This window comes from Bradyrhizobium dasycarpum, assembly GCF_042019905.1.
GTDB lineage: Bacteria > Pseudomonadota > Alphaproteobacteria > Rhizobiales > Xanthobacteraceae > Bradyrhizobium > Bradyrhizobium japonicum_B.
The window spans coordinates 5,953,238-6,068,152 of record NZ_CP169574.1 but is presented as its reverse complement, the minus strand read 5'-3'; the positions used below and the strand labels follow the sequence as shown (position 1 = coordinate 6,068,152).

The following is a 114,915-nucleotide window of genomic DNA, read 5'->3' as shown; positions in this document are numbered from 1 at the left end:
GACCAGCCTCGCCACCAAATCGGCGATCCTGGAGGCCTTCGTGCCGTTCGAGCGCGAGATTTCCGTGATCGCCGCACGCTCGGTCACAGGCGAGGTCGAGTGTTTCGACGTCACCGAGAACGAGCACCGCGACCACATCCTGAAGATATCGCGCGCGCCGGCCCCGATCCCGGACGCGCTCGCCGAGGAAGCGCGCAGCATTGCCGGAAAGATCGCGAGCGCGCTCGACTATGTCGGCGTGCTCGCCGTCGAGATGTTCGTGCTGGCCAATGGCACCGGACCGAAGGTGCTGGTCAACGAGATCGCCCCGCGCGTGCACAATTCCGGGCACTGGACGCTCGACGGCGCGTCCGTCTCGCAGTTCGAGCAGCACATCCGCGCCATCGCCGGCTGGCCGCTCGGCAAGCCGGTGCGCCACGGCGAGGTCGTCACCATGACCAACCTGATCGGCGACGAGATCAACGACTACGAGAAGTGGCTGGCTGTGCCTGGCGCGACCGTCCACATCTACGGCAAGGGCGCGCCGCGCCCCGGCCGCAAGATGGGCCACGTCACCGAAGTGCGCCCCACCACGGGCAAGTAACGCGACCGCGGCTCCGACCTGCGATCCCGCCAGGCGATCAGGCCGTCTTCACGCCCGCGACGACGCCGGCGGGCTCCTCGCTGAGCCAGCGATAGACCACCCCGCCCAGCGCACCACCGATCAGCGGTGCAATCCAGAACAGCCAGAGCTGCGACAGAGCCCAGCCGCCGACGAACAGCGCCGGGCCCGTGCTGCGCGCCGGGTTCACCGACGTGTTGGTGACGGGAATGCTGACGAGATGGATCATCACCAGCGCGAGCCCGATCGCGAGCGGTGCGAAGCCTGCGGGCGCGCGGCCGTGGGTGGCGCCCATGATGATGAACAGGAACATCATGGTCATCACCACCTCGGTGAGGAAGCACACCATCATGCTGTATTGGCCGGGCGAATGCGCCTCATATCCGTTGGATGCGAAGCCCTTGCTGACGTCGAATCCGGGAGCCCCGCTCGCGATGACATAGAGAAGCCATGCAGCCACGATCGCTCCGGCCACCTGGGCGATCACATAGGGCAGGATCTGCCCGGCGGGAAAACGGCCCCCGGCAGCAAGACCGACGGTGACCGCCGGGTTGAGATGGCAACCCGAGATATGGCCGATCGCATAGGCCATGGTGACGACGCTGAGTCCGAACGCGAGGGAGACACCGACCAGGCCGATTCCCACCTGCGGAAAGCCGGCGGCGATCACCGCGCTCCCGCAGCCTGCGAATGTAAGCCAAAAGGTCCCGATGGCTTCTGCAGCGTATTTCTTGATATCCATGTGTAGTCCCCTGCTTTCAAGATTCCGGAACAAAGCTCCGGAAACGGCCCCACCATTGGCGTCAAATCTCCCAAATCAGGGCCGCACGGAGATATTTTGCCTCATTTAATGGCTGAACTTGGCCCGAATCCTCGGCCTGGCCGGTGGACATCTCAGGTTTTGTCTGATACATGGGCGCCCTCAAGGTTAAGGGCTTGCGCGTTTCGCCATCCCCTTCGTCTTATCAGAATTCAAATCCGATCCACTCAAGAGGATGCCGCGTGCAGGTTCTCGTTCGCGATAACAATGTCGATCAAGCCCTCAAGGCGCTGAAGAAGAAGATGCAGCGCGAGGGAATTTTCCGCGAGATGAAGCTCCGCGGTCACTACGAGAAGCCCTCAGAGAAGAAGGCCCGCGAGAAGGCCGAAGCCGTGCGCCGCGCGCGCAAGCTGGCCCGCAAGAAGCTGCAGCGCGAAGGCCTGCTGCCGATGAAGCCGAAGCCGGTGTTCGGCGCCGGTCCCGGCGGTGATCGCGGCGGCCGTGGAGGCCCGGGTGCAGGTCCGCGCGGACCGCGCTGATCTGCCGGATCTTGCAGGACTTCAGTTTCCCAAGACTTCAGTTTTCCAAGACTTCAGTTTCCGATGACGCGGGCCCCTGGCCCGCGTTATTGTTTGTGAGCGGTGCCTTTCTGGGACGGGGCACTACCAGTGCGGCACCAGCGCGAGCGAACCGTAGATGGCCTTCCCTTGCCTCGAGCGCGGCTTGACGCGGCGACGCCGGATTTGGCGGCAGCCGTTCGCGCTGGCTTTGATGGGGGTTACGCTGTGCGGCTGTTCCTTCGATCTGGGATCGTTGATGCCGGAGAAGGACAAGCCGCAGGAGGCGCCGAAGGCGGCCGCACCCGCTGAGAGCGCGGTGAGCCCCGGCAACGTCGCCGAAGCGCAGGCCCACACCGCAAAAGCCCAATCCCTGGCGAAGTCAGGCGAGACCGCAGCAGCGCTCGAGGAGTTCAATCGCGCGGTCGGTCTCGATCCCTACAACGCGCAGGCGCTTTATGGCCGTGCCCTGATCTACCAGGCCAATCATCAGCACGACTTCGCGATCGCCGATTTCAGCGCTGCGAGCGGGCTCAACCCCCAGAAGGCCGAGCCGCTGCTCGGCCGCGCCACCAGCTATCTCGCGCTCGGCAAGATCAAGGAGGCCGCAGCCGATCTTGATGAGGCCTCCGAGGCTGATCCGCACAACGCGCAGGTCTGGACCACGCGCGGACAGGCCTATGAACGGCTGGGCGACAAGGCCAAGGCGGCGGCCTCCTACACCAGGGCCGTCGCGCTTCGGCCACGCGACGACACCGCACGCAGCGGCCTTGCCCGCGTCGGCGGTTGACGGCTCGGGCGCAGCGCAGGCGCTGTCTCAGTCGGGGGTGGCGCTCTTCGGCAGAACGGAGTGGAACATCGACTTCATGCCCGACAGCATCTCGTCGGCCACATTCGTCTTCTTCGGCCGCGGCAGGGCGGCGCCGGCATCGGCGCGCAGATCGAGCGGCGGGGCGATCACCGGCACGGGAATGTCCGCCGGCGGCGTCATCCGATTCGGATCGTCATGGCCGACCGAGGCCGTGTAGGACGGCGAGGAACCGCCATTGCCATAGCTCTCGGGCGAGGGCGTCGACACCGTGATCGGCGGTGGCAGCGGCCTGACCGCCGACGGCTCCGTCGCGATGACGCGCGGGGCCTCGGGGACGCGGGTAGCTTCGCGCACCGCTGGCTCGGGAGTCCGCTCGACGGGCTTGGTCTCCGCAGACTTGATCTCGGCAGATTTGGCTTCGGCAGCTTTGCCCTCAGGCGACTTGCGAAGACGCTCGATGGCGGCGCGCGCCAGATCGTTGGCGTCGGGGGTCGCAGGCTGGGACGCTCCGGCCGGCGCGGCATTCGCCTCCGCGACCGGTGCAGCAGCTGGCGGGGTCGCCTTCGCGGCGGCGGCTTTCTCGCGCGCGGGGGGACGGCCGTGCGAGGGGGCGTCGGCAGGCGCGACGTCTGCAGCCTTGGTCTCATGCTTGTCGGCGGGCTTCTCGGCCGCAGCCTTGTCCGCCACCGCCTTGTCCGCCGCACCCTTGTCGGAAATGCTCTTCTCCGAGATGCCCCTGGCCTTGACGCCGGGCGCAGGAAGGTTGGCAGTGTCCGTCGGCTTGCCGTCGCTGCCGGCCTGGGAAGGGGCCACCACGGCCGCAGGGGCATCAGCCGCCGGCTTGGCGTTGATGTAGTGGTTAACGATGTACGCCCCGATGATCGTCGCGAGCACCGAGGGGAAAATATCCATCGAAATTTTAGCGAGGTATTTCAGCATTCCGGCCACTCCCCGCGCGATCTGATGCGGGAACTTTGGGGCATTGTAAGGGATCAACTGCGACGGATCGATGGCAAGTGTGAAGGCCGGACCTACGGCTTGAGCTCGATCTCAAGGAACACGATCTCAGTTGAGGTTTCGTTAAGTACGTCATGTTGGACGCCCGCCTTGCGGAAATAGGATTTTCCGGCCGCAAGCTGCGCCTTGGACCGCTCGCCGTTGGGCGCCACGATGGTCATTTCGCCGGCGACCACGGGAACAATCACGTAATCCATGCCGTGGGTGTGATGCCCGGTGGCGCTGCCGGGATCGAGCCGCCATTCGGTCACCCGGACCTGTTCGTTATCGACCTGAACCTCGGATCTGGCGGCAAGCATCGGAAATTCTCCTGGGACGCGATCCGGCCCGTGAGGGCGGCGACGCGCAAAATGGGTTCAGGGCACGAAAACCATGAAGACGTAGACGGCAAATACCACCATATGGACCAGTCCGAACAGGACGTTTGTTCTGCCCGTGCCGAAGGTCAGCATGCTCAGGAAGAAGGTCAGGAGCAAAAGCACGCTGCCCTGGGCGTTGAGACCGAGTTCGAGTTCCTTGTCGAGCGCGTAGGTGGCGACGCCGACGGCCGGGATGGTCAGTCCGATGGTCGCCAGCGATGAGCCCAGCGCGAGGTTGATGCTCTTCTGGAGGTCGTTCTTGCGGGCCGCGGAGACGGCCGCAAGACCTTCCGGCATCAAAATCAGCAGCGCGACCAGAAGTCCGGTGAAGGCCGGCGGCGCGCCGATCCTGGCCGCGACGGCGTCGACGACCAGCGAGAATTTCTTGGCGAGCAGCACGACCGCCAGCAGCGCGACCAGCAGCAGCACGACGCTGAGCGCCAGCATCCTGCCCGACAGACGCCCCTCGCCGCTGCCGCCGTCTCCCCGATCGTGCACGAAGTAGTCCTTGTGCAGCACCGTCTGGGTGTAGAGAAACACCCCGTACAGCGCGAGCGTGACCACGGCGACGAAGCCGAGCTGGACCGCCGAATAGACCGGCCCCGGTGCAGTGGTGGTATAGTTCGGCATGATCAGCGTGATCGTCGCCAGCGCGAACAGCACGCTCAGATAAACGTTGGCGCCGGAGAGCTGAAACCCCTGCTCGCGATAGCGCAGGCCGCCGATGAAGATGCAGAGCCCGACGAGGCCGTTGCAGACGATCATGACTACGGCGAACACGGTGTCGCGCGCCAGCGCCGGCGCGGGCTTGTCGCCGAGCATGATCGTGGTGATCAGGGCCACCTCGATGATGGTCACCGAGAGCGTCAGCACCAGCGTACCATAGGGCTCGCCGACCCGTTCGGCGATCACTTCGGCATGATGAACTGCGGCGAATACCGTACCGAACAGGATGACGAGCAGCACGGTCGCGAAGACGAGCCCGCCCAGCGACAGCGTGAACACGTAGTCCGTCGCGCTGACGGCTGCGAACAACAGCACGGCCAGCGCTGGAAAGATCCAGGCCGACCGGGGCATCGGGCTATGCGCGCTCATCCACCAATTCCATCTGCTCGGATGAGCAGTAGCAAATCAGGCACGAGATTCAATGCCAGTGCAGGATCGGCGAGACCGGCAGCAGCGTCAGCAGCACGAACAGCGGGATCAACACTGCGCCGGCGCGCAAGAAATAGCCGAAGAAGCTCGGCATCTTGATGCCGTTCTCGCTGGCGATGCTGCTCACCATGAAGTTCGGTGCATTGCCGATATAGGTGAGCGCACCCATGTAGACCGCGCCCATGGAGATCGAGGCGAGCGTGCCCGAGAGCTGATTCATCAGCACCTGCGGTTCGCCGCCGGCGAGCTCAAAGAACAACAGATAGGTCGGCGCATTGTCGAGGAATGCCGACATCAAGCCGGTGAACCAGAAATAGGCGACCTCGCGCGGCGCGCCGTCCGGTGCCGTCACGGCCGACAATAGCCACGCGAAGGTGCCATTGTGACCGGCATTGAGCATGGCAATGACCGGGATGATGGCGACGAAGATGCCAGCGAACAGCTTTGCGACCTCGCGGATCGGCTCCCAGGTGAAGCCGTTGGCCAGCCTGTGCTCGTCCGGCGTCAGCCACACCGACAGCGCGGCGATGGCCAGCAGCGCCAAATTGCGCGCCAGATCCTCCAGCTCGACCTTCGTTCCGAGAACGTCGAAGGCAATGCCGGGCTTCCACATCGCCGACATCAGCAGGCAGGCAACGATGGCAGCTATCAGGACGAGATTGACGAGGCCGCGGATGCGGACCGGCTCGGCGGAAACGGCCTCCTCGCGCAAAGGCTCGCTGCGGAACCACCAGACGTCGATGGCGACGAAAATCGCGAGCAGCAATCCGGCGACGAGCGCGGTCTGCAGCCAGATGGTCCGTGTGGTCCAGAAGAAGTCGACGCCATGCAGGAAACCGACGAACAGCGGCGGATCGCCGAGCGGGCTCAACGCGCCGCCGACATTGGCAACCAGGATGATGAAGAAGACGATGACGTGAGCGTTGTGTCGCCGCGGCCGGTTGGCTCGGATCAGCGGACGGATCAGGATCATCGCGGCACCCGTGGTGCCGACGATGCTCGCCCCGAGCGTGCCGAGCGCGAGGATGCCGGCATTCATCGCCGGCGTGGCCTTGATGTCGCCGGTGATGAGAATGCCGCCGGCCACGACATAGAGCGAGAACAGCAGCACGATGAAGCCGAGATATTCGGCGAGCATGGCATGCACGAGCGCCGCCAGCGTCGCCATGCTGCCGGCAAAGATCACGAGCGAGACCAGCGCCAGGAGCGACCAGGCGGCGGTGATCTTGCCGTAATGATGATGCCAGATCTTCGGATACAGCAGCGGTCCGAGCGCGATCGACAGCAACAGACCGGCAAAGGGCAGCGCATAGGGCCAGCGCATCGCCGCACCATCGAGCCCGGTTGCGGCCCAGGCCGGCTGCGGCAACAAGGTGAGGATGGCGAGCAGGAATGCGCCCCTGAGCCGCGTGACGGGTCGTTCAATATCCAATGAAGCGCCTTGCCGTTTCGACCGCACCGAAACTGTCGAGATTGTCATGTCCGCCGCCCGCAAAGCGCATGAACCGCTTCGGTTCATGCGCGAGCGCGAACAGACGCTCCCCGAACAGGATCGAAATGGCAAGGTCATTGGTGCCATGCATCACCAACAGCGGCACCGTGACGCGTGCGATCCGCTCGTCGGAGCGAAACTGGTCGCGCATGAGAAGGCGCACCGGCACGTACCGGAAGGCCAATGCTGCAACGTCGGCCGTCGAGGTATACGGCGCCTCCAGGATCAATTTGCCGATGGCGCGTTCGGAGGCGAGCGCGACCGCCACGCCCGTCCCGAGCGAAAAGCCCCAGGCGACGATTCGTTCCGCCCTATAACGCGCGCTGGTGAAAGTGTAGGCGGTGGCCGCGTCGCGCAGCAGGCCCGGCTCGCTCGGCGCGCCGCTCGAGCCGGCATAGCCGCGATAGGACAGCGCGACGAGACCGGTGCCGTCGGCAATCATCGCCTTGAAGCGATCGGTGCGGCCCGCGAGGAAATCGCCGTTGCCCGGGAAATACAGGATCACGGGCCGGCCCGGCCTCGCCGGCACGTGCCAGACGATGATCTTCTCGCCATCCGGAGTGGTCAGGACATGCTCTTCTGCCTCGGGCAGACCTGCGGCATCGGGTGCAGTGCGACCGACGGGCGGGATCGGAAACAGCATCTCGCGCTGCCGGACATACAGCACGACGAGCCCGGCGAGATAGACGGTCGCGAGCAGGATGACAGTCCACTTGGCGATGCTGATCATGGCGCGGCCGGCCCCGGTTGAACTCAGGGCTTGCGACCGCTCCGCAGCAATTTCATGACGTCGGGCCGAAGGCTTGCCGGTACGTCGCGACAGCCGCACGCCGCCTGGTGAGCGGCGTGCCATTTGACGCGCTGCTCGCGGGTGGCCTTGGGCAGCATGCGATGGGACCGGTGCCATTCCGTGTTGATGGCCACGGTCCGCTTCCTTCGCGCGCCTACATCGCCTTGACGATGTTCTCGGTGACCTTTTTGGCGTCGCCGAGCAGCATCATGGTGTTGTCGCGGTAGAACAGCGGATTGTCGATGCCGGCGTAGCCGGAGGCCAGCGAGCGCTTGATGAACATCACGGTGCCGGCCTTCCAGACCTGCAGCACCGGCATGCCGTAGATCGGCGAGGTCTTGTCCTCTTCGGCCGCCGGGTTGGTGACGTCGTTGGCGCCGATCACGAAGGCGATGTCGGCCTGCGCGAATTCGGAGTTGATGTCCTCGAGCTCGAACACCTCGTCATAGGGCACGTTGGCTTCGGCGAGCAGCACGTTCATGTGGCCGGGCATACGGCCTGCCACCGGGTGAATGGCGTATTTCACCTCGACGCCTTCCTTCTTCAGGATGTCGCCCATCTCGCGCAGCGCATGCTGGGCCTGCGCCACCGCCATGCCGTAGCCGGGCACGATGATGACCTTCTGCGCGTTCTTCATGATGAAGGCGGCATCGTCCGCCGAGCCGAGCTTGGCGGGCTTCTGCTCGCCCGTACCGCCACCGGCCGCGGCGGTCTCGCCGCCGAAGCCACCGAGGATGACCGAGATGAAGGACCGGTTCATCGCGTGGCACATGATGTAGGACAGGATCGCACCGGACGAGCCGACCAGCGCGCCGGTGATGATCAGGGCGGAATTGCCGAGCGTGAAGCCGATGCCGGCCGCAGCCCAGCCGGAGTAGGAGTTCAGCATCGAGATCACGACCGGCATGTCGGCGCCGCCGATCGGGATGATCATGAGCACGCCGAGCGCCAGCGCCAGGATCGTGATCATCCAGAAGTCGAACGCCCCGCCGGTGAGGACGAGACGGACGATGAAGAACACCAGCGCGACGGCGAGCGCGATGTTGATGATGTGGCGGGCGGGCAGGATGATCGGCGCACCGCTCATGCGCGCGGACAGCTTCAGGAACGCGATCACCGAGCCGGTGAAGGTCAGTGCGCCGATGGCGACGCCGAGCGACATCTCGACCAGGCTCGATGCATGAATGGCGCCGGGCTGGCCGATGTCGAACGCCTCGGGCGCATAGAACGCGCCGGCGGCAACCAGCACCGCGGCCATGCCGACCAGCGAGTGGAAGGCGGCAACCAGCTCCGGCATCGAGGTCATCGGCACGCGGCGGGCGATCACCGCACCGATGCCGCCACCGATGGCGATGCCGAGGATCACCAGGATCCAGGCCACGCCGTCCGCCGGCGGATGACTGGCGAGCGTGGTCGCGACCGCGATGCCCATGCCGATCATGCCGAACAGATTGCCCTGGCGCGACGTTGCCGGGCTCGACAGCCCGCGCAGCGACAGGATGAACAGCACCCCCGCCACGAGATACAAGAATGCAGAGAGATTGGCGCTCATCTCAGGTCCCCATTGATCCCTTCAGCCCGAGGTGGCCGCTTACTTGGCTTTCTTCTTGTACATCGCCAGCATGCGCTGGGTGACAAGGAAGCCGCCAAAGATGTTGACGCAGGCGAAGATGAGCGCGACGAAGCCGAAGCCGCGCGCCCAACCCGAACCGCTCGAAACCATGCCGACGCCGACCGCGAGCAGCGCGCCGACCACGATCACCGAGGAGATCGCGTTGGTCACGCTCATCAGCGGGGTGTGCAGCGCCGGGGTCACCGACCACACCACGAAATAACCGACGAAGACGGCGAGGACGAAGATCGACAGCCGGAAGACGAAGGGGTCGACGACCTGTGCGACATGCTCCATGGCGATCTCTCCTTATGCCTTCGGCTGGAAGTTCGGGTGGATGACGGCGCCGTCTTTCGTGAGCGCGGTCGCCTTGACCAGCTCGTCGTCCCAGTTGACGGCGAGCTTCTTCTCTTTCTTGTCGACCATGGTCTCGATGAAGGAGAACAAATTGCGCGCGTAGAGGCTGGAGGCCGAGGCCGCGACGCGGCCGGCGACATTGGTGTAGCCGACGATCTTGATGCCATCGAGGTCGACGACCTCGCCCGGCTTCGCACCCTCGACATTGCCGCCGCGCTCGACGGCGAGATCGACCAGCACCGAGCCGGGCTTCATCGACTTCACCATCTCGGCACTGACCAGCTTCGGCGCCGGCCGGCCCGGGATCAGCGCAGTGGTGATCACGATGTCCTGTTTCTTGATGTGCTCGGCGGTGAGCGCGGCCTGCTTGGCCTGATACTCCTTGGACATTTCCTTGGCGTAGCCGCCGGCGGTCTGCGCGTTCTTGAACTCCTCGTCCTCGACAGCGAGGAATTTTGCGCCGAGCGATTCGACCTGTTCCTTCGTGGCGGGACGCACGTCGGTCGCGGTCACGACCGCCCCCAAGCGGCGCGCGGTCGCGATGGCCTGGAGGCCGGCGACGCCGACACCCATCACGAACACCTTGGCCGCAGGCACGGTGCCGGCCGCCGTCATCATCATCGGGAAGGCGCGGCCGAAGGCCTCGGCGCCCTCGATCACGGCGCGATAACCGGCAAGATTCGCCTGCGAGGACAATACGTCCATTACCTGTGCGCGGGTGATGCGCGGCATCAGCTCCATTGCGAAGGCGGAGACGCCGGCATCGGCGATCGTCTTCAGCGCGGCCTCGTTGCCGTAGGGATCCATGATGGCGATGACGAGCGCACCGCGCTTGTACTGCGACAGCTCCGAGGCCTCGGGGCGCTTCACCTTGATGATGATGTCGGCATCTTTCAGCGCGTCGGCGCTGACAATGGCACCTGCGGCGGTGAATTCGGAATCCGGCAGGCCCGATTTGATACCGGCGCCCGGCTCGACGGCGATCTCTGCGCCTAACGCCTTGAACTTCTTCACCGTATCAGGCGAAGCGGCGACACGCGGCTCCGATGGATCGATTTCCTTGGCAACGGCGATCTTCATAGGTCCTCCGGCGGCGCGGGACAGCGCGCGCACAAACTTGAGCGTTACTCCCGCGGCGTTCGATACCGGTTTTGGTACCGGCTTGAATGCAAATATTCTGGGCAGCTGCTGCCGCTGGCGTGTGCAGCTGCCGATCGATCAGGTCAGGAAGATCGCCATCAGGATCACGATGAGCGCGACCGAGGCCGTGCCGTACTTCACCAGCTTGATGAAGCCCTCGTAGGTCTGCTCGTGAGCAACGTAGTCGTTGCCGTCGGCGGTGCTGTACGCCACTTCGCTATGGTCAGCCATGGAATGTCCCCAGTCGAAAGTTCAATTCGTGGGCTGGGATACCGCAAACTCTCGGGCAGGGCAACGGCAGGGGGGCGCGGTTTTCCCGCAAATCAGGTCATTTGGAATTCCAATTGCCGCGGATCCGGTATCAGCCGCCGCCCCGAGCACCAGTTAGGACGAAGCGATCGCCCGCTCAGCCCATCGCCTCCAGCTCGTCGATCATCCCGGCAATGACCGAGAGGCCGCCATCCCAGAACTTGGGATCCTTGGCATCGAGCCCGAACGGTCGCAGCAGCTCAGAATAATGCTTGGTGCCGCCGGCGGCGAGCATGTCGAGGTAGCGCTCGGCAAAGCCCTCGGCCGCGTTCTCGTAGACGGCATAGAGCGAGTTCACGAGGCAATCGCCGAAGGCATAGGCGTAGACGTAGAACGGCGAGTGGATGAAGTGCGGGATGTACATCCAGTAGTTCTCGTAGCCCGCCTTGATCTCGATCGCCGGCCCGAGGCTCTCGCCCTGCACCGACAGCCAGATTTCGCCGAGCCGCGTCGCCGTGAGCTCGCCGTTCTTGCGCTCGGTGTGGACCGCGCGCTCGAAGGAATAGAACGCGATCTGCCGCACCACGGTGTTGATCATGTCCTCGACCTTGCCGGCCAGCAGCGCCTGGCGCTGCCTGGCGCTCTTGGTCTGCGCCAGCAGCCGCCGGAAGGTCAGCATCTCGCCGAACACGCTTGCGGTCTCCGCCAGCGTCAGCGGCGTCGGCGCCATCAGCGCGCCGTTCTTCGCGGCGAGCACCTGGTGCACCCCATGGCCGAGCTCGTGAGCCAGGGTCATCACGTCGCGCGGCTTGCCCTGGTAGTTCATGAGCACGTAGGGGTGCGCGGACGGCGTGGTCGGATGCGAGAACGCACCCGGCGCCTTGCCCGGCCGCACCGGCGCGTCGATCCAGCGATCGGTGAAGAAGCGCTCGGCGATGTCTGCCATCTTGGGCGAGAAGCCGCGATAGGCCGTCAGCACCATGCTTCGCGCCTCCGGCCAGGCGATGACGTCGGTCGCGGCAAACGGCAGCGGCGCGTTGCGGTCCCAATAGGCCAGCCGCTTCTTGCCGAACCATTTCGCCTTCAGCGCATAATAGCGATGCGACAGCTTCGGATAGGCCGCGCGCACCGAGGCGACCAGCGCGTCCACCACTTCGCGCTCGACCCGGTTGTTGAGATGCCGGGAATCCGCGACGTCCTGAAAACCGCGCCAGCGGTCGGAGATATCCTTGTCCTTGGCGAGCGTGTTGGTGATCAGCGCAAAGGTGCGCTCATTGGCCTTGAACGTCTTCGCCAGCGCTTCCGCCGCGCTCTTGCGCTTCGAGCCATCGCGGTCCTGCAGCAGGTTCAGCGTCGGCTCGATCGCGAGCTCCTTGGACCCGACCTTGAAACGCAGGCCGGAGATGGTCTGGTCGAACAACCGGTTGAACGCGGAATAGCCGGTCTGGGCTTTCTCCAGGAAAAGCTGCTCCAGCTTGTCGTCGAGCTGATACGGCTTCTCCTTGCGCAGATCCTCGATCCACGGACGGTAGTAAGCGAGCTCGGGAGCCTGCATGGCGCGGTTCAAAATATCGTCATCGACGCGATTGAGCTCGAGCGCGAAGAACAGAAGATGCGTCGATGCCGCCGTCAGCCGCTCGGAGACATCGCCATAAAACTTTGAAATCTCGGGATCCATGCTGTCGCCGGCATGGACGAGCCCGGCATAGGAGCCGAGGCGGCCGGCGAGATCATCGATCGCCTCATAGCGACGCACGGCCTCTGCGAGCCATTTTCCGCCATCTTCGTTTGCTGTCCCTGTCGCCAGCTTGCCCTTGTAGTCGGTCTCGAACGCGATGCAGTCGGCAGCCATCTTTTCGAGATCGCGCGTCATTTCCGGCGCATCGATCCCGGAATAGAGATCGGCCAGGTTCCACTCCGGAAGCTTGCCGGTCTTGCTCGCGGGCTTTGCGAGTGTCTTGGAGGGCTTTGCCTTGGCGACGGATTTCTTGGCGGATTTCTTGACGGCAGATGTCTTGGCGGCAGGCTTGCGGAGAGCAGACTTCTTGAGAGCAGAGTTGGAGCGCGAATTCATTGTGTGGGAAACCTGTGTTCAACAATCGCGGCGGCAGGCGTGGGCATCAAGGTTTAAGAGTGCGTTAATCGGCTTCGGCCAGAGTGCCCCGATTCGAGACAGATAGTAGTAGCGTGCGGGGAACACCATGGCTGCCAGTATTTTGATCGCCGACGACGACGCCGTAGCCCGCCGGCTGGTCGAGAACATGGTGCAGAAATGCGGCTATGAGACGGTCGTCGTGGATTCCGGCGATGCCGCGATCGCCGCCCTCACCGCTCCCGATGCTCCGGCCATCGACGGCGTCATCCTCGATCTCGTGATGCCCGGCCTCGACGGCATGGGCGTGCTGGCCAAGATGCGTGAAGCGGGCCTCAGCGTCCCCGTCATCGTGCAGACCGCGCATGGCGGCATCGACAACGTGATCTCGGCGATGCGCGCAGGTGCGGCCGATTTCGTGGTCAAGCCGGTCGGTCTGGAGCGACTTCAGGTTTCGCTGCGCAACGCTCTCAACGTCTCCGCGCTCAAGGGTGAATTGCAGCGCATCCGGCACAGCCGCGAGGGCCGGCTGACCTTCTCCGACATCATCACCCGCGCCGAGGCGATGGCGCCGGTCATGCGCGCCGCGCGGAAGGCGGCGAACTCCTCGATCCCCGTTCTGATCGAAGGCGAGTCCGGCGTCGGCAAGGAGATGTTTGCACGCGCCATCCATGGCAGCGGCGAGCGCAAGGCAAAGCCGTTCGTCGCCGTCAATTGCGGCGCCATTCCCGACAACCTCGTCGAATCCATCCTGTTCGGCCATGAGAAGGGTGCCTTCACCGGCGCCACCGAGCGGCACATGGGCAAGTTCGTCGAGGCCCATGGCGGTACGCTGTTTCTGGACGAGGTCAGCGAGCTGCCGCTGACCGCTCAGGTCAAGCTCTTGCGCGCGCTTCAGGAGGGTGCGGTCGAGGCGGTCGGCGGCCGCAAGCCGGTCAAGGTCGACGTCCGCATCATCTCGGCAACCAATCGCAAGCTGCTGGAGCGGGTGAAGCAGGGTCACTTCCGGGAAGACCTGTTCTATCGTCTGCACGTGCTGCCGCTGACGATCCCCTCGCTCCGGGCCCGGCGCGAGGACATCCCGCATCTGCTCCGGCATTTCCTGGCGCGCTTTGCCGCCGAGGAGAATCGCCAGATCGCCGGCATCAGCGGCGAGGCGATGGCGCATCTCGCTCAGCTCGACTGGCCCGGCAACATCCGCCAGCTCGAGAACGCGGTCTACCGTGCCGTGGTAATGAGCGACGGCGACCAGCTCGGCCTCAGCGATTTCCCCCTGCTCGCTTCGCAGCCGCAGCCCATCGCGGAGATTCCGACCGCCCCGCTGATGCTCGAACCGGCGGCCAGTCCTTCTGTGGTGTCGGGTCATGAAATCCCCATTGCGCCGCTTCCGGCCGCCGGAACTCTCGCCATGCTGACCCCGACCGGCGAGGTCCGCCCGCTCGAGGACATGGAGAACGAGATCATCCGCTTCGCGATCTCGCATTATCGCGGCCAGATGTCCGAGGTGGCCCGCCGCCTCAAAATCGGCCGGTCCACCCTCTACCGCAAGCTCGACGAAGCCGGGGTTCCCGGCCATGGCGGGAAAAGCGGCGAGGAGACGCACTGAGCCTCGCTGGGCAATGCGAGGGGCGGCTGTAAGCCGTTCCCACGACGACAGAATTCGACTGCTTGTTGAACCGTGACTTGGAAGTGACAGACACAGGGAAAAGCGCGTGGGGCAAGCGCACAATCCGTTGCCAAGAGGCTGCCTTGAAGTCAGTTTGGCGTGAACTGTCCCGGGTAGCGCTGGCTGCAAAACCGGGGCCTGTATATCGTCTGCGTGGGAATCGTTGCGTGCAGGCGTGCAACTTTCGAGAGGCCGGCGCGATTTAGCCGAAGCTCATTAGGCGATAACGAAGCTGTTCCATGAGGGACAGTTCACCCGAGGGGTGCGACACAATGCGTGACTGTTTGAACCACCGTGCGGGCTTTGACCGCGTCTTGATGACGGTCGCGGCCACCTTCCTCACGGTGTCGGCCAGCTCGGCCTTGGCGCAGGACCAGGCACGCAGCAGCGCGGCCGAGCTCGCGATCGAAGCCGCGATCCCGCGTCCCGAGCCGGCCAACGTCCCGCCCCCGACCGCGGCTGACATCAAGCTCGACACCACCGCCACCGTTCAGGATCCCGCCAAGGAGCCGAAGGAGCCGGTGAAGGCTGACGTCGCCCCCGCGCCTGACAAGGTCGAGACCAAGCCTTCCGAGCTCGCCAACTCGCCCGCCACCGCAACGCCGGCTGCCCCTGCGGCACCCGCTGCGGCTCCGGCCGCCGAACCGGTCAAGGCCGCGAGCAACGTTCCCGCCGCCGACCAGCCGGTCGCCGACAGGCTCAGGGATATCATCGGCGCTAAGACCTCGCGGCACTTTGACCGCAAGAACGAGCGCGCCGCGGTCGAAAAGTTCTACAGCGCACGCGATTTCGCGCCGGTCTGGACTCAAGGCGGCACTCTCACCGCTGCGGCCAAGGGCGTGGTTGCACGGCTCAAAGACGCGGCCTCCGATGGCCTCAATCCCGCCGATTATCCGGTGCCGGATTTCGCCAACGCCACCACGCCCGACGCGCTGGCCGATGCCGAGCTCAAGCTCACCGCCAGCATGTTCGATTATGCGCGCCATGCCCAGAGCGGCCGCATGCACTGGTCGCAGGCGAGCGGCGACATTCTCTATCCCGAGCATCCGGTCGATCCGAACGAGGTGCTCGCCAAGGTCACGACCGCGGCCGACGCTTCCGCAGCGCTGGACAGCTACAACCCGCCGCACAAGCTCTACAAGGAGCTGAAGGCCAAGCTCGCGGAGCTTCGCGGTCAGGGCAACGGCCCGGTGATCGAGATCGCCGACGGTCCGGCGCTGAAGTACACGGCGGCCACGAAGAAGCAGGCCGAGATCGTCGTGGAAGATCCGCGCGTGCCGCAGCTGCGCGCCAAGCTGGGCCTCGCCGAGCACCCCGGCGACACCCGCTATGACGCCGCCGTCGCCGACGCGGTGCGCAAATTCCAGAGCAGCGCCGAGTTGAAGCCGACCGGCATTCTCGACGACAAGACGGTCAAGGCGCTCAATACGCCCAAGCGCGACAAGCAGATCGACGTCGTGCTGGTCAACATGGAGCGCTGGCGCTGGCTGCCGCGCGACCTCGGCGCGCCCTCGCTGGGCGATGCCTATGTCATCCTCAACATTCCCGATTTCACGCTGAAGGTGATGCAGCGCGGCCAGCAGGTCTGGACCACGCGCGTCGTCACCGGCAAGCCGGGCAAGCATGCCACCCCGCTGCTGACCGAGACGATGAAGTACATCACGGTCAATCCGACCTGGAACGTGCCTCCGTCGATCGTCTACAACGAATACCTGCCGGCCTTGCAGCAGGACCCGACCGTGCTTCAGCGCATGGGCCTCAGGCTCGAGCAGAACCGCGACGGCTCGGTGCACATCTCGCAGCCGCCCGGTGAAGCCAATGCGCTCGGCCGTGTCCGCTTCAACTTCCCGAACAAGTTCCTGGTCTATCAGCACGACACGCCGGACAAGCATTTGTTCGCCAAGGAAGAGCGCGCCTTCAGCCATGGCTGCATGCGGGTGCAGAATCCGGATCAGTACGCCTCCGTGCTGCTCAACATCGTCATGCCGAACGAGAAGTACACGCCCGAGCGCATCCGCAGCATGTACGGCAAGAGCGAGATCGACCTGAAATTCCCGACCCCGATCCCGGTCAACATCACCTATCAGACCGCATTCGTCGATGACGCCGGCAAGCTGCAATTCCGCAAGGACGTCTATGGCCGCGACGCCGTCATGATCAACATCCTGAAGAACAGCCGCGGCAAGGATCCTCGAGAACGTGGTCGCGCACTCGCAGCCGAGCTATTCGCGCCCGGCGACGACCCTGCCCTCGGGCGTGGCGGTGGCCAACAATGGCGGCGGCTTCGGCTCCGGGCCGAACTTCTTCGAGCGCCTGTTCGGGGCGCCGACCCCGGCGGCACCGCCGGCGCCGGTCGGCAGGCGGCCGCAGCAGCAGCGGGTGTTCACCCGCTGAGCCCATTTCGGCGGGTATTTTTCGAATTCCGCAACGGTATCAACGGCTCCGTCCCAGGGACGGGGCCGTTTAACGTTAACCATTCTCCACCCGAGTCCGGGCAGCGGGCGTTTTTTTGCCACAGTCAACCGGTTAGGATCGTATTCTGACTTGGTTTGGGGGCGGGAAGGTCAACCTCGAATTAACCTTCTCGCTTTAAGAAAGCGTTCATCCTCTTTCGCACTGCTAACGGGGTTGGCGGGAGAGTCCATTGAACGCTTGTCGACTGGGTGGGCTCATACGTGCTGACTGGTCTCGCACGCCAATTCGCTGTGCTGTCGTTGTCCCATGCGGGCGTGAAGGCCGGTTCGCGGATCGGCCTCACTGCCGCATTGCTGCTTGCGGGCGCAGGCTCGGTTCATGACGCCGCTGCGCTGAACGAGACCAAGACGCTCTCCTTCCATCACACCCATTCCGGCGAAGACCTCACCGTCACCTTCAAGCGTGACGGGCGCTACGACGAAGCAGCGCTGAAGCAGCTCAACCACTTCCTGCGCGACTGGCGCACCCAGGAGCAGACGGTCATGGACCGCCGCCTGTTCGACATCCTCTGGGAAGTCTATCGCGACGTCGACGGCAAGCAGCCGATCCAGATCATCTCCTCCTATCGCTCGCCCGCCACCAACGCCATGCTCCGCCGCCGCTCCTCCGGCGTGGCGCGCTCCAGCCAGCATATGCTGGGACATGCGATGGACTTCTACATCCCAGGCGTGCCGCTGGAGCAGATTCTGCTTTGCCGGCCTGCGCCTGCAGCGCGGCGGCGTCGGCTTCTATCCGACGTCCGGCTCGCCCTTCGTGCATCTGGACACCGGCAGCGTCCGGCACTGGCCGCGCATGACGCATGACCAGCTCGCCCGCGTCTTCCCGGACGGCAAGACCGTGCATCTGCCGACCGACGGCGTGCCCCTGAAGGGTTATGAGGTCGCCAAGGCGGAGATCGAGCGCCGCGGCAGCGGCGACGATTCCGGCAGCAAGCCGAGCTTCTTTGCCGCGCTGTTCAAGGGCAAGTCGGCAGCTCCGGCCGCCAGCAGCGACGAGGATGACGAGGGCGCCCCCACCCCGGCAGCGAAACCCGCGGTCCCGACCGTCGTCGCAGCGGCAGCAAAGCCCGCCGAGCCGGTGCCGACGCCGCGCGCGAAGCCGCAAATGGCCATGATCCAGCTCGCCTCGGCCGATGCGCAGCTCGTTGCGCCCCCAAGCCGAAGCCCGCGCCGGTGGCTGACAAGCCCGCTGCCGCCAAATCCGTCGACGGCAAGCCGGAGACCCCGGCCGACATCATCAATGCCCGCGGCTTCTGGGATGATATCCCGGCCACGCCGCAGCAGGCGACGCCGGCCCAGGTCGCCGCACTGAAGGCCCGCCAGGCTCTTGCCGCCGCGACCGATCCGCAAGCAACCGCGAGCCTGCCCAACGCAGCTCTTCAGGCGCTGGCTTACGCGCCGGCCGCCTCCCCGGTCGACCGCGCCAATGTCGTCGCCGCCTCCGCGCCGATTCCGCGTTCGGCCCGCCCCGCATCGCGCAGCCTTGCTCAGGCGACGGAAATCAACACGGTGGTCGGCAAGAGCATCGACGGCATGGTCGCGACCGCGACGCGCCTCTCCGCCGCCAAGGGCGAGAGCGTCTGGCTCAAGGTCGTGATGCTGTCGCCGAGCGCCAGCCATGCGATGTCGGTGACGCTGATGGGCGAGCTCGATACGGCGGCGCTGCGCGCCTATTTCGTCAAGCCGCGCACCGTGATCGCGATGGGTTTTGCCGAGGATCCGATGCAGGGCCTGTCCTGCGAGACGTTCTCCGGCAGCGCCACCGCGAAGCTCCAGACGACGTCATTCGTCGTGCGCACCGCCGCGCTACGCTGATAGAAGCACTTTCCAGGAGCTCAGTTTCGTCGCCCGGATGAGCGAAGCGACATCCGGGCTACGGCAGCAGGGCTTGAGGCGACACGCCTCAGATCATGCCGAGAGCCTGCATGTAGGTCTCGAGGATCGTCTCGGCCTCGGCGCGCTCGTTGGGGTCCTGCTTGCGCAGGCGCACGATGGTGCGCAGCGCCTTGACGTCGTAGCCGTTGCCCTTGCTCTCGGCATAGACGTCACGGATGTCGTCGGAGATCGCCTTCTTCTTCTTCCTCCAGCCGCTCGATGCGCTCGATGATGGACTTGAGCTGGTCCTTGGCAAATTTCGTCGCGGGCTCGTCGTCGCGGACGGCGGCGGAGGTGGCCATCTAGGTACTCCCAATGGAACTGGCAAAACGAGGTGACGCCGGCATCCTCACCGCGCGTGCTGGCTAGAACCCTTAGGGTCGGTGCCGACCGCGTTCAAGGCAGCATCGCGCTCGTCCACAGCGCGCCCACAGGAGATGATGTCGTCATTCCGGGGCGATGCAAAGCATCGAACCCGAAAGCTCGAGATTCCGGGTTCGGTCCTGCGGACCGCCCCGGAATGACGGAAAAAACCCGCTCAGTGCCCGTGGCCGTGCGGATGGACCTTCTTCATCGTCTCGAGGCTGCTCCGGCGTCGCCGTGCCCTGGTATTTCGCTTTCCAGGTCTCGTAGGGCATGCCGTAGACCGCCTCCCGGCTCTCGTCCTTGCTCAAGGCGACGCCCTGGGTGTCGGCGGCTTCCTTGAGCCAGTTGGACAGGCAGTTGCGGCAGAAGCCCGCCAGATTCATCAGGTCGATGTTCTGAACATCCGTCCGCGTCTTCAGGTGATCGACCAGGCGCCGGAAAGCGGCCGCCTCGAGCTCGGTCCTGGTTTTGTCGTCGATTGCCATGGCTGTATCCCTTGGGCCTGCCCCGATGGAGGTCACCCTTACGGGATCAGGTGGGCGCTGTCACAGATTCTGCCATATCCCGGCGCAAACCGGCCGGAAGCTGGCCTGCCGCTCTTTGGGGGCCGTTCCCGGCCCTACGCCAAATCGTCAATGATCTGGTATAGCTAACCGCGACAATGATTGCCGAATCTCCCCGCTCCCCGCTTCGCCTGCTCGCCCGGTTGGTCCCGGTGCTGATGGTCGCTTGGCTGTGCCTTTGCGCCAGCCCGGCCGCCGCCGATTTCCGCCTCTGCAACAACACGTCGAGTCGGGTCGGCATTGCGCTCGGCTACAAGGACGCAGAGGGCTGGACCACCGAGGGCTGGTGGAACATCTCCTCCCGCTCCTGCGAGACCCTGCTGCGCGGAACGCTGGTGGCCCGTTACTATTACATCTACGCGATCGACTATGATCGCGGCGGCGAGTGGTCGGGGCAGGCCTTCATGTGCTCGCGCGACAAGGAGTTCACCATCCGCGGCACCGAGGATTGCCTCGCGCGCGGCTACGACCGGACCGGCTATTTCGAGGTCGACACCGGTGAGCAGCGGGCCTGGACGGTGCAGCTGACCGACGCCAACGAACAGCCGGCGCAACAGCGCGTGCCCGGCCTGCCCGGCCCGGTTGGCCCGGGCGGGGTTCCCGGTTTGCCCAATGGCCCTCCCGGTGCTACGCCCCCCGGCTCGCCCGGCCTGCCACCCCCGTCTGGAAATAAGCCATGAGGCGTCTTCGCCGTATCAAGATTCTCGCGACCCTGGGACCGGCGTCGTCAGACCTCGCGATGATCCGCCGCCTGTTCGAGGCCGGCGCCGACCTGTTTCGCATCAACATGAGCCACACCCCGCATGACAAGATGCGCGAGCTGGTGGCGACGATCCGCAACGTCGAGTCGAGCTACGGCCGGCCGATCGGCATCCTGGTCGATCTCCAGGGCCCGAAGCTCAGGCTGGGTGCCTTCGCCGAAGGCTCGGTCCAACTCCAGAACGGCCAGACTTTCACACTCGATTCCGACAAGGCGCCGGGCGATGCCACGCGCGTTCAATTGCCCCATCCCGAGATCCTGGCCGCGCTCAGGCCCGGCCATGCGCTGCTGCTCGACGACGGCAAGGTGCGCCTGATCGCGGAGGAGACCTCGAAGGAGCATGCGGTGACGCGTGTCGTGGTCGGCGGCAAGATGAGCGACCGCAAGGGCGTCAGCCTGCCCGACACCGACCTGCCGGTCTCCGCCATGACGCCGAAGGATCGCGCCGACCTCGAGGCCGCGCTCGTCACCGGCGTCGACTGGATCGCGCTGTCCTTCGTGCAGCGCGCCGACGACGTGCTCGAAGCCAAGAAGATGATCCGCGGCCGCGCCGCCGTGATGGCCAAGATCGAGAAGCCGCAGGCGATCGACCGCCTCGCCGACATCATCGAGGCCTCCGATGCGCTGATGGTGGCGCGCGGCGACCTCGGCGTCGAGCTGCCGCTGGAGCGCGTGCCGAGCCTGCAGAAGCAGATGACGCGCATGGCGCGCCGCGCCGGCAAGCCGGTGGTGATCGCGACCCAGATGCTGGAATCGATGATCCAGTCGCCGGTCCCGACCCGCGCCGAAGTCTCCGACGTCGCCACCGCCGTCTATGAAGGCGCCGATGCCATCATGCTGTCGGCGGAATCGGCCGCCGGAAAATTCCCGGTCGAAGCAGTCTCGACCATGAACCGCATCGGCGAGGAGGTCGAACGCGACCCGACCTACCGGTCGGTGATCATGGCCCAGCGCCCGGCGCCGGAAGCCACCGCAGGCGATGCCATCGCCGATGCCGCGCGGCAGATCGCCGAGACGCTCGACCTGCCCGCCTTGATCTGCTGGACCTCGTCGGGCTCGACGGCGGTGCGCGTGGCGCGCGAGCGGCCGAAGCCGCCGATCGTGGCGATCACCCCGAACATCACCGCTGGCCGCCGGCTCGCGGTGGTCTGGGGCGTGCACTGCGTGGTGGCCGAGGACGCGCGCGATCAGGACGACATGGTCGCCCGCGCCGGCCAGATCGCATTCCGCGACGGCTTCGTCCGCGCCGGCCAGCGCGTGATCATCGTCGCCGGCGTGCCGCTCGGCATCCCCGGCACCACCAACATGGTGCGCATCGCCTCGGTCGGCCCCGAAGGCGACGCGAATATGTAGGTCCGCTTGGGCCCGCCAAGCAAAAAATCGAAAAACAACCCCATGCACAGTAGCCGGAGCGTCCGGCGCGCTTGCCGGGGTCTTGCGAAACGGCATGCTCCGGCAATGGCCTGAGCGCGATCAGGTCGCCACGGCGCGCGCGGCGCGATCTTTAGGCGCCAACCAGCGCCTTGTTCGCGGGCAATAGCGTCTGCTGCACCAAGCCGCGCGGGCGGCGAGAAGTTGTTCGAATGGAATCGGTCCTATGGCCACCGTAGAATCCGAAGCCCGCGCGCGCCCGACGCTGGGCATCGTGCTCATGGCGGCCGCGATGCTTTCGATCCCGCTGGTCGACGGCATCGCCAAATATCTGAGCGCCGATTATTCGCCGTTTTTCATCGCCTGGGCACGCTACGCCGTGGCATGCGCCGTCGTCCTTCCGGTAGCCGCAATCAGGTACAAAGGAGAGGTGTTTCCCGCCGAACGGCGCGCCTCCCATATGCTGCGGACGGTGTTCCTCGTCACCGGGATGACGCTTTACTTCCTGTCCATCGCGACCGTTCCGCTGGCCACAGCCGTCAGCGCCTATTTCGTGGGGCCGGTCATCGCGGTTGCGCTTTCCGCCATCGTGCTGAAGGAGCGTTTGACGCCGGGAAAGATCGCGAGCCTGGCGCTGGGTTTCACCGGCGCCATCGTCATTCTGCGCCCGGGCGGGGACATCGAACCCGGCATTCTGCTGGCGCTCGGCGCCGGGCTATCGTTCGCGCTCTATCTGATCGCAACGCGGCAGGCTTCCCTCGTCAGCGATCCCGTCAAAACGCTCGCATTCCAGTCTGTCGTCGGCATGATGCTCCTGACGCCACAAGCCATCTTGACCTGGGCCACACCGGCTTGGGACGCGGTTGTGTTCTTTCTGGCTATGGGTGCGCTCTCTGCTTTCAGTCATGTCCTGTCCATCACGGCATTCCGCTTCGCCGAAGCATCCACCCTTTCGCCGCTGGTCTATCTCGAACTGCTCGGTTCCACAGCCATTGGCTATCTTGTTTTCAAGGATATCCCGCAAGGCGCCACGATAGCCGGAGCCGTCCTCATTGTGACCGCCGGGCTCATTGTTCTGAAGCGTCCCACCGGGGTTGATCCGTCCGGCCGGGAAAATGCTGAAGTAGCGGGATAACAGGGGCTCCGGGCGAGATCCCGGTGGCGGTCGGCTCAGGCCCCGACCAGCGCCTTCGCCGTCGGCAGCAGCGTCTGCTGCACCACGAGGCCGCGGGCGCGGGCGTCCATGACGCCGACGGCGCGCAGCGCCAGCAGCGTCACGGTCTGCACCGCATCGCGCATCTTGACGGGATCGTCGAGATTGTCAGGCGCGAGCGGCCCGACCAGCGCCTCATGCAGCGCGCCGAGCAAGGCGGTGGCGGCGAGCGCGGTGTCCTGCGCCGGCAGGTGACCGGCCCGCACCGCAGCGTCGATCCGGGCGGCCATCTCGCCCGCGATCTCGCGCCGGCTGGCGAGGCGCGAGGCGCTGACATCGACATCGACGGGCTCGGCCAGGATGCCCCAGGCCAGCCGGCGCTGCGACAGGGTATGGACTGCCACGGTCGTCACGGCTGCGGCCAGCGCCGAGGACGGGCCCGGGGCGGCGTCGGCCGCCCGCCGGATCGCCGCAAGCTCGTCGCGGGAGACCTCGGCAATGAGTTCAGAGATCAGCTCGGCCTTGGAGGGGAAGTAGCGGTAGACCGTCCCGGCCGCGACATTGGCCCGGACCGCGACCGGCGCGATCTGCACCGCCGCCATGCCGCCTTCTGCCGCGGTCTCCCGCGCCGCCGCCAGAATCGCGCTGCGTCGCGCCGCAAGGCGCTTCACCACTTGATGCGTCCGCCGATAAACCATGGCGCGCTTCCTGTCCCACACGCCAGCCGCACGCCCTGCGGCCGAACGCGTCGTCACGTCAAAGATGCAAATCGTCCCGCAAGGACTGAACAACTATTCAGGGGAGATGACAAGATGGGAAATGCGTGAAGCGTCACAACGGGGCGAATTGAATGGGCTCGTGCGACGAGATGCTATTGCGCGATGTCCACCTGAAAGGACCGCCGCTCGATCTCGGCACCTCTTCGGCTCAGAATAAAAGTCGCCGTATAGGTGCCAGCCGGCCAGACGGAGCCTCCGCGCCTCCTTCCGGCCGAGATGAAATATTGGGCCTGGTCCCGCAGCAGCTTCGGTGCGCGATACTCCGCGATGACATGCCCCTGGGGCGACCTCAGCTCGATGACTTGCTCGTCCTCCGCCTGAAGTCCGATGGCGCGGACATACGCGACGATGGCCGCAGAGTGAGCGCCAGGCAGGGATCGTTTGATTTCTCCCGCCTCGATCTCGTCCATGGTGACCGCTCGATCGGCAAAGCTGGCATTGATGATCTCGGTCGGCCGGTAGCCGGGGGCAGCGCTCCCGGTTGGCTGCCACAGCGAACGACCAACGTTGCATTCGCCTTTCGCGGCGCCCTCGGCGAAGGGATCTACGACGGCCCGGCCATGCCTCACCGTGAAATGGAGATGCGGGAATTCAGTGTTTCCGGAGAGCCCCACCAGCCCAAGTGCCTGCCCGGCGCTCACGCTGTCGCCGGGCTTCACTTTGAGACTGCCTTTGGCCATGTGGCAGTATTGCGTGCTCCAGCCGTTCCCGTGTTCGACGACTGCGCCATTGCCACATTCCCGACCGGTGATTGCGGCTTTGTCGACGACTTTGACAGAGACGTCATCCATGCCGTCGCGCGTGTGAGCAACGCGCCCCGAGGCGGCAGCGACGACTTCGACTCCTTTCGCTGAACGTCCAGATCGGGCAGCCGGATGTCGGTGCCGTCATGGCCATCATAGGTCCGGTGACCACATCGAAAGTCCAATGTCTTGTCCGAGGGATCATGGTCGACGTAATTCTGGATGAAACAGGTCGTTCCCAACTCGCAAGCGACCGGCCAAGCAAACGGTTGCAGCTCGGCGCTGCGAGCCACCGACGCCCAAGTGATGACCGCGCAGATTACCGATACAGACACAAGCGCTCTCATCCGACCTGTCCGTTCTGATGAAGGGCGCGCGACAAAATGTAGTCCGGAAGCAAGAGTTTCATTCCTAAACTCCGCGCCGGGACCGACCAAGACGGAGCTGGCGCGGAGGTCGTGGGCGAGGAAGCCTTCGATGCGCTCGGCAGCACGACGCCCATCGGGCGCGTCGGTAACCCCAGCGAGACCGGGGCAGTGGCCGCATTCCTGGCCTCATCGGACAGCAGCTACATGACCGGCGGCGAGGTCTTCGTCGATGGCGGCCTGGCGCAGGTCTGAGGCTTTCGAGCAAGAGGGCTTCGATCATCGCGACCGAAGCCCCCGATGCGCAGCGGCTTGCTTCAGTCTGTTGAAACGCTTTGAAGAAGTATTCATCCTGCCGTCCCTGAGCATCTCACTTAAAACTGCGGCGTCAAGTTGTCCCTGCCCTGTGGTGTTCCTGCAGAAGATTTCTTCCAGGAGGCAGATGCGCGGTGCACGGATCGGGCGAGAGATTTCGTCGGCCGGATCCTTGTTAGTCCAAGCTCGTTTGCAGCCGACCTGCTTGCGAAGCTACACACATAATTCCCGCACAACGTTAAAATTGCAATCATACAATCTTGTTTGACCGTGCGTGATCGATCTTGTCTATTGATTTCCTGTTACGCGACGACATCCCGAATAGCGTTCGACGCACGCTTCACGAGCGAGTTCTTTATGGCAAATGGTTGCCGACTAGGCTTGAGATCGGCTGCACACAGCAAGTGGCAAAATCGGGCCTGCGCGTTCTTCGCTCTGTATTTTTTCGCATCTGTCACCGAAGCGAAGTCTTGCGGACACGCAGCGTGTCCCCCGGGGGCAACAGCGTGCATCGGGCTGTCTTGTGACCGAGGACTATTGAGCTCCGACATTCCGCATCAGGAAGGCTTGATTCACATGGTGGCGAACTCGCAGGCTCCTCTCGCATATCTTCTCGACGAGGCTCCGAAAGATATTCGCGTCTCAACGTTACCGACGACAGCCAAGGAAGTGGTTCTAGCGAAGGTGCGGCTGCTCGGCTCGGCATCCTATCGGGGTGGGCGAGTGGATCGTGGAGGACATCGGCAAGATCCGCTCCCGAAGGAACTCTTCTCGGTTCACCTCAAGATCCTCGAAGTCCTCAGCGGGCACGCAGCGCTCAATTCGGTTCTTCATGCAACGTTCGGGGTGACTGATCAAATCCATTCTCTCGTTCCGGTGCCACGCACTCGAGCCGAGTTGGAGAGGGAGTACTTCGCGGTCCTCTACGCCGACGCTAGTGGCCAGTGGCATCTGGCCGGCTTTCCAATGAGCGAGGCTGAGTATCGCAAGTGGGAAGAGAAGTTTTGGAGCGACGAACGCGAGCGCATGGGCATCGACTCGAAGCGGTAAGCAAAACGACAAAGAAATAAAGGAAGTTGGGGGGTCTCATGAGTTGGGCGGACGTTCAGACAAAATTCAAGTTCTATGGCCCCTCGGTTGATGACCTGGGCAATGAGACAGGGCTCGATGGCACTCCTGAAACCGTAAACGGGCTCCGGGCGACCGATATCGGGGGCTCTTTTGGCCTCAGTGAAAAGAATTCAATTTCAGCGACGGGAGCGACAAGATCGACATGCGGGGCACCGGCGTCACCGCGGAGAACGCGGCGGAGAACATCACTCTGACCGAATATGCGGAGGGCGGCGTGTTCGTCCAGTTCGGATCCTCCGAGATCTGGCTGGCGAATGTCATGCCCGGCCAGATCACGTTCGCGAACGACTTCATCCTGAGTTGACCCGGCCGCGGACAATACATTCGGAGGAGCTGGCGAACTGGCCGGATCCTCGCCGGCAAATCATGGCATGCTTCCGGTCCATGCCCAGCGGCCGGACGCGTGGTCCCTCAAATCCCTACGGACCGCCGCTCGGTAACTGAACAACCATCGCCGCAGCCTCGATCTGCGCCGCAAACTTCTACTTCGACAGGAGCCGCGCCCCGCACGGATCTGCAGCACCGGCTTCCTCGACGGGACTGGCGGGCCGCGTCCAAGAGAACTGACAAGTCCAAGAGAAAACTGAAAAGCCCCGCCAGAAGCAAAGAGCCCCGTCAAGGACGAGGCTCTCCAGAATTTCTGGGTCGTCCGGACTTACTTGAGGCCGGTCGAGATCGAGGTGAACTTGGTGTTCAGCGTGCTGCCGAGATTGTTGACGACGGTGATAATCGCCAGCGCGATGCCGGCTGCGATCAGGCCGTATTCAATGGCGGTGGCGCCGGATTCATCCTTCACGAAACGCGCAACGAGGTTCTTCATGGAGTGCTCCAAATGAGTACACGAGACTTACAACTGATCTGGTCTTCCCGGCTTCCCAGCGCCGCCGACCGTGAAACCGAACGTAGAGGCAAAGAATTGCGCCGCAGTTAATTCGACTGCGTAAACACCGGGCGGATTGCGTGTGTCGGCCGATGGTAAAATCAAATCTAAAACAATCTGTTAAATTGTCAGGACCTGAAATCGGCATGGCGCCACGGATTTACCCGAAGTTATGACCGCCGTGATCCAATGCCACCCGCTCGAACTGAAGCGCGACGAGCTGAATCCTTCGTCCCGTTTCACGTCGTTGCTCGGGCGTGATCTCTCGGAAACCGCACCACACTTTGCGCGAACGCGGCGCTGCGGGTCCGGATCATGCTCGACCGACAAGGACAACAGGACGACGAGGCGGCATGTCCCTTTCCTTTGCCGACGGCATCGCGGTGCAGAGCCGCGCGAGGGCTCTGGTGCCGCTGTGCGCCGGTGCCGGCGCCTATCTGCTCTTCCTCTATCTCGGCGACACGCGGCTGCAGGATTCCGATACGTTCTGGCAGATCAAGATCGGGCAATGGATCCTCGATCACGGCGCCATGCCCACCATCGACCTCTATTCCTTCACGCGAACGGGCGCGCCGTGGATCTCGACGTCGTGGCTGTCGCAGGTGCTGTTCGCCTCCTCCTATGCGCAATGGGACTGGGCAGGCCCCGTCATCCTCACCGCGCTGGGCGTCGCGCTCGCGGTAGCGATCTTCGTCCATCTGCTCGGCACGCAGATCGAGGCCCCACGCGCCGTGCTGTTCGCGATGCTGGCGCTGCTGCTGTCGGCCCATCACGTGCTGGCGCGTCCGCATATCCTGGCGCTGCCGGTCATGGTGGCGTGGATCGGCCTGCTGATGGCGGCCGCCGACCGCAGGAGCGCGCCGTCCTGGTACTGGCTGCCGCTGATGGCGCTCTGGGCCAATCTGCACGGCGGTTTCGTGCTGGGTCTGGCGCTGATCGGCCCGATCTCGCTCGAGGCCGTCGAGCATGCCGAGAAGGGACGGCGGCTTGCCCTGTTCATGCGCTGGGTGCTGTTCGAATCGGGGCACTGATCGCAAGCTGCTGCACGCCCTACGGCTGGCGGACGCTCCAGGGCGCGACCAGCATCCTCGGCCTCGGCGAGCTGCTGTCGCTGATCTTCGAATGGATGCCGGCGAACTTCGCCACCTTCACCCCGTTCGAAGGCGCCCTGCTCGGCCTGATCGCATTCGGCTATTATCGCGGTCTCGTGCTGTCGGCGCCCCGGATCTTCCTGATCCTGTTCCTGACCTGGAGCGCGCTGACCCATGTCAGGAGCATCGAGGCATTTGCGTTCCTGGTGCCGCTGGTGCTGGCTAAGCCGCTCGGCGAGATGTTCCCGCGCGCGGCGGCTGACGGCGCGGGTGCCGATCGCTGGCCGGCCCGCCATGTCACCGCGACAGGCGCGCTGATGATCGTGGCGGCCAGCTGGACCTCGACGTCGCTCTACATGGCGCACCACCGCTTCAGCTTCACGATGACGCACACGCCGGTTGCGGCGGTCGACCTGCTCGAGCAACGCAAGGCGCAGCGCATCTTCAACGCCTATCAGTTCGGCGGCTATCTGATCTCGCGCGATATTCCGGTCTTCGTCGACGGTCGCGCCGAGCTCTACGGCGAGAAATTCGTGGTGGACTTCTTCAAGGCGACGGAAGGCAAGAAGCCCGAATTGCTGCCGCGCCTGCTCGACGAGTACAAGATCGACGCCACACTCCTGGTCGCGGGTGCGCCGGGTCCGCAGATCCTCGACCAGCTCAGGGGCTGGAAGCGCATCTATGCGGACGACATCGCCGTCATTCATGTCCGAGACCATGCCGAGGCCGCGGCCGCTGCGCCTGCGAATCCGACAGGCCGGCCTTGACAATTCCGGCTGCTCCCGGCTCGGACCGATCGGTGGCGATTGCCGTTCTTGCCATGCTGGCGGCCGTCTCGTTTCTTCCAGTGCTGCTGACCCCCATTCCCGCGATGGTGGATTATCCCAATCACCTCGCCCGCATGTACATTCTGAGCCAAAGCGGCACCCCCGATGCCAATCCGCATTACCAGGTGGCCTGGGCGTTCTATCCCAACCTTGGCATGGATCTGCTGGTCCCGCAGATGGCGCGGCTGATCAGCGTCGAGAGCGCCACACGGCTGTTTCTGCTGCTGAGCCAGGTGCTGATCGTTTCCGGCGCGCTGCTGCTCGAATGGGTCCGGAAGGGACGGGTTCAGCTTGCCGGCTTCGCTGCACTGGCTTTCCTCTACTGCCTGCCGTTCAGCTGGGGCTTCGTGAACTTCGAGTTCGGCCTCGGCCTCGCGCTCTGGGGCATCGCCGTCTATCTGATGCTGGCGGAAGGCCCATGGCCGGCGCGTTTTGTCGCCCATTTGATCTTCGTCGCTGCGCTCTATGTGGCGCATTTCTTCTCGTTCGGCATTTACGGCGCGACGCTTGGCCTTTTCGAGCTGTCGCGCATCCGCCAACGGCAGGTCGCCTATCCCGTCGCGGCCGCGCGGCTCACTGCGTTGGCGCTCCCGGCGCTGGCGCTGCTTGCGATCATGCACGTCACTGCAGGTTCGGTCGGAAGCGAAGGCACGAGCTGGTTCCTGGGATTCAAGCCGATCTGGCCGCTCCGCATCATGAACGGCTACAATCTGACGACGGCGGCAGCGACCGGGCTGGCGCTGGCGATCGGAGTGTTTGTCGCCGCAAGGCGCGGCGTCCTCAGGCTCGAGCCTTCAGGAATCTGGCTCGCGGTCGGCTTTGCGCTGCTCTATTTAGCCATTCCTTCGAAGCTGTTCGGAACCTCGTTCGTGGATCTTCGCGTGATTCCCGCCGCGGCGCTGATCCTGCCCGCCTTCTGCTCGTTGTCGCTGCCGAGCCGGGCGTGGAGGATGGCTGCGCTCGCCGGTATCAGCGGCATCATCCTGCTCAATCTCGCCGTCGTTCTGTCGGTGTGGCTGCCTTACCGCGCCGATTACGCGGCGATCATCGCCTCGTTCCAGAAGATCGATCGGGGCTCGCGCGTCCTGGTCGGCAGCGCGGACGACAACGGAGACCCGCCCTTCGCCGACCTCGCCTCGTATCCGATGTATTATGCGCCGACGCTGGCCGTGCACTACGCAGGCGCGTTCGTGCCCAACCTGTTCACCGAGGTCGGCAAGCAGCCCGTGCGGCCGCGCGAGGCCGTGCGCAATATATCCATTCCCTATGGGGGGCCGGTGCCGGCGGGCCTGCTGGCCGCGATCGCGACGGGCCAGCCACCTGCGGACGTTCCGCCATTCGTCCGCACCTGGTACCGGGATTTCGACTACCTCTACGTGCTGGGATCGCCGGCCGCAAATCCGCTGCCGGAGCGGCTGGAGCTGCTGGAGACCTCGCAGCGATTTGCTCTCTACAGGATCCGCCGCAAATCCTAGAGCCAAGCCGGCGTCCCAAGCGTGGTTAACCGGCTTTCGGCTCTCGGTCCGTCCTCCGCCGATGTCCAGGGCGCTAGACCCTTAACATTTGCGGCAAGGCGGCCTTAACCACCGGCTTATAGACTCCCGCCCCTGCAACCCAGTCGGAATCCTTAGCATGGCGGCCAATTCCAGATCGATCCGCTACAGCCTCGTCATCCCCGTGTTCAACGAGGAAGCCGTGCTGCCGGTCCTGCTGCGCCGGCTCGACCAGGTCATGTTCCGGCTCGACGGGCCGGCAGAAGCGATCTTCGTCGACGACGGCAGCAGCGATTCCAGCTCGATCGTGTTGCGGGCGCTCGCCGCGCGCGACTCGCGCTTTCGCTACATCGGCCTGTCGCGAAATTTCGGCCATCAGATCGCGATCACCGCCGGCATGGACGCCGCGCAAGGCGACGCGATCATCGTCATGGATGCCGATCTGCAGGATCCGCCCGAAGTGATCGAGCAATTGATCGCGAAGTGGAAGGAAGGCAACGACATCGTCCACGCCCGCCGCCTGTCGCGCGAGGGCGAAAGCCGCTTCAAGCGTGCGACCGCGCATCTGTTCTACCGGCTGCTCGGCAGGATGTCCTCGGTCGGCATCCCCGCCGATGTCGGCGACTTCCGCCTGATCGATCGCAAGGTGCTGGAGGCGCTCCGGCAGATGCCGGAGCAGGATCGCTTCGTGCGCGGCATGATCGCCTGGCTCGGTTTCCGCCAGGCCGAGGTGGCCTTCCATCGTCTCGAGCGCGCCGCCGGTGAAACCAAATACCCGCTGTTCAAGATGGTCCGGCTGGCGGTGAACGCCGCGCTCGGCTTTTCGGATCTGCCCTTGCGGCTTGCCATCTGGTGCGGATTGACGGTGTCCGGGCTCGCACTGCTCTACGGCGGCTGGGTTGTGCTGTTGTGGCTCGGCAAGGACAGTCATCTCGTGACCGGCTGGTCCTCCACGATCGTCGTCGTGTCCCTGCTGTGCGGCATCAACATGCTGATGACGGGCATCGTGGGGCTCTATGTCGGCCGCATCCATGCCGAGGTGAAACGCCGCCCGCTCTATGTGGTGCAGGCACGAATCGGCTTCGATCGCGACGAGACGGCAGCGACGCCGGCGATCCACGCCGTCAACGAGTAATCCAGCACATGACCGAGCTCTTCGACGGCTATCACGACAATTACCGTGACGTGGTCCAGTCCTCGATCGACTTCTCGGGCCTGCCGCATGATTTCTTCATGCGCGCAAAGGCCGACCTGCTGCGCGATCTGATCGACCAGCGGCTGGACGTCGAGAAGCCCGATACGCTGGACGTCGGCTGCGGCGTCGGCAGCCTTCACCCGCTGCTGCACGGCATGGTCGGCCGCCTCAGCGGCATCGACGTCTCCTCGGCCAGCCTGGCGCAGGCGCGCGCCCGCAATGGCGGGGTCGACTACCGGGAGTTTGACGGCCGCACTTTTCCGTTTGCCGACGCCAGCTTCGATCTGGTCACGGCCGTCTGCGTGATGCACCACATCGTGCCGGCGCAATGGGCGCAGTTCATCGCCGAGATGCGCCGCGTGACGCGTCCCGGGGGACTCGTCTGCGTGATCGAGCACAATCCGTATAACCCGCTGACGCGGCTTGCCGTCGCGCGCTGTGAGTTCGACCGGGACGCCGTCTTGCTCGGAGCCGGCACGACCCGGAAGCTGATGGCAACCAGCGGCTTGCGCAAGATCGGCGCGCGGCACTTCCTGCTGCTGCCCTGGGACAGCAAGCCGGCACGGCGCCTCGAAGACGCGCTGAGCGGCGTGTGGCTCGGAGGCCAGTACGCCGCCTTCGGGACTGCTTAATTACTTCGCGGCGTTTCCCGCCGCTTGTGCACGACCGCCACATCGTCGCTGTAGACGCGCTGCCATTGCGGCAGCCGGTCGAGCAGCGCGACCGCCGGCGTCCGCGGCGCGAGCAGCGTCGCGCCGATTTTGTATTCGTCGAGCAGCTTCAGAAAGTCGTCGAGGTCGATCAGCGCCAGGGCGCGATTGTAGCGGTTGATGAACGGCCCCCCGTACAATTCGCCGCGACCGTCGATGAAGGTCGGAATGCCGGCAAAGATCAGATAGCCGCCGAACGAATAATCGTTGAGCACGGGCCCCGCCTCGGCGAGTTTGGCCTGGGCGACCGCGGCCTCGGGGGTGATGGCCGGAGCCGGCCGCACGTCACGCGCCAAGGCCACCCCGCTGACTGCGATCAACACACCGAGCCCAACCCAATTCAAGGCGCGCGGCGAGACCGTCGCACCATCCTCGGCCGGTCCGCCGAACCTCCGACCCAGCGGAACCGCCAGATAGAGCGGCGCCAGCATGGCCAGCAGATCCGCATTGCGGATTTGCGCCAGCGCGAAATGCAGCAGGCCGATCACCACCAAGGTCCGCACGACCGGCAGCGTGACGCCGCGCGAGAGCGCAAAGATGCCGGCGAGCAGCAGCAGTTCGAAGCCACTGACATGGCTGAAGTCCTGTGGCCGCCATTCTCCGATCCAGGCGAGCGCGGAGCCGAGGCCAAGCGTCGTCAGCGGCATCAGCAGCGGTTTCGGCCCATGCGGCGTCAGGCAGGACGCCGCGACGGCAAGGGCCACAAACGGCAGCCACCGCAGCAGCACGCGCGGCCATTGGGCGCGCTCTTCACGCAGCAATGCCTCGAGCACCGCCGGTCCGATCAGGCCAAGCGCCAGCACCACGCTGCCGTGCAGATTGCTCCACAGCACCAGAAGCGGCAGGGCCCAATATGGCGGAGGGCCGCGGCGATCCATGCAGCGGACCAGCGCAGCCGCCCATGTCACCATCAGCGGCAGCACCAGGACATGTGGCCGCGCCAGCATGTGCGGCGCCAGCAGGACGACGGCCGCGATCACCATGAGCAGCGTCAAGGCCGGCGAAAGCTCGCGCAGCAGGAAGAACGTGAGAAGGGCGAAGGCGAGCGCGATCGCCGCGGCCGCGATGGCGACGACGCCTGGCCAGCCGGACAGCGCGTATATCCCGGCATAGACGACCTCGGAAAGCCATTCGAACGTGATCCAGGGCGCGCCATTCTTTGAAAACGAAAACGGGTCGCTCGTCGGCAGGCTGCCGTGTGCGATGATCCACCGCCCCAGCTCGATGTGAGAATAGCTGTCGGGGTCACCGAGCAGCCGCGGCCCGGCGACCAGCAACACGGCATAAACGGCGAGCCCCACGACCCAAGGGAGCGCTGCACGTGCCGAAAGCGGTTGAACCGCGCTGTGGACGACCTGGTCAGTCATGGCGGGCCAAAGTAGGCCGCAAGCGTTAAGTTCTTCTTGAGTGTTTCAGGCATTGCTCCAACGCACGGTCAGGAGCGCACGCCTACCCCCGCTTCAGGCGAAGCGTACTTCGTTCGCCGAACCCGAGCTCGCACTAGGCGAGGAGATCGATCAGGAGCAATGCGGCGCTTGTGAACAGTCCTGCAATCGGCACCCAGATGGGCACGAGGAACACGCCGGCGGGAGGCTTGGATTCTGTCGTCTTGATCCGAAGGAGCGCCAGGTTGACCAGGACGAAAGCCCCGAGGGTCAGACGTGAGGTCCACTCGGCCAATCCGGTCAAGGGAACGCCGAGGGCGAGGATCAGGATGGCGCCGACGCCGAACAGGGTTGCAACCACCGGGGAGCCGCTTCTGGCGTTCACCCTGGCGAGAAAGGCGGGAAGGCTGCCTTGGTCCGCAAGCCCGTACAGCACGCGTCCGATCATCAGCATGTGAACGATGATTCCGTTGACCGTGGCAACGATGGCGATGACGCTCAACACCGAGAGGGGAAGACCGGTCAACCGCTGAAAGACCAGTGCAAGCGGAGCCGAGGAGTGCGCGAGCTCGGCCGGGGGCACCGCGACCACCGCAACCCAGGCGACGGTCATGTAGAGGAACGCCGTCACGCCCAAGGTGATGAAGAGCGCCCAAGGCAGAGTCCGGGACGGATTCTTCATTTCCTCGGAGATGTTCACGAGGTGCTCGAACCCGATGAACGCAAACACGGCGAGCAGCGACGTCTGTGCGATCCCGGTCCACGCCGCTTTGTCGCTCAGGGGAGCCAACAGTTCGGGCAGCCGGGAGACCAGGGCGTCGCCCTGAAACAGTCCGGCGCCGACAATGAGGAGCAATCCTCCGATCTCCACGACCGTCATCAAGCCGGCGAAGCTGATGGACTGAACCGCGGACAGGCAGGCGACCGCTCCCATCGCAAGCACGACGCCGGCGATGATCCAGCTGGCAGGCAGCGGCAGGAACACGCTGATGTAGCCGGCGCTGCCAACGGTGATGGTCGCGCCGGAGATCGTCGCTGCGGCCACCACGAGCAGCCCCGTGGCACCGCTGAGCCATTTTCGGTGAAACGCGGCCTGAACATAGGCGGCCTCACTCGCCGCAACCGGCAATCGCGTGCCCAGTTCGGCAAAGCTCCCGGCCGTCACGCCCATCACGACCGCCGCAGCGAGGAACGCCAGAGGTGCATGCATTCCGCTCCGCGCGGCGGCCGCTCCCACCAGGACGTAGATCCCGGCACCGATCGTCACGCCGAGCCCGTACAGCACCGCGTGCGTGAGCGTCAGCGATCTGATCAGTCTTGTAGACCCGAGCGGCGCCATCTCCTGCATGACCAATCGTCAATGCGAGAACAGAATCGGGATCGGCGGCTTGGACAGCAGGCCCCTGGTCGCGCCGCCGAGCACGAATTCCCGCCATCTCGGCGTTCCGTACGCGCCCATCACGAGGACGTCGATGCCGTGGGATAGCACGTAAGACGTCAGGACCTCGTCGATCGGCCTGCCCTCGGCATCGATCTCGTCGCACACGACCTCGATGCCGTGACGAGCGAGGTTCTTCGCCAGCTCTTCGCCCGAATGTTTGGAATCCAGGGCCTTTTCGTTCGTGACGGTCACGACGCGCACACGTCCTGCGTTTTCGAGCAAAGGAAGCGCAGCGGAAACCGCTCGCGCAGCGGTACGGCTGAAGTCCCAGGCCACGCAAACGGCATCGAGCTGGAATGGACGCGATCGGGGAGCGGCGGGCAGGATCAGCGTCGGCCTTCCGGATTCGAAGATCACCTCTTCTGCGTACCATCGATCATGGAGTCCGGCACCGCCATGATCGTGAGATCGCGGAGCCTTGCATAATCTGCCAGCAGTGCGGCCTCGCCGGCGGATGCACATTGCTCGAAGATGGTCTCATGCCGAACGCCGGACTTCACGGCCGAGGCTTCGAATGCCGCGAGCAGCGCTTTCGCATTCTCGCGGCTCTTGGTTGCCTCGCGCGCAACAAGCGCGGGTATGTCCAGGATGACGTCCCCGAGCAGGCTTGCGCGCACTTCCGCATGGACCTCGCAGGAAATGGCCGCGAGGTGCGCATCCAGGACGGCGGCTACCGAAACGGCATCGTCGATCACCGAAACCGGCGTCGGTTCCGGATAGCTCGCCAGGGTCAACAGAATATCCTTGAAAGCCATGTATCCCTCCTTTGACGAGTCGGAGCCTAGCGCCCAGGAGGCGCTCTTTATTGATCGACCGCAGCCGATTCAGCCGGGATTGCTGTGGCAAAACGGCCTAGGCCCGGACGGCGGCGACCGGAACCGAAGCGCTCTGGTTCGGCGGTGCCCGCTTTGCCGGAAGCAGCCAGCAGGATGCCGGCTCGCGATCGCGCACTCGGAGAACAGAAAAAACGCGGCGTTTCCGCCGCGTTTTTCAATTCGGTGTGCCGCTGCTCGATTACGCCTGCGGCTGCGGCTCCAGGCCGGGATCCGCATCGGGCCGCGGGCGCGGCGACTTGCCGGCCGGAGGCACCGCGGAGGCGCGCGGCGTGGTCGGCTCGAGCACGGATTCGCGGTTCGGCTTCTTGCCCTTGAGCAGATCGACGATCTCGTCGCCGCTCAGCGTCTCGAACTCGAGCAGACCCTTGGCCAGCGCCTCGAGGTCGGCACGCTTCTCGGTGAGGATGCGGGTCGCTTCCTTGTAGCCTTCCTCGACCAGACGGCGGATCTCGGAGTCGATCTTCTGCACCGTCGCCTCGGAGGCGTTCTGGGTCCGCGACACCGACATGCCCAGAAACACTTCGTCCTGGTTCTCCCCGTAGGAGACCGTGCCGAGCTCTTCCGACAGGCCCCAGCGCGTCACCATCATGCGAGCCAGCCGCGTGGCCTGCTCGATGTCGGAGGCGGCGCCCGAGGTGACCTTCTCGCGGCCGAAGATCAGCTCTTCGGCGACGCGGCCGCCCATCATGATGGCGAGGCGCGAGGTCATCTGCTCCAGGGACATCGACAGCTTGTCGCGCTCAGGGAGCTGCATGACCATGCCGAGCGCACGGCCGCGCGGGATGATGGTCGCCTTGTGGATCGGATCGGTCGCGGGCACGTTGAGGCCGACGATGGCGTGGCCGCCCTCGTGATAGGCCGTCAAGAGCTTCTCTTCCTCGGTCATGACGAGCGACTTGCGCTCGGCGCCCATCATCACCTTGTCCTTGGCCTCCTCGAACTCGGCCTGCGTCACCATCCGCTTGTTGCGGCGGGCGGCGGTGAGCGCGGCCTCGTTGACGAGGTTCATCAGGTCGGCGCCGGAGAAGCCCGGGGTGCCGCGCGCGATGGTCTTGAGGTTGATATCCGGCGCCAAGGGCACCTTGCGGACGTGGACCTTGAGGATCTGCTCGCGGCCGACGACGTCGGGATTGGGCACCACGACCTGGCGGTCGAAGCGGCCCGGACGCAGCAGCGCGGGATCGAGCACATCGGGGCGGTTGGTCGCGGCGATCAGGATCACGCCCTCATTCGCCTCGAAGCCGTCCATCTCGACCAGCAGCTGGTTCAGCGTCTGCTCGCGCTCGTCATTGCCGCCGCCGAGGCCGGCGCCACGGTGACGACCGACCGCATCGATTTCGTCGATGAAGATGATGCAGGGCGCATTCTTCTTGGCCTGCTCGAACATGTCGCGCACACGAGAGGCGCCGACGCCGACGAACATCTCGACGAAGTCCGAACCCGAAATGGTGAAGAACGGCACGTTGGCTTCGCCCGCGACCGCGCGTGCGATCAGGGTCTTACCGGTGCCGGGAGGGCCGACCAGCAGCACGCCGCGCGGAATGCGGCCGCCGAGGCGCTGGAATTTGCCGGGGTCGCGCAGGAATTCGACGATCTCCTGCAGGTCCTGCTTGGCCTCGTCGACGCCGGCGACGTCCTCGAAGGTGACGCGGCCATGCGCTTCGGTCAGCATCTTGGCGCGCGACTTGCCGAAGCCCATCGCCTTGCCGGCGCCGCCCTGCATCTGTCGCGACAGGAAGATCCAGACGCCGATCAGCGCGATGAAGGGCAGCCAGGAGACCAGCAGCGAGACGAACCACGGCACGTTGTCGCCCGGCGGCTTCGCGGTGATCTGCACCTTGCTGTCATACAGGCGCTTCACCAGCGTCGGGTCGTTCGGCGCATAGGTCTGGAAGCTGGAGCCGTTGGTGAAGGTGCCGTGGATGTCCGGCCCCTGGATCACGACGTCGCGCACATTGCCGCGGTCAACCTCGCTCAAGAGTTGCGAGAAGGCGATGTCCTGCGAGGAGGCTCGCTGGCCCGGATTCTGGAAGAGCGTGAACAACGCCAACAGCAGCAAAACAATGATGACCCAGAGGGCGAAATTGCGCAGATTGGCGTTCATCGATCTTCCTTCGTGGTCGCGCGGATCGCGGCCTGGTCCTTCAGGAGTTACTTGGGCGAGCTAGAGAAAATCCCCAAGGAATCCTCTCGGTTACGCATACAATCTAGGTGCCGCCCGGGTCGCTGCCAAGGGAATGAGATGGGACTATTTAGCCCATCTTAGAGCGATTCCCGCTGAAAAAATGGCGCCCGGAGCGGGGTTCTTCCTGCCTGGTTAAGGTGTCCTGACGGTACGGGGCCGAAATGGCTGGTGTCATGATCCGCCCTCGCCCACGCCTATCCGCCCTTGCGGCGCCGGGCCGGCGCCGGCGCGATGTGGATACGCCCGCCGGCAAGGCTGATCAAGGCTCCCGCAAGCGTCTGCTTCAGGACCGGCTGGCGGCTGGCGCGGGCGCGGAGACGTGCCGCAATGGCCTGATCCAGCACGGACATCAGGGTTTCGACCTTGCCGAGTTCCGCAGGCCCTTCATGCCCGAGCGCGTTGATGGCCCGCAGCAGGAGCCGCAGCCGGACCTCATCCGGCAGCGCGGCAAAGGCCGCAGCCTCGAAGCTTCGCGCTCCCGACTGCGGCGCTTCGCCGCGATCCCGCAAACGGAGGAAGCGCTCGGCGCCGTCGGCCAGCACCTCGACCGCCGCATTGGCCCGCGCCAGCCTGGCCGCAAGCCGCGCCAGATTCCTGCTGTCGCCGCCCTCGGCCGCGAGAAGCGGCAGCAGCGCGCGCAGCCGCGGCCGGGTGAAGGCGGTGTCGCGATTGGTGGGGTCGTCGGCAAAGCCGATTTTGGCCCGCTTCAAGGTCGCGACCAGCTGCGACTTCGGGACATCGAGCAGCGGCCGCGCCAGCACGATGCCGTCGCGCTCGCTGAGAGGGGCCATGGCCGACAGTCCCGCAAGTCCACTGCCGCGCAACAGGCGCATCAACAGCGTCTCGGCCTGGTCGTCACGGGTATGGGCGGTCAGCACATGGCTCGCGCCGACGGCACGGGCGGCGTCTGCGAGCAGGCGGTAGCGCGCCTCGCGCGCGGCTGCCGGCAGCCCCGTCTTCGGCTTGGCGCCACGCCAGCGCAGGGTCCGGTGCGGCAGTCCGAGCTCGGCGGCGAGCCGCTTGACCTCGCGCGCCTCGCGCCCCGCCTCTTGCCGCAGGCCGTGATCGACCGTGACGACGGTGAGGAGCGGCGCGCGCGCAAGGCTGCGCTGCCAACGCGCCGCAAGCCACATCAGCGCCACCGAATCGGGGCCGCCGGAGACGGCGAGCACCAGCGCCGGCGCGCTCTTCAGGCCGGCGAAGAGGCGGCTCGCCTCGCGGGTGGAGATCGGAGAATTGTCATCGTCTGACATGGCGCTGCCCGGCAATCGCCAGCGAATGGCGGGCGCAATCTAGCGCAGCGCCATCCGCCTTGTCAGCGCTCCGCGCGGTGGATCAGCACTTCACCCGCTTCTGCTCGCGGTCCACGGCCGCCTTGACGCCGGCGGAGGCGCGCGGATATTTGCGGCCGACCTCGCCGAAGGCGGCGCAGGCGGCCTCCTTCTCCTTCAGGGCGGCGAGCGACTGGCCGAGCCGAAGCAGCGCATCCGGGGCCTTGGCCGATTTTTCGTATTTGGTGGTGACGGCGAGGAAGGCTTCCGCGGAGTCGCGGTATTGCTGGCGCTGGAAGTAGCTCTCGCCGAGCCAGTATTGCGCGTCTCCGAGCAGCGGGTCGCTCGGATATTTCTGCGCAAAATTCTTCATGGTCTGCTCGGCAAGCGCATAGTCCTTGCGCTGCATGTAGCCGATGCCGAGGTCGAACTCGTCGCGCGGCGTGGCCGAGGGCGGCAGCGTCGTCAATCCGGGGGCCCCTGCGGGCGCCGGGTAACCCGGCTGAGCCGCCGGGGGTGCTGCCTGCTGCTGATAGCGCGGGCTGGTGTTGGCGAGATCGAGCGGCTCGCCGGCGCCGCGGCCGCCGGGCGAGCCAATCTGGCCGCCTGCCGGCATCGGTTGCTGCCCGCCGCCGAGCGCGCGCGGCGCGCCGGGCGCGCTCGGGTTCTGGTTGGGGTCGAAGGCGTCGCCGCGACGGCGTGTGCCGGGGGCGCCGGGCGCCGGCTGCTCCTGAACGATCGGCGCGGGAGACGCGATCTGCGGCTGCTCGTAATTCGGCTGCACGGCCTGCTGCTGCGGCTGGCGATAGCCCGGCGCGACCTGACTTGGTGCGATCTGGGCGGGCGGCATCACCGCCGCACTGGGCGCCTGTCCGGGCGCGGCCTGCGCGCCGCCCTCAAGCGCCCGCAGCCGCTCCTCGAGCTGGCGGTTGCGGTATTGCAGCTCTTCGTTCTGGCCGGTGAGCTGGCGCAACTGGTTCTCCAGCCGCTCGATCCGCATCTCGGGATCGGCATCATCCGATTGCGCGAAGATCGACTGCGCAAATGCGGGCGAGCACAAAGAGAGCAGCGCGGCGGTCGCCACGGTGCCGGTAATTGCCTTGAACTTCGATGACATCTTGCCCTGACGACGAAAGCGACGTGGCGCGCGGCGGACCATTCGCCGCGCCACACAATGAGAAAGGGAGTACGCCAAAACTGTGACTGCCACCAAGAGGTTTTAGGTCACGGATTGCTGATACGAAACCGGCGCCCGAGAGGGCGCCGGCATAATCGGTTTCTGAAGATGAACGGCGCCTGACCGAGCGTCAGGATCTTGGCGTCAGGATCTCCGTGTCAGGAGCTCGCGTTCAGCACGGTGACGGCGCGACGGTTCTGCGACCAGCACGAGATGTCGTTACAGACGGCGACCGGCCGCTCCTTGCCGTAGGAGATCGTGCGCATGCGGTTGGGATCGATGCCGCGCGAGGCGAGGAACGAACGCACCGACTGGGCACGGCGGGCGCCGAGCGCGATGTTGTATTCGCGGGTGCCACGCTCGTCGGCATGACCTTCGACGGTGAAGCTGTAGCGCGGATAGGTCTGGAGCCACTGCGCCTGCTTCTCCAGGGTGACGATCGCCTGCGGGGTCAGATCGGTCTGGTCGCTTTCGAAGAACACGCGGTCGCCCACGTTCACCACGAAGTCCTGCTGGCTGCCCGGCGTCGCCGCATTGGCCATCGCATCCGTCGCGGCATTCTTGTTGGCGCAGGCGCCCATCGACAGCGCGACGGCCAGCACCGCGACCAGCTTCAATCCCTGGAGGATACGCATAGGATGTTTCATTCCGGAGCCTCCACGCTCACGTTAGTCCACTGCTGTCCGGTCTACAGGGGGTTGGTTAAGCGAACGTTCCGTCAACCTTGACGGAACCTTGCCTCAGCCGATCAAATGCCCCCAACCGGCGAAAAGCACCCATCATGGTTAATGGGTTGTAAATGTGGCGCGAGGGTGAAGGCAAGCGTCCGGACCGGCGAAACCGGCCAAAATTGAGCTCGGCCCGGGCCTGGTGGTGGACGGCAGCTCCGTTCGAGGGCGGGCGCCCCGACGGACTCTCAGGAATAGACGACCAGCTTTGGACGTTCGGAGGCCAGTTTCGGCGAGACGACGCTCAGCGACGGCGCAGTGCTGGGCCCAAACAGCATTCGTCGCTCGAATGCACTCGAGCGCATGATCGGAAAACGCGTTAACACTCTTTCCCGCACGGCGCGGAAGTCGGACGCCATCAACGCGACTTTTGCCAAGGCATTCGGGAACAGGCGCGGTTCTGCGATGGTTTCGTTGAGAAAGACCCGGCGATAGAACGCCTCGTGCGCGGGGCGGACGAGCGCGAGCCCGGTATCGGCATTAAAATGTTCGCAGGCCAGAAAGACGAGCCGCACCGTTACATAAGGCAGCTCCGGAAAACACTTGGCTTTTTCCGGGCTCGCAACAAAGCGGGCTGGATCGATGAAGACCTCGCCGCGATCGAGGCGGGGGTGAAGAACGTCGCCGAACAAGTCGGTCGTGCAGGACGCCCGCTGTTCTGACGTCAGCACGTGGAGACGGATAGAGCTGCAGAGCTCTCCGTCAACATACACTCCGAACGTCCGGGCATTGGGTGCGTCGTCGTAGCTATCGCTGTAGCGCTCGGACTCCGACGGCGGAATCAATCCGCCACGCGTATAGGCCCGATAGCGCATCTGATAGAGCTGATCTTTCTCCTCAGGAGTCTCGATGGAGCGGTAGTCGACGCGGTCGAACAGCGCTCCCCCCGCACAGAGAGCGAAGCGCGCGGTTCGGCTTCGGGCTTCATCCAACATTCCTCAACTGACAAACAACCCTCGCGGGTGGAACAGGATTAACACCTTCTTAACGCCGGCGCAATTGAAGCACCCGGTTAGGGTTAACCCTGCCGGTCGGCGAAAATCAGCGATTTCCCGCAGTTTTACGGAGGTGTCAGGCGATCGATCGCGAGGCGACGGTCAGCTGATCATCGGACGAGCGGCGGCCGTGCGAGGCATTCAGCAATTGCCGAACCCGAATGGCGGGCACCGGCCGGCTGAAAAGATAGCCCTGCCCTTCGGTGATGGTCCCGTCGGCGCTGATCAGTTCGAGCTGCTCGTTGGTCTCGATGCCCTCGACCACCACCGACATGCCGAGATCGGCGGCCAGCCGCGCCACCCCGCGCAACAGCGTCAGCGGCCGATCGGTATCGATCCCTTCGAGGAAGGAGCGGTCGATCTTCACCTTCTGCATCGGGAAATTGTGCAGATAGCTCAGGCTGGAATAGCCGGTGCCGAAATCGTCGAGCGAGATGCGCACGCCGAGCGCATGAAGCTGCGAGAGGATGTCGTGCGTGAGCTGGGTGTTGCGCAGCAGCGAGGACTCGGTGATCTCGATCTCCAGCCGATGGTTCGGCAGGCCCGAAACTTCGAGCGCATAGCGGATCTCGCTCAGCACGTCGCGCTGGTGGAATTGCTGAGGCGAGAAGTTGACGGCGACGCTGACGCCGTCTGGCCACTTCATGCACTCCATGCAGGCCCGCCGCAGGATCCAGCGGCCGAGATCGACGATCAGGCCCATGTCCTCGGCGACCGGGATGATGTCGACCGGCGAGACCGTGCCGCGTACCGGATGGTTCCAGCGCAGCAGCGCCTCGCAGGTGGTGATCTTGCCGGTCTTGAGGTTGACCAGCGGCTGGTAGAACAGCTCGAATTCCTCGTTGGCGAGCGCCTTGCGCAAGTCCAGCTCCAGGATGCGGCGGGCCTCGACGGTCGCCGCCATCTCGTCGCGGAAGAAGCAGAAGGTGCCGCGGCCGTCGGCCTTGGCCCGGTACAGCGCCATGTCGGCGTTCTTGAGCAGCGTATCGGCGCTGGCGCTGCCATCGGGCGAGGTCAGCGCGATGCCGACGCTCGCGCCGATCTCGACGAGGTGGTTGTCGATGCGATAGCGCTCGCTGAGGCGCTCGACGATGCGGCGAGCGAGGCTGGCGGCGTCCTCGGGCGAAGAGATGTTCTGCTGGAACACGACGAATTCGTCGCCGCCGAAGCGGGCGACGAAATCGTCGGGCCGCAGCATCTCACGCAGGCGATTGGCAACCGCGCACAGCAGCTGGTCGCCGCAGGGATGGCCAAGCGTGTCGTTGACCTGCTTGAACTGGTCGAGGTCGACGAACAGCAGCGCGGAGAGGCGCTCGGCATGATGCGAATTCGCCAGCAGCCGCTGGATCTCGTCGTGGAAGCTGACCCGGTTGGGCAATGCCGTGAGCTCGTCGTAGCGGGCAAGATGGGTGATCCTCGCCTCGGCGTTCTTACGCTCGGTGATGTCCTCGAGCAGCATGACCGTGCCGCCATCCGCCATCGGCTGGAAGGTCCAGGACAACGCGCGCCCGCGCGCGATATCCGGATCGGTGGTCAGGATCTCGCGGACCCGTCCGTCCTCGATCTCCCGGAGGATCAGGTTGCCGTTCTCGGCCGAGATGGAGCCGCCGCTGACGCACGCCGCGATGATTTCGGACGCATTGGGGCCGCTCTGAACGAGATCGTCGGGCAGATTCATCATTTCGCTGAAACGATGATTCATCACCGCAAGCTGACCGTCGACACGAAACATGCACAGGCCATGGGGCATGTTGTTCAACGCGCTGTCGAACTGGCCCGCCAGGGCTGCTTCGCGTTCGCGCGCGACGAGCGCCCGCATGAATATCCTATGCAGATTGGCCGAAATTTGTATGACGGCCACCAGAAACGCAGCGCATAGGACCGACATGACGATGTAATAGGGCGTGCCGCGTAGCGCCAGCGCGACCACCGTCGAACCGAAACAAAGCGAAGCCTGCAGCTTGTAGATCCATTGCCGTCCGTAGGCCCGGCCTGCACCACCCGCCACGAAGCCCGTGGTCGTGGAGAGAGATCATATGGGCGACGGCATCGTCACTGACCAGCAGCGTGGTCGTGCTCCAGATGCCGACGGCGGCGGCCTGGATCATCGCCCCGATCTGATGCCGGTTCTTCCATCGCGCAGCTTCGTCGGCGGTCAGCGTCGACTTGCGCATCTGATACCGCCGCAAGTCGAACGCCCGGATGGCGCCGGCGAGGATCAGGAGCCCCACGCACGCCCAGATCAAGGTTCTCCCGTCTTCAGCGCGGTCGCGGCCGCCGCAACGACGCCGAAGACAAGCCCCGTCAGCAAGGGAGCTGGAGTTTCGAATAGCGAATCGATCAGCGCGGCCGAAACCCTCGGCGACGCTGGCTCAGGTTCTCCACTCTGGCTTGCGAACTGCATTGGTGTTTGTACGCGCGTCCTGTTTGGCGCGTACTTTTACCCAGCTCAGGTGAAGTCTTTCTGAGGGAACATCGTTAAAGTCGAGTTGTTTTTCGGTAACGCCGAACCAATTCCAGCTTAAGAATCAAGCAATTAGGGCAAGCCTTGGTGGGCTCAAGGTGAAGAAAGGCTTACCCGCCTCGTCGAAAGCAGGAAAATCGGCGCGATTTTCGAAAAGATCGCGCGTTCCGAACCCGCGCTCTATTGACCCGCCGTCGAGGACAGCAACGGCGACCAGGCCGGGTCGGAGGCGAAGCCCGGCGTCGGCACCTTGAGCTCGTTGCGACCGGAGATATCGACGCTGTACAGCGAGGGCCCGCCATTGCCGCCGGGGTCGCGGAAGAACATCAGCACGCGGCCGTTCGGGGAGAAGGTCGGACCTTCGTTGTGGAAGCCGGAAGTCAGTAGCCGCTCGCCGGAGCCGTCGGGCTTCATGACGCCGATCGCGAACTGTCCGCCGCCTTGCCTCGTGAAGGCGATGTAGTCGCCCTTTGGCGACCACACCGGCGTCGAATAGCTGGCGTTGGTGTCGTCCTTGGAGAAGGAGATGCGCTGGGCCTGCCCGCCGCCCGCCGCCATCACGTAGATCTGCGACCGGCCGCCGCGATCGGACTCGAAGCAGATGCGGGTGCCGTCCGGCGAATATGATGGCGAGGTGTCGATCGCCGGCGTGTCGGTGAGGCGCGTGGTCGAGCGCGAGCGCAGATCCATCACGAACAGGTTGGAATTGCCGCCCTGCTGCAGGCTCATGATGACGCGCTGGCCGTCCGGCGAGAAGCGCGGCGCGAAGGTCATGCCCGGGAAGTTGCCGACGATCTCGCGCTGGCCGGTCTCGATGTTGAAGAGATAGACCTTCGGATCGCCCTGGCCGAATTCCATGTAGGTGATCTCTTGCGAGTTCGGCGAGAAGCGCGGCGTCAGCACGAGGTCGGAGCCGCGGGTCAGATAGCGCACATTGGCGCCGTCCTGGTCCATCATCGCAAGTCGCTTGACACGGCGCTCCTTCGGGCCGCTTTCGTCCACGAACACCACGCGGCTGTCGAAATAGCCCTTCTCGCCGGTCATCCGCTCGTAGATCTGGTCGGAGATGATGTGGGCGATGCGGCGCCAATATTCCGGCGAGGTGAAATATTGCTGGCCGGCGAGCTGCTGGCCGGAGATGACGTCCCACAAACGGAATTCGGCTTTCAGCCGGCCATCGGGCTGGCGCGTCATGCGGCCGGTGACGAGGGCCTGCGCGTTGAGGGTCTTCCAGTTCTGGAATTGCGGCGCGACGTCCATGTTGCTGATGCGCTCGATGAAAGCGGCCTGATCGATCGGCGCGAACAGACCCGAGCGCTTCAGATTGTTGGTGATGACCTGCGTGACGCCGTTGCCGACGTCGCCGTCGGAGGGCGAGCCGGGCAGGAAGTTGGTGATTGCGATCGGAATCGGCTGGAATGCCGTGGGATCGATGCGCAGGCGTCCCTCCTGCCCTTGAGCGAAGGCGCGTCCGCTCCCGAGCATTGCGAGTGCCGATCCGGTCAGGGTCATAAAGCGGCGGCGGTTCATCGAGCGGACGTCATTCATTGCAAAATTCTTTTGTTCGGATGTCACAACATGTCTTTCAGGCCGAAAGTCATCGGAATGAGCTTCCAGCTCTCGTACTGCTGCTTCGGCATGAACGAATAGACCTGACACTGCACGATGGCGCGCTTGGCACTCTCGGCAATGGCCTGAGCAATCGAGCGCGACGGTCCTCGCACGGCGACGACGATCGGCTCCGAAGCCAGCGATCCGTCGATCTTCATGGGAATGTCGATGTCGGCTTCGTACTGATCGGCATCCTGGCCATTATAGGTGGGCGTGAAGCAGCGCTTGACCGCGCCCTGGAATGCACCGCGCCAGGTGGCGACGTTGTTGGCGGCAGTTCCCGTCGCCGCTCCCAACGCGGCCGACGCATTCAGAGCGGAGCCAGTCAGCTCGTGCCGGGTCGCGGCGCGCTTGTCGAGATCGCGCTGGATCTGGGCGGGATCAAAGGTGCGCTCCTTCGGCTTCGGCTGCTGCTGCGGCTGCACCGCCGCGACCTTCTGCTCCACGGGCTTGGGCGGCGGCTTCTTGGTCTCCAGCTTCTTCTGCAGCTCGGCGATCGGATCTTCCTTGGCCGGATCAGGTTTCTTTTCCTGCGGCTTCGGCTCTTCCTTCGGCTTCGCCTCGGCCACCGGCTTCGGCGGCTCCGGCTTCTTCTCGACCGGCTTCTCGACGGGCTTTGGCGGCGGCTCGGGCTGCGAATTGGTCTTGATCAGCTCTTTCTTCTCGGTGACCTTGCCGACCGCGTCTTCCTCCGGCTTCGCTTCCGCGATCTTCTCGACCTTCGGCTTCGGCTCTTCCTTCTTGCCGGTCTTCTGCCCGGCCATCATCTTGGCGAGCTGATCGGTGGAGATGATGTCGACCGGTAGCGACTCCTCAGGCGCGATGTAGGCCTTGCTGCTGAAGGTGACGAGCCCCCATCCCAGCACGAGGACGTGGAGGGCAATCGACGCAACGAGTGTCTTGTCGACGTTCACCTTCACGGCTTACCCCTGATCCGCTTCCGTGACGAGGGCGAGCTTCTTGAATCCGGCGCCGGACAACAGGCCCATCACCCTGGCCACCGTGCCGTAATCCGCCTTCTTGTCGGCGCGCAGATAGATGCGTTCCTCGAGCCCGCCGCGCGCGTCCGTGATCGCCTTCAGCTTGGGGATCAGCTCGTTGATTGCGATCTCGGAATCGTTGATGAACACCTTGCCCTTGATGTCGACCGACATCTGGATCGGCTTCTGGTCGTTGTTCTCGAGGCTCTTGGCCTGGGTCTGGGGCAGGTCGAGCGGCACGCCGACCGTGAGCATCGGCGCCGACACCATGAAAATGATGAGCAGCACCAGCATCACGTCGACCATCGGGGTGACGTTGATCTCGGCCACGACGGGCTTGCGCCGGCCTCGGCGCCCGCCGCCGCCGGACGAACTCGCAACGTTCATCGCCATGATCGCGTGCCCAAATTGCCCTTCACACTATACATGCCGCCCGTCAGCCCCGCTCGTCGATCTGACGCGACAGAATGGCGGAAAATTCATCGGCGAAGCCCTCCAGCCGCTGGGCCTGCCGGTTCACCTCGGACGTGAACTTATTGTAGAAAATAGTGGCAGGAATGGCGGCGATAAGGCCGACGGCGGTCGCAAACAGCGCTTCCGCGATACCGGGGGCAACAACCGCCAGAGAGGTATTTTTCGACGCCGCGATCGACTGGAAGCTCGACATGATGCCCCAGACCGTGCCGAACAGGCCGACGAAGGGCCGGCGGAGCCGACGGTGGCGAGCACCAGCAGGCGGCGTTCCAGCCGCTCGACCTCGCGGGCGATCGAGACGTTCATGACCTTGTCGATGCGCATCTGCAGGCCCGCGACCGAGCGGGCGTGGCTCTCGAACGACCGTTTCCACTCGCGCATCGCCGCGACGAAGCACGCCGCCATCGAATGCGTCGGCTTGGCCGAGAGCGTGCGATAGAGCTCCTCGATCGATTCGCCGGACCAGAACGCCTGCTCGAAGCGGTCCATCGAGCGGCGGGTGCGGGCAAACAGGAAGATCTTGTCGATGGCGATCGCCCAGACCCAGACCGAGCAGGACAGAAGTCCCAGCATCACCGCTTTCACGATCCAGTGAGCCTGCCAGAACAGCGCGATCAGCGACACGTCCGCGGAAGCGGCAACCGGAAGGGCTGACTGAGCCACGTCGGCCGGATTCATAAGCAGTATCCTCTCAAGGCGATCGTTTACCCGATGTGCCGGCCAGCAAATGGCTGCCGGTTCCCCAATGACCGCGCTACAACCGGCGCGGCCGGCAAGCCCGCTCAAAGCCTTGTCTTTCGGGGGTGCAGGGGCTCGTCCAAAGCCGGCCGCCTGCATTCCCTGCCAAGATGTCAAAACTATGGGCCTTTGGCCCCGGGCCTTGACGGGCCTCGGCTTCGGGCTTTGGGCGCGACTGCCCGCCCTTACCAGAGCCCGGCGTTGGTTAATGCGAGGTTACCAGGGGTGAATTGGGCCGCGGGAAAGGCAGGCCGCGCAGGCGGTTGGGGTCTGGACGAGCTCCGTCCGCGTCCCGACCCAGCACCGAGGATGCAGTGTGCCGACGCCGGCGGGCCTCGGCTCACCAGCGCATCGTCAAAGGACGCTGCGCGCTGCGTCCGGGGCACCACACTTCCACGGCATCCCGGCCGGAGGAACCACCCCTCCTCCGAAAAATTGTCCCGAAATCACTTTCCGCGAGGTCTTGCCATGACCATCAACCCCAAGACGACCGCCGCCATCGGCGATCACCCGCTCCACCCGATGCTCATCCCCTTCCCCGTCGCATGCCTGGTCGGCGCGCCCATTGCGGACTTCGCCTTCATCGCAACCGGCGACAATTTCTGGGCCAGGGCCGCGATGTGGCTGATCGGCGCCGGCATCGTCACGGCGCTCGTCGCGGCCGCGGCCGGCTTTACCGACTTCTTCAGCGAGCCGCGCATCCGCCGCCTCAACGATGCCTGGTACCACATGGTCGGCAATCTCGCCGCGGTCGTGCTTGCCCTGGTCAATTTCTACCTGCGCTACGCGCAAGGCACGGAAGCCGCCGTCACGCCCTGGGGCGTGGTGCTGTCGCTGATCGTCGTCGGCATCCTCCTGTTCACGGGATGGAAGGGCTGGGAGATGGTCTACCGGCATCACGTCGCGGTGCTGGATGCGCCGGGCCAGACCAGCTCGGAGCCGGTCACGCCCCAGCACGGCGGCGAGAGCCGCCGCCACGCGGCCTGAAGCAACGGCAGGTCGCCGGGGAGACCTCGGCGACCATGCCTTGGCTGACCATGCCTTTGCTGACCATGCTTGGCTCTGGTCGGGCGCCCGCCACGCCGCTTGATGTGTTCGCGCCTCAAGCCGCCGACGCGGGCTCGGGGCAGTTGGTCAATCGTGCGGGATTTCCGACCGCGGTGCAGCCAAAGGGAACGTCGGAGGTCACGACCGTGTCGGCGCCGATCCTGGCGCGATCGCCAATCCGGACATCGCCCAAAATGGTCGCGCCCGCACCGATGAACACGCCACGGCCGATGCGCGGCGAGCGTGTCGGCAGCTCATTGCTGCGGCCGATGCTGACATTCTGGAGGATGGTGACCTCGTCGCCGATCACGACATTGGCGCTGATCACGATGCCGGTGGCATGATCGAGATAGACGGACGCGCCGATGCTGGCCGCCGGATGAATACTGACCTGCAGGACGTTCGACGCCTCGTTCTGAAACAGCAGCGCCGCATCGCGCTGGTCACGATGCCAGAGCCAGTTCGAGACGCGCCAGGCTTGCAGCGCGACATAGCCTTTGAAATGCAGCAGCGGCGCCAACAGGCCGGCGATCGCAGGATCGTTGTGCGCGATCGCCTGCAAGTCGCGGCCGGCCGCTTCGATCAGCTCCGGCGAAAAGTGAAAAGCCTCGCGGGAAAAGGCAGCGAAGCGCGCCTGCCCGGCGGGATTGCCGCCGAGCCTGCGCCCGATGAGATCGGCCAGAGCAGCCGCAAGACCGTCATGCGCGAGGACGGCCTCGGCGAGCGACCTGCCGAAGACCGGATCGGATGCAGCCGCACGCTGCGCCTCGCCGCGAATCTGCTGCCACAGACGATCGTTCGTCGCGGTCACAGCTGCCGTCATCGCCGCCTCCCGGTGTGGGGCTTCCTTCAGGCCTCAAACATAGTCCGCGCGCGCCCCTCCGCACCATGCCGCTGCGATCCGAGCAGCATGCCGCAGCTTTCCGTGAGGCTACGAGCTTGCATGCCAGGCATTCGCAACCATATAGTCTATTAAATCGTCGGCCGAAGCTGCCCTGGCCGGGATGTCCATGCAAAGCAGCTCGTTCAAGCCCCGCGGTGGTCCGCCATCCGCGGGTTTTTCGTACCCGGCGGCCCTCTCACTGCTGCCGACACGAACCCCGCATCACAATACCTGAGGTCACGCCAAGACATGTCGCCCAACGCGCCCGCCGACGACCACCACGACGACGTCATGTACCCCTCCGCCATACCGTTCGTGCTGGTCCATCTCGGCTGCTTTGCCGCCCTCTGGACAGGCGTCACCTGGCAGGCCCTGGCGATCTGCGGTTTATTGTACGTCGTGCGCATGTTTGCCATCGGAGCAGGCTACCACCGCTATTTCTCGCATAAGGCTTTTGCCACCGGCCGGGTTTTTCAGTTCGTTCTGGCCTGCCTTGCGCAAAGCACCGCGCAAAAGAGCGTGTTGTGGTGGGCCGCCAAGCATCGCCACCATCATCTGCATTCCGACACCGAGCTGGACGTGCATTCGCCACGTCAACGCGGCTTCCTGTACAGCCATCTCGGCTGGATCTTTTATCGCGAGCACGATGCGACCGACCTCGTCAAGGTCGGCGATCTCGCGGCCTATCCGGAGCTGATGTGGCTGCATCGGCTCGAGCTGCTGCCAGCCTTCGTGCTTGCGGCGCTCTGCTTCCTGGTTGCGGGATGGTCGGGCCTGGTCGTCGGCTTCCTCTGGAGCACGGTGCTGGTCTATCACGCCACGTTCTGCATCAATTCGCTCGCCCATGTGCATGGACGCAAGCGCTACGTGACGGGCGATGATTCCCGCAACAACTGGCTGCTGGCGCTGTTCACCCTGGGTGAAGGCTGGCACAACAATCACCACGCCTACCAGAGCAGCGTGCGTCAGGGCTTCCGCTGGTGGGAGATCGACGTCACCTATTACGTCCTCAAGGTGCTGTCCTGGCTCGGAATCGTCTGGAACATGAAAGCGCCGCCCGAACAGGTGCTGCGCAACGAGCAGCCGCTCGGCGCCCGGGTCATCAATCGGGCGGCCATCGAGCTCGCCGAACGGTTCGATGCCCAGAAGCTGGCGCATGCGATCTCCTCGGCCCGGCGTCGGGCCGATCTCGCCCAGCTGCAACTGCCGACGCTGCACGACATCCTCAATCGCGCGCATGACGGCGTGGACGCGCTGACACATCTGCATCTGCCGAAGATACCGACCCGCGAAGAGTTTCTCGCCGAGGCCAAGGCGATCTTCGCGCGAACACGATCGCTCAACGAGATCGTGGATCACGCCTACGCGCACTTCCTGGCATCGGTTCACGCCCAGCTTGTGACAGTGCGCTGAACGCTCGGGGGTCATGCGCCTTCTATCAAACGGATCGGGGCCCGTGCCCACGCTCCCCGAAGCCAAACCGCCCGCCTGCGGGGTGCGCAGACGGGCGGCTCGGGGCCATCAGGACTTTGGGGGCATGCGCCTGAAGGCTTTGAGAGGTGTCAGGCCTTGAAGGTCAGCCCTGCTGCTGGTCAGTCGGCGGCGGGGTCGGACGCGTCTTGTGCTGCGCCATGAACTGGTCGAACTCTTCCTTGTCCTTGGCGTGACGCAGACGGTCGAGGAAGTTCCTGAACTCGACCTGCTCTTCCTCGAGCCGGCGCAGCGTTTCCGAGCGGTACTCGTCGAAGGCGCGGTTGCCGGAGGACGGCGGGCCGAAGCCAAAGCCGAAGCCGCTGCGCTCCATGCGGCCGCGCATGCGGTCCATCTTGTACTGCATCCGCTCCATCTTGCTCTGCCAGCGATCCTGGTTGCTCCAGCACGACATTCTTCTGCTCCCGAGTGTGAAAAAAGAGAAGGGCAAGTCCGATCGGCCACCAGATGATGAAGCCGAGGATGGTCACGGCGATCCAGCCGGGATGCCAGGGCGTGTCCAGCATCCGGGGGCGCTCGTATTGTTGGTATTGATCCGAGGGGCCGCGCCATCGATTGACATCAGCGGTGTAGGCCATTTCCCATCTCCATCACGGCACCTGCGCCGTTGTGAATGTAAATAACATTTACATAGCTAGACCATCCGGCGATTTTGTCAAGCTGGGCGCCAGACACGCCCGCGTGATTATTGCGTCACCTTATTTCGGCTTGCCCCAAGGGCCCCCGGCGGCACTCCGGAACCGGAGGATGCCTCCGGTGGCACCGGCGGCGGCTCGGCGCCTTTCGCCGGCGGGCGGCGATCCGTCGGGAAGCCGAGACCGCGCAGATAGATCAGCACCTCGGCCTCGAGCAGCTCGTCCGGAGACATCGGCAGTTTTCGCCGCGCCGCGTCGCCGCGGGAGAACAGCGAAGCCACGCCATGCGCCATGGTCCAGATGTGCAGCGCCATCATCATCGCCGGCGGCCGCGGCATGCCGGGCGGCGCAAGCGCTGCAAGCCGCTCGGCCGCGGCGCGAATGATGTTGAAAGCGCGTTCGCTCGCGGCCTGCAGCGCCGGATTGGCATCGACCGGCAGACCGGACTCGAACATCGCGTTGTAGAAGGCCGGCTCCTCACGGGCGAAGGCGAGATAGGCCTTGCCGACGCGTTCGAACGCGGTGACTGTGTCGGGACGCCCGTCGTCCCAGGCCGCGGTCAGCCGCGCCTCGAATTGCTCGAAGCCGCGCTGGGCAATCGAGGACAGCAGCTCGTCACGGTCGCGGAAATGCCGGTAGGGCGCCGCCGCGCTGACGCCGGCCATGCGTGCGGCATCGGCAAAGGTGAAGCCGGCCGCGCCCTTCTCGGCGATCAGCCCGAGAGCGGCCTGCAACAGGGCCTCCTTGAGGTTGCCATGGTGATAGCCGCGCTCGGCGCGGCGCTGTTCCTTGCGCCAGCTCATGTGAACGAGCTTTACATGAGGCGGGCGTCAAGGTCACTAGCGGCGGCCGAGTTTGATTAACCCGTATTCTCCGCAGTCATTCCGGGGCGATGCGCCAGCATCGAACCCCGGTGCGGCTTGCGCACCTGAGAATCTCGAGATTCCGGGTTCGGTCCTGCGGACCGCCCCGGAATGACGATTCACTCGAACCTACATCTGCGGAACCGGCAAGACAGGCATGACCTCGATCGCCTCGCCCGGGAAGATCGTAAAGTGCGGATGGTTCTCGAACAGCTTGGCAGCTTCCTCCTGCGAGGCAGCGCGCACCACGGTAAAGCCGGTCAGTGCGTTGCTGATCTCGGTGATGCCGCTTCTGTCGATCCTGCGGGTCTTGCCGAGCGGGCCGCCGAGCTCGACGATGACGTCCTTGTGCTTCTCGACCCAGCCGTGCCAGGCGGCCATGCCCTCGCGCTCTTTAGCCTTCCGTTCGGCCTCGGGCATCGCGTGCCAGGCCTTCATCCTTTCGCCGCTCATGCTGCCGAGATAGACGGCGAGGAATTTGTGTTCGGTGCTCATCGGTCTCTCCTTTGGTGATTTGTTGATGACAGCCGCGATCTGATCGCGACCAGCGCCGCTATGCCTTCAGGTCGCCGAAACCGGCCGCGGCGGCCTGCACGTCGGGCGGAAAGTCGGCCAGCTCCTGCACCTGCCGGATCTCGATGATTTCGTTCGGCGAGGCCGGGCACTGCTTTGCCCAGGCAATCGCCTCGGCCCGCGAGGCAACCTCGATCATCCAATATCCGCCCAAAACTTCCTTGGCCTCAGCGAATGGGCCGTCGGTGACAATGGGCTTGCCGGTCGCAAACGAAACCCGTGCGCCCATTGACGGCGGATGCAGGCCGTCGAGCGTGATCAGCACGCCTGCGTCCTTCAGCGCCTCGTTGTAGCGCATCATCGCCGCGACCCGCTCGGGATCGAGCTGGACGTCCGGCGGCGCGGTTTCGTAACCGAGCGGGATCATCAGCATCATGAATCGCATGGAATGTCCTTACGCTTCTTCGTCATTTCCGGAGGCGCCGAAAGGGGCCGCGCTCCCCTGCAAGACGAACGATCTCTGCCGGAACCGACACCGGGACAGGAATTATTTTCGGCGGCCAGGTTCCTCCTCGAGGCCAAAGCGAAGTAAAAGGAGCGCGCGCTCGCGACCATTTTTCGACAAAGGACCGATCAGCCGATGCCCCCTGCCCCGCACAAAGTCGCCCTCGTCACCGGAGCCGCGCGCGGCATCGGGCTCGCGACCGCGAAGAAGTTTCTCGCCGAGGGTTGGCGTGTGGCGCTGCTCGACATCGAGGGCGAGCTGCTCGGCCGGGCGGTCGTCGAGATCGACCAAGGCGCGGCGACGCTGGCGCTGACCTGCGACGTCTCGGACGCGGCCGCAGTGAGCGATGCGATGGCGGCGGTTGAGCGCCGGTTCGGCCGGCTCGATGCGCTCGTCAACAATGCCGGCATCGCGGTGTTCGCGCCGCTGATGGAGACATCCGAGACCGATTGGCGCCGCGTCCTCGAGGTCAACCTCACCGGCCCCTTCCTCTGCACCAAGGCGGCCGTGCCCTTGATGCGCGAGGGCCATGGCGGGGCCATCGTCAACATCACCTCGATCTCGGCGGTGCGCGCCTCGACGCTGCGCTCGGCCTACGGCACCAGCAAGGCCGGGCTCGCGCATCTGACCAAGCAGCTCGCGGTCGAGCTTGCCTCTCTCAACATCCGCGTCAACGCAGTCGCGCCGGGGCCGGTCGACACGGCGATGGCCAAGCAGGTGCATACCAAGGAGATCCGCGCCGACTATCACGACGCCATTCCGCTCAACCGCTACGGCCTGGAGGACGAGCTTGCGGAAGCGATCTACTTCCTGTGCTCGGCAAGTGCGAGCTACATCACCGGCCAAATTTTGGCCGTCGATGGCGGCTTCGATGCAGCCGGCATCGGCCTGCCGACGCTGCGCGGTCAGAGGCGGAACGGCTAGGAAATCTAGGGTGGGTTAGCACTGCGGGCCGCGCAAAGCGCGGGCCGTTGGGCGTAACCCACCTCTTCTCACGTGGCGTCCAAGATGGTGGGTTACGCCGAGCCATTGCGCGTCGCGCAATCGCTCAGCTAACCCACCCTACAAATCGAGTTGGTGGAGATTTCATGCGACGTATCACCTGCCTCAAAGCCGTGATGCTTGCAGCCACGCTGCTCGCCTCTACGCCCGCCGCCGCGGAAATCCGCATCATCCAGTCGCCGGGCGGACAAGTGGGGCCGTTCCTCGACTTGTTCGAGAAGGTGCGCGAGAGCGGCGAGCGCGTGGTGATCGACGGCCCTTGCCTGTCTGCCTGCACACTGGTGCTGAGCATCGTGCCGGAAGAGCGCATTTGCGTCACCAGGCGCGCCGTGCTCGGCTTTCATGCGGCACGTTCGGTCGACCGGCGCGGGCGCCTTTATGCCGAACCGGAAGCATCGGTCGCGGTGCTTGCCGCCTATCCCGGCCCGGTTCGCGACTGGATCAGCCGCCGCGGCGGCCTCAGCTCGCGATTGCTTCTGCTCAAGGGCCGTGATCTCGCCGCGATTTATCCGCGCTGCCGCTGACGAATTCGCCATGAGTTCTTATGTGAACCGCGTCACATCAAGGGCATCTGGCGTAGCTGGCCCGAAGCCATACGGCAGGTTCCCTGTGCCGCACCCAATGTGCGCACCGGGTCTCTGCGCCATCGCGCTTTGGCTGCCTTCAATAAAGAGTCTGAATCACCGGCACCAGCTTCATGCTGACGCAGATAAGCATTCCCCACAGGGCAAAATTGATCTGTAGCGCCGCCGCCATCGGTCGCTCCCCTTCAAGTGACGTCCACCCCGGTTTTTAGATTTTATGAATCACCAATAGCGATTCTGACGTGCAGATTACAGCCCAATATTGCGTCAATTGTTGTGCGATGCAGTCCGCATGGTTTCACGAAGCAGCCTCACTGCTCCCGCAATGTAATGCGAATCGTGAGTTCATTGCTCGGCCATGCCGGCCAACTCGTTTGCCTTAGTTCCATTTGACCGACGCTGTGCAAGTTTCCTGTGCGGGGCTTGCGCATTGCGCGGCGAAATTTGGGTCCGGCATTGATGCGAAACGGCTTCATCTTGCTCACCTTCTGCGCAGCGCTGCTGGGATGTGCAGTCGCGCCGGCGCAGGAGCGTCGCCCGATCGCGTGGGATGGCCTCGGCCAAGATCCCAACAAGAGCCCGAGACGCCTTCATACCGCGAAGCCGCGCGCCACAAATCCCGCGCCCGCGGCAAGCGATCCCAATCAGGAGCGGCAACGTGTGCTCGACACCCTGCGGCCATACTCCGAGGCATGGTGGGCGGTTCACGACGAGATCGAAGCGGAGAACGACAGGCAGCTCGGCACCAAGCTCGTGATCTGCCCCCGCTGTGTTCAGCCGCGGCAGGACGAAGACGTGACCGGATCGACCCGCTGAGCGAGCTCACGACAGGCCCGAGCATGACGGACCCGTGCATCCCCTCTCCCGCAGAGATGGAGAGAGGGGATCGCGGCTCAACCGATCATGCATGCGGTCGCGCGCGTCACATTTCTTCCGGACAATTCACCATCCAGGGAATGCCGAACTTGTCGACGCACATGCCGAAGCCCTTGGCCCAGAAGGTCTTGCTGAACGGCATGGTGACGGAGCCGCCCTCGGCGAGCGCGTTGAACTTGCGCTCGCCATCGGCGGGATCCTTGACCGTGAACGAGATCGAAAAGCCTTGCGGCTTGCTGAAATGCTCCGGCGGCACGTCGGAGGCCATCAGCACGCTGCCGTCGGGCAGCGACATTCGCGCATGCATGATCATCTTCTCGCGGCCGGGCGCGGCGGGTACGTCCGGGGGCGCGTCCAACGAGCGCATCATCGCGTCGATCTTGCCGCCGAGAACCTTGGCGTAATGATTGAACGCCGCTTCGCAAGTGTCCTGATAGAACAGATACGGATTGAGCATCGTTTCTCTCCTCTTCGTTTTGCGGTGAGGACTAGTGCTTCTCGGTCAGCTTCTTCAGGCTGGCGAGACCGGCCTCGAAATCCTTGCCGATCATGCTGTCCATGTTGATGAAGACCTGCATGATCTTGGACATGAACGGAGCCGGACCGTACATCGCCCATGTGACCAGAGTGGCATCGCCTTGCGGCACAAAGGTGAACTCGGCGGTATTGTGCCCTTCGAACGGCCGCTCGAAGTCGAGCTTGATGCGAAGCTTGGACGGCCCGTTCGCCTCGAGGATCTCCATGCGGCCGGCGCCGACATTGTTGTTGCCGTCCCAGGCATAGGTCGCGCCCTTGCCTTCCGCGGCTCCACCGAAACTGCGCTTCATGGCGGGGTCGCGGTTCTCATAGGGAGACCAGCCGGTCCAGCGGCGGAAATCGGCGACCTGCGGATAGATCGCACCGGCCGGCGCCTTCACCGCGAGGCTGCGCTCGACACGGAAGGTGTCGGGTTTTGTCAGCGCGAAGACGACGACACCCGCAAGTCCGACGACGAGCAGGATGGCGATGATGGCAATGGCTTTCAGCATGAGGGGCTCCCGATGATACGGGCAAAGGACGAACGCGAACGGCGAGGGCCGACAATCAACTGAACGTTTTTTGATCGTCATTCCGGGGCGGTCCGAAGGACCGAACCCGGAATGACGAGATTCCGGTCTGGTCCTTCGGACCATCTCGGAATGACGCGTCGCGCGTCATTTCGCCCTGGCGTTTTCCTTTGCCTTCGGCTGGCTGTCCCGGATCAGGCGATCGAGATGCATGCGGATATGGGCGGCTTCCGCCGACGTGTTGGCCAGCGCAATGGCGCGGTCGAAGGCGATGCGGGCTTCGTCGTTGCGGCCGAGCTGCATCAGGAAGGCGCCGCGCACGCCGTAGAAATGGAAGTAATTGGCGAGCTTCGGAGCCAGCGGCTCGATCAGATCGAGCGCGGCTTGCGGCCCCCGCACCTTGGAGACCGCGACCGCGCGGTTGAGGGTGACCACGGGAGAGGGCTGCACGACTTCGAGCGCGCCGTAGAGCAGGTCGATCTGCGCCCAGTCGGTCTGCTCCGGTGCCGACGCGCGGGCATGCAGCGCGGCGATCGCGGCCTGGATCTGGTAGGGCCCGCTGCGGCGATGGCGCATCGCCTTGTCGATCAAGGCAAGCCCCTCCGCGATCATGGTGCCGTTCCACAATGAACGGTCCTGATCGTCCAGCAGGATCAGCGTGCCATCCCCGGCGAAGCGCGCGGCGCTGCGTGCATGCTGCAGCAGGATGAGCGCGGTCAGCCCCATGATCTCCGGCTCACTCGGAAACAGCCGCAGCAGCAGCCGTGCCAGCCGGATCGCCTCCTCGCAGAGCGGCTTTCTGATCTCGGCGGTGTCGCCGCTCGCCGAATAGCCCTCATTGAAGATCAAATAGATCATCGCCGCAACGCCAGCGAGGCGCTCGGAGCGCTCGACCGCGCCGGGCGCCTCGAACGGCGTCCCCGCCTCGGCGACCTTCGCCTTGGCACGGGTTATGCGCTGCTCCATCGCCGCCTCCGAGACCAGGAAGGCGCGCGCGATCTGCTTCACGGTAAGGCCCGAGACGATGCGCAGCGCCAGCGCGATCTGCTGCGTCGCCGGCAATTGCGGATGGCAGCAGATGAACATCAGCCGCAGGATGTCGTCGCGGTAGTGCGAGCCGTCGAGCCGCTCGGCCAGCGCACCTTCGGCGTCGTCGAGATCGGAGATCGCCTGGTCGTCCTCCGGCAGCGGCTGCTGCCTGCGCGTGCGTCGCACCTCGTCGATGGCGACGTTGCGGCCGACCATGATCAGCCAGGCCGCAGGATCGCGCGGCGGACCATTCTGCGGCCAGGTCTTCAGCGCGCGCAGACACGCGTTCTGGAAGGCCTCATCGGCCGTATCGAGGTCGCGGAAATAGCGCAGCAGCGCGCCGACCGCCTGGGGGCGCGCCGAGGTCAGCGCAGTCTCGATCCAGGCGGTGTCGGCCTCGCTCACGTCAGGTTTCCTCCGGGCCGGAACACGCCGACGGGGCGCACCTCATAGGCACCGCCCGGATTGGCGGCGCCGAGATCGCGCGCGACGTCGAGGGCTTCGTCGAGATTCTTGCAATCGACGATGTAGAAGCCGAGCAGCTGCTCCTTGGTCTCGGCATAGGGGCCGTCGAGCACCAAGGGCGGGTCCTCCTTGCGCAGGGTCGCCGCCGCCGTGGTCGGCAGCAGCCGCGCCACGGGCCCGAGCCGGCCTTGGCTCGTGAGCTTCTCCTGCACCACCGCAAGCTTCTTCATCACGGCCTCGTCCTGCTCCTTGCTCCAGGAGCCGACGAAGTCCTCATCGTGATAGCAAAGGATGGCATAGAGCATGGGCGGCACTTTCCTCTCTGTTCTGAAGACGCGCCAATATGCCCCGCCCCGACAGGACTGCGGAAAAAATTTGCAAGAAAAATCCGGCAGATCGTGGCAAGGAGGGCCTTCTTCAGCGGAACCTCGACGAGGCACTTCGAATGACCATGGGCACACTGGCCGTCCTGATCAATAGCGCGCAGCAGAACTGGCTGCCGGAGCGCTGGAAGGCCCGGTTCGACGCGGTCTGCGGCGGCCGCCGCGTGGTGCTGCTGCCGGATGCCGGGCTCGATCCGGCCGAGGTGCACTATGCCGCGGTGTGGAAGCCGGTGCCGGGCGATCTGGCCTCCTTCACCAATCTGCGCGCGATCTTCAATCTCGGCGCCGGCGTCGACGCGCTGATGGCGGACAAGAGCCTGCCTGACGTGCCGCTGGTCCGCGTCGCGGTGCCCGACCTCACCAACCGCATGACCGAATATGTCGTGCTGCACGTGCTGATGCACCACCGCCAGGAGCTTTATCTCAGGCAATCGCAGCGCGAGAAGCGCTGGGAGCCGAAATATCAGTGGCCGGCGAGCGCCGTGACGGTCGGCGTCATGGGGCTGGGAACGCTGGGAGCCGACGCTGCCGACGTGCTGCGGCGGCTCGGCTTCCGTGTCGCCGGCTGGAGCCGCAGCCCGCGCACGATCGACGGTGTCGAATGTTTCCATGGCGCCGCGCAGATCGAGGCCTTCCTGCGCAAGACCGACATCCTGGTCTGCCTGCTGCCGCTGACGCCGGAGACGCACGGAATCCTCAACCGCAACGCTTTCGCAAAGCTCAACCGCAACAGCCCGCTCGGCGCGCCCGTGCTGATCAATGCCGGCCGCGGCGGCTTGCAGAACGAAGCCGACATCCTGGCCTGCCTCGACGACGGCACGCTGGGCGCCGCCTCGCTCGACGTCTTCGTGCAGGAGCCGCTGGCAGCGGATAGCCGGTTCTGGACCCACCCCAAGGTGGTGCTGACGCCGCACAACGCAGCCGACACCGATGCGGACGCGATCTCGGCCTATGTCGCCGAGCAGATCGGACGGTTCGAGGCGGGCGGTGCGCTGGAGAACGTGGTGGACCGGGCGCGGGGATATTAGGCCTCGCTAGCTCCTCCCTGGGGCTATGGGTCCCCGCCCTCCGTGCGCAATTGCGCACTAGGCGGGGATGACACCGTTGGCTGGGCTGGCAGCCCGGGCCATCCCAACGATCTCCTTACAACCACCGCGTTCGGCCGGTATCCTGTTCACCCTCTCTTAGCGAGACGTTGATAAGCGTCGTTAACCAACGCTACAGCGAGTCGGACATGCGCACGAGTCTTGCCCTTGCGGTGACGGCGGCGGCGACGGCCCTGTTTGCCGTGCTTGGAGCGATGTGGATCATCGCTGGGATCATCGACCGCGCCGATCAGCGCGAGCTGCGCAGCCATTATGATGCCCTTCAGTCGCGCATGGCCGAGGAATCCCCCCGCGCCGCCGCCATGAGCGCCGTCGTGGCCGCGATGCCGGCGACGCAGGAGGCGATGGCCAAACAGGACCGCAACGCCCTGGTCGGCCTGTTCGGGCCGGTGTTTGCCGCCACCAAATCCGAGTACGGCGTCGATCAGTTCCAGTTTCATGTGGCGCCGGCGACATCGTTCCTGCGCGTGCATCAGCCGGCCAAATTCGGCGACGACCTCTCCGGCTTCCGCAAGACCGTTCTGCTCGCCAATCAGGAGCATAAGGTCGTAGTCGGGCTCGAAGGCGGCGTCGCCGGGCTTGGCATCCGCGGAGTGGTGCCGATCGCGCAAGGGGGCAAGCATCTCGGCACGGTCGAATTCGGCCTGAGCTTCGGCCAGTCCTTCCTCGATGATTTCAAGGCGAACCGCCACGTCGACGTCGCCTTCCATCTTGCCGACGGCTCCGGCTTCAAATTGTTCGGCGGCACGCTGAAGGGCAAGAGCTTCTTCGACGCGGCCGATTATGGCCGCGCCGCCGCAGGCGACTTCACCGTGAGGCAGGCCAAGCTCGACAACACGCCGGTCGCGGCGCTGCTTGGGCCGATCAAGGACTTCTCCGGAAAGCCGCTCGGCGCCGTCGAGCTGGTGATGGACAACGCCGATTACGAAGCTTCGGCCGACCGCGCCTGGCTGCTCGCCATCGGCATCGCCGCGCTCGGCCTCGTGCTGGCGGCGATCGTCGGCTATCTCATTGCCCGCGGCATCTCGCGTCCAATCCTCTCCATCACCTCCGTCATGCGCGAGCTTGCGGACGGGCGCCTCGATGTCGCCGTTCCCGCCAGCAAGGCGAATGACGAGGTCGGCGCAATGGTGAAGGCGGTCACGGTGTTCCGCGACAATGCCGTGAGATTCAACGAGCTCCAGGCCGAGCAGATGGAAGCCAAGGCGTCGTCGGAAGCAGAGAAGCGGCGCGCCTTCGCCGCGCTTGCCGACAATTTCGAGGCCAGCATCCGCGACGTCGTCACCACGGTGTCCTCGGCTGCGGTCGAGATGGAGCATACGGCGCGCTCGATGTCGGCCATCGTCGAGCAGTCCCGGCAGCAGACGCGCGCGGTGTCGTCGGCCTCGGCGCTGGCCTCGGAGAATGTGCAGACGGTCGCGGCCGCGGCGGAAGAATTGTCCTCGTCGATGACCGAGATCAGCCGCCGCCTCGCCCACGCGACCGAGGTGGTCGGCAAGGCCGCCAGCGACGGTCGGCAGTCGAATGCACGCGTGCAGAGCCTGGCCGAAGCCGCACAGAAGATCGGCGACGTCGTCTCCTTCATCAACGGCATCGCCGGCCAGACCAATCTGCTCGCATTGAACGCAACGATCGAGGCCGCGCGGGCAGGCGAGGCCGGCCGCGGCTTTGCCGTGGTCGCTTCCGAGGTCAAGGCGCTGGCGACGCAGACGGCGAAGGCGACCGAGGAGATCGGCGCTCAGGTCACCGCGGTGCAGGGCGAAACATCAGGCGCGGTGGATGGCATCCAGTCGATCTGCGCGACGATACAGCAGGTCGACGAGATCTCGGCCGCGATTGCCGCTGCCGTCGGCCAGCAGGGCACGGCGACGCAGGAGATCGCTCAGAACGTCCAGCAGGCCGCCGCCCGTACCGGCGAGGTCTCGCAGAACATTGCGGGCGTCACCGACGGCATCGCAGCCACCGGCACGGCGGCGGAGGACGTGCTGGGCTCGGCGATCGAGCTGTCGAAACAATCGCAGCGGCTGCGGGACGAGGTGGATCGCTTCCTCGCGCAAATCCGCGCGGCGTAGTCGACACGGGATCGCGCCACCTCCTCGCTGTCGTCCCCGAAGGCGGGGACCCATAATCACAGGGAGTGGTTGTAGCCCTAATTGGTAACTCCGAGTCCTCGCCAGACTCCTGCTGCGGCGTATAGGTCCCCGCGCGCCTTTTGGGCGCGCTTGTCCGGGACGACAGCTCACGGCTTGGGCCCCACCATCAGATCGATCGCGCCCTTGACGATGGCCTCCAGCTCCTTGCGCGAGACGCGTGCACGGGAGCGGATGGCGATGCTGTGGACGGTGGCTGATGCGATCTGTGCCAGCACGAGCGGATCGGCATTCTCCGGCAGCTCGCCCTTCTCCTTGGCGCGGCGGAAGCAGCTCGCAAAGGCCTTGTCGAGCTCGCTGAGCCCGTCGAGCACCATGGCGCGGATCTCGGGATCGCCGACGGCTTCCGACGCCGCCGTCACCACCGTGAAGCAGCCGCGCGGGCCGGTCTCGCCGGACAGATAGATATTCAGCGCCGAGGCGAAGATGCGCTCCAGCCGCTGGCGCACCGGCATTTCCTCGCGAAAGATCGCGGCCATGGATGCCCGCGCTTCCTCGCGGTAGCGCTGATAGCTCTTGATGTAGAGCTCCCGCTTGTCACCGAAGGCGCCATAGAGGCTCGGGCGGTTCATGCCGGTGGCCTCGCTCAAATCGTCGAGCGAGGTCGCGGCAAAGCCCTGTCTGCGGAACAGGTCGAGCGCCTTGCCGAGCGCGACGTCGGGCTCGTAGGCGCGCGGACGGCCGCGGCGCTTCGGCTCAGTGGCATCAATCGGCGGCTTTGATTTTTGTACCATCTCGCAAAATAATCCTTGACCGACCACATATTATGCAAGACAGTACAAAAATCAATCTGGCCAGGTTGAGCGAAACCTCAAGAATTGCCCAAGGAGGCTACAGATGGATCTCTATTTCTCGCCGCTCGCCTGCTCGATGGCGACCCGCGTCGCGCTGTACGAAGCCGGCGCCGAGGCGAACTATCTCGAGGTCGACCCGCCGACCAAGACCGTGCTGAGCGACGGCTCCGACTTCCGCACCGTCAATCCGATCGGCCTGGTGCCGACGCTGCGCACCGACGAGGGCGTGGTTCTGACCGAGAATGCGGCGATCCTGCAATACGTCGCCGACCGCTTCCCGCAATCCGGGCTCGGCGCCGCGGAGGGCATCGATCGCACGCGCCTGCATCAATGGCTTTGCTTCATCGGCACCGAGCTGCACAAGGGCCTGTTCATACCAGTGCTCGACCGCAAAGCGCCGCAGGAAGCCAAGGCCTATGCGCTGGAGAAGAATCTGTCGCGGCTCGACTATCTCGACAATTACCTGAAGGGGCGCGACTTCCTGCTCGATCATTTCAGCGTGGCTGACGCCTATCTCGTCACCGTCATCAACTGGACCATGGCGACGCCGCCGATCGAGCTGGCGAAGTGGCCGAACGTGAAGGCCTATTACGAGCGCCTGCGCCAGCGGCCCTCGGTCGCAAGAGCGATTGCGGAGGAGTTCGAACTGTACAAGGCCGAGCTGGCGCGCAAGAAGGCGGCGGCATAGGCCGGACCGAGCGCGGCATGGCCAGGCCGATCGAGACGTTGTCCCCGCGAGGCGGGGACAACGATTGCTTTGAGACTGCCGCTTTTTCCCGACGATCAGGAAGAGCTGCGTTGGTTCAGGCGGCCCGGACGCTGTCGAGAAAGCGGCCGACTTCCGTTCGCAGCCGATTGCTGTCGGTTGAAAGCGCTTGCGCGGCGCTGAGCACCTGCGTGGAGGCCGAGCCGGTTTCGGTCGCTCCACGCTGGACGTCAGCGATGTTCGAGGAGACCTGGTGCGTGCCTTGCGCAGCCTGCTGGACGTTGCGCGCGATCTCCTGGGTTGCCGCGCCCTGCTCCTCGACCGCCGCCGCGATGGTCGACGAGATCTCCGACAAGGACTTGATCGTGCTTCCGATCGTCTTGATGGCGTTGACCGAGTCCTGGGTCGCGCCCTGAATGCCGGAAATCTGCTGGGAGATTTCGCCGGTGGCCTTGGCGGTCTGCTCGGCCAGGGCCTTGACCTCGGAAGCGACGACGGCAAAGCCGCGGCCGGCCTCGCCGGCCCGCGCGGCCTCGATCGTTGCGTTCAATGCGAGCAGATTGGTCTGGCCTGCGATCGTGGTGATGAGCTCGACGACGTCGCCGATCCGCGCCGCAGCCTTGGAGAGCTCACCGATCTTTTGATCGGTGAGGCGTGCCTGCTCGACCGCCTCATTGGCCATCCGCGCGGATTCCTGGACCTGACGGCCGATCTCGTTGACGGAGGATGACAGTTCCTCCGTCGCGCTCGCGACGGATTGCACGTTGGTGGAGGCTTCCTCGGAAGCCGCCGCGACCATCGTTGCGAGCTTCTCTCCGTGCTCCGCGGTCGAGGTCAGCGTGTTCGCCGAGGCCTCCAGCTCCGTCGAGGCCGACGAGACGGTCTCGATGATCTCGCCCACCGCGCTTTCGAAGCTGCCGGCGAGCTTGTTCATCTCTATCTTGCGCTGGGCAGCCGCCCGCTTCTCGGTCGCCTTCAGCTCGTCGCGATCAAATCGAACGATGGCCTGCAAGGTCTGCAGATTTCGAAGAGCCACGCCGAGCTCGTCGTCTCGCTCGACGACGATGCGGTTGTCGAGCTTGCCGGCGTTGACGCTCAGCATCGCATCATTGAGCCGCTGCAGCGGACGCACGATAGCGCGAATGGTTTGCCGGCTCAGAAGCCCGGCTATGGCGACACTCAGAGCCAGCAGGGTGAGCGCAATACCGATCAGCCAACCGTATTCGTACGTGGCCGCATCATACTCCGCCTTGGCTTCCCTGACCTGAATGGCCACCAGCTTATCGAGATCAGCCTTGGCCGCGTCGTACAGTTCACGAGCTGGCCCCGCGAGGGCGGCAGCGAGCTCTACGTACTTCTGGTGCGCAAGAAGCGACAGCGCTGGCTTCAATCCCTTCTCGACATAGTTCATGCGCTTGGGGGTAAAGGAATCGGCGACCCCTTTTTCTTCCGGCGTCAGATAAGTCGCCATGTATTCGGCCCAGATCCTGCTGACCTTTTCCAGATTGGCGCTCACCCTGGCGGTGACCTCGCCGACGGGCTTTCCGGCTCCCCCGTTGGAGGCGGCCTCGAAGAGCAGGGCCGTATTATCCCTCATCCGGTCGTTGATCTCGAAGAGCTGCGCGAGCGGCACCGCCCGATCCTCGTAGATCGATTTCATCCTGACGTTGCTCTCGCGCGTGCCCAGCAGGCCAGCGCCTCCAATCCCGACGAGAAACAGCAACAGTGTTGCAGCAAGCGTAATCAGGCGCGCATTGAGCGTGCCGTTGAAGACGGAGAATCGATCAAGCAGCGAGCGGCGGCGGAGCACGCCCGCATCCAGCCTGTAGTCGTGTGGCTTGTTCTCGCGGATCATCTTATACACTTGCTCCGCCTCGGCGCGCTGGTCGGCGGGCAGCTTGGTGCGGATGGAGCTGTATCCGACGATCTGTCCGTTCTGCCGAATCGGAGAGGCGGTCGCGAGCACCCAGTAGAAGTCGCCGTTCTTGCGCCGGTTCTTCACGGCGCCCGACCAGGGCTTGCCCTGCTGGAGCGTGGCCCACAGATTTTCGAAGGCCGCGGAGGGCATATCCGGATGCCGGATAATGTTGTGAGGCTGCCCCATCAATTCGGCTTCAGAAAATCCGGAGGCTTCGACGAACTGATCGTTGAAGTAGGTCAGCTTCCCTTTCGTATCGGTGTGAGAAACGATGAGGGTATCGTCGGTAATTGGATATTCGATGGCCGTGACCGGAAGATTGGTCCGCATGGGAGCCTCCAAAATGGCATTCGCAAAAATCGAACCCGTAAACTTCAGGTAAGCCCCGAAGGATTTAATTTGCCTAAATTTCCCGAGCCATCGCACGGTGAAATGGCGCCACAACATGTTATTTTCGGCAAAAACGCATCCAGTGCGGGAGACCGCAGAAGCACAGCAACCGCTGGATGGTCGAGGTCCGTCTCGCAAAGTCACGCGCGTTCGCGATCGCGAGTCGCAACTCTGATCGCACCGACATTGCAGCCGCTTCTCGTTCGCAGCGAGCCGTACAGCACGCGCGGTAGAATCGTGAGAATGAACTGGGACTCCGTCATTGCGAGCGCAGCGACTTGTCCGCCGAAGCCTTGGCGAAGGCGGAAGCAATCCAGACTCTCTTGGCGGTGGGAGTCTGGATTGCTTCGTCGCAGGAGCTCCTCGCAATGACGGAGTGTGGGGCGATGACGTTGACTTAACACGCGTATCTCGTGTCCCGGACGCGCTGCAGCGTTCTTGCGCTGCTGCGCAGAGCCGGGACGCAGAGAGGCTGCGCGTTGCACTGACGCATGGGCCCCGGCATTGCGGTGCACCAGGTCGCACCGACGGTGCTTCGCATCGCCGGGGGCGCGCTGCGCTGCGTCCGGGGGCACGAGACCGCTGTTTGACGATGGACGTGGCTGCTCATCCTCGCGGCGCGTTTCGCCCGAGCTTTGCTGGCTTCTTCCGCCCCTTGTAAGCAAGGGCGCAGGGAAGGCCGGGCGCCGGCTGGCACCCGAAGTCCCGCGTGTGCTCGAGAACGCGCACGGGGGTGGACGACAGGTGTGGCCGGTCGCCCGGCCTTCCCTGCGCGATGGTTTTCACGGTGTCCTTCGTGCTCTCCCCGGGGAGCGTTGCACTATTGCCCCCGTCGCCATGCAGATGGCTGATGTGCGTGCCCGGTTGGGCCGCGAGCATCACCACATGACTTGACGCCAGAACCCCGGGCGTCAGGACCACACGACTTCTCCGTCCGCGCACATCCCCGTCCGCGTTCCCGACAGCTGGCGTGCGCTCACTGCCGAGACCGGCCAAAGGACGCTGTCAGCGCCGTGTCGTATCGCGCCTGTCGCTGCTCACGGTTTCCCGCCCTGCAAGCCCCATCGCGCGCCGACGCCGTCGCGGCCACCGCATCCCGGCCCGCGTCCCGTGACGATCGCGAAACGCCCCTTGCGGCGGGCGGGATGTCGCGGCTTGTACGGCAAAACCGAACTTCTGTAAATACGAATATTTTTTCCGGCCTCTATCGACCCAGCGCTGGGGTGTTTTGCCCGTCGGGCGGCACAACGGATGGTAGGCGAGGCAGGCGGCCTGGCTCGGAACTCGCCGGCGAGATGTCGATTACCCGTACAGCACCCGCGGCAGGATCGTGACGATGCCGGGCCACAGCGTCAGCAGCAGCACGAAGCCGATCATGATCATCAGGTACGGCATCGTGACGCGCGCGATGTAGCCGAGGCCGTCGTCGGTCAGGCCCTGGATCACGAACAGATTGAAGCCGACCGGCGGGGTGATCTGCGCCATCTCGACGGCGAGCACCAGGAAAACGCCGAACCAGATCTCGTCGAAGCCCGCCCCCTTCACGATCGGCAGCACGATCGGCAACGTCATCACGATCATCGAGAAGCCGTCAAGGAAGCAGCCGAGGATCAGGTAGAAGACGACCAGCACGACGATCAACATAAAGGGCGACAAGCCAAGCGCCTTGACGAAGGCGGCGACCGCCTGCGGGATGCCGAGGAAGGCCGCGGCATTGCCGAGCATCGAGGCCCCCAACACGATCAATGCGATCATCGAGCAGGTGACGATCGAGCCGATCAGCACGTCGCGCATCACCTGCTGCGACATCGCGCCCTGCGCCCAGGCCACCAGCGCCGCGCCGAGCACGCCGACGGCGGCGGCTTCCGACGGCGTGGCGAGCCCGCCATACATCGAGCCGAGCACGCAGGCGATCAGGAACAGCGCCGGCGCGAGATCCTTCAACGCCGCGAAGCGCTCGCTCCACGGCACCTGCGAAAGCTTGGCTTCAGTCTCCGGCACCATCGTGCGATTGAGACTCGTGTGCAGCATCACCCAGGCCATGAAGGTGGCGGCGAGCAGGAAGCCCGGCAGCACGCCAGCCGTGAACAGCTTCAGGATCGAGACGTCGCCGAGCACGCCGTAGATGATCATGATGTTGGACGGCGGAATCAGGAAGCCGAGCGTACCGGCACCGGCGAGCGAGCCGATTGCGATGTCGCGCGAATAGCCGCGGCGCAGGAGCTCGTTGAGCGACATGCGGCCGATCACCTGCGTGGTCGCGGCCGAGGAGCCGGAGATCGCCGCAAAGATGGTGCAGCCGATCACGTTGACATGCAGCAGGCGGCCGGGCAGCAGACCGGCCCATGGCGCCAGCCCCTGAAACAGCGAGCGCGACAGGCGGGTGCGAAACAGCAATTCCCCCATCAGGATGAAGAGCGGCAGCGCCAGCAGCTCCTGCGTGGTCAGGATGTTCCAGGCGTATTGCGGCAGCAGCTTGTCGAGCGGGATCGAACGGAACATCGCGAGCAGCAGCGTCGCGGTGAGCGCAAGCGTCAGGCCGATCCATACGCCGCACGCCAGCAGCGCAAACAGCATCGCAAACAGGGCAACGACTTCGATGGTCATGCGATCTTGAATCCGGCTGCGGGCACGGCGGTCATTCGACGGGCGAGGCTTTCATGCGGTGATCCTCCAGCGGCAGGCCGAGCGCGGCCTGGATCGCGCGCGCCAGGAACTGGAGCGTGAGCAGCAGCATGCCGAAGGTGACGACGGCTTCCGGAAACCACAGCGGCGTATCGCTGGAAGTCGAGACCTGGCCGCGCGTGTAGGCGGCGAAGGCGAACTTCGCCATGGCCGAGGTCAGGAACGCCATGAAGGCGAAGCCGGCCGCCGCCGAGAGAATCTCGAGCGCGCGCTGCACCGGAACCGGCACGTTCTTCAGCAGCAGCACGACGCGGATGTGGCCGCCGACGCGCAAGGTCATGGCCGCACCGAAGGTGAACGACGCCGCCATCAGATAGGACGAATATTCCCACGCGATCGACATCGTCGGCGGGAAGAACGGCAGGAAGTTCGACAGGAAACGGGTGGCAACCTCGCACAGCATCAACAGGGTCAGCATCAACAGGCAGAAGCCGCCGATCCACCCGTCGAGCCGGCCGAGACGATCGATGCCGTCGAGCAGGATGCGCAGCGGCGCTGGTGCCGCTGCGTTGAGGCTCTGCGGTGCTTCGGACGAAACGCTCACCACGCCTCCGCCCTCAGCCGCGCTTCATTTCGGCGAGATAGGCCCGCACCGGCTTGTCGGCCGCCGGCACGCGCTTGAGGAAGGCATCCAGCTGCGGCGCGGTCTTGGCGCGGATGTCCGTCATCATCGCGTTCGAGACCGGCACCACCTCCATGCCGCCCTCCTTGAGGCGGTTGAGGCTGTCGACGTCGGCCTTGAGCGAGTTCGCCCAGAAGCCCGGCTCCATCTTTGCGGCAATGTCCGCGACGAGCTTCTGCTGATCGGCGGGAAGCGCCTTCCAGGAATCGAGATTGACGGTGAGCATCTGCGACGACCAGACGTGGTTGGTCGGATAGACATACTTCAGGAATTCCCAGAACTTGCCGTCGACGCCCGACACCGACGAGGTGGAGACGCCGGCGACCGCGCCGGAGGCCAGCGCGGGAATGGTTTCGCCCCAGGGGATCATCACCGCCGCCATGCCGATCGCATTCAGCATCTCGACCGCATTCTTGTCGGGCACGCGGATCTTGATGTTCTTCAGGCCCTCGACGTCGGCGACCTTCGCCTTGAGGTGCAGATATTGCGTCGGCCACGGCACGATGTAGAGGATCTTCTGGTTGTTGCGCGCGGCAATCTTCTCGTATTCGGGCCGCACGTATTTGTGCAGCACCTTCAACTCGTCGACCGAGCCGCAGAGGAACGGGATGCTCTCGACGCCCATGAAGGGCTCGTCGCCGACCTGCTGGATGTTGAGAACGTCGGCAAGCGGCACCAGGCCGTCGCGCACGGCGCGCAAATGCTCGGGCCCCTTGAAGCCGAGCTGGCCGCCGGCTTTCACGGTGATCGCGACCGAGCCGCCCGTCTGCTTCTTCACCTCCTCGGCGAAGGCCATCGCGTTCTGGGTATGGAAATTGCCGTCGGGCCAGACCGTCGACATGTCCCAGCTCGTCGTCGCCGCCCGCGCACGGGTCGAGATATGGCCTGCGGCGAGCAGCGTCGCTGCGCCCGCGGTGAAGTTCCGTCGCGTGATCATTGCACCCCTCCGTTGATCCAAGCGCGCCGACACGTCAGCGCGCGTACCCATAAACTGCAGCCGCGTTCGCGGCGGACACGAGCCCGCTGTCGATATCGTCCTTGACCGCCGCACGCTCGCGCGTCGCGGGATCGCCGATGCCGGCGCCGCCGGGCGTCAGCACCACCAGCCGGTCGTCCGGCGGCACCTGCTGGAAGCCCTTGCCGCGCAGCTTCTTGCCGGACTTGAGGCCGACATAGCCGGCCTCGCCGTTCTTGCCGCCATCGCGGCCGCGCGGCGGATGATCGATGCGGTCGAATGCCGCCAGGATGTCGAACGGCGCGTCGACGCCGCTGCCGACCTCGATGATCTGGCCGAGACCGCCGCGGGTGCGCCCCGCCCCGCCGGAATCCGGACGCAGCTCCTTGCGCCAGAAGATCAGCGGCGTCTGCGTCTCGGCAATCTCGACCGGGGTGCCGCGCACACCGCTGGGATACGCGGTGGCCGACAGCCCGTCCTTGCCGAAGCGCGCACCGGTGCCGCCATTGGAGGTCACCGCCATCGAGAACCCGTAATTGCCGCCGACGCCGCTGCGCGTCTGGCCGCGGACGTTGAGATTCCACAGGCACGAGGTACCTTCCGCCGGCACGCGCTCCGGAATGATCTGGCGCAGGCAGCCGAACACCACGTCGGGCAGCATCTGGCCGATGATGTGCCGCGAGGCGACCGGCGCGGGCTTGGGCGCATTGAGGATCGCACCCGCCGGCGCCGACACCGTCAGCGGCGAAAGCGAGCCGGCATTGTTAGGAATCTGCGAGGCGACCACGCAGCCAAGGCCGAACACGGTGTAGGCGGTGGTGTAGGACAAGGGCACGTTGATGCCGAACTTCGAGGCCGCGGATGTGCCGTCGAAATCGACGTGGATGCCCGCATCCGAGATCGTCAGCGTCGCCGCCAGCGTCACCGGGGCATCATAGCCGTCGACCACCATGGTGTTGCGCCAGCTGCCCTTCGGCAGCTTCGCGATCTCGGCCAGCACGGCCTCGCGCGAGCGATCGCAGATATAGTCGCCGAGCTCGTCGAGCGTGTCGATGCCGAACTCGGTCATCATCTCGACCAGGCGCTCGCAGCCGACGTCGTTGCAGCCGGCGAGCGAATAGGTGTCCCCCTCCGTATCGATCGGCAGCCGCGTGTTGGTGCGGATCATCGCCATCAGCGTCTCGTTGACGACGCCCTGGTCGATCAGCTTCAGCATGGGGATGTAGAGCCCCTCCATGAACACGTCGGTGGCGTCGGGGCCGAAGCCGATGCCGCCGATGTCCATGAGATGGCTGGTGCAGGAGAACAGCGCCACCGGCTTGCCGTCCTTGAAGCAGGGCGTGGTGACGACGAAGTCGTTGAGATGGCCGGTCCCCATCCAGGGATCGTTGGTGATATAGGCATCGCCCTCCTTCATCGTCTCGATCGGAAAGTGGGCGATGAAGTGCTTGACCGATTCCGCCATCGAGTTGACGTGGCCGGGCGTGCCGGTCACCGCCTGCGCCAGCATACGGCCCTTGAGATCGAACACGCCGGCCGAGAGGTCGCCGCATTCGCGCACGATCGGGCTGAAGGCGGTGCGGAGCAGCACCTGCGCCTGCTCCTCGACCACGGCGATCAGCCGGTGCCACATGATCTGAAGGTCGATCAGGCTCGCGCCATTTGCCTTGCTCATGATCAGGCCGCCTTTCGTTCCATGACGATGCTGCCGGCACCGTCGATATGGGCGTCAAAATTGGTGGAGACGAAGGTGGAGGTCTCGTCTTCCGCGATCACGGCCGGACCCGCGATGGTCGCGCCCGGTGCCATGTCCTCGCGGCGATAGAGCGGAATCTCGATCACCTCGCCTGCCCGGCCGTCGAAGAACCTCCGGCTGCCGACGGCCTTGCCCGCCGGCTTGCGAGCGACGGCTGCGACCGCGGGCGGATTGCGCGCGTCCGTGGTCGCCAGCACCGACCAGCTCAGCACCTCGATCGCGGCGCCCGGAATCGACCGCTCGAACATCGCCGCATAATCGGCCTCGAACTTCCGGCGCAGGCCGGCGAGATCGGCCGCCGTCAGCCGCCGGTTCGGCAACTCGACGGAGATCTCATGGCCCTGACCGACATAGCGCATGAAGGCGGCCCGACGTTCGCGCACCGGCGCACCCGCCGCGCCAGGCTCAACCAGCGCGCGCGCTTCGGTCACCATGTCGTCCAACAGGTCGGAGACCGCCTCGGTGTCGAAATCGTCGAGCCGGACGTGGCGGCTGCGCACCAGCTCGTAGGCGATCGGCGCGGCCAGGAAGCCGACGGCCGAGCCGACGCCGGCATTCGACGGCACGATCACCCGGGAGACGCCGATCTTCTCGGCGACACGCGCCGCATGCAGCGGCGCAGCACCGCCGAAGGCGATCAACGTATGTTGGCCGACGATTTCGCCGCGCTCGACCGCATGGACGCGCGCCGCACTCGCCATGTTCTCGCAGACGACCTCGTGCACTGCATAGGCCGCGGTTTCCGCGGACAGGCCGAGCGGCTCGCCGACATCGCGCAGCAGCGCCTGCTTCGAAAGCTCGGGATCGAGCTTGATGGTGCCGGCCGCGAACGCGTCGGGATCGATCATGCCCAGCGCAACATCCGCATCCGTCACCGCCGGACGCTGGCCGCCGCGACCGTAACAGGCGGGGCCAGGCTCCGACGAGGCGCTCTCCGGGCCGACAGTGACGCGCTTCATGGCATCGACATGGGCGATCGAACCGCCGCCGGCGCCGATCTCGACCATCTCGATCACGGGAATGCGCACCGGCAGGCCGGAGCCCTTGAGAAAGCGCGCGGCGCGATCGACCTCGAACACGCGCGACGTCTCGGGCTGGTACTTCTCGATCAGACAGATCTTTGCGGTGGTGCCGCCCATGTCGAACGATAGCACCTTGCTCTCCGAGCCTTGCCGCGATCTGCGCCGCGAAGATCGCGCCGCCGGCGGGGCCGGATTCAACGAGGCGCACCGGAAAGCGCCGCGCGGTCTCGATCGACGTGACGCCGCCACCGGAGGTGACGAGGTAGATCGCGCCACGGAACTGCTCGACCTGCAAGGCGTCGGCCATGCGGGCGAGATAGCCATCGATCAGGGGTTGCACATAGGCATTCGCAACCGCAGTCGATGTGCGCTCATACTCGCGAATCTCCGGACAGACGGCGGAGGACACGGTCACGGAGACGCCGGGCATCTCCTCGGCCAGGATCGCGGCGGCACGTCGCTCATGCTCGGGATTGGCGTAGGAGTGCAGGAAGGCGATAGCGACGCTCTCGACGCCCAGCTCGCGCAGCTTCGGCGCGAGTGCGCGTACCGACGCTTCGTCAAGCGGGAGGCGGACGGCGCCGTGGGCGTCGACCCGCTCGGGAACAGTAAAACGCAGGCTGCGCGGCGCCAGGGGCCTCGGCTTGTCGATGCTGAGATCGTACTGGTCGTAGCGGCTCTCGGTGCCGATATCGAGCACGTCGCGAAAGCCTTCGGTCGCAATCAGGGCGGTCTTGGCACCCCGGCGCTCGATGATCGCGTTGGTCGCCAGCGTCGTGCCGTGAATGAAGACATCGATGTCGCTGATATGTGCACGCGCGTCGGCGAGAATGAGACGCATGCCGTCGAGCACCGCCTGCTCGGGCCGCTGCGGCGTCGTCAGCAGCTTGCGCGTCTTGCGGTCGTGACCCACGTCCAGCACGATATCCGTGAACGTCCCACCGATATCGACGGCAAGCCGCACCTCGGCTCCCTCAAGCATTCCAAATTCTCCGTGCTGGTCGTCAAAGACTTGCGAGCGAAAACGCAGCAATTCCCGTGCCATGAGGCATGCAGGAACGCGCGCCCGGCTATTTTGCGCGGCACCTATGCAATAGGCAAGGCGTGATCGCCGCTCGTGAGATCAGAGCAGGAATGCAAGCGCCGTCTCGCAGCGCTCCTCGACCTTGAGCGTCAGGAGATCATCGGCGCGGGTGCGGCCGAGATTGACTGCCGCGATCGGAATGTTGCGCTGCGCTGCCGCCTTTACGAAGCGGAAGCCGGAATAGACCATCAGCGACGAGCCGACGATCAGCATGGCGTCGGCCTGCGCCAGATGATCCTGCGCTGTGGCGACGACGTCGCGCGGCACGTTCTCGCCGAAAAACACGACGTCGGGTTTGAGGATGCTGCCGCAAGTTTCGCAGGGAGGCACCTGGAAGGACGAGAAATCCTCGTGCTCCAGATCGGCGTCGCCATCAGGAGCATCGGCCGCATCGAGCGTCAGCCATTGCGCATTGGCGCGGCCGAGCGCATCCTGGAATTCGCTCCGCGGCGTCTTGCGGCCGCAGCCCATGCAACGAACGAGATCGAGTCGACCGTGCAGGTCGATCACCTGGCGGTGGCCGGCGGATTGATGCAGCCGATCGACGTTCTGGGTCAGCAGCATCCCGCACCGTCCGTTCGCCTCGAGGCCGGGCCAACGCATGATGCGCGTCGTTCGGCTTGGCCTGACCGAACCGCCGCCAGCCGATCAGGCTGCGTGCCCAATAGCGCCGCCGTGTATGCTCGTCCGACATGAAAGACTGGAAGTTGACCGGCTGGGTCCGCTTCCAATTGCCATGGCTGTCGCGATAGTCGGGAATGCCCGAATTGGTGCTGCAGCCGGCGCCGGTCAGCACGAACAGTCTTTCGTGCCGGTCGATGAAGTGCTGGAGCTGCGGGTTTGACATGGCCCCTATGTAGTCTGCGCGCCGCGGTCTTGCCAGATCAATGCCGCCGCTCGTGGCGGCCTGCGATAACCGATGGGCGGGATCGCTCCGGGTCCGCCTTGCGCGCGGCCTGCTGCAGCGTCAGCCGGAATTCGTCCCGCTTCTCGTGCACCGAGGCGATCGCGGGCCCGACCGCAACCCCGAGGCCGACCAGCGCCGCCTCGGAAAGCTGCAGGCTTGCCTCGATGGTTTCGGGCACCGCATCGGTTGCGCCGATCGCATAGAGGTGGCGGGCATGCTCGGCATCCCGCGCACGTGAGACGATCAGCACGTCCGGGCGCACCGCGCGGATCCGCTCGACGATGGCATCGATCGCCGGCCGCGACTGGATGGTGATGATCACGCCGGTCGTCTGCATCAGGCCACACGCCTCGAGGAAGCCCGGCTCCGTCGCATCGCCAAAATAGACCTTGTGACCGTCGCGGCGGTCGCGTGCCACGGCGACCGCCTCGTGATCAACCGCGATGTAGTTCAGGCCGTGGCCTGTCAGCAGCGAACAGACGACCTTGCCAACGCGGCCATGGCCGACCACGATGGCCTGCGCCCGGTCGCCGGGCGGCCGAACTGCCAGTTCAGGATCTGGCGAGCGCTCGCGGCCCAGCTTCGCGGCCAATCGTCGCCCGAGCATGCCCAGGAGCGGCGTCAATGCCATCGTCACGGCGGTGACGGCAACGGCAAAGCTCGACACACCGGGCTCGATCAAGCCGCCGGCCGCCGCCATTCCGATGCTGACGAAAGCGAATTCGCCGACTGGACCCAGCAGGAATCCGATCTCGATCGCCGCGGACCATGACAGCCTGAAGAGGCGGCCCAGGATGATGAGCACGATCGCCTTGCCGACGAGAATACCGACAACGGCGGCGAGCAGCCAACCCGGCTCGCGCAGGAACACGCGAAAGTCGATGGCCATGCCGACGGTGAAGAAGAAGATGCCGAGCAGCAGGCCCTTGAACGGCTCAACGGTGGCCTCGATGGCTTTGCCATACTCCGTTTCCGCCAGCATCAGTCCTGCAACGAAGGCTCCGAGCGCCATCGACAGGCCGGCCTGGTGCGCGGCCAGTCCTGCGCCGACGATGACGAACAGGGTTGCGGCGACAAACAACTCGGTCGAATGGGTGCCCGCAACCATCTGGAACAGCGGACGCATCAGCAGCCGTCCGAGCAGAATGAGGACAGCGACCGCCAGCGCGGCCTTCAGGATTGCGCTGGAGATGTGCGCCAGGACGGAGCCGCCGCTATCTGCGCCGAGCACCGAGACAAAAACCAGAATCGGAACCACCGCGAGATCCTGGGCAATCAGCACCGCGAAGCTGGCGCGCCCGGTCGTGGTCGCAAGCCGCTTCTCGCCGGACAGAAGCTCGAGCACGATCGCGGTAGAGGACAGCGCAAGGCTGGCGCCGAGGACGACGGCCATATCGGAGCTCTGCCCGGAGAGAAGCGCCACGCCGAATATCATCGCGGACGTCACCAGCACCTGCAGGCCACCGAGCCCGAACACCAGACGCCGCATCGTGACGAGCCGCCGGAAAGACAGCTCGAGGCCGATCAGGAAGAGCAGGAACACGATGCCGAGATTGGCGATGCCCTCGACGTTCTGCGCGTCCGTCACCGTAAACCAGTACAGGAACGGGATTTCTCGAACCAGCGAGCCGAGCCCGAGCGGACCGAGAATGGCGCCGGCGCCGAGATAGCCCAGCACCGGATTGATGCCCCAATGGCGGACAATTGGCACCACGACGCCGGCGGTGCCGAGGACCACCAGTGCGTCACTATAGGCGTTGATGTTGATGGATGTGGTCACGAGCCCGTCTTGTGTCGGCGCTTGCCAATAACGGCCGCGTCGTCCACGGTCGATAGCACACGGCGCCGCAGCCCCCAACCCGTCCTGATTTCTCCGCGGGCACTGGCGGCCGCCGATGCGCGTGGCCAAGGCTGACGTTCAGCTTGCCCAATTCTCCCGGAATTCGGGGAATAGCGTCAGGCCCCCGCAGGCATAGAGGGTCTGTCCGGTGATGTAGCTCGCATCCTCCGAGGCGAGGAAGGCGAACACGGCGGCGATCTCCTCCGGCGTACCGACGCGCCCCATCGGAATGTGGCTGGTGACCACGCCGCGCTTTTCGGGGTCGCCGGTCCAGGCGGCATTGATCGGCGTATCGATCGCGCCGGGCCCGACAGCATTGACGCGAATGCCGCGGCCGGCGAATTCGAGCGCCAGCGTGCGCGTCAAACTGGCCATGCCGCCCTTGCTGATCGAATAAGCGAGATAGCCGGGCTTCGGAATGATCTGGTGCACGCTGGAGCAGTTGATGATGCTGCCGCCGCCGCCGCGCTTGACGAAATGCGCGAGCGCCTTCTGCGCGCAGAGCACGGCGCCGTTCAGGTTGACGTCGATGATGCGGCGATAGGTTTCGACGTCGAGCGCCTCGCTCGGCGATTCCTGCTGGAAACCGGCATTGTTGACGAGACAATCGAGACGCTTCCAGCGCGAAAGGATCGCCTCGAACATCGCAGCGATGTCCCGCTCGTCGCCGACATTGGCCTTGACGATGCAATGATCGGGCTCGCCGTGGCCGCGCTCGCTCGAAGCTGCCCGAGCGAGCGCGAGCGTCTCCTCCGCCCGCTCGTCGTTCTCGAAATAATTGACGGCGACGGTCGCGCCTTCCTGCGCGAGCCTGACGGCGACGGCGCGGCCGATGCCCTGTGAGGCGCCGGTCACCAGCGCATATTGGCCGACGAGGCGCGAGGGAAACGAAGTCGAGCGATCGGGTTGCGGCATGGGTTCTCTCCGGAATGCCTCATCATCGACGGGAGGCGCTTTTTGTTCCATCCCTACCGCGCATTTCATTCCGCACGGCGCGCGAGTGGCGAGGTCAGAATCTGGTAGAGAATGATGGCACCGAAGGTTGCGGTGCCGATTCCGCCGATCGTGAACGCACCGAATTTGAGCGTGAGATCGCCTGCGCCCGCGGTCAATGCCACGGCGACGGTGATCAGGTTTGCAGGATTTGCAAAGTCGACCTTGTTCTCGACCCAGATCCGGCCCGCCATCGCCGCGATCAGTCCGAACAGCACGATCGAGAGGCCGCCGATGACCGGTCCCGGGATCGACAGGATCAGCGCGCCGAACTTCGGCGAGAAGCCGAGCAGGATGGACACGAGGGCCGCGAAGGCGAACAGCAAGGTCGAATAGACCTTCGTCGCCGCCATGACGCCGATATTCTCGGCATAGGTGGTGACGCCGGTGCCGCCGCCGCTGGCGGCGACGATCGTCGCGAGGCTGTCGGCGAACAGGGCGCGGCCGAGATAGGCGTCGAGACTGCGGCCCGTCATGGCGCCGACGGCCTTGATGTGGCCGAGGTTCTCGGCGACGAGGATGATCGCGACCGGCGCGATCAAGAAGATGGCATCGGCCTGGAACGTCGGCGCGGTGAAGTTCGGCAGGCCGAGCCAGGGCGCGGCCGAAAGCGGGGTAAAGTCGATCGGCTTGCCGAAGCCGAGCCCGTTCGCGCACAGCAGATACAAGACATATCCGCCGATCGCGCCGAGGATGATCGGCAGCCTTCGCCAAAGGCCTGGAGCTGCAACGGCCACCACGCCGATGATCAGAACCGTCGCGAGCCCGATTGCCGTGTCGAAGGCGCCGGCGCTCACCGACTTGACCGCAACGGGCGCGAGATTGAGGCCGATGGCGGCGACCACCGCGCCGGTGACGGCCGGCGGCATCAAGCGCTCGATCCAGCCGACGCCCGACCACATCACGATCAGCGCGATCACTCCATACAGCACGCCGGCGCCGATGATGCCGCCGAGCGCGACCGAAATATTGGGATTCGGCCCCTGCCCGGCATAGCCGGTGGCGGCGATGACGACGGCGATGAACGCGAAGCTCGAGGCCGAGATAGCTGGGCACGCGCCCGGCGACGATGACGAAGAAGATCAGCGTGCCGATGCCCGAGAACAGCACCGCAACATTGGGATCAGATCCCATCAGCAGCGGGGCGATGATCGTGGAGCCGGACATCGCAACGCAATGCTGGAGACCGGAGACAATGGTCTGCCCCCAGGCCAACCGCTCCTCTGGCATGATCACGCCCGAGGTCTTGAGTTTCCACCGCGGAAAATAGCCTTGCGCTTGCCGGTCGGAGTCGGTTGCGTTCGCCATGTTCCCCCCAATTGCGGTGCAGCGATCGATCATCGTGCAAACAGGCAAATTGTGATTGTCGCTTCTGCGGCGGCCATCACATCGTGCAGGTCATGCAAGATCCAGATCCTGCAAGAATGTGTCCCGGGGCCACTCTATGACACCAGTCGCGATCCAGCCAGCCAGCGACCGCCGGCAGCAGCCCTGGTACAGGACCGTGCGCCCAGGTGATGATCGCGATCGCCGGCGACGCTGCTCTGGCGAAGACGACCGGTTCCCACGCGGTAGTTTCCCGGAGTAGAAAATTGGAACGGCACGCGTCACAATAATCGAATTGAGATCACGGATTGATACTCATTTTTTCCACCCGACGCGCTGGGGGCAGGGCGTCGGGTATTTGAGAATCACTGAAGAATCCAGACCGCCGAGCGGGATCAGACGATCCCGCCATCGATGCGGAGCGCCCTGGCGGCGACATCGATCCGTCGTGTAATCGCGATCGCCTGCAAGAACGCTTCGTCATGACTGACGACGAGCAGCGCGCCATCATAGGCCTGCAAGCCCGCTTCCACGGCTTCGATGGATTCGAGGTCGAGATGATTGGTCGGCTCGTCCAGGATCAGCAGCGACGGCGGCATCGGCCCGCCGAGCACGCAGGCCAGGCCCGCACGAAACATCTGCCCGCCACTCAAACTTCCCACGACCTGCAAGGCGGCATCGGCGCGGAACATGAACCGGGCCAGAGCGGCATGGCACTCGTTCGCGCCCGCCTTCGGGTTGAGACGGCGAAAATTATCCAGAATGGAGAGTCTCGGGTCGAGCAGACTGACTTTCTGATCGAACAGCGCGAAATCCGGCCTGACCCGCAGGATCCCTGAGAGTGGACGCAGCTCGCCCGCGATGAGTTTGAGCACCGTCGTCTTGCCGGAGCCGTTGGGCCCGACCAGCGCGACCCGCTCCGGTCCGACGACGGCGAACGAGAGATCGCGCAGGACCGGCTGCTCAGGTCGGTAGCCGGCGCTGACGCCCTCGAGCCAAAGCACCTCCCTGCCCGCCGGCAAGCCGGTCGCGGGCAACTTGACGGAGAGCGGCTGGAGAATCTCGATGCGCCGGCGCGCCGCGTCGGCGGCCTCGAGCGCTTCGGCGCGCTGCCGCTCGGCGATTTGCGCGGTCTTGCCGCCACTATCCTCGCTGCGATCCTTCCGCGCGCCGGCCAGGATGCGCGGCATGTCGCCCTTGGCGCGCTTCTTTCGGCCGCCGCTGTCCTTGCGCGCTTTCCTCTCCGCCGCCTGCCGCGCGTTCCCGTCGATCTCGGACAGGCGCTTCTCGGCGTGCGCGAGATCGTGCCTGACGGCAGCAAGCTCGACGGCTTTCTGTTCGCGAAACCTGCTCCAATTGCCGCCGTAGCGGGCAGCCCCAAGCGACGTCAGCTCGACGATCGCATCCATGGTCTCGAGCAGGCTCCGATCATGGCTGACCACGATCGCGCCGCCGCGCCACGCGGCCAGGAGATCGGTCAGGGCCTCGCGTCCGGCCTGGTCGAGATTGTTGGTAGGCTCGTCCAGCAGCAGGAAGTCCGGTTCGGCGAAGATCAGGGCCGCGAGCCGGACCCTCGTGATCTGACCGCCGGACAGGGACGACAGCTCCGTATCGGGAGATAGATCGAAGCCGAGGCGCGCCAGCGCAGCCGCCAGCCGAGCTTCGAGCGTCCAGTCGATCGCGGCGAGATCGTCGATCGCCGCGTCGCCCCGCTCGGCACGGCGCAGCAGCTCGAGCGCCGGCCCCACGCCGAACAGATCGGCCACGCTCGCCCCTGCGGGCAATTGCGCATCCTGGCGCAGCAAGCCGATGCTGCCGTTGACCAGAACGCGTCCGGAATGAGGAAGATGCTCCCCTGAGATCGACGCAAGCAGCGTCGTTTTCCCGACGCCGTTGCGGCCGACGAGACCGGTCCGCTCGGCCGCGAATGTCAGATCGAGGTTGGAGAGAAGAGAACGGCCGTCAGGCGTGGCCAGCGACAGGTTCGACAGAATGATGGAAGCAGGCATGGAAATCCCCGTGGGCAAGGCGGATGGGCTTTGCGGTCGGGGTCGAATCCATGGCTGCGAATTTCCTGATTGAGAGCCTCTAAGTATTCCCTTCGAAGGCCGATATCAAGGCGCGGCGCGATGAGGCGACAGCGTGAGAGGCGCTGTCGTCCCGTGTGGCAAGCGCGATCAGCCCTTCAGCGCGGTGACCACGACCTCGATCAGCGCGCCGCCACCGAGATCGGCAACGCCGACAGTGGCGCGGGTCGGCAGATTGTCGCCGAAGAACTCGGTCCAGGCCGCATCCATCTCCTTCTTCTTGGAGAGATCGGTGACGAAGATCGAGGCGCTGACGACGCGAGACTTGTCGGTGCCCGCCTCCTTCAGATAGCCGGCGATCTTGCCGAGGATATTGCGGGTCTGCTCGCCCATCGAGACTGACGTATCGTCGGCAATCGTGCCACCGAGGAAGACGAAGCCATTGGCCTCAACGGCGCGGTGCATGATGGGCGTGCGGATGCTGCGGGTGATGCTCATGATGTCCTCTTGTTAGAGCGTGGAAGGATGGAAGCGGTCGATGCCGAGATCGCTGATTCGGGTCTGGGTGCCGCCGTTGACGATCAGCTCGGCCATCACGGCGCCGGCGCCGGGGCCGAGCTGGAAGCCGTGCAGCGAGAAGCCGAACTGGTGATAGAGGCCCTTGTGACGGCTGCTCGGACCGAACACCGGAATATCGTCCGTCATCTTGGCCTCGATGCCGGCCCAGGCGCGGACGATGGAGGCGCTGCGCATCACCGGAAACAGCTCGAACACGGTCTGCGCGCTGGTCGCAAGACTCTTCCAGTCGAGCACGGTCTCGTTGCGGTCCTGATAGGGCCTCGCCAGATGGCCACCGCCGATCAGCACGGTGCCGTTCTTGAATTGCTTGAAGGAGAGCTTTCGCCCGCGCAGGATCACGACGGGATCGATGAAGTGCGGCACGCGCGAGGTGATCATCAGCATCGGCGCCACGGTCTCGACCGGAACGGGCTCGCCGAGATCTGCGGCGATCCTGCCGGCCCAGGCGCCGGCGGCATTGACCAGCACCGGTGCGGCAAAGACTTCCGTCCCGACGTCGACATGCCAGAGACCATCACGGTGCCGGATGTTGCCGGCCGCGACACCCTCGCGCATGATCGCACCCAACCGCTCGGCCTTGCGGCGGAATGCGGTCGTCGTCTGCGCCGGATTGGCGGCGCCGTCACGACGCGACACGATTCCGCCGGGACAGGTCTCGGCAACCGCGGGCACCAGACGACGTAGTTCAGCAGCGCCGATCAGTTCCTCGTGGGTGAAGCCCAGCGCGTTGAGCTCGGCCACGCGGGCGCGGCAAATCGCGAGTTCGTCCTCGTCCTCCGCGACCAGCACCTGGCCGTAGCTTTCGAAGCTGCAATCGTCGTCGACGAGATCTGCGATCTTCTCCCAGATTCCCATCGAACGGATCGAGAGCGGAATCTCGGGGATGTGCCGCGCGAGCTGGCGCACCCCGCCGGCATTGACGCCCGAGGCGTGGCGGCCGGCATAGTCCTTCTCGATCAGCACCGGCTTCAGGCCGGCGAGGCACAGATGCAGCGCAGTCGAGCATCCGTGGATGCCGCCGCCGACGACGATCGCATCCACGTTTTGGGTCATCCGCGAACCACCGCCTTGACGTCCGCCTCGCTCTTGGGAACGGCGGCGAGCTCGGCGAGCGTGATCGGCTTCACCGGCGCGCGCAGCCGGTAATAACCGATCTCCTGCGGCGTCTTTCCGCGCGCCTGCGCCATCAGCTCGGTGACGGTGAGGCCGCAGAGCCGGCCCTGGCACGGGCCCATGCCGGTGCGGCGGTAGGCCTTGAGCTGGTTCGGCCCGGTCGCGCCGATCGCGACGGAATCGAGGACGTCCTTTGCGGTGACCTCCTCACAGCGGCAGACGATGGTGTCGCCCGAGGAATCCGGAACTGCGGCGCAGGCCGGAACAGCGTGTCGAGGAAGACGCGGCCGCGCTCGGCCCTGGCGAGATCGGCGCGGAGCGTTGCCATCGGCGCGAGCTTCGCCGCAGCTGCGGGCGACAAGGCCTCCACCGCCGCGCGCGCTGCGATCCGGCCGCGCACCACGGCGGCGCTCGCACCGCCGATGCCGGCGCCGTCGCCGGCAATTGCGATGCCGGCGACCGACGAGCTGCCGCTCGCATCGAGCACCGGCGACCAGCACAGCTGCAGGTCGTCCCAGCGATGCTCGACGCCTGCCGCCATCGCGAGATTGACGTTGGGCACGACGCCTTGATGCAGCAGGAGCAGATCGGCGGAAATGGTTTCGCGCTTGCTGCCCGCGACATAGCTGACGCTGGCAAGCTGGCCGTCGCCAGCCGCCGCAAGCTCGGTGACGCCGGAGACGACCTGCACCTTTGCCTTGACCTCGCGCATCATCGACAGGCCCTTGGCGAAATAGGGCGAGGTCAAGAAGGCGAAGGCGTGCGGCAGCGCGGCGAAATAATTGCCGCGCTCGGTGGTGTCGAGGATGCGGTCGATGCGGCCGCCAAGGCGCAGGATCTGCGCGGCGAGCAGCCAGAGCAGCGGGCCCTGTCCGGCGATCACCGTGCGGCCGTCGGGCACCAGCGCCGAGGATTTCAGCATGGTCTGCGCCGCGCCTGCGGTCATCACGCCCGGCAGCGTCCAGCCGGAAATCGGAAACGGCCGCTCCAGCGCGCCGGTCGCCAGAATCACGCGCTTCGCCTTGACGAAGGCTGATGCGCCGGCGATGGAGACGGCGATCTCGAGGTTGCGGTCCAGGCTCCAGACGGTGGCACGATGGATCACCTCGGCGCCGCTCGCGCGCAGCGCCTGCACGAGATCGGCACCGACCCAATAATCGGCGCCGAGCTGGCTGCGGTCGGTCACGGGCGTGGATGCAATGGCGCGAAACACCTGGCCGCCGGGACCCGCATTCTCGTCGAGCAGCAGCGTCGAGAGGCCGGCTTCGGCCGAGGTCGCCGCCGCAGCAAGGCCGGCGGGCCCGGCGCCGATCACCACGACGTCATAGTCTTCACGCCTGGGAGCCACACTCATCTTCCGATCTCCCGCTTGCCCTTCTGGATCTCGATCTGCATGCCCTCGGCAACAGGCACCAGGCAGCCCTGACGGTTGCCGACGCCGTCGATCGTGACGAGGCAGTCGAAGCACACGCCCATCATGCAATAGGGCAGCCGCGGCGCGCCGCTCACTGCAGTGGCGCGCCGCGCGTCGACGCCGGAGGCCAGCAGCGCCGCGGAGACGGTGTCGCCCTGGCGCGCCGCGACGGCCACGCCATCGACGAAGATCTGCACCGGTGGGCGTTTGTCGTGCTCGGATCTCTTGAACATGGGATGCCTCGTGGCTCCTTGAAATCTCTAGTAACCGCTGTTGTTCGCCGCGCCCGCGCCGCCAAAACGGCTCGCCGAGAACGCGCCGACCAGCTCGGGCTCGAGCGCACCCTGCACGACCATGCGCGCGATCTCGAAAGCGTGGTTGGAGGCGAGCGTCACGCCGGAATGGCAGCAGGCGACGAAGGCGCCAGGATGCGTCTTTGACTGGTCGTAGATCGGAAAGCCGTCCTGCGGCATCACCCGGATGCCGGCCCAGCTCCTGACCACGTTGAGCCGCGACAGATGCGGGAACATGCGCTGGGCACGATCGGTCATGACCGCGCTGATCGAATGCTTCAGCGCGCGGTCGTCGAGCTCGTCCTCCTTGCTGTCGCCGATCATCACCGTGCCTTCGTCGGTCTGGCGGATCGTCGTCAGCGGGTGCGGCAGGAACGGCACCGTGCGCTCGGTCACCACGATCTGGCCGCGGGTCGGGCCCATCGGGGCATGGAGGCCGACCATCGGCGCCAGCGTCTGGTTGGCGTTGCCGGCGGCCAGCACCACCTTGGCGGCGCGCAGCTCGCCCTTCGGCGTGGTCAGGCGGAATTCGCCGCCGCTCTTGCCGATCGCCGAGACCGGCCGCTCCGGCAGATAGTCGATGCCGAACGCCTTGAAGCCGGTATGGAACGCGCGGAACGTGCGCAGCGAATTGACGTGGCCGTCGAGCGGGCAATAGCTGCCGCCGGAGACCTCGGGGCCGATCAGCGGCAGCGACTTCTTCACGTCGGATGCGGAGAGCATCTCCATCCTGTAGTCGGCCGCGCCCGTCTGGTTGTGCATGCGCGCGACCAGCTCGGTGCGCTGGCCGAATTCGTCCTCGCCGAGGGTGAGGTGAAAGCCGCCATTCTGCTGGAGGCAGACGTCGAGCCCGGTCTGCTGCTTCAGTTCGGACGCCAATCGGCCCCAGGCCTGCGACGCCCGCACGGTCCACACCGTATAGGCGGGCATGCCGAGCCCCTTGCTCTGCACCCAGACCAGCGCGAAGTTCGCGCGCGAGGCTCGCTTGGTGATGTCGCCTTCGTCGAGCACGGCGACCGTCTTGCCGAGCCGGCCGAGGCCCCAGGCAATGGCGGAGCCGAGCAGCCCGCCGCCGACGACGGCGACGTCATATTCTCCTGACATGGGTTCTCCTATCGCCCCGTATCGCCCTTGCCGGCGAGCACGCGGTCGAGCCCGTAGAAGCGGTCGAGCAGAATGAGGGCGGTCATGGTGATCGCGATCACGCAGGCCGAGACCGACGTCACCAGCGGATCGATGTTGTCCTGGATGTAAAGGAACATGCGCACCGGCAATGTCTCGGTGCCGGGCGCGGCGAGGAAGACGGTCATGGTCAGATCGTCGAAGGACTGGATAAAGGCCAGCGCCCAACCACTGATGACGCCGGGCAGGATCAGCGGCAACGTCACGCGGCGAAACAGGGTCCAGCCGCCGGCGCCGAGCGAGACGGCGGCCATCTCGACCGTGCGGTCCATCCCGGTCGCCGCCGCGAGCGTCAGCCGCAGCGCGAACGGAAACACGATGATGACATGGGCGATGATCAGCGCGGCAAAGCTGCCGCCGAGGCCGGCCGAGGTGAAGAAGCGCAGAAAGGCGATGCCGAGCACGACATGCGGGATCATCAGCGGCGACAGGAACAGCGCCGCCAGCGCATCGCGTCCGCGGAAGCGATAGCGCGCGATCGCGAGCGCCGCCGGCACCGCGAACAGCAGCGCGACGAAGGACGAGAGCGCCCCCAACCCAAGGCTGACCCAGAAGGCGTGAATGAATTCGGGATAGTTCGCGATGGTCCTGAACCAGCGCAAGGAGAAGCCGTTGGTCGGCAGCGACAGGAAACCCTCGGGTGTGAAGGCGACGAGGCAGACCACCAGGATCGGTGCCACCATGATGACGACGAAGATGGTGTGGAAGATCAGCGCCAGCGGGCCGTTCCGTCTCATCGGAACACCTCCGCATAGCGCCGCTCGATCAGCGCGTTGCTGCCGACGACGATGAAGACCAGCGCGACCAGCAGGAGCGTCGCGACCGCGGCTCCGAGCGGCCAGTTCAGGGTGTTGAGGAATTCGTCATAGGCCAGCGTCGCGGCAACCTTGAGCCGGCGGCCGCCGATGATCGCGGGCGTCGCAAACGCGCTGGCCGAGAGCGAGAACACGATGATGGCCCCCGACAGCACGCCCGGCATGATCTGCGGCATGATGATGCGGCGGATGGTGGTGACAGGACCGGCGCCGAGCGACATCGCGGCGTTCTCGATCTGCGGATCGAGCCGCTGCAGCGCCGCCCACACCGACAGCACCATGAACGGCATCATGACGTGCGCCAGCGCGATCACCATGCCGGTTTCGGTGAACATGAAGGGAATGGGGGAGCGCATCACCCCGAGCGACATCAGGAGCTTGTTGACGAGGCCGTTGTTGCCGCCGAACAGCAGTGCCCAGCCGAGCGTACGCGCCACCACGGAGATCAAGAGCGGCCCGAGAATGACCAGCAAGAAGAAGCTTTTCCACCGGCCGCTCATGCGGTTGAGGATATAGGCTTCGGGCGCGCCCAACACGGCGGTGAGGAGTGTCGTCAGGATCGCGACGCGAAAGGTCCGCCAGAACATTTCTGCGTAATAGGGATCGGTCGCGATCTCGTGCCAGTTCTTGAGGATGAAGACCGGCTCGATGCCCTTGTACTGGCCCCAATCGTGGAACGACAGCATCACGGTCATCGCCAGCGGGATCAAGAGCACGCCGACGAACAGCATCAAGGCAGGCGCCGTCAGCGCCCATGGCGCGCGCGTGCTGCGCTCCTCGGCGGCCATGCTCATGCGCCGGCCCTCGCGCGCACGCTCATGTCCTCGGGCCGCCAGGTGAGGCGAACGGCCTCGCCTTCGGCCGGTTGCGCCTTGCCGTCGTTCTGGCGGATCACGATCGCCGGACCGCACTCGCTCTCGCACTGAAACAGCCAGTGATTGCCCTGGAAAATCCGCGTGATGATCTTTGCACCAAGACCGGCATCGCCAAAGCCGATCCTCTCCGGGCGAATGCTGACCGTCACGGGGCCGCTCAAGCCCAAGGGCGCCGGTGCGCTCCAGGAGCCCGCCACCAGCTGCGCGGGCGCCGCGGTGCGGTCGATGGTCCCGGCAAAGTCGTTGGTCTTGCCGAGGAACTGGGAGACGAAGGCGGAGGCCGGTTTCTCATACGTCTCCTGCGGCGTGCCGATCTGCTCGATCTTGCCCTGGCTCATCACCACGATGCGGTCGGACAGCGACATCGCCTCGTTCTGGTCATGCGTGACCAGGATCGTCGTGGTACCGACGGTGCGCTGGATCTGGCGCAGCTCGATCTGCATCTCCTCGCGCAGCTTGGCGTCGAGGTTCGACAGCGGCTCGTCCAGCAGCAGCACGCTCGGCTTGATCACCAGCGCGCGCGCCAGCGCCACGCGCTGCTGCTGGCCGCCGGACATGCGGCGGGGATGACGGTCGTCGTAGCCGGCAAGGCCGACCATCGCGAGCGCAGAGCGAACGCGCTCGGCCCGCTCGCCTCGCGGCACGTTACGCATCTCGAGGCCAAAGGCGACGTTCTCCGCCGCGGTCATGTGCGGAAACAGCGCGTAGCTCTGGAACACGATGCCGAGGCCACGCTTGGCCGGATGGATCGCGGTCAGGTCCTTGCCTTCGAGGCGAATGGTGCCACGCGTGGGATCAAGGAAGCCCGCGATCATCTGCAGCGTCGTGGTCTTGCCGCAGCCGGACGGGCCGAGAAAGGAGATGAACTCTCCCTTCCCCACCGACAGGCTGAAGTCGTCGACCACGGTCTGCGCGCCGAACTGCTTTGCGACCCGATCGAGCTCGAGATAGGCCATGACGCTGTCTCCGCCGCGACTGATCAGCGCTCGACCTCGCGATTCCAGCGCTTGGTCCACTCCTCGCGCTTCTCGTTGATGACGGTCCAGTCCGGATTGTAGAGCTTGGCCGCACGCTCGCCGATCGGCGCCATCTTGCCGAGCTCGGGCGGGATCACCAGCGATTTCAGCACGGGACCGTAGCCGTAGTCCTTCAGCAGCACGAGCTGGATCTTCGGATCGAGCAGCATCTTGACGAAGCTCGCGGCGAGCGGCGAGGCGTTCGGCTTGTTGATCGGACACGCCGTGGTCAGCAGCGTCGCCGCGCCTTCCTTGGGATACACGAAGTCGACGGGAAAGCCGGTGTTGGCAAAGCTCTGGACGCGGCCGGTGCCCCACACCGCGATCACGGCCTGGCCGGACTGGAACAGCTCGGTCATCTTGCCCGGCGACGGCTCGTAGGCGAGCACGTTCGGATTGATCTGTTCCTTGAAGATCTTGAAGCCGGACTCGACGTTGGTCTCGCCGCCGCCGTTCATCTTCGACAGCATCACAAGCGCCTCGAGGCCGTAGGTGTTGTTGATCGGCGGGATCACGAGCTGCTTGGCGTATTTCGGGTCCTTCAGATCATTCCACGAGGTCGGCGGCGCCCAGCCCTTCTCCTTGAACACCTTGGTGTTGTACATCAGGCCGGTCGCGACGATGCCGATCGCGACCGCACGGTCGTCCTTGAAGCGGGCGGTATCGTAGAGATCGGCCGGCAGTCCCTCGAGCTTGCTGCAGAAGCCGAGCTGGATCGCCTGGTACATCGGGCCGTCGTCGACGATGGCGACATCGATCTGCTGGTTGCCCTTCTGCGCCTGGAGCTTGGCCAGCGTGTCGGTGGAGTTGCCGGCGACGTACTCGACCTTGACGCCGTTCTCCTTCTCGAAAGCCGGAATCACCTCGTCGCGGATCGTCTTCTCGAACGAGCCGCCATAGCCGGCGATATAGAGGGTCTTTTGCTGGGCCGAGGCGGCTGACGGGGCGGCAATGAGCGCTGCGATGCTGACCGCGGTCAGAAGGCGAAAAGTCTTCATGTGGACCGATCTCCATACCGGAATGAGGTGACGTGCCGACAAATCCGGCTGGAGCGCCTTCCGCATTTCCTTCCGCGCAAATCCCCCTCAGATCAGGGCTCCGGCCCCTGTTCGGCGGGTTTTGGCGCGATCTGGAGGTTTGAACGCCTCCAATCTGCCGAAAAAGCGAGCTGGCTCCAGCTCTGATGAAAAAGATCGCAAACCTATACTTCCATCGTCCAATGAATAATGGCACCCTCTGCATGCCGAAATGTTATGATTGGAAGATTGAATGGCGCGGATCAATTCGCGGCAGGTGGAGGCCTTCCGCGCGATGATGCTGACCGGCAGCGTCACGGAGGCTGCGAAGCTGATGGTGGTGACGCAGCCAGCGGTCAGCCGGTTGCTACGCGACTTCCAGGCGCTGTTGAAGATGGAGCTGTTCGAGCGGCGCGGCACCGGCCTGGTGCCGACCGCGGCGGCGATGGCGCTCTATACCGAGGTCGAGCGCTCATTCGTCGGCCTCGAGCGCATCACGGCGGCAGCCGAGGAAATCCGCGGCCGCCGCACCGGCTCGCTGCGCATCGCCGCGCTGCCGGCGCTTGCGAACGGCTTTCTGCCGCGGCTGGCCGGGCACTTCCTGCGGGAGCGGCCGAACCTCAACCTCGCTTTCTTCGGCGTGATCTCGCCGATCGTGGTCGACTGGGTTCTGAACAATCAATGCGACATCGGCTTTGCCGAGGTGCCGATCGCCCATTCCGGCCTGCCGAGCCTGCGACTGCCGGCGCCGGCGCGCGTCGCGGTGCTGCCGACAGGTCATCGCCTCGCGGAAAAGGAGGTTTTGGAGCCGCGCGATTTCGAGGGCGAGACGTTCATCTCGCTGTCGGCGGGATCGTCGAGCCGGCATCTCGTCGACCAGGTCTTCAATCGTCACGAGGTCCGCCGCGTGCTGAGGGTCGAGACCACGCTGTCGGAGATCATGTGCGGCATGGTGTCGTCAGGGCTTGGCGTCGCGATCTGCGACCCTTTCACCGCGCGGGAATTCGCCACCCGCGGCGTGGTCGCGCGTCGCTTCCTGCCACGCATCGACTTCGAATTCTCCGCCGTCTTCCCGGCACAGCGCAGCCCGTCGCCGGTGGCGCTGGATCTCGTCGAGACCATGCGCAAGGCGCTGGCGGAGTTCGAGGACGAGGCCGCGCAGGATGTTGCGAGCGGCTGACTTTGCGAGCGGCTGACTTGCGAGCGGCTGATTTGGACGCCACGCTGCGCCTGCTGTATTCTCCCTGTCTTCGCGAGGGCACATGGCACGCATCACCATCATCGAGACCGGAGCGGTCCCGCAAGAGTACCGCGAGCGCCACGGTTCATTTCCCGATATGTTCGAGCGCATGATCCGCGCCGAGGACCCCGCCGCCACGGTCGAGGTCGTCAGCATCCCGAATGGCGATGCGCTTCCCGATCCGCGCGAGCTCGAAGCCGTCCTGATCACCGGCGCGGCTGCCGGCGTCTATGACGGACACGACTGGATCGCGCCGCTGGAAGATTTCGTGCGCAAGGCCCACTTCAACACGACGCCGATGGTCGGCGTCTGCTTCGGCCATCAGCTGATCGCCCAGGCGCTCGGCGGCACCGTGCGCAAGTCGGAGAAGGGCTGGGGCATCGGGCGGCACGTCTATCGGGTGCTGCCGGAGAACGGAATCATTGAAGGCGAAGCGGTCGCGATCGCCGCCTCGCATCAGGATCAGGTGATCGAGCCGCCGAGCGATGCGCTGACGATCCTGTCGTCGGCGTTCACCCCGCATGCCGGCCTGCTCTACGCCAACGGCACCACGCTAACCGTGCAGCCGCACCCCGAGTTCGACGTCGCGTTCGCGCAAGTGTGCTGCGAACTGCGCGACGGCAACGCGCCGGAGGAGGTCGTTGCCACGGCGAGGGCGTCGCTGGCGCAGCCGCTGGACAACGCCAAGCTCGGTGGGGCGATTACGAGGTTCCTGGCGAGACGCGCCTAGCCATCGGCACGCTCCGCTTCCTTCTCCCCTTGTGGGAGAAGGTGGCGCGAAGCGCCGGATGAGGGGTTGCCTCCGCGAACTCATGTGAGAGTGGACTCGCGGAGAGAGACCCCTCACCCGTCTTCGCTCCGCGAAGCCACCCTCTCCCACAAGGGGGAGAGGGTATAGCGCGCAGGTGGCGCTATCTCGCGAACATCAGAACGGCTCCGTTCCCAATCCCGGCACATCGGCCGGCCGCGGTCCCGGCGCGGACCAATGAAACCGGCGGTCTTTCTCGGCGATCATGATGTCGTTGATCGACGCCTCGCGCCGCTTCATCAATCCGTGCTCGTCGAACTCCCACTGCTCGTTGCCGTAGGAGCGATACCACTGGCCGCTCGCATCGTGCCACTCGTACTGGAAGCGTACCGCGATGCGGTTGCCGTCGAAGGCCCAGAGGTCCTTGATCAGGCGATAATCCTGCTCCTTCTCCCATTTGCGGGTCAGGAAGGCGACGATCGCTTCGCGGCCCTGAAACACCTCGGAGCGATTGCGCCAGCGGCTGTCCTCGGTGTAGGCGAGCGAAACGCGCACCGGATCGCGTGAATTCCAGGCGTCCTCGGCCATGCGCGCTTTCTGCGCGGCGGTCTCGCGGGTGAAGGGCGGAAGCGGCGGGCGCGACATGGTGGCCTCATCGGTTGATCGGGACGCAATCTATCGCCGCAATTGGCGGAGTCGATAGGCCGTTGCAAATCAGGCGATCACGAAATCAAATCGGCCTTCATCAGCGTGCGGATCGATTTCGGGATCGGCTGGGCGCGACCGCCGCTGATGAAGGCGACGCGGACCTCGGCTTTCACCAGGACGTCGTCACCGCGCCGCACCTCCTGCCCCAGCAGGATCGAGGCGCCCTTCACCGCGACAGGCCAGGTCACGACGTCGAGCACGTCGTCCATCCGCGCGGGCTTGAGAAAGTCCAGATGCATCGAGCGCACCACGAAGGCGAAGCCTGTGCCTTCCGTCTCGGCCTGCTCGAACAGCGCCTGCTGCTCGGCGCCCATCAAGCGCAGATGATTGGTGCGTCCACGCTCCATGTAGCGCAGATAATTGGCGTGATAGACGATGCCGGAAAAATCCGTGTCCTCGTAGTAGACGCGGACCTGCATGTGATGGCGGCCGTCGCGGATCTCGCCGTCGAGATGAGCTGTCACGTCGCGAGCCTCTTCGCTTGTCGGTAACCGGCCCGTTCTGCGCAAAAACGGCCGACCGCGCAAGCCTGTCAGGACACAACCGGGCCTGTCCTTCCCAGCGTCACCTCGACGATCTCAGGCGGCACGCCGACGCGGACCGGCATGATGCTGCAACCGAGGCCGCCGGAGACGATGAGATCGCATTTCAGCCTGATATGGCCATAGGCAAGCCGGATGCCCTGCTGCTTTGCGAGGGCGGGCGACCAGCCGAGCAGGCGAACCTGGCCGCCATGGGTATGGCCGGACAATTGCAGCGCGACGCGCGCGGGAACGCGCGGCGCTATGTTGGGCTCGTGCGCGAGCAGGATGATCGGCGCGTCGTCAGTGACCTTGGCGAGCGTGGCGTTGAGATCGTCGGCGCCGAAGTGCGTCATGCTGCGCAAGCGCCGCGCCGGCAGGAAGGCCAGCTGATCACCCAGGCCGGCGAGCCAGAATGGGCGGCCGTCCTTGGTGAGGCGTACCGCGTCGTTCTCGTAAACGGCAATGCCGGCGGCCTCGAGCGCACGATGCGCCATCGTCGGCCCGCGCCCCGTGCGCTGCACGGTCCTGTCGTCCCAGTAATCGTGATTGCCCATGACGGCATGAACGCCGAGCGGCGCCTTGAGGCCGGCGAGTACCCTCGCCCATTCCCTCGACGGAATGATGCGCGTGACGTGGTGCAGACCGGCGACATAGTCGCCGAGCAGCACGACGAGGTCGGCGTTCAGCGCGTTGGTGCGCGCGACGATGCCCTCGATCCGCTCCAGCGACATCCACGGATCGCAGGCATGGATATCGGCGATGGCGGCGATCTTCAGCGAAAGATCCGCCGGCCATTGCCGCGGCTTTGGATGATAGCGGGTGACACGGAGCCGCAGTACCGGTTCGACGCCGACGCCATAGGCCGCGGTGGAGACGCCGAGGGCGGACAGGCCGCCAATGGAACGGATGAAATGACGACGCGTGATCATGGAAACCCGATTGGGATGCGCTCTCTTGATGCGGCCCGATTGGAGCGGAATTGGGGTGCGCTCGTGCAGATCGCCTGCACGAGATGACCAGAAATTCATGACCGAAGGAGCGCGTCGCGTTTGCGCAGATCAGTCGTCGCTCTCGTCCGTCCCGAACAGCCCGAACTGCGCCGCAGCATCGCGCGAGGGCTCGGCGATGCCGAGATGGCGGAAGGCATGCGAGGTGAGCAAGCGGCCGCGTGGGGTGCGCTGCAGGTAGCCGCACTGGATGAGATAGGGCTCGATGATGTCCTCGATCGCATCGCGCGGCTCGGACAGTGCCGCGGCCATGGTCTCGACACCGACCGGGCCGCCCCCATAGTTGAGCGCGATGGTCGTGAGATAGCGGCGGTCCATCGCATCGAGACCTGCGGCATCGACCTCGAGCGCGCTCAGCGCGTGATCGGCGATCTTGCGATCGATCGTGGCGGCGTCCGCCGCGGAAGCAAAATCGCGGACGCGCCGCAGCAGGCGGCCGGCGATGCGCGGCGTGCCGCGGGCGCGGCGCGCGATCTCGTTGGCGCCGTCCGCGCTCATGCCGACATTGAGCACGCGCGCGCCGCGGCTGACGATGCTCTCCAACTCCTCGATCGTGTAGAAATTCAGCCGCACCGGGATGCCGAAGCGGTCGCGCAGGGGATTGGTGAGCAGGCCGGCGCGCGTGGTGGCGCCGACGAGCGTGAACTTCGACAGCTCGATCTTCACCGAGCGCGCCGCCGGACCCTCGCCGATGATGAGGTCGAGCTGAAAATCCTCCATCGCGGGATAGAGCACCTCTTCCACCGCCGGGCTCAGGCGATGGATCTCGTCGATGAAGAGCACGTCGCGCTCTTCGAGATTGGTGAGGAGGGCGGCGAGATCGCCGGCCTTGGCGATGACAGGCCCCGAGGTGGCACGGAAGCCGACGCCGAGCTCCTTGGCGACGATCTGCGCCAGCGTGGTCTTGCCGAGGCCGGGGGGACCGACGAACAGCACGTGATCCAACGCCTCGCCACGCTTGCGCGCCGCCTCGATGAAGATCGACAGGTTCTTGCGCGCCTGCTGCTGGCCGACGAAATCGGACAGCGATTGCGGCCGCAGCGCAGTATCGCCGACATCGTCGCTGCGGCGCTCGGGCGAGACCATGCGGCTGGCCTTGGGGTCGCTCACCTAGTGAACTCCTCGTAGGGTGGGCAAAGGCGCCCTTCGCGCCGTGCCCACCACGTCTCCGATCGCTCCAAAGATGGTGGGCACGCTGCGCTTTGCCCACCCTACGAGACTGACCATTGCCGCGCTCACTTCGCCAACTCCTTCAGGCCGAGGCGGATGAGCTGTGCCGTCTCGGCGCCCTCACCCGCGCTGCGCGAGGCCGATGCGATCGCAGCAGCCGCCTGCGGCTGGCCGTAGCCGAGATTCACCAGCGCGGAGATCGCATCCGCCACCGGGCGCGGCGCGCGCTGGTCGTCGACGGCACCGGCGAGATGCACGACGGCCGGATCGACATTGGCGAAGGCCGGCGCCTTGTCTTTGAGTTCGGTGACGATGCGCTCGGCGACCTTGGGGCCGACGCCGGGCGTGCGCGCCACCGCGGCCTTGTCGCGCAGCGCAATCGCATTGGCGAGATCGGCCGGCGCCAGCGTGCCGAGCACGGCGAGCGCGACCTTGGCGCCGACGCCCTGCACGGTCTGGAGCAGGCGAAACCATTCGCGCTCCTGATCGGTGCGGAAGCCGAACAGTTTGATCTGGTCCTCGCGGACATAGGTCTCGATCGAGAGCACGGCGGCCTCGCCCGGCGAGGGCAGATGCTGCAAGGTGCGCGAGGAGCAATGCACCTGATAGCCGACCCCGCCGACGTCGAGGATGACGAAATCCTCGCCGTAGGAATCGATCAGGCCCTTGAGCTTGCCGATCATCGCTGCGCACCCATCGCTTGAAGGACGCACGGCACACCGGATCCGTTCCCTCCCCCTTGTGGGGGAGGGTCACGGAGGGGGGTGCCACACGGGGATTCTCTCGAAGGCGCGAGCGCGGCATGCGCCGCTCACCAACGACCGCGGCACCACCGCTGCGGCTACCCCTCTCCCCAGTCCTCCCCCACAAGGGGGAGGGAGCGCACCGCCGATGCCGCTCATCTGTGCCTCGCGACGCGCATCATATCCCCACCACCTTCAGCCGGAGCGCTGTGCTCTGGCGGTGATGGGCGTGGGTGATGGCGATGGCGAGCGCGTCGGCGGCGTCTGCCGACGGCGGCTCGGCCTTGGGCAGCAAGATCTTCAGCATCATCGCGATCTGTTGCTTGTCGGCATGACCGGCGCCGACCACGGTCTTCTTGACCTGGTTCGGCGCATATTCGGCGACCGGGATGCCGAACATTGCGGGCGCCAGCATGGCGACGCCGCGGGCCTGGCCGAGTTTCAGCGTGGCGACGCCGTCCTTGTTGACAAAGGTCTGCTCGACCGCCGCTTCCATCGGCTGATGGCTGGAGAGAACGGCCGCGAGCCCTTCATGGATCGCGAGCAGGCGGCTCGCCAGCGGCAAATCGTCCGGCGGCTCCACCGAACCGCAGGCGACGTAGATCAGCCGGTTGCCCTCAGCCTCGATCACGCCCCAGCCGGTGCGGCGCAGGCCGGGGTCGATGCCGATGATGCGGACGGGGCCACGAATCGGGAGCGCAGTCATGGGCCAGTGATAGCGGCTGGCCGCCGGAAGCGAAACAGAAACAGAACAGAAGTAACAGGGGAAGTGGGTCGGACAGCACCTGCCCCGTATTCCGCCGTCATACCCCGCGAAGGCGGGGTATCCAGTACGCCGCGGCTTATCCGTATCCTTCGAACGTCTCTGGAATACTGGATCGCCCGCCTTCGCGGGCGATGACAGCGGCGGTTGAGGCTAGCAGGCAGGCGCCTACCCGCCCATCTTCGCCATCAGCGCGTCCGAGACCTCGAAATTGGCGTAGACGTTCTGGACGTCGTCGTGCTCGTTGAGCAGATCCATCAGCTTGAGCAGCTTCTCGCCGGTCTCGTCGTCGACCGCGACAGTGTTCTGCGGCTTCCAGATCAGCGCGGCCTTGCGCGGCTCGCCGAACTTGGCTTCCAGCGCCTTGGCAACGTCGCGATAGCCTTCGGTCGAGGCGTAGATCTCGTGACCGCCTTCGCCGGAGACGACGTCGTCGGCGCCGGCCTCGATCGCGGCATCGAGCATGGCGTCGTCGGAGGCGACGCTGCGGTCGTATTCGATGATGCCGGTGCGGTCGAACATGAAGGCGACCGAGCCGGTTTCGCCGAGATTGCCGCCGGACTTGGTGAAGAAGGAGCGGATGTCGGAGGCGGCGCGGTTGCGGTTGTCGGTGAGCGCTTCGACGATGACGGCGACGCCGCCGGGGCCGTAACCCTCGTAGCGGATCTCGTCATAATTCTCGCCGTCGCTGCCGAGCGCCTTCTTGATGGCGCGCTCGATATTGTCCTTCGGCATGTTCTCCTGGCGCGCCGCGATCACGGCGGCGCGCAGACGGGGGTTCATGGCGGGGTCGGGCGTGCCGAGCTTGGCGGCGACCGTGATTTCCCGGGCCAGCTTGCCGAACAGCTTCGACTTCTGGGCATCCTGCCGCCCCTTGCGGTGCATGATGTTCTTGAATTGGGAATGTCCGGCCATGCGTGGTCTCTTGGGAAATCGTCAGCCAAAGGTGGAGCGTGGGAAGCGCGGCCTTATAGGCCGCCAACCCGCCGGAATCAAAGGGATCTCCTACTCCTAAGGTAGCACCCTAAAGGTGGCCCTGGGTACGGCCGGGTGCCTAGAGATCGGGCATTGTTAACCCTGATTTCATTCCGGACTGCGAAAATAGCGTCCGACCATTCCCCGACAAGAGAGAGCCGATGGCGTTCGGACTATTTCGGAAGCGTCTACCGGACCAGGCTGCGCCTGCGGCCGCCCCGGCGCCGCCGCAGCCGGCGGCCCATTCCGAGCCCGCTGCCGCGGCCGAGACTGATTCGGCACGGGAAATCCTGGAGCTGCTGGAACTCGAGCTCGGCGCCATGATCCGCCAGCTCGAGCGCGCCGCCAATTCGGTGGCCGGCGGCGCCGAGGCGACCGCGGCGACGCTGGCCGCCATCCGCGACCGCACCGACGCCCTGACCGGCCGGACCAACGCCGCGCAATCGACCGCCTCCACCTTCGCCCATGCCGCCGACAAGTTCACCCAGTCCGCGCTGGGTATCGGGGCGCAGGTTCGCGAGGCCGGCAAGCTCGCCGACGCGGCCAGTGCCGCGGCGCAGGAAGCCCGCGCCAATGTCGACCGCTTGCGGGAATCCTCCGCCGCCATCGGCAACGTCGTCAATCTGATCGCGCAGATCGCGCGGCAGACGACGCTGCTCGCACTCAATTCGACCATCGAGGCCGCGCGCGCGGGCGCCGCGGGAAAGGGCTTTGCGGTCGTCGCAACCGAGGTCAAGGCGCTGGCGGTGCAGACGCAAGGCGCGACCGAAGAGATCACAAAGAAGATCGACGCGCTGCAGCGCGACGCCGCCGGCTCTGCGGATGCCGTGCACCGCATTTCGCAGGCGATCGAGGCGATCCGCCCGGTGTTCGAGACCGTCAACGGAGCAGTCGCCGAACAGAACGCCACCACCAGCGAAGTCTCCGGCAATGCCGCGAGCGCCTCGGAATTCATTGTCTCGGTCGGCGAGAGCGCGGCCGAGATCGATGCCGCGACCAAGGCGGCCGAAAGCCATGGCGAGAACGTCGCCAGTGCGGGCAAAGCCGTCACCACCTTCGCACAAAAGCTGAAGTCGCGCTGCGCCGTGCTGCTGCGTCAGAGCGAGCACGACGACCGCCGCAAGACCGAGCGGCTGCCCTGTCATCTCAAGTTCGAGAGCGCGCGCGGCGTGATGCCGATCTATGAAATCGCGATGGACGGCGTGCTGATCGGCGGCGCGGACGCCAGCCGGCTCGCACCGCAAGCCATGATCGAGGGTACCCTCGAAGACGTCGGCGCCTGTCGCCTGCGCGTGGTCGAGCAGTCCAAGGCCGGCGCCCGCGCGCAGTTCGCCAGCCCCAATGCCGAGCTCCGCGAAAAGATCGAGGACAAGCTCTGGTCGATCCACGAGGAGAGCACCGAGTTCGTCACCCGCGCGATGGAGGCGGGCAACGCGCTGACCAAGATCTTCGAGCAGGCGGTGGCCCGCGGCGACGTCGGGATCGAAGACCTCTTCGACACCGACTATGCCGAGATCGCCGGAACCAATCCGCAACAATACCGCACCAAATATCTCGACTGGGCCGACCGCGCGCTGCCGCCGTTCCAGGAAGCCTTTCTGGCAAAGGACCAGCGCATGGCGTTCTGCGCCATGGTCGACCGCAATGGCTTCCTGCCGGTGCACAACAAGATCTATTCGCATCCGCAGCGGCCGGGCGATGTTGCCTGGAATACGGCCAACAGCCGCAACCGGCGGATGTTCAACGATCCGGCGGGGCTCGCCGCCGCGCGCAACCTGCGATCGTACCTGGTCCAAACCTATGCGCGCGACATGGGCAATGGAAACACGGTGATGATGCGCGAGATCGACGTCCCGATCCGCGTGCAAGGCCGGCACTGGGGCGGATTCCGCACCGCCTACAAACTCTAGTGCACGCTCAGGCAAGACGCCGGCGGCGAATCATCCTCTAAGTCGCCGCTGGAATGGGAATGCCGCGGAGGGCCGGCGAACGGCCCTGATTGGAGGAAGCCCAGGACATGTCCGCCGCACAACTTGCCGTCATGGACACCGCATCCAACCGCACGCTCGCCGAACGGCTGATCGATCAACTCGCCGACCGCATCGGCGGCCTCGGCGTGGAACTCGCTGATATCGCCGGCAACGTCCAGGAAGTCGCAAACCGCGTCGCCAACCAATCGGAACGGTTCCATCATCTGCAGAAGACGGCCGAGACGATGGTCTCGGCCAACCACGACATCGCCAATGCATCGCAGGCCGTGCAAACCACCACGTCGGCTGCGGTCGGCGAGATCACGCAGTCGCGCAGCGCCGTCGACACCGCGGTCAGCCACATCTCCGAGCTGGTCGCAGCCGTGGAGCGGATCGAGGCGCGCCTGTCCGCCGTCGGTTCGGCGCTGGCGCAAGTGGCGAAAGTGTCCGGCTCGATCGAGGCGATCGCCAAGCAGACCAATCTGCTCGCGCTGAACGCGACCATCGAGGCCGCCCGCGCCGGCAATGCCGGCCGCGGCTTCGCGGTGGTCGCAAGCGAAGTGAAGAACCTCGCGGAAGCCACCCGCCAGGCCACGCACGAGATTTCCGACACCGTGCGCGATCTCGACGGCCAGATCGAAGGCCTGATCGGCGAGAGCAGCGAAGCTTCCCAGCGCGCCAAGACGGCTGGCGAAGGCGCGCAAGCGATCTCCGGCATCATCTCGCGCGTGCAGCAGGGATTCGCTTCCGTGGAAGCGGAGATCGGCAGCGTCACGCGCGCGGCGACCTCTAATCTCGGACATTGCGACACCGTCATCAGCGAGCTCAATGAGCTCGCCAAGGGCGTCGACCTCTCCTCGCACGACCTCAAGAACGCCGACGAGCGGGTGGCCAAGCTGCTCGACACATCCGAAGGCCTGATCGCGCTGATCGCGGACAGCGGCGTGGAGACCTCGGACACGCCGCTGATCCGAATCGTGGTCGATACCGCGAAGCGGATCTCGGCCGAGTTCGAAGCCGCCATCGATCGCGGCGACATCACGCTCGACCAACTGCTCGACGAGACCTATCGGGAAATTCCCGGCACCGATCCAAAGCAATATCTCACCAGCTACGTCGAGTTCACCGACCGCGTACTGCCCGCGATCCAGGACCCGATCCAGAAAGCGGATCCGCGCATCGTCTATTGCGTCGCCTGGGCACGGAGCGGCTATCTGCCGACCCATAATCCGAACTACCGCCTGCCGCAGGGCAAGGACCCCGTCTGGAATAACGCAAACTGCCGCAACCGCCGCCTGTTCAACGACCGCACGGTGAAGAAGGTCGCAGGCAGCACCAAGCCGTTCCTGCTCCAGACCTACCGCCGCGACATGGGCGGCGGACAGTTCGTGCTGATGAAGGACCTGTCCTCGCCGATCATGATCCGCGGCAAGCACTGGGGCGCGTTCCGGATGGGCTTTCGCCAGGGCTGACGGCCGGCCCGGCGGCCAACTCAAAAGTTCGAAAACAACCCCATGCACAGTAGCCGGGGTGTGCGAAATCAATGGCTTGCGCCGGCAGGCCCGGCATTTTTGACTTGTCGGGCAAAACAGGGGTAGATTGCTATTATTCCGAAATAGTGGGAGGCATGCGGTTCTCCCCGCCAGCTGCCGAGCACCAAGAGCCGCCTGCACTGGTGCGGCGGCCGACGTTGCCGTAGAAATGCCGCCACGCGTTCGGGGCGCGAACCCGAACACAGCAAGCTGGTTTTTCGATGTCCTGTCCACCCGCCCAAATCGGCGCGCCGTTTTCCGAGATCGATACACCGGCGCTGATCATCGACCTCGACGCCTTCGAGCGCAATCTCGACACGATGGCGGCGGCGGTGGGCAAGCTCGGCGTTCGCTTGCGTCCGCATGCGAAGACCCACAAATCACCGATCATTGCGGCCAAGCAGATCGCGCGCGGCGCAGTCGGCATGTGCTGCCAGAAGGTCGCCGAGGCCGAGATCCTGGTTGCGGGCGGGGTGAGCGACGTGCTCGTCAGCAATGAGGTGGTGGGCCTGCGGAAGCTGGAACGGCTCGCAAGCCTCGCGCGCCACGCACGCATCAGCGTTTGCGTGGACGATGCGATCATGGTCGAGCAACTGTCGCACGCCGCGGAGCAGGCAGGATCGCAAATCGAAGTCCTGGTCGAAATCGACGTCGGCGCCGGTCGCTGCGGCGTCAGGCCGGGGCCGGCGGCGGCCACCCTGGCGCGGCAGGTAGCGGCTTCACGCTTCCTGTCGTTCGGCGGCTTGCAGGCCTATCACGGCTCTGCCCAGCATCTGCGCACGCCGGAGGAGCGGCGCGCTGCCATCGCCGGTGCCGCGAACGCGACCGCGGAGACACTGCGCGTCCTCAAGGACGCCGGCTTTCAGTGCCGGACGATTGGCGGCGCGGGAACCGGCACATTCGAACTCGAAGGCGCGAGCGGCATCTGGAACGAATTGCAGGCGGGCTCCTATATCTTCATGGACGCCGACTACGCCAAGAACCTCGCCGACGGCGCGCGCAACGCCAATCCGTTCGAGCATGCGCTGTTCGTGATCGCGACGGTGATGAGCACCGGTGCCGGCGAACACGCGGTCATCGATGCCGGCCACAAGGCCCTTTCGAACGACAGCGGATTTCCGGTCGTGCTCGGCCGGCCCGACCTGCGCTATCATCGGCCCTCTGACGAGCATGGCTTGCTCGATTTCGACAGCGCTTCGTCGCGACTGGCGATCGGCGACAAGGTGACGCTGATCCCCGGCCATTGCGACCCGACCGTCAATCTCTACGACTGGTATGTCGGCGTGCGCGGCTTCAACACGCCGGATGCCCGCGTGGAGGCACTCTGGCCAGTCGCGGCGCGGGGCGCAGTCACCTGAGATTGACGCGTGATTGCGCGCGACGATCTCTGCCGTCGCCACGGACAAGCGAAGCGCAGATCCGAGACCCATACGCCACAGCATCGGTTTGGCGAAGACGTGGAGTGACAAGCTTGGCGAAGCAACTACGCGCTTGGGGTTATGGGTTCTGGCCCCTCGTTCGCAATTGCGGGCCAAGGCGTACACTCATTCGGGACTGCCCGTTTCCAAGGGACGAGCAGACGTGGCCTGCCCGGCTGGGAACGTCCGCAAATGACCCAAAGCGGACCTGATGCTTTCAGTTTCCTAGCCACTCGCGCAGCCATATCCGAGGTAATAGGTGTAGGTCAGGCGACCTTTGATCCCTACTTCGCGCGGAGCGTCTGCAGCCGCTTCACGGCAAATTCGTCGCCTGGATGTAGTCTTAAGACGGTCTCGTAGTCGCGATACGCACGATCAAGCTGATCTGCCCGTTCATAGGCAATTCGTGATAAGTGTTCGCGCAGCTTGCCGGTTAAGACGGTTTAGACGGGATACGCGGAACTTCCTTCGTGCACTCGAACTCATGGAAGAACTGACGCCTATCCATATACTTAAATTGGCATGTGAACCGAACGAAGGCAACATTCTCTGGAATGGCGGTAACGAACGAGTACTTTGCCTTGATCTTTGGATTCACCACGAAGTACTCGTATCCCTTGGTAAAGGTCCCTTGCTTGAGCTGCTTGGGAAATCTTAGCTCGCCGTGTTTAGTAAGGTTTTCGTCAACCTCCAAAGCTTCAAGCTTAAACGTGAAAAGCTGCATCTTGTGTTGAGCGAACCCTTTGTTGTCGATGTAAGCTATCAACTCAACTATCCACGCATTGCCGTGGATGCCAATGAAGCTCATATCAGCCGACGGCTCGATATGCGGGTAGCGTTCTTGGCTGAGACTAAATCGCCATAACGTCCACAAGCCAACTACGACCGACGCAATAAACGCGCCGTTGGCTAGCAACTTTGCCAAGGTACTGCTGCCAAAAGCACTAGTCCAATCCCAAACTGGAAATATCCAATCCCACATGCTCTAGCCCCGTTACAAAGCCAAAAGCCTCCGTACCATGTGAGGTATGAAACGACTATTGGTCATTGCATCCGTACTTGTTACTAGCTTCGGCTTGTCCAGGTCCTCGCAGCCTCCCTTCACTCCGCCACGGCGATATTCGAGACCTCGCTCGCCAGCCGCATAACCTCCAGCGACACGAGGATGAGGCTGGTCGCCAATGGCGTGCGCGGCGGCGGAGCGCTTTCCGGCTTCGAGTGCTTCACTATCGACGAGGGCCGCACTGACGCCGAGTACGTCTGCGGCACCATATCGGGTACGAGCGTAACGGGGATGACCGCGGCATTGACCTGCTGACAGGTACCACGACCAACACCGCACTCAAAAGGGCAGAGCTCGTAGGATGGGTAGAGCGCCAGCGAAACCCATCATCCGTCCTCCGATGACGAAACATGATGGGTTTCGCAAGCTCAACCCATCCTACGAACTGTGGCCGATCGCTGCGCGGGAGGCGGTGAGCTGAGATTGGCGCGTGGTTGCGCGCGTCAATATGCGCCGTCGTTCCGGACAAGCGAAGCGCAGATGCGGGACCCATACCCACAGGGAGTGATTTGACGAAGGCTCAGAGTGGGAGCTGTGCCCCACACTACTCTCCGGGGTTATGGATCCCCGCCTTCGCGGGGATGACACCGAGGGGGTGGCGCCGTGCTTCAGCTCAACCAGAATCTTGGCGTCGCCGGCTCCAGCCTTCCACCCACGCGCACCGGCGCAATCTTCAGCGCGAGTCCCGTCGCGTCGTCCGTCTCCACGGCGACCCCGCTGAGCGTCGCCGCGCCCCCGGCCGGCTCGAAGCGGCCTGACGGGATTCCCGAGGTGAACCGGCGCAGCGGCTCTTCCTTCTGCATGCCGATGATGGAATCGTAGTCGCCGGTCATGCCGGCGTCGGTCATGTAGGCGGTGCCGCCGCTGAGGATCTGGTGGTCGGCGGTCGGCACGTGAGTGTGGGTGCCGACGACGAGGCTGGCGCGGCCGTCGCAGAAGAAGCCGATGCCCTGTTTCTCGCTCGACGCCTCGCAATGGAAATCGACGACGATGGCGTCGGCGGCAACGCCGAGCGGGCAGGCGCCGAGTTCGCGCTCGAGCGCCGCGAAGGGATCGTCGAACGGGGTCATGAAGACGCGGCCGAGCGCATTGACGACGAGCGCATGCTTGCCGTTCTTGGTCTCGACCAGCGCGGCGCCGCGGCCCGGCGTGCCGCGCGGATAGTTGGCCGGGCGCACCAGGCGGTCGGCGCGCTCGATGAACACCAAAGCTTCGCGCTGGTCCCAGGAATGATTGCCGAGCGTCACCGCGTCGGCGCCGGCCTCGAGAAACTCCTGGTAGATCGCTTCCGTGATGCCGAAGCCGCCGGCGGAATTCTCACCGTTGACGACGACGAGATCGAGCGACCAGTCCTTGACCAGGCCGGGCAGATATTCGGCGACGGCCTCGCGCCCGCTACGGCCGACCACATCACCCACGAAGAGAATGCGCAACTTCAGAACTCCGGAAATCGAACACGTCCGATTCCGTTAGCACATAATCCAGCGCGACGTCGTGCGATAGTGCCGGAACCGCCTTGATCTCCTGCGCTGCGAAAGCCAGCCCGATGGCGACGATCTGCTTGGCTTTGCGCAAATGCGCGAAGGTGAAATCGTAATGCCCGGCACCGTAGCCGATGCGATGGCCGAGACGATCGAAGGCCGCGAGCGGCGTCAGCATGACGTCCGGAATGACCTCGGCGGCCGCCGGCGACGGCTCGGGAATGCCGAGCGGGCCGAGCATCAGACGATCGTTCGGATGGAAGAGACGGAAGATCAGCGCCTGGCCGCGCGCGGTGACGCAGGGCAACGCGAGCTTCGCGCCCTGCTCCGCAAGCGCCTTCATCAGCGGCATCGGATCGATCTCGCTGCGGATCGGCGAATAGCCCGAGACGATGCTGCCGGGCAGCAGCTCGAATGGCAGCCCGCGCTTGGCGAGCTTTGCGGCGGCGGCGCTGCGCTTCTTCTCGCTCAGCGCATCGCGCGCCGCCAGGGCTTTGGCGCGGAGTTCGGCTTTCGATGCGGGCATGTTGGTCCCCACGTCATCACCCGCGAATGCGGGTGATCCAGTATTCCAGAGGCGGTGGTGATTCACACAAAGGCCGCGGCGTACTGGATGCCCCGGTCCTCCGTGCGCAATTGCGCACTCGGCGGGGCATGACACCTGTTGAACTGGCCGCAGTCATTTCAACAAGCACAAACCGAGCAGAAAACAGTGCGAAGCCGCGTACGCCGTTGAAGCACTCGATCCCGGAGTTCCCTACGAAAGTAGGTGGGCACCATATGTCCGGGCCCACGGGCCCGGCCAGGGACAGTTCCCTAAAGGATCGATAAGGCCCCGGGGATATATGGCTCCTGACGCGCGTCGCAGCCTCGCCTGGGCAATGTAACAACGATACTGACGAATCGCCAGTGCGGCGAATGTGCGGAGCTTCAGCGTAATGAAGCGACCTACGAGCCACGACGGAGGTGAACTCCCTCTCCCGCCTGCGGGAGAGGGAGCGCACCACCCGCGTGGCTACTAACGAGCTTCACCCGATCGCGATCCCGCCTCCGACGGTGCGGTTCAGGACCTGGGTCGACTTCTCGATGCGCTCGGCCGCCGCGTTTAGCGCGTTGACCACGGCGGTCTGGGTCAGCCGGGCGCGCTCGACGGCGGCATTGCGGAAATCCCTGAGCTCGGTCAGCTCCTGCTCCAGGGTGCGGACGCGGTTGGTGGTGTCGACCAGCTCGTCGCACACGGTCAGCGCGGCCATCACGGTGAGGCGCGCATCGCCGATCTCGCCGAATTTTCCGCGCAGCGACTGGATCCGCGTCTCCAGGCTCTCGGCGAGCTTGAGCAGCCGCACCTCCTGCCCCTCCTCGCAGGCCATGCGGTATTGCCGGCCGTTGATGGTGACGTTGATGTGGCTCATCCATCCTCTCCGGTATCGAGCACCGAGCGTATCGTGACGATGGCCGAATCCAGCCGGTCGGAGATTTCGCGGTTGGCGCGCTCGAGCTTGCGCGCTTTCACCAGCGCGCCATCGAGTTCGTCGGCAAGCCGCGAACGGTCCGCACCCAGCGCCTGAATGCGCGCCGCGAGCTCGTTCTCGTCGCGATCGGCATCGCGCCGCCGCTCCACCGCGCTTTCGAGCGCGTCGAGCGCCGCCGTCAGCCTGCGGGTCGCGATCTCGATCTCGACCGCGGAGGATTCCGTCATGGCGGCACTGTTGGACACGCGATCGTTCATGTAGTCAGCGGCGGAACCTGCGGCCTTTGCCCAGTGGCCTTTTTCCTGGGGCTTGCCGCCCGGCAAAAGACTCGGTTCGGCAAGCGGTTAGAAGCAGAAATTTACGTGGCAAGCTAGCCAAGCGCAACGCCGCCGCGAAACTATGCACCGATCAATCGGGACGGACGTCATCCCGATCCGCGAGTTCCGCCACGCACGCGTCCGGCGGAAAACCGATCTCCACAGAGGCAACTTTTGCGGCCAAATCGGCGTTTGACTGCCTTGGACTCCCGGAACCGAGGTGCTATCCCAGCCCCGACCTTCAGTGGCCGCCAGGCTCCTCCCGCGCGGGCGTGCATCGCCTCCAAGCGCCTCATTTCAGACGGATTTCAGACATGACGCAGGTCGATCACACCCGTATGGCCAACGCGATCCGCGGCCTTTCGATGGACGCTGTCGAGAAGGCGAAATCGGGTCATCCCGGCCTGCCGATGGGTGCCGCCGACATCGCCACGGTGCTGTTCACGCAATTCCTGAAATACGACGCCACGGCGCCGGCCTGGCCGGACCGCGACCGCTTCGTGCTGTCGGCCGGCCACGGCTCGATGCTGCTCTATTCGCTGCTGTATTTGACCGGCAATGCCGAGATGACGCTGGACCAGATCAAGCAGTTCCGCCAGGTCGACTCGCTCACTCCCGGGCACCCGGAGAATTTCCGCACCAAGGGCATCGAGACCACGACCGGTCCGCTCGGCCAGGGCATCTCGACCGCGGTCGGCATGGCGCTGGCCGAGAAGATGCTCGCCGCCGAGTTCGGCAAGAAGATCGTCGATCACCACACCTACGTGCTCGCCTCCGACGGCGACCTGATGGAAGGCGTGTCGCAGGAAGCGATCGCGATGGCGGGGCACTGGAAGCTCAACAAGCTGATCGTGCTGTACGACGACAACGGCATCTCGATCGACGGTCCGACCTCGATCGCCGATTCCGTCGACCAGGTGAAGCGCTTCAAGTCGGCGGGCTGGGCCGCCGAGAAGATCGACGGCCATGACCAGGCCGCGATTGCCGACGCGATCACGCGCGCGAAGAAGTCCAGCAAGCCGACGCTGATCGCCTGCCGCACCACCATCGGCTTCGGCGCACCGAACAAGGCCGGCACCTCGAAGGTGCACGGCGAGGCGCTGGGCGCCGACGAGCTCAAGGCCGCCAAGGAGAAGCTCGGCCTCTCGCTCGAGCCGTTCGCGGTCGCCGAGGACGTGCTGAAGGCGTGGCGTGCGGCCGGCAGCCGCGGCGCCGCGGCCCGGCAGGAATGGGAAGCACGGCTCGGTGAGCTCGGCAGCCGCAAGCGCGCCGAGTTCGAGCGCCGGCTGCGCCACGAGCGTCCGGCCTCGCTGGCAAAGGCGCTGCGCGCGCACAAGAAGGAGCTCCTGGAGAAGCCGCTGACGGCGGCGACGCGCAAATCGTCCGAGGCGGCGATTGAGGCCATCGCGGCCGCGATGCCGATGGAATTCCTGGCCGGCTCGGCCGACCTCACCGGCTCCAACAACAACAAGGCGAAGTCGGCGACCGCCTTCTCCGCCAAGACGCCGAAGGGCCGCTTCATCCATTACGGCATCCGCGAGCACGGCATGGCCGCCGCGATGAACGGCATTTTCCTGCATGGCGGCTTCGCGCCGAACGGCGCCACCTTCCTGGTGTTCACCGACTACGCGCGGCCCGCGATGCGCCTTGCCGCCTTGATGGGCGCCGGCGTCGTTTACGTCATGACCCACGATTCGATCGGGCTCGGCGAGGACGGTCCGACCCATCAGCCGGTCGAGCATCTCGCGGCGCTGCGCGCCATTCCGAACATGCGCGTGTTCCGTCCGTGCGATTCGATGGAAGTCGCCGAGTGCTGGGAGCTCGCGCTCAACCGCGTCGACGGACCGACCGTGCTGGCGCTGACACGCCAGAACCTGCCGCAGCTGCGCACCACCGCACCGAACGACAATCCCTGCGCGGCCGGTGCCTACGAGCTGGTCGCCGCCCAGGGCGAAGCCAAGGCGACGCTGTTCGCCTCCGGCTCCGAAGTCGAGATCGCGGTCGCCGCCCAGAAGCAGCTGGCCGAACGCGGTATCGCGTCGCGGGTGGTCTCCGTTCCCTCGCTGGAGCTGTTGTTAGCGCAACCAGAGGCCAAGCGCGCGGCCATCATCGGAAATGCGCCGGTGAAGGTGGCGATCGAGGCTGCCGTGCGCTGGGGCTGGGACGCCGTGATCGGCCAGGACGGCGAATTCATCGGCATGCATTCCTTCGGCGAAAGCGGCCCTGCAAAGGAGCTTTACAAGCACTTCGGTATTACCGCCGAGGCTGCGGTTAACGCTGTGCTGAAGCGCGTTTCCTGAGAGTTGAGCTTGCCGCAAAAAAGGACTACGTAATCCGTCATATGATCAAGCACCGCCCGGCCGAACCGGGCGCCCGCCCCTAAAAAAACCCTCGCAGGCGCGCATAGCGCGTTGTGCGGGATGACAACGGTCATTGAAGGAGACGAAACATGGCAGTCCGCGTCGGAATTAACGGCTTTGGCCGCATCGGCCGCAACATCCTGCGGGCTATCGCCGAGTCAGGCCGCAAGGACATCGAGGTCGTCGGCATCAACGACCTCGGTCCGGTCGAGACCAACGCCCATCTGCTCCGTTTCGACAGCGTCCATGGCCGCTTCCCCGGCACCGTCACCGTCGACGGCGACTCGATCAACCTCGGAGGCGGCAAGATCAAGGTGACCGCCGAGCGCGATCCCTCGAAGCTGCCCTGGAAGGATCTCGGCGTCGACATCGCGATGGAATGCACCGGCATCTTCACCTCGAAGGACAAGGCATCCGCGCATCTGACCGCCGGCGCCAAGCGCGTGCTGGTCTCCGCGCCCGCCGACGGCGCCGACGCCACCATCGTCTACGGCGTCAACCACGAGACGCTGACCCGGGATCATTTGGTCGTCTCCAACGGAAGCTGCACCACCAATTGCCTGGCGCCGGTCGCCAAGGTGCTGAACGACCTCGTCGGCATCGAGACCGGCTTCATGACCACGATCCACGCCTATACCGGCGACCAGCCGACGCTCGATACGATGCACAAGGATCTCTACCGCGGCCGCGCGGCCGCGATGTCGATGATCCCGACCTCGACCGGTGCGGCAAAGGCGATCGGCCTCGTGCTGCCCGAGCTGAAGGGCAAGCTCGACGGCGTCGCGATCCGCGTGCCGACCCCGAACGTCTCGGTGGTCGACCTCAAGATCGTCGCCAAGCGCGCCACCGACGCCAAGGAGATCAACGCTGCGATGAAGCGCGCCAGCGAGCAGCAGCTCAAGGGCATCCTCGGCTACACCAATGCGCCGAACGTCTCGATCGACTTCAACCACGACCCGCACTCCTCGACCTTCCACGAAGACCAGACCAAGGTGCAGAACGGCACGCTGGTGCGCGTGATGTCCTGGTACGACAACGAGTGGGGCTTCTCGAACCGCATGGCGGACACCGCCGCCGCAATGGCGAAGGTGATCTGACGTCGCAGATCGTCGTTCCGGGATGGTCCGAAGGACCAGACCCGGAATCTCGAGATCCGGGTTCGGTGCTGGCGCACCGCCCCGGAATGACCTCCCAGAGGCCCGGGACAAGAGAGCCCAGAGATGACCAACAAATTCCGCACCCTCGACGACGTCGACGTGAAGGGCAAGCGCGTGCTGCTGCGCGTCGATCTCAACGTGCCCATGGACAATGGCCGCGTCAGCGACGCGACCCGGCTCGAGCGCGTCGCGCCGACCATCGCCGAAATCTCGGACAAGGGCGGCAAGGTCATCCTGCTCGCGCATTTCGGCCGGCCGAAGGGGCGCGACGCGAAGGACTCGCTCAAGCCCGTCGCCGAGGCGCTGTCGAAGGTGGTGAAGAAGCCGGTCGCCTTCGCCGACGATTGCATCGGCGAGCCCGCGGCCAAGGCCGTCGCCGCTCTGAAGGATGGCGACATTCTCTGTCTCGAAAACACCCGCTTCCACAAGGAAGAGGAAAAGAACGATCCGGCCTTCGTCGCGGAATTGGCGAAGCTCGGCGACATCTGGGTCAACGACGCATTCTCGGCCGCGCACCGCGCTCACGCCTCGACCGAAGGCCTCGGCCACAAGCTGCCGGCCTATGCCGGCCGCACCATGCAGGCCGAGCTCAATGCGCTGGAGAAGGCGCTGGGCTCGCCGACCAAGCCCGTCATCGCCATCATCGGCGGCGCCAAGGTCTCGACCAAGATCGACCTCTTGGAAAACCTCGTGACCAAGGTCGACGCGCTCGTGATCGGCGGCGGCATGGCCAACACCTTCCTGCACGCCCAGGGCGTTGCGGTCGGCAAGTCGCTGGCCGAGAAGGATCTCGCCGCCACCGCGCTGCGCATCATGGAGAAGGCGGAGGCCGCCAATTGCGCCATCATCCTGCCGGTCGACGCCACCGTTGCCTATCACTTCGCCGCCAACGCGCCGTCGCACGCCTACGGGCTCGACGCGATCCCGGCCGACGGCATGATCCTCGACGTCGGCCCGCAATCGGTCGCCCGCGTCCACGCCGCGATCGACGACGCGGCGACGCTGGTCTGGAACGGCCCCCTGGGCGCGTTCGAGATGCAGCCGTTCGACCGCGGCACGGTCGCGGCCGCCAAGCACGCTGCCGAGCGCACCAAGGCCAAGAAGCTGATCTCGATCGCGGGCGGCGGCGACACCGTCGCGGCGCTCAACCAGGCCCATGTGGCCGGTGACTTCACCTATGTCTCGACCGCCGGTGGCGCGTTCCTCGAGTGGATGGAAGGCAAGCCCCTGCCCGGCGTCGAGGTGCTGCGCGTCAAGTAACTCAAGTCGGCAAACATCGCGGCCTTGAAAGGCCCCAACGGGAGAAAAAGACAGATGGCTCGGATCACGTTACGTCAACTGCTCGACCACGCGGCGGAGAACGATTACGGCGTACCGGCCTTCAACATCAACAACATGGAACAGGCGCTGGCGATCATGGACGCGGCCAACCAGGTCGACGCGCCCGTCATCATCCAGGCCTCGCGCGGCGCGCGCTCCTACGCCAACGACGTCATGCTCAAGCACATGATGGACGCGGTGACCGAAATCTATCCGCACATTCCGGTGTGCGTGCATCTCGACCACGGCAACGAGCCGGCGACCTGCATGACTGCGATCCAGGCCGGCTTCACCTCCGTCATGATGGACGGCTCGCTCAAGGCCGACGGCAAGACGCCCGGCGACTGGGCCTACAATGTCGGCGTCACCAAGACCGTGACCGACATGGCCCATCTCGGCGGCATCTCGGTCGAGGGCGAACTCGGCGTGCTCGGCTCGCTCGAGACCGGCATGGGCGACAAAGAAGACGGCCACGGCGCCGAAGGCAAGCTCAGCCACGACCAGCTCCTGACCAATCCGGACGAGGCCGTGAAGTTCGTCAAGGAGACCAAGGTCGACGCGCTCGCGATCGCGATGGGGACGTCCCACGGCGCCTACAAGTTCACCCGCAAGCCCGACGGCGACATCCTCGCCATGAACGTGATCGAGGAGATCCACCGCAAGCTGCCGAACACGCATCTCGTCATGCACGGCTCGTCCTCGGTGCCGCAGGAGCTGCAGGACATCATCAACGCCTATGGCGGCAAGATGAAGCCGACCTGGGGCGTGCCTGTGAGCGAGATCCAGCGCGGCATCAAGAACGGCGTGCGCAAGATCAACATCGACACCGACAACCGCATGGCGATGACCGGCCAGATCCGCAAGGTGCTCAAGGACAGCCCGGAAGAGTTCGATCCGCGCAAGTACCTGAAGCCGGCGATGGAAGCCATGACCAAGCTGTGCAAGCAGCGCCTGCAGGAGTTCAACACCGCGGGGCAAGCCGCCAAGATCAAGAAGGTGCTGACCACCGCCGAGATGGCCAAGCGCTACGCCAAGGGCGAGCTCGATCCCAAGGTGGCGTAGGGCCGCAGGCACCGTCTTGTCATTCCGGGGCGCGCGCAGCGCGAGCCCGGAATCCATGGTGCCACCATCGACGCGGATCAATGGATTCCGGGCTCGCGCCAAGGGGCGTGCGCCCCGGAATGACCGGTCTTCCCCCTACCCTGCGACGAACGTTAACTCGGCAATTGCCCGAGAACGGTCTATTTTCACGGGCAAGGGCAGAATCGTTTTGGGAGGACCTCTCGATGAATCTGACTGAGCTCAACAGGATTGCGACCGCCATGGTGGCCCCCGGCAAGGGTATCCTCGCCGCCGACGAATCCTCCGGCACCATCAAGAAACGCTTTGACGCGATCGGCGTGGCCTCGACCGAAGAGAACCGCCGCGACTATCGCGAGATGCTGTTCCGCTCCAAGGACGCCATGAGCCAGTACATCTCCGGCGTGATCCTCTATGACGAGACGATCTGGCAGAATGCTGCGGACGGCACGCCGTTGATCAAGCTGATCGAGACTAGCGGCGCCATTCCCGGCATCAAGGTCGACGAGGGCACGCAGGCCCTGCCGATGTGTCCGGGAGAGCTCGTCACCGTCGGGCTCGACAAGCTCGCCGAGCGGCTGAAGAAATATTACGAACGCGGCGCGCGCTTCGCCAAATGGCGCGCGGTGATCGACATCGGCAGCGGCATTCCCTCCATGACCGCGATCAGCGTCAACGCCCACGCGCTGGCGCGCTATGCCGCGCTGTGCCAGGCCGCGCAGATCGTGCCGATCGTGGAGCCGGAGGTGCTGATGGACGGCGACCACGACATCGACCGCTGCTATGAAGTGACGGGGCGGGTGCTCAACAAGACGTTCCAGGAATTGCGCGTCCAGCGCGTGGCGCTCGAAGGCATGGTGCTGAAGCCCAACATGGCGATCTCAGGCAAGAAATGCGCGAAGCAGGCCTCCGTCGAGGAAGTCGCCG

General features: G+C 65.1%; 92 protein-coding genes, 1 other RNA gene and 15 pseudogenes (2 of these 108 only partly in view). 35 read left to right on the top strand and 73 right to left on the bottom strand.

Annotation, left to right across the window (positions count from 1 at the left end; translation table 11 throughout):
* Positions 1 to 583 carry the 3' portion of a 5-(carboxyamino)imidazole ribonucleotide synthase gene (locus ACETMP_RS28930; protein ID WP_028138365.1) on the top strand. It extends 524 nt beyond the left edge of the window, so the window shows 583 of its 1,107 coding nt (coding positions 525-1,107); the start codon falls outside the window, past its left edge; it ends in the stop codon at positions 581 to 583.
* Positions 584 to 620: 37 nt separating this feature from the next.
* Here ACETMP_RS28930 and aqpZ read toward each other — a convergent pair whose 3' ends face one another.
* Positions 621 to 1,343 carry an aquaporin Z gene (aqpZ, locus tag ACETMP_RS28925; RefSeq protein ID WP_375158793.1) on the bottom strand — a complete coding sequence of 241 codons (723 nt, stop codon included), beginning with the start codon at positions 1,341 to 1,343 and terminating at the stop codon, positions 621 to 623.
* 260 nt (positions 1,344 to 1,603) lie between these two features.
* Between aqpZ and rpsU the strand changes: the two genes are divergently transcribed.
* Together rpsU and ACETMP_RS28915 are read left to right on the top strand one after the other, a co-directional pair.
* A complete protein-coding gene (gene rpsU / locus ACETMP_RS28920) occupies positions 1,604 to 1,900 on the top strand; it encodes a 30S ribosomal protein S21 (RefSeq protein ID WP_008546194.1) in 297 nt (98 codons plus the stop codon).
* A 157-nt stretch (positions 1,901 to 2,057) separates the two neighbouring features.
* Positions 2,058 to 2,708, top strand: coding sequence for a tetratricopeptide repeat protein (locus tag ACETMP_RS28915; protein ID WP_375158792.1), 651 nt, complete (start codon positions 2,058 to 2,060; stop codon positions 2,706 to 2,708).
* Between the two features lie 27 nt (positions 2,709 to 2,735).
* Here ACETMP_RS28915 and ACETMP_RS28910 read toward each other — a convergent pair whose 3' ends face one another.
* From ACETMP_RS28910 to ACETMP_RS28865, 10 genes are all read right to left on the bottom strand, one after another.
* Positions 2,736 to 3,668, bottom strand: a complete 933-nt coding sequence (locus tag ACETMP_RS28910; protein ID WP_375158791.1) for a hypothetical protein — start codon at positions 3,666 to 3,668, stop codon at positions 2,736 to 2,738.
* A gap of 92 nt (positions 3,669 to 3,760) precedes the next feature.
* Positions 3,761 to 4,045 carry a cupin domain-containing protein gene (locus ACETMP_RS28905; RefSeq protein ID WP_028138369.1) on the bottom strand — a complete coding sequence of 95 codons (285 nt, stop codon included), beginning with the start codon at positions 4,043 to 4,045 and terminating at the stop codon, positions 3,761 to 3,763.
* A 57-nt stretch (positions 4,046 to 4,102) separates the two neighbouring features.
* Positions 4,103 to 5,200 carry a calcium:proton antiporter gene (locus tag ACETMP_RS28900; RefSeq protein ID WP_375158790.1) on the bottom strand — a complete coding sequence of 366 codons (1,098 nt, stop codon included), beginning with the start codon at positions 5,198 to 5,200 and terminating at the stop codon, positions 4,103 to 4,105.
* A 49-nt stretch (positions 5,201 to 5,249) separates the two neighbouring features.
* Entirely contained in the window at positions 5,250 to 6,584 is a 1,335-nt protein-coding gene (locus ACETMP_RS28895) for a sodium:proton antiporter (RefSeq protein WP_375162017.1), read from the bottom strand.
* Between the two features lie 97 nt (positions 6,585 to 6,681).
* Positions 6,682 to 7,482 carry an alpha/beta hydrolase gene (locus ACETMP_RS28890; RefSeq protein WP_375158789.1) on the bottom strand — a complete coding sequence of 267 codons (801 nt, stop codon included), beginning with the start codon at positions 7,480 to 7,482 and terminating at the stop codon, positions 6,682 to 6,684.
* A gap of 214 nt (positions 7,483 to 7,696) precedes the next feature.
* Positions 7,697 to 9,094 carry an NAD(P)(+) transhydrogenase (Re/Si-specific) subunit beta gene (locus ACETMP_RS28885; RefSeq protein WP_375158788.1) on the bottom strand — a complete coding sequence of 466 codons (1,398 nt, stop codon included), beginning with the start codon at positions 9,092 to 9,094 and terminating at the stop codon, positions 7,697 to 7,699.
* A gap of 39 nt (positions 9,095 to 9,133) precedes the next feature.
* A complete protein-coding gene (locus tag ACETMP_RS28880; RefSeq protein WP_028138374.1) occupies positions 9,134 to 9,451 on the bottom strand; it encodes a proton-translocating transhydrogenase family protein in 318 nt (105 codons plus the stop codon).
* 12 nt (positions 9,452 to 9,463) lie between these two features.
* Positions 9,464 to 10,591, bottom strand: coding sequence for a Re/Si-specific NAD(P)(+) transhydrogenase subunit alpha (locus ACETMP_RS28875; RefSeq protein WP_375158787.1), 1,128 nt, complete (start codon positions 10,589 to 10,591; stop codon positions 9,464 to 9,466).
* A 138-nt stretch (positions 10,592 to 10,729) separates the two neighbouring features.
* Positions 10,730 to 10,882, bottom strand: coding sequence for an aa3-type cytochrome c oxidase subunit IV (locus tag ACETMP_RS28870; RefSeq protein WP_018317799.1), 153 nt, complete (start codon positions 10,880 to 10,882; stop codon positions 10,730 to 10,732).
* A gap of 175 nt (positions 10,883 to 11,057) precedes the next feature.
* The gene (locus ACETMP_RS28865; protein ID WP_375158786.1) at positions 11,058 to 12,974 is read right to left on the bottom strand and encodes a M3 family oligoendopeptidase; all 1,917 of its coding nucleotides are present in this window, start codon (positions 12,972 to 12,974) and stop codon (positions 11,058 to 11,060) included.
* Between the two features lie 127 nt (positions 12,975 to 13,101).
* Here ACETMP_RS28865 and ACETMP_RS28860 point away from each other — a divergent pair, with 127 nt between their 5' ends.
* From ACETMP_RS28860 to ACETMP_RS28850, 3 genes and pseudogenes are all read left to right on the top strand, one after another.
* Positions 13,102 to 14,598, top strand: a complete 1,497-nt coding sequence (locus ACETMP_RS28860; RefSeq protein WP_375158785.1) for a sigma-54-dependent transcriptional regulator — start codon at positions 13,102 to 13,104, stop codon at positions 14,596 to 14,598.
* Positions 14,599 to 14,930: 332 nt separating this feature from the next.
* Positions 14,931 to 17,052, top strand: a pseudogene (locus ACETMP_RS28855) (murein L,D-transpeptidase).
* Between the two features lie 269 nt (positions 17,053 to 17,321).
* Positions 17,322 to 18,947, top strand: a pseudogene (locus ACETMP_RS28850) (DUF882 domain-containing protein).
* A gap of 88 nt (positions 18,948 to 19,035) precedes the next feature.
* Here ACETMP_RS28850 and ACETMP_RS28845 read toward each other — a convergent pair.
* Together ACETMP_RS28845 and ACETMP_RS28840 are read right to left on the bottom strand one after the other, a co-directional pair.
* Positions 19,036 to 19,309, bottom strand: a pseudogene (locus tag ACETMP_RS28845) (DUF2312 domain-containing protein).
* A gap of 236 nt (positions 19,310 to 19,545) precedes the next feature.
* A pseudogene (locus tag ACETMP_RS28840) lies at positions 19,546 to 19,858 on the bottom strand (DUF1244 domain-containing protein).
* A gap of 176 nt (positions 19,859 to 20,034) precedes the next feature.
* On the opposite strand from ACETMP_RS28840, the gene ACETMP_RS28835 reads away from it, so the two are divergent.
* The 3 genes from ACETMP_RS28835 to ACETMP_RS28825 all read left to right on the top strand — a co-directional run bounded on the left by ACETMP_RS28835 (position 20,035) and on the right by ACETMP_RS28825 (position 23,202).
* Positions 20,035 to 20,616, top strand: coding sequence for a DUF1036 domain-containing protein (locus ACETMP_RS28835; protein ID WP_375158784.1), 582 nt, complete (start codon positions 20,035 to 20,037; stop codon positions 20,614 to 20,616).
* Positions 20,613 to 22,049, top strand: a complete 1,437-nt coding sequence (gene pyk, locus ACETMP_RS28830) for a pyruvate kinase (RefSeq protein ID WP_028138382.1) — start codon at positions 20,613 to 20,615, stop codon at positions 22,047 to 22,049. The genes ACETMP_RS28835 and pyk overlap by 4 nt, the downstream gene beginning before the upstream one ends.
* Positions 22,050 to 22,293: 244 nt before the next feature.
* Positions 22,294 to 23,202, top strand: coding sequence for a DMT family transporter (locus ACETMP_RS28825; RefSeq protein WP_375158783.1), 909 nt, complete (start codon positions 22,294 to 22,296; stop codon positions 23,200 to 23,202).
* A gap of 35 nt (positions 23,203 to 23,237) precedes the next feature.
* On the opposite strand, the gene ACETMP_RS28820 is transcribed toward ACETMP_RS28825, so the two are convergent.
* Both ACETMP_RS28820 and ACETMP_RS28815 read right to left on the bottom strand, forming a co-directional pair.
* The gene (locus ACETMP_RS28820) at positions 23,238 to 23,918 is read right to left on the bottom strand and encodes a helix-turn-helix domain-containing protein (protein ID WP_375158782.1); all 681 of its coding nucleotides are present in this window, start codon (positions 23,916 to 23,918) and stop codon (positions 23,238 to 23,240) included.
* A 173-nt stretch (positions 23,919 to 24,091) separates the two neighbouring features.
* Positions 24,092 to 24,838, bottom strand: a pseudogene (locus tag ACETMP_RS28815) (M23 family metallopeptidase); the annotation flags it as partial.
* A gap of 324 nt (positions 24,839 to 25,162) precedes the next feature.
* Here ACETMP_RS28815 and ACETMP_RS28810 point away from each other — a divergent pair.
* The 3 genes and pseudogenes from ACETMP_RS28810 to ACETMP_RS28800 all read left to right on the top strand — a co-directional run.
* Positions 25,163 to 25,362: pseudogene (locus ACETMP_RS28810) on the top strand (SDR family oxidoreductase); the annotation flags it as partial.
* A 597-nt stretch (positions 25,363 to 25,959) separates the two neighbouring features.
* The gene (locus tag ACETMP_RS28805) at positions 25,960 to 26,472 is read left to right on the top strand and encodes a hypothetical protein (protein WP_375158781.1); all 513 of its coding nucleotides are present in this window, start codon (positions 25,960 to 25,962) and stop codon (positions 26,470 to 26,472) included.
* Between the two features lie 223 nt (positions 26,473 to 26,695).
* Positions 26,696 to 26,857: a hypothetical protein gene (locus ACETMP_RS28800; protein WP_375158780.1), complete on the top strand. Its 162-nt coding sequence runs from the start codon at positions 26,696 to 26,698 to the stop codon at positions 26,855 to 26,857.
* 351 nt (positions 26,858 to 27,208) lie between these two features.
* Here ACETMP_RS28800 and ACETMP_RS28795 read toward each other — a convergent pair whose 3' ends face one another.
* Entirely contained in the window at positions 27,209 to 27,373 is a 165-nt protein-coding gene (locus ACETMP_RS28795; protein ID WP_028138385.1) for a Flp family type IVb pilin, read from the bottom strand.
* Between the two features lie 413 nt (positions 27,374 to 27,786).
* Here ACETMP_RS28795 and ACETMP_RS28790 point away from each other — a divergent pair.
* The 4 genes and pseudogenes from ACETMP_RS28790 (at position 27,787) to ACETMP_RS28775 (ending at position 32,671) form a co-directional block, all read left to right on the top strand.
* A pseudogene (locus ACETMP_RS28790) lies at positions 27,787 to 29,291 on the top strand (hypothetical protein).
* Between the two features lie 32 nt (positions 29,292 to 29,323).
* Complete coding sequence (locus ACETMP_RS28785; protein ID WP_375158779.1) at positions 29,324 to 30,826, top strand: hypothetical protein; 1,503 nt, start codon at positions 29,324 to 29,326, stop codon at positions 30,824 to 30,826.
* A gap of 157 nt (positions 30,827 to 30,983) precedes the next feature.
* Positions 30,984 to 31,979, top strand: a complete 996-nt coding sequence (locus ACETMP_RS28780) for a glycosyltransferase family 2 protein (protein WP_028138388.1) — start codon at positions 30,984 to 30,986, stop codon at positions 31,977 to 31,979.
* Positions 31,980 to 31,987: 8 nt separating this feature from the next.
* Positions 31,988 to 32,671, top strand: coding sequence for a class I SAM-dependent methyltransferase (locus ACETMP_RS28775; RefSeq protein ID WP_375158778.1), 684 nt, complete (start codon positions 31,988 to 31,990; stop codon positions 32,669 to 32,671).
* Here ACETMP_RS28775 and ACETMP_RS28770 read toward each other — a convergent pair.
* From ACETMP_RS28770 to tolQ, 14 genes and pseudogenes are all read right to left on the bottom strand, one after another.
* Entirely contained in the window at positions 32,668 to 34,050 is a 1,383-nt protein-coding gene (locus ACETMP_RS28770; protein ID WP_375158777.1) for a hypothetical protein, read from the bottom strand. The two genes, ACETMP_RS28775 and ACETMP_RS28770, sit on opposite strands and share 4 nt — an antisense overlap.
* A 199-nt stretch (positions 34,051 to 34,249) precedes the next feature.
* Positions 34,250 to 35,482, bottom strand: a complete 1,233-nt coding sequence (locus tag ACETMP_RS28765) for an APC family permease (protein ID WP_375158776.1) — start codon at positions 35,480 to 35,482, stop codon at positions 34,250 to 34,252.
* A 9-nt stretch (positions 35,483 to 35,491) separates the two neighbouring features.
* On the bottom strand, positions 35,492 to 36,037 hold the full coding sequence (locus ACETMP_RS28760) for a universal stress protein (RefSeq protein WP_375158775.1): 546 nt from the start codon (positions 36,035 to 36,037) through the stop codon (positions 35,492 to 35,494).
* Entirely contained in the window at positions 35,929 to 36,309 is a 381-nt protein-coding gene (locus ACETMP_RS28755; protein WP_375158774.1) for a hypothetical protein, read from the bottom strand. The genes ACETMP_RS28760 and ACETMP_RS28755 overlap by 109 nt, the downstream gene beginning before the upstream one ends.
* A gap of 280 nt (positions 36,310 to 36,589) precedes the next feature.
* Positions 36,590 to 38,515, bottom strand: coding sequence for an ATP-dependent zinc metalloprotease FtsH (gene ftsH / locus ACETMP_RS28750; protein WP_028138393.1), 1,926 nt, complete (start codon positions 38,513 to 38,515; stop codon positions 36,590 to 36,592).
* Positions 38,516 to 38,790: 275 nt separating this feature from the next.
* Positions 38,791 to 39,849 carry a tRNA lysidine(34) synthetase TilS gene (gene tilS / locus ACETMP_RS28745; protein WP_375158773.1) on the bottom strand — a complete coding sequence of 353 codons (1,059 nt, stop codon included), beginning with the start codon at positions 39,847 to 39,849 and terminating at the stop codon, positions 38,791 to 38,793.
* An 82-nt stretch (positions 39,850 to 39,931) separates the two neighbouring features.
* Entirely contained in the window at positions 39,932 to 40,984 is a 1,053-nt protein-coding gene (ybgF, locus tag ACETMP_RS28740; RefSeq protein ID WP_375158772.1) for a tol-pal system protein YbgF, read from the bottom strand.
* A gap of 218 nt (positions 40,985 to 41,202) precedes the next feature.
* A complete protein-coding gene (pal, locus tag ACETMP_RS28735) occupies positions 41,203 to 41,691 on the bottom strand; it encodes a peptidoglycan-associated lipoprotein Pal (protein ID WP_018317777.1) in 489 nt (162 codons plus the stop codon).
* 269 nt (positions 41,692 to 41,960) lie between these two features.
* Entirely contained in the window at positions 41,961 to 42,707 is a 747-nt protein-coding gene (locus ACETMP_RS28730; protein WP_375158771.1) for a hypothetical protein, read from the bottom strand.
* Positions 42,708 to 42,843: 136 nt separating this feature from the next.
* Positions 42,844 to 45,171 (bottom strand): annotated as a pseudogene (locus ACETMP_RS28725) (putative bifunctional diguanylate cyclase/phosphodiesterase).
* A gap of 240 nt (positions 45,172 to 45,411) precedes the next feature.
* Positions 45,412 to 46,761, bottom strand: a complete 1,350-nt coding sequence (gene tolB / locus ACETMP_RS28720; RefSeq protein WP_375162016.1) for a Tol-Pal system beta propeller repeat protein TolB — start codon at positions 46,759 to 46,761, stop codon at positions 45,412 to 45,414.
* A 41-nt stretch (positions 46,762 to 46,802) separates the two neighbouring features.
* Entirely contained in the window at positions 46,803 to 47,762 is a 960-nt protein-coding gene (locus tag ACETMP_RS28715; protein ID WP_375158770.1) for a protein TolA, read from the bottom strand.
* A gap of 3 nt (positions 47,763 to 47,765) precedes the next feature.
* Positions 47,766 to 48,215, bottom strand: a complete 450-nt coding sequence (gene tolR / locus ACETMP_RS28710) for a protein TolR (RefSeq protein ID WP_375158769.1) — start codon at positions 48,213 to 48,215, stop codon at positions 47,766 to 47,768.
* Between the two features lie 43 nt (positions 48,216 to 48,258).
* Positions 48,259 to 48,974, bottom strand: a pseudogene (gene tolQ / locus ACETMP_RS28705) (protein TolQ).
* 528 nt (positions 48,975 to 49,502) lie between these two features.
* On the opposite strand from tolQ, the gene ACETMP_RS28700 reads away from it, so the two are divergent.
* Entirely contained in the window at positions 49,503 to 50,021 is a 519-nt protein-coding gene (locus ACETMP_RS28700) for a DUF2231 domain-containing protein (protein ID WP_375158768.1), read from the top strand.
* 115 nt (positions 50,022 to 50,136) lie between these two features.
* Here ACETMP_RS28700 and ACETMP_RS28695 read toward each other — a convergent pair whose 3' ends face one another.
* Entirely contained in the window at positions 50,137 to 50,904 is a 768-nt protein-coding gene (locus ACETMP_RS28695) for a serine acetyltransferase (protein ID WP_375158767.1), read from the bottom strand.
* Between the two features lie 309 nt (positions 50,905 to 51,213).
* Here ACETMP_RS28695 and ACETMP_RS28690 point away from each other — a divergent pair, with 309 nt between their 5' ends.
* Complete coding sequence (locus ACETMP_RS28690; RefSeq protein WP_375158766.1) at positions 51,214 to 52,377, top strand: acyl-CoA desaturase; 1,164 nt, start codon at positions 51,214 to 51,216, stop codon at positions 52,375 to 52,377.
* Positions 52,378 to 52,540: 163 nt separating this feature from the next.
* Here the strand turns inward: ACETMP_RS28690 and ACETMP_RS28685 are convergent.
* From ACETMP_RS28685 to ACETMP_RS28670, 4 genes and pseudogenes are all read right to left on the bottom strand, one after another.
* A pseudogene (locus ACETMP_RS28685) lies at positions 52,541 to 53,033 on the bottom strand (DUF2852 domain-containing protein).
* A gap of 120 nt (positions 53,034 to 53,153) precedes the next feature.
* Positions 53,154 to 53,893, bottom strand: a pseudogene (locus tag ACETMP_RS28680) (TetR/AcrR family transcriptional regulator).
* A 189-nt stretch (positions 53,894 to 54,082) separates the two neighbouring features.
* Complete coding sequence (locus ACETMP_RS28675) at positions 54,083 to 54,448, bottom strand: hypothetical protein (protein WP_375158765.1); 366 nt, start codon at positions 54,446 to 54,448, stop codon at positions 54,083 to 54,085.
* 58 nt (positions 54,449 to 54,506) lie between these two features.
* Positions 54,507 to 54,911: a YciI family protein gene (locus ACETMP_RS28670; protein ID WP_375158764.1), complete on the bottom strand. Its 405-nt coding sequence runs from the start codon at positions 54,909 to 54,911 to the stop codon at positions 54,507 to 54,509.
* Between the two features lie 195 nt (positions 54,912 to 55,106).
* Here ACETMP_RS28670 and ACETMP_RS28665 point away from each other — a divergent pair, with 195 nt between their 5' ends.
* The 3 genes from ACETMP_RS28665 (at position 55,107) to ACETMP_RS28655 (ending at position 57,373) form a co-directional block, all read left to right on the top strand.
* On the top strand, positions 55,107 to 55,895 hold the full coding sequence (locus tag ACETMP_RS28665) for an SDR family NAD(P)-dependent oxidoreductase (RefSeq protein ID WP_375158763.1): 789 nt from the start codon (positions 55,107 to 55,109) through the stop codon (positions 55,893 to 55,895).
* A gap of 164 nt (positions 55,896 to 56,059) precedes the next feature.
* Positions 56,060 to 56,497, top strand: a complete 438-nt coding sequence (locus ACETMP_RS28660; RefSeq protein WP_028138409.1) for a hypothetical protein — start codon at positions 56,060 to 56,062, stop codon at positions 56,495 to 56,497.
* 516 nt (positions 56,498 to 57,013) lie between these two features.
* Positions 57,014 to 57,373, top strand: a complete 360-nt coding sequence (locus ACETMP_RS28655) for a hypothetical protein (protein ID WP_375162015.1) — start codon at positions 57,014 to 57,016, stop codon at positions 57,371 to 57,373.
* A gap of 106 nt (positions 57,374 to 57,479) precedes the next feature.
* On the opposite strand, the gene ACETMP_RS28650 is transcribed toward ACETMP_RS28655, so the two are convergent.
* The 4 genes from ACETMP_RS28650 to ACETMP_RS28635 all read right to left on the bottom strand — a co-directional run bounded on the left by ACETMP_RS28650 (position 57,480) and on the right by ACETMP_RS28635 (position 60,278).
* Complete coding sequence (locus ACETMP_RS28650) at positions 57,480 to 57,890, bottom strand: VOC family protein (RefSeq protein ID WP_375158762.1); 411 nt, start codon at positions 57,888 to 57,890, stop codon at positions 57,480 to 57,482.
* Positions 57,891 to 57,921: 31 nt separating this feature from the next.
* Positions 57,922 to 58,461 (bottom strand): SRPBCC family protein, encoded by a 540-nt coding sequence (locus ACETMP_RS28645; RefSeq protein ID WP_375158761.1) that lies wholly within the window; start codon positions 58,459 to 58,461, stop codon positions 57,922 to 57,924.
* 165 nt (positions 58,462 to 58,626) lie between these two features.
* On the bottom strand, positions 58,627 to 59,913 hold the full coding sequence (locus ACETMP_RS28640; RefSeq protein WP_375158760.1) for an RNA polymerase sigma factor: 1,287 nt from the start codon (positions 59,911 to 59,913) through the stop codon (positions 58,627 to 58,629).
* Positions 59,910 to 60,278 carry a YciI family protein gene (locus tag ACETMP_RS28635; RefSeq protein WP_028138414.1) on the bottom strand — a complete coding sequence of 123 codons (369 nt, stop codon included), beginning with the start codon at positions 60,276 to 60,278 and terminating at the stop codon, positions 59,910 to 59,912. The genes ACETMP_RS28640 and ACETMP_RS28635 overlap by 4 nt, the downstream gene beginning before the upstream one ends.
* Positions 60,279 to 60,418: 140 nt before the next feature.
* On the opposite strand from ACETMP_RS28635, the gene ACETMP_RS28630 reads away from it, so the two are divergent.
* Positions 60,419 to 61,384, top strand: coding sequence for a 2-hydroxyacid dehydrogenase (locus ACETMP_RS28630; protein WP_375158759.1), 966 nt, complete (start codon positions 60,419 to 60,421; stop codon positions 61,382 to 61,384).
* 206 nt (positions 61,385 to 61,590) lie between these two features.
* Complete coding sequence (locus ACETMP_RS28625; protein ID WP_375158758.1) at positions 61,591 to 63,534, top strand: cache domain-containing protein; 1,944 nt, start codon at positions 61,591 to 61,593, stop codon at positions 63,532 to 63,534.
* Between the two features lie 167 nt (positions 63,535 to 63,701).
* Here the strand turns inward: ACETMP_RS28625 and ACETMP_RS28620 are convergent, their stop codons facing one another.
* Positions 63,702 to 64,346 (bottom strand): TetR/AcrR family transcriptional regulator, encoded by a 645-nt coding sequence (locus ACETMP_RS28620; RefSeq protein WP_375158757.1) that lies wholly within the window; start codon positions 64,344 to 64,346, stop codon positions 63,702 to 63,704.
* 103 nt (positions 64,347 to 64,449) lie between these two features.
* Between ACETMP_RS28620 and ACETMP_RS28615 the strand changes: the two genes are divergently transcribed.
* The gene (locus ACETMP_RS28615) at positions 64,450 to 65,094 is read left to right on the top strand and encodes a glutathione binding-like protein (protein WP_375158756.1); all 645 of its coding nucleotides are present in this window, start codon (positions 64,450 to 64,452) and stop codon (positions 65,092 to 65,094) included.
* A 115-nt stretch (positions 65,095 to 65,209) separates the two neighbouring features.
* Here ACETMP_RS28615 and ACETMP_RS28610 read toward each other — a convergent pair whose 3' ends face one another.
* The 20 genes and pseudogenes from ACETMP_RS28610 to ACETMP_RS28515 all read right to left on the bottom strand — a co-directional run bounded on the left by ACETMP_RS28610 (position 65,210) and on the right by ACETMP_RS28515 (position 90,922).
* Positions 65,210 to 67,360: a methyl-accepting chemotaxis protein gene (locus ACETMP_RS28610; protein WP_375162014.1), complete on the bottom strand. Its 2,151-nt coding sequence runs from the start codon at positions 67,358 to 67,360 to the stop codon at positions 65,210 to 65,212.
* Between the two features lie 1,362 nt (positions 67,361 to 68,722).
* The gene (locus ACETMP_RS28605; protein ID WP_375158755.1) at positions 68,723 to 70,027 is read right to left on the bottom strand and encodes a TRAP transporter large permease; all 1,305 of its coding nucleotides are present in this window, start codon (positions 70,025 to 70,027) and stop codon (positions 68,723 to 68,725) included.
* Between the two features lie 31 nt (positions 70,028 to 70,058).
* On the bottom strand, positions 70,059 to 70,652 hold the full coding sequence (locus ACETMP_RS28600; RefSeq protein WP_375158754.1) for a TRAP transporter small permease subunit: 594 nt from the start codon (positions 70,650 to 70,652) through the stop codon (positions 70,059 to 70,061).
* A 10-nt stretch (positions 70,653 to 70,662) separates the two neighbouring features.
* Positions 70,663 to 71,664: a TRAP transporter substrate-binding protein gene (locus ACETMP_RS28595; RefSeq protein WP_375158753.1), complete on the bottom strand. Its 1,002-nt coding sequence runs from the start codon at positions 71,662 to 71,664 to the stop codon at positions 70,663 to 70,665.
* Between the two features lie 34 nt (positions 71,665 to 71,698).
* The gene (locus ACETMP_RS28590; RefSeq protein ID WP_375158752.1) at positions 71,699 to 73,357 is read right to left on the bottom strand and encodes a hydantoinase B/oxoprolinase family protein; all 1,659 of its coding nucleotides are present in this window, start codon (positions 73,355 to 73,357) and stop codon (positions 71,699 to 71,701) included.
* A 2-nt stretch (positions 73,358 to 73,359) separates the two neighbouring features.
* Positions 73,360 to 75,442 (bottom strand): annotated as a pseudogene (locus ACETMP_RS28585) (hydantoinase/oxoprolinase family protein).
* A gap of 141 nt (positions 75,443 to 75,583) precedes the next feature.
* Positions 75,584 to 76,391, bottom strand: a pseudogene (locus tag ACETMP_RS28580) (NAD-dependent protein deacetylase).
* Positions 76,392 to 76,428: 37 nt separating this feature from the next.
* Positions 76,429 to 78,231 carry a cation:proton antiporter gene (locus ACETMP_RS28575; RefSeq protein WP_375158751.1) on the bottom strand — a complete coding sequence of 601 codons (1,803 nt, stop codon included), beginning with the start codon at positions 78,229 to 78,231 and terminating at the stop codon, positions 76,429 to 76,431.
* 138 nt (positions 78,232 to 78,369) lie between these two features.
* Complete coding sequence (locus ACETMP_RS28570; RefSeq protein WP_375158750.1) at positions 78,370 to 79,206, bottom strand: SDR family oxidoreductase; 837 nt, start codon at positions 79,204 to 79,206, stop codon at positions 78,370 to 78,372.
* 65 nt (positions 79,207 to 79,271) lie between these two features.
* A pseudogene (locus ACETMP_RS28565) lies at positions 79,272 to 80,592 on the bottom strand (solute carrier family 23 protein).
* A 413-nt stretch (positions 80,593 to 81,005) separates the two neighbouring features.
* Positions 81,006 to 82,619, bottom strand: coding sequence for an ABC-F family ATP-binding cassette domain-containing protein (locus tag ACETMP_RS28560; RefSeq protein WP_375158749.1), 1,614 nt, complete (start codon positions 82,617 to 82,619; stop codon positions 81,006 to 81,008).
* Between the two features lie 168 nt (positions 82,620 to 82,787).
* Positions 82,788 to 83,135, bottom strand: a complete 348-nt coding sequence (locus tag ACETMP_RS28555) for a RidA family protein (protein ID WP_028138431.1) — start codon at positions 83,133 to 83,135, stop codon at positions 82,788 to 82,790.
* A gap of 12 nt (positions 83,136 to 83,147) precedes the next feature.
* Positions 83,148 to 84,269: an NAD(P)/FAD-dependent oxidoreductase gene (locus ACETMP_RS28550; protein ID WP_375158748.1), complete on the bottom strand. Its 1,122-nt coding sequence runs from the start codon at positions 84,267 to 84,269 to the stop codon at positions 83,148 to 83,150.
* Positions 84,266 to 85,683: pseudogene (locus ACETMP_RS28545) on the bottom strand (NAD(P)/FAD-dependent oxidoreductase). The gene ACETMP_RS28550 and the pseudogene ACETMP_RS28545 overlap by 4 nt, the downstream one beginning before the upstream one ends.
* On the bottom strand, positions 85,680 to 85,976 hold the full coding sequence (locus tag ACETMP_RS28540) for a (2Fe-2S)-binding protein (protein ID WP_375158747.1): 297 nt from the start codon (positions 85,974 to 85,976) through the stop codon (positions 85,680 to 85,682). The pseudogene ACETMP_RS28545 and the gene ACETMP_RS28540 overlap by 4 nt, the downstream one beginning before the upstream one ends.
* A gap of 27 nt (positions 85,977 to 86,003) precedes the next feature.
* Complete coding sequence (locus ACETMP_RS28535) at positions 86,004 to 87,140, bottom strand: FAD-binding oxidoreductase (protein ID WP_028138435.1); 1,137 nt, start codon at positions 87,138 to 87,140, stop codon at positions 86,004 to 86,006.
* A gap of 8 nt (positions 87,141 to 87,148) precedes the next feature.
* Complete coding sequence (locus tag ACETMP_RS28530; protein WP_375158746.1) at positions 87,149 to 87,955, bottom strand: ABC transporter permease; 807 nt, start codon at positions 87,953 to 87,955, stop codon at positions 87,149 to 87,151.
* Positions 87,952 to 88,827 (bottom strand): ABC transporter permease, encoded by an 876-nt coding sequence (locus ACETMP_RS28525; RefSeq protein WP_028138437.1) that lies wholly within the window; start codon positions 88,825 to 88,827, stop codon positions 87,952 to 87,954. Before ACETMP_RS28525 ends, ACETMP_RS28530 begins: the two co-directional genes overlap by 4 nt.
* A complete protein-coding gene (locus tag ACETMP_RS28520) occupies positions 88,824 to 89,864 on the bottom strand; it encodes an ABC transporter ATP-binding protein (RefSeq protein ID WP_375158745.1) in 1,041 nt (346 codons plus the stop codon). Before ACETMP_RS28520 ends, ACETMP_RS28525 begins: the two co-directional genes overlap by 4 nt.
* Positions 89,865 to 89,887: 23 nt before the next feature.
* Positions 89,888 to 90,922: an ABC transporter substrate-binding protein gene (locus tag ACETMP_RS28515; protein ID WP_028138439.1), complete on the bottom strand. Its 1,035-nt coding sequence runs from the start codon at positions 90,920 to 90,922 to the stop codon at positions 89,888 to 89,890.
* 271 nt (positions 90,923 to 91,193) lie between these two features.
* Here ACETMP_RS28515 and ACETMP_RS28510 point away from each other — a divergent pair, with 271 nt between their 5' ends.
* Entirely contained in the window at positions 91,194 to 92,120 is a 927-nt protein-coding gene (locus tag ACETMP_RS28510; protein WP_375158744.1) for a LysR substrate-binding domain-containing protein, read from the top strand.
* 82 nt (positions 92,121 to 92,202) lie between these two features.
* Positions 92,203 to 92,910 carry a type 1 glutamine amidotransferase gene (locus ACETMP_RS28505; protein ID WP_375158743.1) on the top strand — a complete coding sequence of 236 codons (708 nt, stop codon included), beginning with the start codon at positions 92,203 to 92,205 and terminating at the stop codon, positions 92,908 to 92,910.
* A gap of 195 nt (positions 92,911 to 93,105) precedes the next feature.
* Here the strand turns inward: ACETMP_RS28505 and ACETMP_RS28500 are convergent, their stop codons facing one another.
* The 7 genes from ACETMP_RS28500 to ACETMP_RS28470 all read right to left on the bottom strand — a co-directional run bounded on the left by ACETMP_RS28500 (position 93,106) and on the right by ACETMP_RS28470 (position 98,758).
* On the bottom strand, positions 93,106 to 93,573 hold the full coding sequence (locus tag ACETMP_RS28500; RefSeq protein WP_375158742.1) for a DUF1348 family protein: 468 nt from the start codon (positions 93,571 to 93,573) through the stop codon (positions 93,106 to 93,108).
* Positions 93,574 to 93,650: 77 nt separating this feature from the next.
* Positions 93,651 to 94,100 (bottom strand): tol-pal system-associated acyl-CoA thioesterase, encoded by a 450-nt coding sequence (gene ybgC, locus ACETMP_RS28495; protein ID WP_375158741.1) that lies wholly within the window; start codon positions 94,098 to 94,100, stop codon positions 93,651 to 93,653.
* A gap of 68 nt (positions 94,101 to 94,168) precedes the next feature.
* Positions 94,169 to 95,089, bottom strand: coding sequence for a metallophosphoesterase (locus ACETMP_RS28490; RefSeq protein WP_375158740.1), 921 nt, complete (start codon positions 95,087 to 95,089; stop codon positions 94,169 to 94,171).
* A 129-nt stretch (positions 95,090 to 95,218) separates the two neighbouring features.
* Positions 95,219 to 96,277, bottom strand: coding sequence for a Holliday junction branch migration DNA helicase RuvB (gene ruvB / locus ACETMP_RS28485; RefSeq protein WP_375158739.1), 1,059 nt, complete (start codon positions 96,275 to 96,277; stop codon positions 95,219 to 95,221).
* Positions 96,278 to 96,402: 125 nt separating this feature from the next.
* Positions 96,403 to 97,020, bottom strand: a complete 618-nt coding sequence (ruvA, locus tag ACETMP_RS28480; protein ID WP_212431067.1) for a Holliday junction branch migration protein RuvA — start codon at positions 97,018 to 97,020, stop codon at positions 96,403 to 96,405.
* A 238-nt stretch (positions 97,021 to 97,258) separates the two neighbouring features.
* Positions 97,259 to 97,786, bottom strand: a complete 528-nt coding sequence (gene ruvC / locus ACETMP_RS28475) for a crossover junction endodeoxyribonuclease RuvC (RefSeq protein WP_375158738.1) — start codon at positions 97,784 to 97,786, stop codon at positions 97,259 to 97,261.
* A 225-nt stretch (positions 97,787 to 98,011) separates the two neighbouring features.
* Positions 98,012 to 98,758: a YebC/PmpR family DNA-binding transcriptional regulator gene (locus ACETMP_RS28470; RefSeq protein WP_375158737.1), complete on the bottom strand. Its 747-nt coding sequence runs from the start codon at positions 98,756 to 98,758 to the stop codon at positions 98,012 to 98,014.
* A 221-nt stretch (positions 98,759 to 98,979) separates the two neighbouring features.
* Here ACETMP_RS28470 and ACETMP_RS28465 point away from each other — a divergent pair, with 221 nt between their 5' ends.
* The 3 genes from ACETMP_RS28465 to ACETMP_RS28455 all read left to right on the top strand — a co-directional run bounded on the left by ACETMP_RS28465 (position 98,980) and on the right by ACETMP_RS28455 (position 103,678).
* Positions 98,980 to 100,728, top strand: coding sequence for a methyl-accepting chemotaxis protein (locus tag ACETMP_RS28465; protein WP_375158736.1), 1,749 nt, complete (start codon positions 98,980 to 98,982; stop codon positions 100,726 to 100,728).
* 107 nt (positions 100,729 to 100,835) lie between these two features.
* Entirely contained in the window at positions 100,836 to 102,260 is a 1,425-nt protein-coding gene (locus ACETMP_RS28460) for a methyl-accepting chemotaxis protein (protein WP_375158735.1), read from the top strand.
* A 281-nt stretch (positions 102,261 to 102,541) separates the two neighbouring features.
* Entirely contained in the window at positions 102,542 to 103,678 is a 1,137-nt protein-coding gene (locus ACETMP_RS28455) for a DSD1 family PLP-dependent enzyme (RefSeq protein WP_375158734.1), read from the top strand.
* 493 nt (positions 103,679 to 104,171) lie between these two features.
* On the opposite strand, the gene ACETMP_RS28450 is transcribed toward ACETMP_RS28455, so the two are convergent.
* Positions 104,172 to 104,720, bottom strand: a complete 549-nt coding sequence (locus ACETMP_RS28450) for a hypothetical protein (protein WP_375158733.1) — start codon at positions 104,718 to 104,720, stop codon at positions 104,172 to 104,174.
* A 183-nt stretch (positions 104,721 to 104,903) separates the two neighbouring features.
* Between ACETMP_RS28450 and ACETMP_RS28445 the strand changes: the two genes are divergently transcribed.
* The gene (locus ACETMP_RS28445) at positions 104,904 to 105,056 is read left to right on the top strand and encodes a hypothetical protein (RefSeq protein WP_375158732.1); all 153 of its coding nucleotides are present in this window, start codon (positions 104,904 to 104,906) and stop codon (positions 105,054 to 105,056) included.
* Between the two features lie 353 nt (positions 105,057 to 105,409).
* Here the strand turns inward: ACETMP_RS28445 and ACETMP_RS28440 are convergent, their stop codons facing one another.
* From ACETMP_RS28440 to ACETMP_RS28420, 5 genes are all read right to left on the bottom strand, one after another.
* The gene (locus ACETMP_RS28440) at positions 105,410 to 106,234 is read right to left on the bottom strand and encodes a TIGR00282 family metallophosphoesterase (protein ID WP_375158731.1); all 825 of its coding nucleotides are present in this window, start codon (positions 106,232 to 106,234) and stop codon (positions 105,410 to 105,412) included.
* Entirely contained in the window at positions 106,212 to 106,808 is a 597-nt protein-coding gene (locus ACETMP_RS28435; protein ID WP_375158730.1) for a 5-formyltetrahydrofolate cyclo-ligase, read from the bottom strand. Before ACETMP_RS28435 ends, ACETMP_RS28440 begins: the two co-directional genes overlap by 23 nt.
* 187 nt (positions 106,809 to 106,995) lie before the next feature.
* Positions 106,996 to 107,156: non-coding RNA, 6S RNA (gene ssrS, locus ACETMP_RS28430), on the bottom strand.
* 154 nt (positions 107,157 to 107,310) lie between these two features.
* A complete protein-coding gene (locus ACETMP_RS28425) occupies positions 107,311 to 107,694 on the bottom strand; it encodes a cell division protein ZapA (protein WP_375158729.1) in 384 nt (127 codons plus the stop codon).
* Positions 107,691 to 108,011, bottom strand: coding sequence for a DUF4164 domain-containing protein (locus ACETMP_RS28420; RefSeq protein WP_375162013.1), 321 nt, complete (start codon positions 108,009 to 108,011; stop codon positions 107,691 to 107,693). The genes ACETMP_RS28425 and ACETMP_RS28420 overlap by 4 nt, the downstream gene beginning before the upstream one ends.
* A 374-nt stretch (positions 108,012 to 108,385) precedes the next feature.
* Between ACETMP_RS28420 and tkt the strand changes: the two genes are divergently transcribed.
* The 5 genes from tkt to ACETMP_RS28395 all read left to right on the top strand — a co-directional run.
* Positions 108,386 to 110,371, top strand: a complete 1,986-nt coding sequence (tkt, locus tag ACETMP_RS28415; protein ID WP_375158728.1) for a transketolase — start codon at positions 108,386 to 108,388, stop codon at positions 110,369 to 110,371.
* Between the two features lie 149 nt (positions 110,372 to 110,520).
* Positions 110,521 to 111,528: a type I glyceraldehyde-3-phosphate dehydrogenase gene (gene gap, locus ACETMP_RS28410; RefSeq protein ID WP_257176688.1), complete on the top strand. Its 1,008-nt coding sequence runs from the start codon at positions 110,521 to 110,523 to the stop codon at positions 111,526 to 111,528.
* A 123-nt stretch (positions 111,529 to 111,651) separates the two neighbouring features.
* Positions 111,652 to 112,848 (top strand): phosphoglycerate kinase, encoded by a 1,197-nt coding sequence (locus ACETMP_RS28405; RefSeq protein WP_375158727.1) that lies wholly within the window; start codon positions 111,652 to 111,654, stop codon positions 112,846 to 112,848.
* A gap of 54 nt (positions 112,849 to 112,902) precedes the next feature.
* Positions 112,903 to 113,970: a class II fructose-bisphosphate aldolase gene (fba, locus tag ACETMP_RS28400; protein ID WP_375158726.1), complete on the top strand. Its 1,068-nt coding sequence runs from the start codon at positions 112,903 to 112,905 to the stop codon at positions 113,968 to 113,970.
* Positions 113,971 to 114,194: 224 nt separating this feature from the next.
* On the top strand, positions 114,195 to 114,915 hold the 5' portion of the coding sequence (locus tag ACETMP_RS28395; RefSeq protein ID WP_375158725.1) for a class I fructose-bisphosphate aldolase. Its footprint extends 305 nt past the window's final position; only the first 721 of its 1,026 coding nucleotides appear in the window; it begins with the start codon at positions 114,195 to 114,197; its stop codon lies off the right edge, out of view.

Coding starts and splice junctions, on each gene's coding strand:
- aqpZ (WP_375158793.1), bottom strand. CDS start 1,343: ATGGATATCAAGAAATACGCTGCAGAAGCCATCGGGACCTTTTGGCTT.
- ACETMP_RS28915 (WP_375158792.1), top strand. CDS start 2,058: ATGGCCTTCCCTTGCCTCGAGCGCGGCTTGACGCGGCGACGCCGGATT.
- ACETMP_RS28910 (WP_375158791.1), bottom strand. CDS start 3,668: ATGCTGAAATACCTCGCTAAAATTTCGATGGATATTTTCCCCTCGGTG.
- ACETMP_RS28905 (WP_028138369.1), bottom strand. CDS start 4,045: ATGCTTGCCGCCAGATCCGAGGTTCAGGTCGATAACGAACAGGTCCGG.
- ACETMP_RS28900 (WP_375158790.1), bottom strand. CDS start 5,200: ATGAGCGCGCATAGCCCGATGCCCCGGTCGGCCTGGATCTTTCCAGCG.
- ACETMP_RS28895 (WP_375162017.1), bottom strand. CDS start 6,584: ATGCGCTGGCCCTATGCGCTGCCCTTTGCCGGTCTGTTGCTGTCGATC.
- ACETMP_RS28890 (WP_375158789.1), bottom strand. CDS start 7,482: ATGATCAGCATCGCCAAGTGGACTGTCATCCTGCTCGCGACCGTCTAT.
- ACETMP_RS28885 (WP_375158788.1), bottom strand. CDS start 9,094: ATGAGCGCCAATCTCTCTGCATTCTTGTATCTCGTGGCGGGGGTGCTG.
- ACETMP_RS28880 (WP_028138374.1), bottom strand. CDS start 9,451: ATGGAGCATGTCGCACAGGTCGTCGACCCCTTCGTCTTCCGGCTGTCG.
- ACETMP_RS28875 (WP_375158787.1), bottom strand. CDS start 10,591: ATGAAGATCGCCGTTGCCAAGGAAATCGATCCATCGGAGCCGCGTGTC.
- ACETMP_RS28870 (WP_018317799.1), bottom strand. CDS start 10,882: ATGGCTGACCATAGCGAAGTGGCGTACAGCACCGCCGACGGCAACGAC.
- ACETMP_RS28865 (WP_375158786.1), bottom strand. CDS start 12,974: ATGAATTCGCGCTCCAACTCTGCTCTCAAGAAGTCTGCTCTCCGCAAG.
- ACETMP_RS28860 (WP_375158785.1), top strand. CDS start 13,102: ATGGCTGCCAGTATTTTGATCGCCGACGACGACGCCGTAGCCCGCCGG.
- ACETMP_RS28835 (WP_375158784.1), top strand. CDS start 20,035: ATGATTGCCGAATCTCCCCGCTCCCCGCTTCGCCTGCTCGCCCGGTTG.
- pyk (WP_028138382.1), top strand. CDS start 20,613: ATGAGGCGTCTTCGCCGTATCAAGATTCTCGCGACCCTGGGACCGGCG.
- ACETMP_RS28825 (WP_375158783.1), top strand. CDS start 22,294: ATGGCCACCGTAGAATCCGAAGCCCGCGCGCGCCCGACGCTGGGCATC.
- ACETMP_RS28820 (WP_375158782.1), bottom strand. CDS start 23,918: ATGGTTTATCGGCGGACGCATCAAGTGGTGAAGCGCCTTGCGGCGCGA.
- ACETMP_RS28800 (WP_375158780.1), top strand. CDS start 26,696: ATGCGGGGCACCGGCGTCACCGCGGAGAACGCGGCGGAGAACATCACT.
- ACETMP_RS28795 (WP_028138385.1), bottom strand. CDS start 27,373: ATGAAGAACCTCGTTGCGCGTTTCGTGAAGGATGAATCCGGCGCCACC.
- ACETMP_RS28780 (WP_028138388.1), top strand. CDS start 30,984: ATGGCGGCCAATTCCAGATCGATCCGCTACAGCCTCGTCATCCCCGTG.
- ACETMP_RS28775 (WP_375158778.1), top strand. CDS start 31,988: ATGACCGAGCTCTTCGACGGCTATCACGACAATTACCGTGACGTGGTC.
- ACETMP_RS28765 (WP_375158776.1), bottom strand. CDS start 35,482: ATGCAGGAGATGGCGCCGCTCGGGTCTACAAGACTGATCAGATCGCTG.
- ACETMP_RS28760 (WP_375158775.1), bottom strand. CDS start 36,037: ATGTGCATCCGCCGGCGAGGCCGCACTGCTGGCAGATTATGCAAGGCT.
- ftsH (WP_028138393.1), bottom strand. CDS start 38,515: ATGAACGCCAATCTGCGCAATTTCGCCCTCTGGGTCATCATTGTTTTG.
- tilS (WP_375158773.1), bottom strand. CDS start 39,849: ATGTCAGACGATGACAATTCTCCGATCTCCACCCGCGAGGCGAGCCGC.
- ybgF (WP_375158772.1), bottom strand. CDS start 40,984: ATGTCATCGAAGTTCAAGGCAATTACCGGCACCGTGGCGACCGCCGCG.
- pal (WP_018317777.1), bottom strand. CDS start 41,691: ATGAAACATCCTATGCGTATCCTCCAGGGATTGAAGCTGGTCGCGGTG.
- ACETMP_RS28730 (WP_375158771.1), bottom strand. CDS start 42,707: ATGTTGGATGAAGCCCGAAGCCGAACCGCGCGCTTCGCTCTCTGTGCG.
- tolB (WP_375162016.1), bottom strand. CDS start 46,761: ATGAACCGCCGCCGCTTTATGACCCTGACCGGATCGGCACTCGCAATG.
- tolR (WP_375158769.1), bottom strand. CDS start 48,215: ATGGCGATGAACGTTGCGAGTTCGTCCGGCGGCGGCGGGCGCCGAGGC.
- ACETMP_RS28700 (WP_375158768.1), top strand. CDS start 49,503: ATGACCATCAACCCCAAGACGACCGCCGCCATCGGCGATCACCCGCTC.
- ACETMP_RS28695 (WP_375158767.1), bottom strand. CDS start 50,904: ATGACGGCAGCTGTGACCGCGACGAACGATCGTCTGTGGCAGCAGATT.
- ACETMP_RS28690 (WP_375158766.1), top strand. CDS start 51,214: ATGTCGCCCAACGCGCCCGCCGACGACCACCACGACGACGTCATGTAC.
- ACETMP_RS28675 (WP_375158765.1), bottom strand. CDS start 54,448: ATGAGCACCGAACACAAATTCCTCGCCGTCTATCTCGGCAGCATGAGC.
- ACETMP_RS28670 (WP_375158764.1), bottom strand. CDS start 54,911: ATGCGATTCATGATGCTGATGATCCCGCTCGGTTACGAAACCGCGCCG.
- ACETMP_RS28665 (WP_375158763.1), top strand. CDS start 55,107: ATGCCCCCTGCCCCGCACAAAGTCGCCCTCGTCACCGGAGCCGCGCGC.
- ACETMP_RS28660 (WP_028138409.1), top strand. CDS start 56,060: ATGCGACGTATCACCTGCCTCAAAGCCGTGATGCTTGCAGCCACGCTG.
- ACETMP_RS28650 (WP_375158762.1), bottom strand. CDS start 57,890: ATGCTCAATCCGTATCTGTTCTATCAGGACACTTGCGAAGCGGCGTTC.
- ACETMP_RS28645 (WP_375158761.1), bottom strand. CDS start 58,461: ATGCTGAAAGCCATTGCCATCATCGCCATCCTGCTCGTCGTCGGACTT.
- ACETMP_RS28635 (WP_028138414.1), bottom strand. CDS start 60,278: ATGCTCTATGCCATCCTTTGCTATCACGATGAGGACTTCGTCGGCTCC.
- ACETMP_RS28630 (WP_375158759.1), top strand. CDS start 60,419: ATGACCATGGGCACACTGGCCGTCCTGATCAATAGCGCGCAGCAGAAC.
- ACETMP_RS28625 (WP_375158758.1), top strand. CDS start 61,591: ATGCGCACGAGTCTTGCCCTTGCGGTGACGGCGGCGGCGACGGCCCTG.
- ACETMP_RS28620 (WP_375158757.1), bottom strand. CDS start 64,346: ATGGTACAAAAATCAAAGCCGCCGATTGATGCCACTGAGCCGAAGCGC.
- ACETMP_RS28615 (WP_375158756.1), top strand. CDS start 64,450: ATGGATCTCTATTTCTCGCCGCTCGCCTGCTCGATGGCGACCCGCGTC.
- ACETMP_RS28610 (WP_375162014.1), bottom strand. CDS start 67,360: ATGCGGACCAATCTTCCGGTCACGGCCATCGAATATCCAATTACCGAC.
- ACETMP_RS28605 (WP_375158755.1), bottom strand. CDS start 70,027: ATGACCATCGAAGTCGTTGCCCTGTTTGCGATGCTGTTTGCGCTGCTG.
- ACETMP_RS28595 (WP_375158753.1), bottom strand. CDS start 71,664: ATGATCACGCGACGGAACTTCACCGCGGGCGCAGCGACGCTGCTCGCC.
- ACETMP_RS28590 (WP_375158752.1), bottom strand. CDS start 73,357: ATGAGCAAGGCAAATGGCGCGAGCCTGATCGACCTTCAGATCATGTGG.
- ACETMP_RS28570 (WP_375158750.1), bottom strand. CDS start 79,206: ATGCCGCAACCCGATCGCTCGACTTCGTTTCCCTCGCGCCTCGTCGGC.
- ACETMP_RS28560 (WP_375158749.1), bottom strand. CDS start 82,619: ATGCCTGCTTCCATCATTCTGTCGAACCTGTCGCTGGCCACGCCTGAC.
- ACETMP_RS28555 (WP_028138431.1), bottom strand. CDS start 83,135: ATGAGCATCACCCGCAGCATCCGCACGCCCATCATGCACCGCGCCGTT.
- ACETMP_RS28550 (WP_375158748.1), bottom strand. CDS start 84,269: ATGACCCAAAACGTGGATGCGATCGTCGTCGGCGGCGGCATCCACGGA.
- ACETMP_RS28540 (WP_375158747.1), bottom strand. CDS start 85,976: ATGTTCAAGAGATCCGAGCACGACAAACGCCCACCGGTGCAGATCTTC.
- ACETMP_RS28535 (WP_028138435.1), bottom strand. CDS start 87,140: ATGTCAGGAGAATATGACGTCGCCGTCGTCGGCGGCGGGCTGCTCGGC.
- ACETMP_RS28530 (WP_375158746.1), bottom strand. CDS start 87,955: ATGAGACGGAACGGCCCGCTGGCGCTGATCTTCCACACCATCTTCGTC.
- ACETMP_RS28525 (WP_028138437.1), bottom strand. CDS start 88,827: ATGAGCATGGCCGCCGAGGAGCGCAGCACGCGCGCGCCATGGGCGCTG.
- ACETMP_RS28520 (WP_375158745.1), bottom strand. CDS start 89,864: ATGGCCTATCTCGAGCTCGATCGGGTCGCAAAGCAGTTCGGCGCGCAG.
- ACETMP_RS28515 (WP_028138439.1), bottom strand. CDS start 90,922: ATGAAGACTTTTCGCCTTCTGACCGCGGTCAGCATCGCAGCGCTCATT.
- ACETMP_RS28510 (WP_375158744.1), top strand. CDS start 91,194: ATGGCGCGGATCAATTCGCGGCAGGTGGAGGCCTTCCGCGCGATGATG.
- ACETMP_RS28505 (WP_375158743.1), top strand. CDS start 92,203: ATGGCACGCATCACCATCATCGAGACCGGAGCGGTCCCGCAAGAGTAC.
- ACETMP_RS28500 (WP_375158742.1), bottom strand. CDS start 93,573: ATGTCGCGCCCGCCGCTTCCGCCCTTCACCCGCGAGACCGCCGCGCAG.
- ACETMP_RS28490 (WP_375158740.1), bottom strand. CDS start 95,089: ATGATCACGCGTCGTCATTTCATCCGTTCCATTGGCGGCCTGTCCGCC.
- ruvA (WP_212431067.1), bottom strand. CDS start 97,020: ATGATCGGCAAGCTCAAGGGCCTGATCGATTCCTACGGCGAGGATTTC.
- ruvC (WP_375158738.1), bottom strand. CDS start 97,786: ATGACTGCGCTCCCGATTCGTGGCCCCGTCCGCATCATCGGCATCGAC.
- ACETMP_RS28470 (WP_375158737.1), bottom strand. CDS start 98,758: ATGGCCGGACATTCCCAATTCAAGAACATCATGCACCGCAAGGGGCGG.
- ACETMP_RS28465 (WP_375158736.1), top strand. CDS start 98,980: ATGGCGTTCGGACTATTTCGGAAGCGTCTACCGGACCAGGCTGCGCCT.
- ACETMP_RS28460 (WP_375158735.1), top strand. CDS start 100,836: ATGTCCGCCGCACAACTTGCCGTCATGGACACCGCATCCAACCGCACG.
- ACETMP_RS28455 (WP_375158734.1), top strand. CDS start 102,542: ATGTCCTGTCCACCCGCCCAAATCGGCGCGCCGTTTTCCGAGATCGAT.
- ACETMP_RS28450 (WP_375158733.1), bottom strand. CDS start 104,720: ATGTGGGATTGGATATTTCCAGTTTGGGATTGGACTAGTGCTTTTGGC.
- ACETMP_RS28445 (WP_375158732.1), top strand. CDS start 104,904: ATGAGGCTGGTCGCCAATGGCGTGCGCGGCGGCGGAGCGCTTTCCGGC.
- ACETMP_RS28435 (WP_375158730.1), bottom strand. CDS start 106,808: ATGCCCGCATCGAAAGCCGAACTCCGCGCCAAAGCCCTGGCGGCGCGC.
- ACETMP_RS28425 (WP_375158729.1), bottom strand. CDS start 107,694: ATGAGCCACATCAACGTCACCATCAACGGCCGGCAATACCGCATGGCC.
- ACETMP_RS28420 (WP_375162013.1), bottom strand. CDS start 108,011: ATGAACGATCGCGTGTCCAACAGTGCCGCCATGACGGAATCCTCCGCG.
- tkt (WP_375158728.1), top strand. CDS start 108,386: ATGACGCAGGTCGATCACACCCGTATGGCCAACGCGATCCGCGGCCTT.
- gap (WP_257176688.1), top strand. CDS start 110,521: ATGGCAGTCCGCGTCGGAATTAACGGCTTTGGCCGCATCGGCCGCAAC.
- ACETMP_RS28405 (WP_375158727.1), top strand. CDS start 111,652: ATGACCAACAAATTCCGCACCCTCGACGACGTCGACGTGAAGGGCAAG.
- fba (WP_375158726.1), top strand. CDS start 112,903: ATGGCTCGGATCACGTTACGTCAACTGCTCGACCACGCGGCGGAGAAC.